The following is a 115,343-nucleotide window of genomic DNA, read 5'->3' as shown; positions in this document are numbered from 1 at the left end:
TTTATTTTGTCTTTTACGGTTGCAACGATTGCTTCCCTACCTGGTGTGAGAATTGTCCGCGGATCATAGACCCTGCTGTCAGTTGCAAGCACTTGACGAACTGCATTTGTCCACGCTTGGATACATTCTGTATTCACATTAATTTTGGCATGGCCAAGGGCAATCGCTTTCTCTATTTGATAATCCGGGATTCCTGAACCGCCATGCAGCACCAAAGGTATGCCTGTCATGCTCGAAATTTGTTTCATTTCATCAAAGCCAAGCTTAGGTTCCCCCTGATATGGACCATGAACGGAACCGAGGGCCGCTGCTAAAGCATCTATTTTTGCTTCTTTTACTATCCGTAAGCATTCATGAGGATCTGCATACTTTATTCCACCAACAAGCCCATCTTCCATACCGCCGACGGTTCCAACTTCCGCTTCCACAGATACTTCCCTAGGTTGTGCATAATCAACCACTTGTTTCGTCATGGCAATATTATCCTTAATCGCAAAGTGGGAACCATCAATCATAACAGAAGTAAACCCGGCATCGATCGCTTGTTTACATCTTTCAATACTACTGCCATGATCCAAATGTAAGGCCACAGGTATAGTGATCCCCATTTCTCCCATTACTTCTTTCACCATTGCAGTAATGACACGGAATCCTCCCAAATAATCAACAAGTCGATCGGAGGCTGCTAATATGACCGGTGATCGTTCTTCCTCGGCCGCTTGTAAGGTCGCTTCAATCCAATGCAGGCCATTAATGTTAAATTGGCCCACAGCATAGCCTTTGCCCTTTGCCTTAAAAAGCATATATCGCATCGGAACTAAAGCTGATGGTTTAGTAGATGTTGCACTCATTTTTCTAAGCACCCCCTTTGTAAAAATTTCCTTCAATCATTATTCGAAATCATAGTATTTTGTAACCACTTGCAAGGTTGTATCTTTTGCCGTCTTAATCGCTTTTTCCGCTTTTAATTGATAATATTCCGGCCGGAATAGTTCAACAGAAACTACATCCGAATAGCCAATTTCTTTTAATGTCGATAAAATACCATCTAAATCAATCGCACCCAATCCTGGCCAAACCCGGTCATCATCGGTCAAAAAGCCAATCGGGAAATCTTCCGTGTCATCAATATGCAAAATGAAGATTTTGGATCCATCGGCCTTTTTCAAGTCCTCCAGACTTGAACCCATGGCATGGAAGTGGAAACAGTCGAGTACCAATCCCACATTCTCACGATTAACCATTTCGATAATGTCATAAGCCTGACTAAATGTATTAACGGTACATTGAGGATGACCAACAAATTCAACCGCAATTTTAATGCCATATGGTTCAGCAATACTGGAAAGCTCTGTTAATACATCCACGCAGCTTTTCTTAATATCTTCTTTTAAGATTTTCTCTTCGGTTACGAGCGGAACGGCGACTACATACTGAACGCCTAATTGTTTGCCGGTTTCCATCATCTCTTTGAATTCATCGATAATGGCATCGTACCCCGCTTGATCACGATTATTGAAGAAAACGAGGGCATTAAAGGCTAACGGTTTAATATGATGTGTTTGAAAATAGTCAACTAAAGTAGCAAGAGAATGTCCCTGCAAATACTCTGGCAATTTGTCGATTGTACGAATTTCGATATAATCATAGCCATGTTTTTCGCAATACTCTAAATCCCTTGCAAGATTTGAGTTTTCCAATGTAGTCGCTTGGTTAAAACAAAGTTTCATAGTTAGCACTCCACTAGTTTATTTTTTATAGCTATAGAAATATTCTGCTATAATAAACCAAGCCCTTTTTTAATTTCCCGCAGCATATAAAGACTTGATTCATCTGCTCGATCTTCTTCCCCGAACACGGCAACTGTAACGATACCATCGAATTTGATTTCACGTATTTTGGCCCAAAGCACGTCCCAAGGAATATCACCTTTACCAATATCCATGTGTTGGTGTACCGTACAAGGGGCACCCGGCGGGTTCACCACATATCGAAGACATGATGATGCTCTATGGTTATAAGTATCGGCAATATTAATATGCTTTAACAGCGGCCCAGCATAATCCAGCATGGCAGAGATATCACCTATGCCATCATCATAATAATACGTATGAGGCACAGCATAAAAATAACCAATAAAGTCTTTATCCAGGCCGCGGATAATGTCTACCGCTTCATTGTTCCGTTCAATAAAATCAAATGGATGGGCTTGAATATGAAGGTCAATTCCCTCGCTCTCGATAATTGGCAGAAGTTCTTCCATCGAACGCATAAACATCTGTTCACATTTATAAGGCTTGTCATTATGGCCGGTAAATTCTGTATTCAACACATCAACGCCCATTTCAACAGCCACTTCCATGCACCGTTTCCAGTTTCTCACTGCCGCTTCTCGATCTTCTTCTTCCGGACCAGCCCAATGCTGCATCGGTAACAAAGATGAAAGGTTGACACCTGTATCACGCAAGGCATTTTTGAATTCTCTTATTCTAGCTTTATCTACTCGAGGATATTTATAAAACGGAAAGAAATCCTCCCGAGGTGATAATTCAATATATTCATAACCCAATTCAGCCACTTTATCGACCATTTTTGGAATCGGAAGGTGCCGATACATATATGGATCCAGGGCTAGTTTCATTTTTACTCCTCCATCCTCAGGTTAGCTGGTTTATTTCAATTATTACTATAAAATTTATACGGTTTCCGCGATTGTCTTTTTATAAAAGTCCGGTTTTTTGCTTAATGCAACAGGCTCCTGTTTTCCGGTTTGCTGTGCTTTCACACAAGCATCTGCGGTTACAGCAGCAATATAGCCATCCCAGGAAGAAGGTCCATCAGGCTGGCCCGTTTTTTTGATAGAATCCATAAAGTCTTGTAATTCTTTATCATAAGCATCGATAAAGCGATCTTTCCAATCTGTTAAAATACTGGTCCCTAAATTAGCGTTTTTACGAAAGCTGATACTTTGAGGTTCCGGCAATTTCACAATCCCCTCTTCGCCAACTACTTCGCATTGAATATCATAACCATACCGGCAGTTTACAAACACTTCAACATCGATTACGATACCGCCCTTCGTCTCAATAATAAACACTTGCGGATCACGTAAATGCTCCAATGCATGATTTGATTTCTTAGGGAAATGCACTTGTACAGATTTATATTCATCGTTTACTAACCAATGCAATACATCAATTTCGTGAATCAACGTATCGACAACCGCCATATCTGTTGTATATCGCGTTTCGACTGTAGGATTGCGGTGTGCAGCATGGATCATCAGCGGTTCACCAATGAAATGATTATCAATCGCTTCTTTTAACTGTACATACCCGCTGTCATACCGGCGCATAAAGCCAACTTGAACAAGGCGTTTGCCATGCTTCATTTCTGCCTCGACAATGCGCATGCATCCTTCTGCCGTCGTCGCTAAAGGTTTTTCACAGAAGACATATTTACCTGCTTCAATTGCAGCCAACGCACTTTGTTCATGGGCGGGGCCCCAGCTTGCTATAAGAATGGCATCAACATTCTCTGCGGCAATCAGCGATTTATCATCTGGATAAATGACAGCATCGATCCCAAACAGTTCAACCGTTTGTTTGGCTGCCTCTTGATTCACATCTGTTACAGCGACAATTTTTCCGCCTGATAACGTATTAGTAATCCTTCTAATATGCTCGCGTCCAATCGCGCCAGTTCCGATTACACCAAAATTTAATGTCATAACAATGCCCCTCCATTTTTTAGTCCCTGGTTCTTGTTTTTTCATATATGTAGCTCCTACACAGAAACAAGCAGCAATTTTTCATCAATATATGTGCGGGCGATAAGAGCATATTCTAATGGGTGAGCAATCGATGGATCTTGTTCCGCTTCCACGACAATCCATCCCTTATAATGGTGCTCAAGTAAAGTCTGGTACACTTTGGTAAAATCGATGCAGCCATCACCTGGTACCGTAAACATGCCAGTTAAGAATGATTGCAGGAATGACTTTCCTTCCTTCTTACATTGCTCCGTAACTTCCTTTCGGACATCTTTGAAATGGACATGCTTGATTCTGTCGATGTGTTTCGTTAACAGATTCAGATAATCACCATCCGACACCAAGATATGCCCTGTATCATAAAGAAGGTGAACATGTTTTGGATCGGTATTCTCCATCAGCCGATCAATTTCTTCCATAGTTTGGACACCAGTTCCCATATGATGGTGATAGACCAATTTCAAGTCATACTCTTCGGCAATCTTCCCAAGCTCATTGAGGCCATGGCAAAGTGTTACCCACTCTTCATCAGGAAAGTAAGGCTTTTCTAAAAAAACATTTTTAGTTGTTGCTTGGATGCTGTAGGTCTGTTCGGAAACAACCGCCACATCTGCATTTACTTCTTTTAAATACTGGCAATGCTTATGGAAGGCTTTTGCAGCAGCATCGATTCCATCCCGAATAATAAAGCTGCTGAACCATTGCCCTGCAATTCTAAGGTTTCTTAGTTTAAGCTCCTTGTTCAAGACCTTTGGTTCAGGGAAGAACCCTCCCACTTCCGTTCCTTGGAAGCCAGCTACCACAATGTCACTCAATAAGTGAGATAAAGTATTTTCGGCTCCGATTTCTGGTAAATCATCATTTCGCCAGCCGATAGGGGCTATTCCCCATAAAATTTGCTGGTGTTTCACTTTGTCCACCTCCTGTATTAATATTGCTTTGCAGTTCTCAGTTTTTGTTGTTTCAGCTCGTAGGCATTATTAACGCCTTCCTGTCCTGATACTTCCGGTACTCCCAAGTTCCACCAGCTGCCCTCATAGCCATCCGTCATTGTTTTTGGCAGCACTTTCATTTCAATCAATGTCGATTTATCCTGTTTCTTGGGCATCTTCCAAAGCTGCTTTTAGCTCTTCAACAGTATTGGCACGATATGATTTTGCGCCATACCCTTCTGCTACCTTTGCATAATCAATATTTAAAATTTGGTTATCCTCAGTTCTGAATTCACAATAGTAACTGCCATTTCCAAAATCCATTTGCAGATTGTTTATGCACCCAAAACCAGAATTATCAAATAATAGGACATTAATCTTCCTATTGGTTTGAATGGAAGTAATAAATTCCGAATGGAGCATCAGAAAACTGCCATCCCCAACTATTGAGTATACTTCTTTCGCAGGGTCGGCCAACTTCAAGCCCAATGTTCCTGACACTTCATACCCCATACATGAATAACCGTATTCGACATGATAGGTGTTTGGCACTTCAACATGCCACAAGCGCTGCAAGTCTCCTGGTAGCGAACCGGCCGCACATATAATAATGCTGTCAGGGTTAATTGTGTCATTAATCGCAAGCAGTGCCGTCGTTTGCGCCAATTCTGTGTTTAGAGCATCGGCATATTCGTTTAATGTCTCTTGTGAGAAATGATTTTTAATTTCAGGTGTAAAATGATTTCTATTAAAGGTTACTTTACTTAAGCGATCACGCTCGGCATACCATTCATCTCTGAGTTCGGTAATAGTCGAACCAAATCCGCTCTCGTATCCCTCTAACAAAGGTGTTAATGCTTCAATAGTTGTTCTGGCATCAGCTACTACCGGGAAGGCATCGAGTTTATAAGCCTGTAATCGGCTAACATTGATATTTAAGAATTTGGTTGTGTCAAAGTTAAATAGCGTTTTAGATGAAGTAGCGAAGTCTGTGAACCTAGTGCCTACACCAATAATTAAGTCAGCTTGACGCGCAGCTTTGTTTGCAGCCATGGTTCCTGTTATTCCCAAGCCCCCTAAATTATTATGAAAAGAGGACTCAACTGTGGATTTACCAGCTTGCGTTTCTACTAACGGAACATTATATTTTTCCGAAAACTCCATTAATACTTCACGAGCTTCGGAATATTTGGCTCCGCCTCCAACTACAATCACTGGCTTTTTACTTGCTCTAATTATTTCAGCTGCACCTGTTAATTCCCGCTTAGATGGGGGGGTTCGATCAACGTAGTGAACACGTTTTTCGAAGGATTTTAAATCATAATCGAATGCTTCTCCCTCAACATCTTGAGAGATACATATGGTAGCCGGACCTGATTTAGCAGGATCAGTCATGACTTCAAATGCACGAATTAGACTTGACATCAATTGCTCTGGGCGAGTAATCCGATCCCAATACCTTGAAACAGGCTGTAAGGCATCATTTGTTGTAATTGCAAGACTGTGCTCGTGTTCTAACTGCTGTAAAACCGGATCAGGCTGACGTGTAGCATATGTATCAGCCGGCAGCAGCAAGATTGGAATATTGTTTGCCAATGCTGTTGCTGCAGCAGTAACCAAGTTTGCAGAACCTGGTCCGGCTGAGGTGGTTACAGCATATATCTTCTTGCGAAGCAGTTGCTTCGAAAATGCTATGGCTGCGTGGGCCATTCCTTGTTCGTTCTTTCCCTGGATTACTTTCAAATGGCCAGAGTCCTGTTCAAGCGCCTCGCCAAACCCCAGTACATTCCCGTGTCCAAAGATATTAAAAATACCTTCAACGAACGGAAATTCCTCCCCATCGATATGAACATATTGCTGATTTAAAAATTTGATTAAAGCCTGGGCGGTAGTTAATCGAACCGTTTTCATCTTCATTCACCTCTGGTCAAACCGAAATGGTTTTAGCATTTGCAATTAATTCGTCAATTTCCTTTACTGTGGGCATAGCCTCAGAAGAACTATGTTTGCTTACCACAATCGAAGCAGAAGCACTGCCATATTTTAAAGCGGTTTCAATGTCTTTCCCGGAACTCAGAGCATACAGGAAAGCAGAAACATAAGAATCGCCTGCGCCAAAGGTTTTTAAAACCTGAGTTCTGTATGCGTGGCCTCTGAATGTTTCCCCGGATTTTGCATAGGCATAGGATCCTTCTACTCCATGTTTAATGACGATTAAGGTAGGGGAATGCTTAAATAGATAGTGAATGGTGTTTTCGTTATGGCCTTCCTGGGTATTTTCCATTACATCAAATTCATCTCGCGTTCCGATTACCACATCGGAGCGTTCGGCAACCAAAGAATAATAGACTGCTGTCTCTTCAGTTGATTTCCATGTGTATGGACGATAATCCAATTCAAAAATGACTTTTACATCGTTTCTCTTTGCTAGAGTAATAGCTTTTAATATTGCTTCACGAGACGGGCTTTTTGCCAGCGCAGTACCTGAAACAAGCAATACCTTTGATCTCTTTATGTAATCTTCCTCTACCTCGTTCGGCTCCAAATAAAGGTCTGCAACATCTTGCCGGTACATTAAAATACTGCATTCTTCCGGACTCTTAATCTCCGTAAAGGCTAACCCCGTTTTATGCCCTTCTTGATCGACTATCATATTGGATGTATCGATTCCGACACCGCGCATATAGCTTTCGATAAACCTGCCATGCTGGTCATCGGAAACTTTACCGATAAATCCGGCCTTCAGCCCTAATTTTGAGGCACCGATAGCAATATTAGCCGGTGAACCGCCTACATATTTTGTAAACGTCATCGTTTCTTCCATTGGACGGTTATACTCGGTTGCATTTAAATCGATGCAAGCACGGCCAATTGCAATAATGTCGAACTCTCTTTCCTTATTAAACTGAAATTGCATATCAGAAACAGCTCCTTAAGAATATTGTTAACGTTTTAGAATCCATTCATGATCCGGATCATTGTGGAATTTCCAAATCCGTTTTGGACCTGCCATTACATTTAAATAATAGGAAGTGTATCCATCCGGCACACCGACTGGATGATATCCTGCTGGTACAATAACGACGTCACCGTTCTCTACTGTCATCGTTTCATCAAGTGATCGATCATCTGTATACACACGCTGGAACACAAATCCTTGCGGCGGGTTCATTTCGTGATAATAGGTTTCTTCTAAAAAGGATTCATCAGGTAATCGATCTTGATCGTGCTTATGTGGAGGATAGCTTGACCAGTTTCCACTTTCTGTGAATACTTCCACAACTAATAAACTATTTGCAGATGGGTCTGAGTCAGGCAGAATATTGTGTACTAGTCGTTTATTATAGAGGATTCCTCGATTTTCCACGCTGTTATCGGAAGCTTTAATTAGCTTGGTTGGCATTTGTTTTTCGGAAGGTGAATAGCATAATGCCACACGAGCTTGAGTGACAGCCTCTACTTCAAAGCTGCGATTATTTGAGACGTACACACTATCTGTAGGTTTCTTATCAAACACGCTCTCGCGGGTACCAATGTCTTCGAATGATTGTTCATCATCCGTCACATTAATTTTTCCGGTTAATGCCACAATGCAACATTCTTTATTGGCAAGTGTTTCCGAATAGTGGGCTCCTGGCGTCAGATCCACAATTTTAAATGCAACATATTCCAAAGGTGAATTTTCTTCCGTTACATCATGAACAACGGTAACTCCTGGTGAAAGTTCCCCTCTTTTTGGTTTTCGAAGCAATTTATTCATGCGATCACCTCTTTTTTCTTATTTATATTCGAACCTGGTTGGGGATTGGATTTGAACAGAAGAGAGCCTCCTTATGCAATACTTGTGCAAAAGTAAACTCTCTCTGTTCCCGTTTAATCTATTATTCTAAGAAATGTGATGTAGTTTGGTTTATTCAAATGATGGTGCTTTATAGCGCGCTGTTACTACCTTTTTACGAGTATAGAAGTCCACGCTATCTTTTCCATTCGCATGTAAAGTACCAAAGAAGGACGACTTCCATCCGGAGAATGGGAAGAAGGCCATTGGAGCTGGTACCCCTAGATTAACTCCCAGCATTCCTGCGTCAATATTTTCACGGAAGTATCGGATCGATGAAGCATTTGATGAAAAGATACATGCACCATTGGCAAATTCTGAACGATTGGCAATTTCAACAGCTTCTTTCAGGTTTTTCACTCGAACAATCGACAATACTGGTGCAAAAATTTCATCTTTCCAGATCGTCATATCCGCTGTAACACCCTCGAATATAGATGGACCAACAAAAAATCCTTCATTCAGCACACGTTCACGGCCATCAAGTACCAGTTTCGCTCCCTCTTCAATACCTTTTTCGATATAATTTAGGGTGCGTTTTTGATTCTCTTCTCTGATAACAGGACCAAGGAAAATGCCATCATCCAAACCATTCCCCATTTTAATGTCTTTCGCTTTCTCAACCATTTTAGCTAAAAACTCATCGGCAATTCCTTCTTCCACTGTTATGACAGAGGCTGCCATACAACGTTCACCAGCTGAGCCGAATGCTGCCCCGATAATGTTAGTCGTTGCATCTTCTAAATCAGCATCATTTAAAACAACAACATGGTTTTTAGCACCGCCCAACACTTGGACACGCTTTAAATTCTCGCTGGCTTTTTTATAGACATATTCTCCAACAGGTTTGGAGCCGACAAAGGAAATAGCTTTCACTTCCGGGTCATCCAAAATGCCGTTAACAACGTCATGAGCACCGTGAACGACGTTAAATACCCCCTTCGGAAGTCCTGCTTTTGTAAATAGCTCTGCAAATTTTTCAGTTAATAATGGTGTTCGTTCCGATGGTTTCAAAATAAATGAATTGCCTAGCGCAACGGCCATGGGGAACATCCAGCACGGTACCATCATTGGAAAGTTGAATGGTGCGATTCCTCCAACAACTCCAATCGGATAGCGGTAATTAGCGGCTTCCACATCTGTTGCAATGGTAGAAAGTGAATCTCCCATCATTAAGGTCGGTGCCCCTGCAGCAAATTCGACATTTTCAATACCGCGAAGAACTTCTCCTCTTGCTTCGGAAAGAGCCTTGCCATTTTCGATTGTAATTAAATTCGCCAATTCTTCTATATTTTCTTGTAATAATTGGTGAAAATTAAACAAAACTCTGGCCCGCTTTGGAACAGGGACGTTCTTCCACATGTCAAATGCCTTTTTTGCGGCTTTTACCGCGTATTCTATATCTTCTTTAGTTGAATGTGGTACCAGGGCAATGACTTCTTTAGTTGCCGGGTTGTAGACCTCTTCATATTTCGTTGTGTTACTTTCAACCCATTCACCATTTATGTAGTTTTTAAGTTTTCTTACTTTGGTTATCACTTCAGTCATCTGTCTTCCTCCTATCATTCACTTAAGTAATAAATCTATTTTCATCTGAAACGATTATGAAGACTTTCACCATTGATTGTTACTTCCTCACGGTGTATAAAAATGATGAAATTATATTTTGGCATTTCCTTTTAGTTCACCAATCTTTCTTTTTCCATCTCCTTCTGTGTATTTATTTGTTATGTTTTGGTTATATGTTGGATATATTTGATTTCATATTATATGTTAAAGCGCTTTCAGTCAACCATTTTTTAATTATTTAATCAAACCGTTACTATTGAACTAAAAATGTCGATAATGCTTTAGTAAATCCTTACTTATATTCAAGATAAAATGGTGAGATTTACGACCGAATTCTTCAATTTATGATCGGAAACAGTTTTATGACCGAATTTCTCGAGATAGACCGCACTCTCAGTTTATGAAGGACAAAATTAGGTGAATGAGCGAGGGAAAAGTTTCTATTTAACGATTTTAAACACTAATCGAAAGTAAAACCATGCCATAAACAAGAGAGTGTCCTTACTTTATTAACTCCCACTTAATTCTCGCTTATCCAAACAGTACATGATTATTGCTCTCCACTTTGTAATCCACAATTAAAAAAGGGTCAAGCAGAATGACCCCAAATATCAATTACATACTGAACGATTTCACCTTTTCTAAAGTAAAGGCTCTGTTAAATTCCATTGTTGATTTTCAAATGGTCATGGAATCTACTCGCTTTCCGCGGACGAACTGGCAAGCCTCCTCACTCGTACCTCGCTGCGGGGTCTTGCCAGCCCGTTTTTCCGCTGGAGTCTCGCAGATTCCCTTCCCAAAAACAACATTATCGTTTAACAGAGCCAAAGTAAAAAAGACTCCCATCTTTTGTTCTATGAAGCTGAAATAACTCCATGTACAAAAAGATTGGTTCTACTTTCTTATTCCGCATTTTTCAGAGCTGAGATTTTTTTTACATGGCATGTAGAATTCCCCACTATTAAATCTGCAGGCAAATATACTTTTTCAATCTCTTTTTCACCATTGACCATCTCTAATAACTTGGAAACCGCCAATTGTCCGATTTCTTTCTCCTTTTGTTGCAGATGGGTAAACGTCCAGCTGCTTAAGCGATGTTCCGGTTCGTCAAAACAGAGAATAGAGATATCCTCAGGCACTCGAAGGCCGATCTGTTGTGCAGCTCTTTTTGCCAGTTCGGCGATTTGGTATTCTAGTGCAAATAAAGCGGTGACATGCGGATTTTTCTTTAGGTATTTTTTAATGAGCTCGATGTCTTGTTCGCTGGTTGCTTCTGGCAGGGGAAGGGTACTCTTGATTTCTGTACACCATAATTCCCGATTTACCATTGCATTCCGTTCAGCATAAGCTTCGACAATTCCGTCAAAACGGTCTTCAATGGTTGTCGTCTCGATCGTTCTTGGTGAAAGGACACCAATTTGGTCATGGCCTAATTCAAACAGATAATCGACTCCAATTTTGGCAGCCTGCACATTATCAGAGGAGATGGCAGTAGCCCGAACACCTTTAAATGATCGGTCGATTAAGACCATCGGGAATTGGTCTACAACCATTTTAAGGATTTCCGAGCTATAGTGTTCGGCCTGTGCCGGATAAATAAGCAGACCATCTACACCGAAGTCGAGTAGCTCTTTGATCACTTTCTCCTCCTTATCAGGTAAACCGAAAGTCTGCTTTAAAATTATCAGGCACTGTTCATCCGAAGCCGTTTCAATACTCGAAATGAGTTTTGAACTATAGCTATCGTGAAAGTTCGTAATGATTAGCCCGAATAAGGGTTTGCGGGTGCGCTTTGAGACGAATCCAATCTTCGTATCCAGGTTCTCGGAAACGAATGTCCCTTTTCCCTGAGTCCGGTATACAATTCCATCTTCGACAAGCTCTTCCAATGCTCTCTTGCTTGTAATGCGGCTGACCTGAAAAGCGTCAGATAGCTCTTTTTCAGATGGAATCCGATCACCCGTCTTGTATTTTCCATCTATGATATCTTTCTTCAATGATTGATAAACTTGTTCATATAGCGCTAAGATGGTGTCCACCCCCAATTTTCTGCCTGTTTACCATGGAGGAGGAAATCTCTCTGTTCATGGCATACCTTATTTTTTCACTTGAACAATGAATGTTTTAATCTCATAGGGTTTGATGTCAAACTCAAATGATTGATTTTCTTCTTTTTCTTCTATGCTTCTTTCCATTAAATCACATTCTTGCCATGAAAGGATATTCAATTCACTGGTTACCTCTACCTTGCCTCTTGCACCGGTGAACTCATGCATGCGGATAATCACTTCATCGCTGTCTTCTCTCTTTTTCACCGCATCTACGATTACATTCTGTGCACTGACGGAAAACAGCGAAACTCTTTCAGAATAGCCTTCCGTGTAAGTCAACGGATTGTTTAGCGCCCATGCTTGCTGAACCGTTCCGCCTTCATACCAGCTTCCATTATGCGGCAGCAGCGAATAGGTAAACTGATGCTCTCCTTGATCAGCTTCAACATCTGGATAGATAGCCGACTTTAGTAGAGTCAGCCTCATCACGTTATCTTTTATATCGTGGCCATATTTGCAATCATTCAGTAAGCTGATTCCATATCCTGTTTCGGACAAATCGGCCCACTGATGTCCGACGGTTTCAAAACGGGCATAATCCCAGCTCGTGTTCCAATGGGTCGGACGCTTCACATTTCCATATTGAATATCATATGTGGCTTCTGTTGCCCGAATATCCACAGGGAATGCTACTTTTAGCAATTGTTCCCGCTCACACCAATTAACAGTTGTTTCAAAATCAACACGAGGATTTTTCGCATAAAGTGACATCTTCTGTGTGATCGTTGAACTGCCGTATGCCCATACAAACTGAATCACGCTGCGGATTGGCCCTTCTTCAATAACTTTACTTTCTATTAAATTTGAAATCTCTTTCATTTTATCCTGATAGTAAATATCGATATCCCATGCGTCATATCGCATTGGTTTGTCTTCAAATATCTGGAGCACATTCCCGACAGCGTTTGGAGCTAACACATTGCGTTTGTGTTTGCGGTCGTAGATTTTGGTTAACTGCCCATTTTCATTCCAGTCTATCTCGTAATAAGGGGTGGATATGTTATTTTCGGAAACAGTAAACACGGATCGTCCCTCTTTTTCACCAAGTTCAGAACGAATCGAACTCTTGCCCAGAGAAGGAACTTGTTCCACATCGACCAGCCATTCTCCATCCGAAGTGAGCTGAGAATCAAGCACTTTACCTGTTTCGTCCTTCCAAACGATTCCCTGTTTGGAAACTGTGTTAACTTTGACTAAATCGTCTCGTTCCCATGAAGAGGAATTAAAGATGGTAATGCTCTCCTGTTTCTGTTCTGTCAAAGACTCGGATGCATTCTTCCATGCATTTGCTCCTAACTTGTGTGCCTCTTCATACTCCAGCTTACTGTCTTCATATACCTCCCGAATCGAGGAGCCCGGAATAATATCGTGGAATTGATTGCGCAGGACAATTTTCCAGCTATCCTCAAGTTCTTGTTTCGGATAGGAAGTCCATGAACCTATCAATACACTATTTAAGGTATGGAGCCATTCTGTTTCGCGAAGGAGGAGTTCCATTTTCCGGTTCATCCGTTTATTGTAGGCCTGGCTCGTGTATGTTCCCCGGTGATATTCTAAATATAGTTCTCCATCCCATGTATGAACATATTGATCTGTGTTATCTACCGTTTCATGAAGACGCTCAAAAAACTCATCCGCTCTTCCTGTTTTGACAGCCGGCAAACCCGGCATTTTATCCAAGCGCCTGCGCATTTCCAGCATTTCACGATTGACGCCGCCACCGCCGTCTCCATATCCATAGGAGAGGAGTAATTCCTGATTGACGGCTTTGTCCCGATAAGCTTCCCAAATGCCCTTTACCGTGCGCGGGGTAATGCGGCCGTTGTATGTGTAGAACCAGTACTCATCTTCCGGAGTGGTGATAAAGTGCGTTAGAATTTCTGTTCCATCAATTCCTCTCCACTTAAAGGTGTCATGAGGCATTTTATTATACTCACTCCAGCTTATCTTCGTAGTCATGAATGTTTTAATTCCTGATTTCACTAGAATTTGCGGAAGGGCCCAACTGTAGCCAAATACATCCGGCAGCCATAGATATTGGCATTCCTTCCCGTAATTTTCCCGGAAGAACTTTGTGCCTAGCAATAATTGCCGAACAAGCGACTCACCCGACGTTAAGTTGCAATCAGCTTCCAGCCACATTCCGCCGTCTGTTTCCCAGCGTCCTTCCTGAATTCTTCTCTCGATTTGCTGGTAGATATCCGGGTAATCCTTTTTGATATAGTCATATAGTTGAGGCTGGGTTTGTAAAAAGACATAATCCGGATACTGCTCCATTAAACGAAGAACGGTAGAAAATGACCGTGCTGCTTTTTCCCTTGTATGCTTTAAACGCCACAGCCAGGCGACGTCAATATGGGTGTGTCCAATAGCAGTAACAGTCACGGGATAATGATTCGGAATCTTTTCGATTTCTTCGTTTAATGCAGATTGCGCTTGATAAACACTGTCATAGAAGCTAGCTGAACCCGGGACAGACCAATCAATTAATAGAAATGCTTTATCTAGTGCCTTTAATAAGGTTTGTCTTTCCGGCTGAGACTCTTGCAAATATTTTACCGTTTCGATTGCAGCTTTTCCTGTATAGTAAAGATCGTCTGCCGATTCATCAAGACAAGCAACAAAAGCCGTCTTCAATTGATGCTCCTGTATGGTCGGCGTACCCCCGCCTTCAAGTCCAGACCAAAGCCGAAAACATAACTCGATTGTGCTGCCAGCTAAACTCCCGTCTATAAAGACTTCCTGATGATTCATATCCACACCTTGATACGGCATGCCATTTACATAGAGCAACGATTCAAATCCAGAATTATGTCCGCCGCCGGTCTTTCCAAAATCAAATACCCCGACAATTTTTTCACCTTTCCACTCATCGGGAATCGGAACCGCCGTTTTTAGCCATATGTACGTATCCCGGCCTTCCCACCTGTCTCGAATATTCATCGTTTCCCAAGTACCGCCGAACGGTGCTTTCTGTGCGACGATACCTTCTTCATCTAGCTGCGCCTGGAAGGATAAAACCGATTTTACGTCCCGATAACGATAAGCGTCCAATTCCTTAATCCGTTTTTCTAATTTCTCAATCGTCCAAAACATATCAACGAAACACTCCTTTTTCTCTCATAGAATTCACCCTTTTGAAGCACCGCCAAGGCTAAAACCCTGGGACATAAAACGCTGTGAAAATAGGTAAAGAACCACAGCGGGCATTGTATAAATCAATGAGAAAGCAGCCAGTTTTCCATACTCCACCATGCCATAGTTTCCAAAGAATTGGAATATCGTTACAGATGCGGGAAACTTGTCAGGTGTTTGAATCAAAATATAGGGGACAAAGAAGTTGCCCCAGCTTCCTGAGAACGTAAAGATCGCTACTGTACAAATTCCGGGAATCATCAACGGCGCAACAATTTTTCGTAATCCTTCCCAGACGGACGCGCCGTCTATCCACGCAGATTCTTCTAATTCGAGCGGAACGGCATCCATAAAGTTTTTCATCATCCAAACAGCGTACGGCAATCCGGCTGCTGTTAAAAACAACACAGTTCCAATCAGAGAGTCCTGCAGATTAATGTAAGTAAACAGTTGGTAGACAGGAACCATTACCGCCGTAATTGGCAGTGATGTCATAAACAAGATCGTGTACATAAACGGCCTTTTGAATTTCAAAGCATAGCGTGAAAGAGGATACGCTGCCAACCCCGCGACTACAACAACAAGAACAGCCTGCCCGAACGAGAGAAACAAACCGATCGCAAAAGAACGAAGAATCGCCGGATCCGTTAAAATAGACGTAAAGTTCGAAGCTGTCAAGGAATCCGGGCTTTTTAATGCCTGCTGGGCATTTGGGTCGACTGAGGCAACCAGTACCCACAGGAGCGGCAATAAAAATAAAATCCCTATTGCGGTTAATATGGCATATGGAAGGATTCTTTGGAGTTTGAAGCGACTCACTGTACCAACCCCCTTAAATTTTGACCTTCATAAATCGGATATAGATGACACTTGAAACAATTCCGATTAATAATAAAACGAGTGAAATGGCAGTTCCATAGCCAAGCTGATAGTTTACAAACGCCTGGTTATACATGTAAATCGGAAGAGTTTGCGTGGCCGACCCAGGTCCTCCGCCTGTCATCGCGAAAATTAAGGTAAACACTCCCAATGTTTGTAAGGTGACGAGAATCATATTGGTAACGATAGATCCTTTAACCATGGGAATGACAATTCTTACTAACACCTGTAATCGGGAAGCACCATCGATTACGGCAGCTTCTTCCACCTCTTTAGGCACATCATCCAATGCCGCCTGAAATACAAGCATCGAGAAAGCTGTCCCATGCCAGATATTTGCGATCACAACACTGACCATTGGAAAAGTGAACAGCCAGGTTACAGGCTTTAACCCTATATTCTGCATGAGCATGTTTAATGTCCCGTTATCACTTAAAAAGGCTACCCAGCAAAAGGCGACTACAATTTCAGGAGTAACCCAGCCGGCAATGACAATAATGCCAATGATCCTTCTAAATGTTGCGTTTTTTTCCTTCATCAGCACAGCCAAAATAAAGCCGAGCACCTGCTGTCCAATGACAGCTGAAAATAATAAAAAAACAATCGTATTTACCATGCTGATTCTAAAATTCGGATCCTGAAACATGGCAGTAAAGTTTTGAAATCCGGTAAACTCGAGACTCTGCGCTTCTGTTCCCGTTAAAGTGAGATTGGTAAAGGAAAAATAGAACGTTAATAAAATGGGGCCTACAAAAAAGATAAGCAAGATGATCCAAGTTGGCAGCAAAAAGAGAATCGATTGGAGAAGCGGGTAATCTTTTCTCCTTTTTTGCTTCACTTCAACTGCTGGTGACACAACCAGATTACTATTCATACCACACCCCCAAGTAGTAAGCTGCTTCCTTTCTGCGAGCGATAAGAAAGGAAGCAGAAAGCCTTATTTTTCAATCACATTATCTTCTCCAACAATATTCGTTACATTTTTTTGATACTGTTCTGCTGCCTTCTCTGGAGTTATCTTGTCTGTTGCAACATCTTCTACAAGAGATTGAATCTGAGTGGACACATTCGGATACTTGTCGACCGCGGGTCTGAACTGGGCATTTTCCAACAATTCAGTAGCTTCTTTGAACATTGGCATTTCCTGGTATTCAGGCTCTTGTGCGACATCGTCTCGTGGGGTTAAACTGCGGTCCTTCTTCAGGAGTGAGAGGTTCTTTTCTTTGCTGGAAGCGAATTTAATGAATTCCCAAGCTAGATCTTTATTCCCGGAATTCTTCGGTATGGAAAAGGCCCATCCTCCGGACATTGTAACAATACCAGGAGCATCGCCATTCTCAGTGGGCATTGGTGCAAATCCTAACGTATCAAAGGCTTCAGGCCATGGCGCAGGACCTTCTTCTCTCCATGTGCCAGTTTGCCAGATTCCGTCTATCCCCATCGCAAGCTTTCCTTTAGGCATTAATTGTTGATAAGCTATAGCACCGCCTTGTCCGTTCAGCACTTGAGATAGTTCTGGTCCAAGCTTGTCTTCATACACCGTATCAATGAACTTGAACGTATTGAGCAGACCATCGCTTTTTACAATCCACTTTTTGTTTTCATGGTCATATAAAGGTGTTTTTGTACCGTATAACAGCATTTCAAATGTTTGCATCGACGTAGCTTCCCCTGTGGCTTTTCCTGAATTCATCCAAATCGGGACGATACCGGGAGATTTTTCTTTGATGGTCCGTGCAGCCTGCAAAATGTCATCCCAGGTCTTTGGTTCGAAAGGAACAGGAAGGCCCGCTTTCTTAAAAATATCTTTGTTATACCAAATTCCACGCGAATCTGTATTGTACGGTACTCCATAAACCTTTCCGTCCTGCGCCATCACACCATTCTTCACATTTTCCGTAAAGTTATCCCATTCATCCCAGTCCTTAACTTCTTCATCCAACGATTCCAAATACCCTGCGCTAGCATCAGAATTCACCATGAACGTATCCTCGGTTACAAGATCCGGTGCGGTATTTTTTGATTTGAGCATAAGAGCGATTTTTGCGAAATAGTCACCTTCTGAAACATTAAGAGGGGCGAGCTTGATACTAGCATTCGGATGGTCTTTTTCAAATTCCGGAATGACCTCCCCCTCCAGCCATTGTGTCAACCCCTGATTACTGCCCCCACCAGAACGGAACGTTATACTGATTTCCTCCTTCTTTTTTCCATCTGTTGAGGAGGAGCTTTCATCTGAACATGCAGCACTAAACAACATGCAGCTGGCAATCACTGAAAAGGCCGCAATCTTTTTATACTTTTTTACTCCCATCAGAACCTCTCCCATTCTCTTATCTAATAATTTAATAGAATCAAACAATTCTGTAAGCGCTTTCAAATGTGAAGATAAAAAAATAGCAATCTCTTACCTTTCTAGGTGCGGATATACTCTGTATCACCTCATTTTATTGGAAAGGATATGTAGTCTCACCTATAATTTACTTGATATAGATGGTATAAGTCAATATATCTTTTATAATATTTTGAATATTTTCATAGTCATGTAATCCGCAATTAAACAGGGGTCAAGCAGTATGACCCCTACTCTTTATTACTATCAAACTTTTCGAGAAGATCTTACTTTAATCTCTTTCAATAGTTGTAATGCTTCTTCTTTGAAGACACAGATAACAATCTTTCTCTGTAACTCTCATCCATAAGCCTCCGTGAAAGCATTTGTAAAATTTTTAAGTGTTCATTACCTTCACTGTCAGTTGGATCCGCAATCATGAAAATCAACTTGGGAGTAACACTTTGTATTCCTTTTGGGTTTCTGTAATAGGATGGGTAAAGTTGATTTATACATTCATAATTGACAAATGAAACGTCTTAGTAGAATGAAAGCCCGTAAACAATTGATAAAAATTGGTTTACGGGCTTTCAACTATTCTTTCATCTTTATATCCTGTACCGCGCTAGCAATATCTTTTGCTGTCAATTTGTAGAATGACTTCAAATATTCTGTCTTTCCCACCCGACCGAATTGCTCTTTAACACCCACTCTTCTCAAAGATGTCGGACATTTTTCACTTAATACCTCTGCAACTGCACTGCCGAGTCCTCCGATGATATTGTGATTTTCCGCAGTAACCACCGCTTTTGTCTTTTGGGCATATTTGACGATGAGTTCCGTATCGATTGGTTTAATGGAGTACATATCTATAACCGTTGCCTCAATCCCCAGATCCAACAAAAGTTCGGCCGCTTTCAATGATTCTGCCACCATAATACCGCAGGCAATGATTGTTACATCCTTGCCTTCTTGCAGAACCTTTCCTTTTCCTTCCTCGAAAGTTTCTTCTTGATTATATAACTTAATCGCATTCTTTCTGATTGTCCTGATATAATGAATCCCGTATTCATGGGCGACCTTTTTTAATAAATATCTCAGCATCGTCGAATCACTGACTTCATAGACTGTTGCATTTGGGATCAGACGGACAAGGCCGAGATCCTCAAAAGCCATATGGGTTCCGCCATTATGTTCTGCGGTGACACCGGAATCTGAACCTAAAATTTTTAGGTTCAGCCGGGCATACGCTCCAGAAACGAATAATTGATCAAACGCACGTCTCGTCGCAAATTGAGCGAAGGTGTGAAGAAACGGTGTTTTCCCTGTGAGAGAAAGCCCGGCTGCCACGCCTGTCATATTTGCTTCCATGATCCCGCAGTTAATCAGCTGATTTGGGATTTGCTTTTGAATTTTATTTGTTGAGATTGCACTCATTAAATCCGCTTCGAGTGCGATAATATTCGGATTGGCCTGCGCCAATTCAAGTATTGTATTAGCATAGACCTGACGCATTTCAGTCGTTTCTGTTTCATACAATTCGGAAGCCGATTGAATCATCTAACCACACTCCTTCCCACTTTTCTTTCCAGGAGGTCGATAGCTTCCAGAATTGCTTCTTCATCCTCTTTAGTAGGACGCATATGATGATTGTCTGCCTTTTGTTCTAGATAAGGAACTCCCTGTCCTTTAATCGTGTCTAAGATGATAGCGATTGGTTTAGACGACTGGCCTTTTCCAAGGTTAATGGCTTCATAGATTTGCTCTAATGAGCTTCCATCCACCCTTTTAGTAAAAAATCCAAATGCGTTAAACTTTTCTACCAAATCAAGAGGATCAATAATTTCCTTTGTTGGACCATCCAGTTGCTTCTTATTGTCATCAACAAAAACTACGAGTCTGTTTAATCGATGGTGAGCTGCAAATTGAAACGCTTCCCAGCACTGGCCTTCATTTAATTCACCGTCACCCACAATCGTGTACGTATAGCTTTCCTGACCTGAAAGTTCATGGGAAAGAGCAACTCCAACTGCTACAGAAATCCCTTGCCCTAGGGAACCGGTTGTCATATCCACTCCGGGAGTCAAGTTGCGATCCGGATGCGATGGCAGCGTTGTTCCATTCTGGTTTAACGTGTAAAGTATGTCTTCAGGAAAAAATCCCTTTAAAGACAGGGCCGCATAGTAAGCCGGCCCGCCATGTCCTTTTGACAAAATAAAATAGTCGCGGTCTTCCCATTTTGGATTACTAGGATCCACATTGAGGACTTCGCCATATAAAACTGCCAGGGCTTCAACGATGGATAAACTCCCTCCATAATGCCCAAAACCCAGATGGTGTAATTCTTTTAATGTTAGTAGCCGGATCTGATCACGAAATTTTTCAATATGATCCATTGCAATACTCATTTTGGCCTCCTTCGGAAAAGCAGTAATTGCTACTATGCTTGGATGTGTTTCTTATCATTTTTGGATTTTTTTGATAGCCCTAACAATACAGCTACTAATGCCACTCCGATCACAAGAATCGTCACCCCTGTACTTCCAAATGAGTTGGCGATATTGCCCAGAATGATACCTGACGCAGCAAAGTCACTGTCGGAGAAAGTGGTATTAGCAAATCCTAGATCTCCAAGGACTGGCATTAGGAATACAGGAAGGAAAGTGATTAACAAACCGTTCGCAAACGAACCAATCGTGGCTCCGCGAATTCCACCTGTCGCATTCCCGAACACACCTGCTGTTGCTCCAGTGAAGAAGTGAGGTACGACACCTGGTAAAATGATAATCGCTCCTACAGCACCAAGTATGGCCATCCCGACGAGCCCGCCAAGGAAGCTGCAGAAGAAACCAATCAATACTGCATTTGGTGCATATGGGAAAACAACTGGACAATCGAGCGCTGGTTTAGAATTTGGGACCAATTTGTTCGAAATCCCCTTGAAGGCGGGTACTATTTCGGCTAACACTAGACGCACTCCTGACAGGATTACAAAAACACCGGCTGCGAATGTTACTGCTTGGATAACAGAGAATACTAGATAATGAGTTCCATTGCTCAATTCCGCTTCCACATAAGTTGGTCCGGCGAATAGGGCAATGATTACATATAAGATTGTCATAGTAAGGGCGATTGTTACCGAACTATCCCGCAGGAACCCCAGCCCCTTTGGAAAATTAATATCTTCAGTTGACTTCGAACCTTTTCCAACCACTTTTCCAACGTATCCTGATAGCGCATAACCAAGAGTGGAAAAGTGTCCAAAACCCACATTGTCATGACCAATAATTTTTCTCATGAAAGGCTGCGCAATAGCTGGGAAGATAGCCATAATTAAGCCGAGTGCGATTGAACCAACTATGACAAGGGATATTCCCTCAAGGCCTGATACAACCAAGATGATTGCTAACATACAAGCCATATATAACGTATGATGGCCCGTCAAGAAGATATATTTAAATGGTGTGAACCTGGCCACGAGAATATTAGCCAGCATTCCAAAAAACATAATGAGAGCAGTTGAGGAACCATATTTAGTTAAGGCCATTGCGACAATGGCTTCATTATTAGGGACGACCCCATTTACATGAAAGGCTTCCTGAAACATCTTTCCAAACGGTTCAAGCGCACCGACGAGAATACCTGCACCAGCGGCGATGACAAGGAAGCCCAGGAATGACTTCGTTGTTCCTTTCACAATTTCACTTGCCGGTTTTTTCTGAAGGATGAGCCCGACAAATGATATTAACGCGATAAGAACAGCAGGCTGGCTCAGTATGTCCATCATTAATTTGAGAAATCTTTCCCCCATTGCTTAATCCCCCTTTTAGCTTTTCTTAGAGTAATCCCTTTTGTTGCAAGGCTACCTTCAACTTTTCACGGATTCCATCCGTATCAATAATACTGTCAATGACGATAACTTCCCCTAAGTGTCCCATCCCATCGGCGATATCTTTGGCTGCAATGAACAAATCTGCCATGTCGGGTGTAGCTGAGCTTAAATCAGAATGGCTCACTTCTACTCCCTTGACACCCAGTTCATTTAAAATGTCTTGCACATTCATCTCTAACATAAAACTACTTCCAAGACCTGATCCGCATACGGCAAGAATTTTCATAATAAGTCCTCCAATTCTAGACTTCTAATCTTATAAATTATTAAACTTCAGAATACTCGTGGATAAGTCCAAAGACCTCATCCGAATTCTTAAAACTTTTTAACTTCTCTACATTTTCTTTTTTGCTTAATAGCTTTGTCAGTTGGGATAAGGCCTTCAAATGGCTGCTATTATCAATGGCGGCGATACAAAATAATAAAGAAACAGGAAACCTTTCATCATTCAAGAAGTGAACCGGTTGTTGTAACTTCAGAAAACTCATTCCAATTCGGTTAACCCCCGTTTCAGGACGAGCGTGCGGTATCGCAATTTCAGGTCCGATGATGATATAGGGACCCATTGTTTTGACATTATCGATCATGGCATCAATATAAGAAGGTTCGATCACTCCTTTCATTAGCAATGGTTTGGCTGCTACCTCGATCGCTTCCTCCCAACCCGATAAACTGTTTTCAAATTGGATTGTATCCTTCATAATTAGATCGGTTAACACTGGAAGATCCCCCTTGTTTGCTTCTGCTCTTTGTTGAAAGGATAATTTATTAAGAGCATCCTTCAAGCCTTTTTTATCAAAAATGGTTGCATAATTTTCGATTAATTGAATGATTTCCCTGGTGGATACTCCTTGGTGCTCTATACCAAATAAGTCTTGATATACCTCATTAACGAGGCTGCTTTTTTCAACCGGGGTCATGATGGGTTTCACTAGATAAAAGTTCCGTTCGGTTTGGAGCGGAACAGTAGAAAAGATAAGATCGATTTCTCTCAAACTACTACTATTGAATTCTTGCAGAGACATTGTTTTTTCGATAAACAGTTCAGAAAACAGTGATTCAAGCTGATGCTTGACCATTAAGGAGGAACTGATGCCGCTTGGACAAACGATGATTGCTACTTTCTTTTTTGGCAGCAATTGTTTTGGCTTCTCAAGCAGGGCACCAAAATGGATCGCGATAAAACCAATTTCTTCATCAGGAATCGTTATATTTAAAAGGGTTTCAAACGGAAGAAGCAGCTCCTTTACAATGATATAAAGCTCCTTATGTTCATTTTTGATCTGGTCTAAGAGCGGATTGCTGATTGGGATTCGATATTTCATCCGATAATAAGCAGGCTTGATGTGCTGATAAAGTGTTTCAACTACCTCGTTCTTTTTTTCGAAGGTTACGCAAGCTTTTGATTCAAATTCGGAAACGATTCGCTCACAAATACTCAAAAGGAAGTCATTCTCATCCTTTACAACAGTAGCATTCCCTAAGAAAACACCATGGAGCTGGATGATGAGATAACCAATTTCTGACTCTGTCTGCTCGAGACTCAGTAGTTGGGCAAGCTCGGTGGCAATTTCTTTAATCGGATCTTGCATTAGAACATCCAATTCATTACAATGCATGAACACCAGTTTTTTTTCTACATGCCTGAAATAGCAAAATTGAAGAAAGTAAGCAAATTGAATCAAACGGTCTTCCACAAAATCAAGTTCGAACTTCTTTGCAAGCATTTGAAGGGTTTGAGTAATTTGATCAAGATTACTCATTCGTTCAGACTTTCGCAGTAAATAGTGAATAATCTTTTCCCCATATGGTTTCTCCAGTAGCTTTGACAGGTTGTTCATCAGGAGAACCCTTTTATCAAACTCTGTCCCCTTTATGTGGTACCCTGATTTTCTGCTGTATTCAATTTTTATTAGGAGGGAGCTCATCTTGTGATTCATTTTTGAAATATCAGAGAGCACTGTATTTTTACTTACCTTTAACAGGGACGTAAAATGAACCGAAGAAATGGGTTCACTTCTGGCAAATAAGTATACATATATAACCAGGGCTCTCTCCTCTTCAGTGAAGACAAAGTCTTCTTCTGGCAGCGGCACGGTGGCAACAAATTCAGATACTATCTTCGGTATGAGAATGTATTGATTCCTAGAGTAGTGGATGGATGGCAGGTCTCTTTCCCTCAGCCAATAGTTGATCTTATCCAAATCATATTTGATTTGTCTTTTTGATAACTGTGTCTGATCCATGAGCTGCAACATCGTTGTTTTTTTTAGCCGAACCAGATGGCTAAATAAGATTGAAGGCCGTTCTTCTAACATCACAGGATCATCCCTCCTAAGAAAATTATAAAAGAAAGCGTTTACATTTTATATTTGATTTGGAACCAACTTTTGTTACGTAAGCATAACAAAATTGTGCTGAACACGGAAAATATACAATCTTGCAAGATTTATAAGGCTTATGTACAGGGTTATCATGTTCAATACTAGTTTAGTAAAAGGAGTAAAATCCAGATTAGACTAACTTCTATTTTGTAACTGTGCATCGTCTTAAATTTCATTCTTTTCGTTTAAATCACCGGAACTTCTAAAAGCACCCTCAAGAGATGGATGCCATATTCAAAATTCATTCTCTCATACTGCTTAGCATTATCCTGTCTCAATTCCCCGTGCTTCAACTACCGACTAATTCACTCTTCGCCAGTGCCAAGGCTCCACTCAAGCCAGCATTATCGCCAAGTCCTGGAGCAACGATATAACGATCAATATCGGATAGGATTTCTTCAGCTTGAATATAGCCGCTCAATAATGCCGTTACCTGTTTGCGAATCAACGGAAATAGCTGTTCCTGCTTCATGACGCCTCCTCCAAGGATTAACTTTTCCGGAGATAGAATAAGGATGTAGTTTACAAGAGCCTGGGCGATATAATAAGCTTCCATTTCCCAGACCAAATCTTGTGTTGAGAGCGTATCTGCTTTTTGCCCCCATCGTTCTTCAATAGCGGGACCGGCTGCCATGCCTTCCAGGCAATCTTTATGATAGGGACACTTTCCTTCATAACGATCATCAGGATCTCTGCGAACGATAATATGTCCCATTTCAGGATGCTTCAAGCCGTGTAGCAGCTGGCCTTCGACAATGGCACCAACCCCAATTCCTGTTCCGACTGTCATATACGTACAGCTGTTAAGTCCTTTTGCGGCTCCCCATTGCAACTCGCCAAGGGCCGCCGCATTCACATCTGTATCAAAGCCGATCGGAACATCTACGTGCTTTCGGATTTCGCCCACTAAATTAAACTGCTTCCAAAATGGCTTGGGTGTGCTTGTTATGTAACCGTAAGTCGGGCTGGTCTTGTTCAAATCAACAGGCCCAAATGAGCCAATCCCCATTGCCTCGAAATCCTTCCCTTTAAAAAAGGCAACCACATCTCTCATGGTTTCTTCCGGAGTTGTAGTTGGAATGCTGATTCTTTCAATTACCTCACCATGCTCGTTTCCAAGTCCGCAAATAAATTTTGTACCTCCCGCTTCAATTGCAGCTAATCTCATAAGTAAACTCCTCTTCATCTTATTTATTGGTGAAAGACGCCCGCTATGCTGTTTCTTTATTTGTACTTATAAAAATCCCCTTCAAGTACAAGTGTAACACCCTCACGAGTAGATTGGGCACATACACTGCATACTTAAAGGAGATCATTTCACCTTAGGGACCTTACCTTAAAGAAACAATTAAGGCATTTGCATCTGCAGTCAATTTCTTTTTAGCTTTTTCTGAGATGTATTCCTGTGAACCTTTGCTGTTTACATGTTTAAGAAAAACATTCAACGTCTTGATTGCGTTGTCATTTTGCCCTTTTTCTTCAAACTGTTTGGCCAGCTTTAATTCTATATCCAGCAGAGTTTTTACTTTGCCTTTCACATCTCCGGATTTTGCAAACTCATCCAACGCTGTCTTCATTTTATCAAAGTCTCCGGCAACATCCTTCCCGAGGAATTCTACTTCCGCCAATGAAGTGCTCGAATGGCCGCCGTTTTCAGTGATCTCCAGCTGATAGTAAGCGAATTTACCAGGCTGATTGATCGTAAAGGCCCGCGTATATAGACGCCATGGGAAAACTTCATTTTTTCTTTCATCTATTATGGTCCAGTTCTTTCCATCATTCGAACCTTTTACGACCCAGCTTTTTGGATCAGCAGCCTGTGAATTAGATTCACCAGTAAGGCTTACTCCAGAAGTCAGGGTGTACATACTGGCTTTATGCTTTCCTGCCTTGAATTGATATTGAACGGAAGGCTTTTCTCCGTTTAACGTCACTCTCGTTGAAGAGGTATTGTCGAATAACGGATCTGCACTTCCTCCTCCCGCATCTGTCCCAATTCCTTGCTCAGGACCTGTAAAGTCTTTAAGCGGTTTTGGTGATAAAGAAGATCCATCCGTCGAGCCTGGTGTAATCGACTCTGGAACATCTTTTTCCCCGCTTCCCCACTTGGAAGGCTTAGGGCCCATTTCGAAATCGAGTCGAGCGCCGTTTGCCAAATCTGCATGCATAAGATAGTTTTTGTTATGTTTTTTACCGTTTAATTTGAAGCTTTGAATATATTTATTTTTGTTACTATTCTTTGGAGCTTTGATTACGATTTTCTTTCCATTTTCCAAGTTAATCGTCGCTTTCTTGAACAGTGGTGCTCCGATTGCGTATTCTGGACTGCCCATTTTCAGTGGATAGAAACCAAGTGCACTAAAGATTTGCCATGCGGACATCTCCCCGTTGTCTTCATCGCCAGCATATCCCTGGCCGATTTCACTTCCAATGTATAGACGGTCTAGCGCTTCACGAACTTTCTCCTGTGTTTTCCATGGCTCACCTGTATAATTGTACATATACGGAATGTGATGAGATGGTTGATTACTGTGCCCATACATCCCCATTCTCACATCTCTTGCTTCTCTCATTTCATGAATAACTCCGCCATAATGGCCAGCGAACAATGCCGTTTCAGGAGTGCTGAAGAATTCATCCAGCTTCTCGCTCAATTGTGCTTTTCCGCCATAAAGATTAGCTAGGCCTTGTCCATCCTGAGGAGCATGGAAAGCCATATTCCAGGCATTCGTTTCGGTATAATCCCCGCCCCATTCACGCTCATCGAATTCTTCTGCAGTTGAACGCCATTCGCCGGACGCTTTTCTTCCCATGAAAAACTTCGCTTCTGGATTATACATATTCACATAGTTCTGAGCACGGTTTAAATAATAGTCTGCATCGGCCTTATAGTTAGGAAGATACGTGTCGTTTTTGTCTGCTTGTTTGTCCATCGCTTTTGCTAGATTGGCGATGGCATAATCATTGATATATCCATCCATAGCCCATGACATGCCCTCACCAGTTGACGTATTCGTATAGCCGTCAAAGACGGAGGTTGCCATTCCTTTTCGACCTGTTCCTGCATTCGGGCTAACAACAGCCGCGTTCTTAACAGCCGATTGGTAAAAGCTTTTTACATCAAAATTCTTAACTCCTTTAAGATAGGCATCCGCAAATGCTACATCAGAGCTCGTTCCTACCATTAAGTTCGCATAGCCCGGCGATGACCATCTTGAGATCCATCCGCCGTCCCTGTATTGCTGGACAAATCCATCAATCATTTCCCCGGCTTTCGTAGGGGTTAACAGGGAATAGGCCGGCCACGTGGTCCGGTACGTATCCCAGAAACCATTGTTCACATACGTTTTCCCTTCTACGATTTTAGCTCCCGTTTCTGTTGGCGTGTTCGATCCGGTTGCGGGAGAAAACGGGCTTGCATATTTATAGCTTGGATTCTCGGTTGTTCCTACATTTTCATATCCTGAGTTTGGATATAAAAATAAGCGATACATATTGGAGTATAAAGTGACTAACTGATCTTCACTCGCACCTTCGACTTCAATGATTTTCAGTTTATCTTCCCATTTCTGTTGAGCTTTTTCTTTAATCGTATCGAAGGTGTCTGAAGCCTTGATTTCTTGCTCGAGATTTTTCTTGGCTTGTTCGACAGAAAGCAACGATGTGGCAATCTTCATCGTGACTGCCTTATTTGCTTTTGTATCAAACCGGACATAGCCAGTTACATTATCTCTGCCTTCACCTGTCAGTTTTCCGCCTTCTATGATCGGCTGATCGAATGTAGCATAAACGAACATCCGTGAAGCTCCGGTAGAAAGGCCGCTTTTCACATCTGAATAGCCAGTAACCTCTCCTTTTTCGGCATTAACCGTAAGGCCGCCACTATTATTGACGTTGTCAAAAATCAGGTTGGAGCCTCCGTCACCATCAAACGTAAAACGGTGCATGGCCGCATGATCGGTCGGAGTCATTTCCGTCCGAACGCCGTTTTCAAATTTCACACTGTAATAATGAGGCTTTGCGATTTCATTGGAATGTTTAAACGCTAAGGCCCGGGCGGTTCTATTTGCAGTTGGCCGTGTCTCGGTTGAAACGGATGGCATCACTTGGAACGTCTGGCGATCACCCATCCACGGGCTTGGCTCATGGCTTGCTGAGAAAGCCTGAATTTGAGGGAGATTGTCGGCATTATTATTTTGATTATAGCTGTAAAGCCAGCTCGTTGAACCTGCAGTTGTGGCAGGTGTCCAGAAGTTGAAACCGTGGGGAATGGCTACAGCAGGGAAATTGTTCCCTCTTGAGAAAGTACTGTTTGACTGAGTTCCGCGCAGAATATTCACATAATCCGTAAGCTCAGAGTACTTTTTCTTTTCTGGGTCTGGGTTTCCTTCGATTTTAATATCATCCACTGTCCCTTTAAATGCTGTCGGGCCTTTAGGATTGTCATAAGCGACGAGAATGCGTTTAATTGTCTTGCCGGCAGCTACATCGCCGATATTAGACTGTTTATAATTCCATTGATTGGCATACAACGTTTTTGATTTTCCCTGATCCTGTGGATTAAGTTTGATATTATGCTGATCTATTGCATCAAGATCATGAAGGTACGTTCCATCAGCAAACGCCAGATCAACGGAGGCATAGGTGCTGGAATAATCGTTTTGTTCACTATCTGTGAATTCCGGATGGATATAATAAGAAAGTTCTGTATCGCGGGTAACCTTTATATTTACATCAAATACTTTATTATAGGAATAGGCTCTTTGATCTGTTAAATGAGTTCCTAAATAGGTGAATGCCTTCGTGCCTGTCCACCCTACTTTTGCCTTAGCAGTATACGAACTTGATGGACCTTCACTCATTTCCGACTTCATGTCTGCTGGAGGCGGCGGCGGTACGTCAATACCGTTGGAGATGGCGATTTCGGCGAGCTGCGTAATCGAATCACCCGCGTTTTTTGTAATATCAAAGCGGTAATAGGCGTACTTATCCTTATTCTCAAATTCATAAAGATTTCGTTGAAAGCGTTTACTAAAATCTTCATTGGTTCTCGTATCCAGGGTTGTCCAAGTCTTGCCATCATTGGATCCTGAAAACTTCCAATCTTTAAGATCTCTCCCATCAGCGTCGTTAGCTGATGTTAAGGCATATTTCACGACGGCTTCAGGTTCAGAAAGCTTAAGTTCGATCCATGCTGTCGGTTCAAAAGCAAGCCATTTTGTATTCACATCTCGGTCCGTCAATTTCTGGTCCGTCTCATTCGGCGGGTTGTTGGCGCTTGCAGTCACTTGCTGTACCTTATTCGTAATATCGCCTTGAATACCCTCATACTTAAGGTTTCCATCGATATTTGCGGACATTTTCTTTCCTTTTTCATCGGTTTCTACTGTGTTTTCCCAGCTTGGCTGCTGATCATCCTTTTCAAAAGAAGTAAAGAAATCGGTTTGCGTCTTGGTCTCGGATTTGGCTGAAACTGTTTGGGCACTCGGAATAGATAAGATTCCTGCCATTAGAGCTGAACAAACCAATACATTGAATCCTTTTCTAACGGTTCTTTTCGTCAATTGATGCGCACCTCCAAATAAGATTGATTAGCTAATAGAGAAAACTTACTACACCTCCCTCCCCATTTCAACATGCTTATTTAAAGATCAAGCTGTCCCATAAGTGCCTGGCTCTCTCCAATGAACTGCCATGCACTTATGTTTGGGGATAGCTTCATCCTAAATACCTATCAACCTTTCACTGATCCCGCCAGCAAGCCCCGTACAAAATACTTCCCTAAGAAAATATAGACTAACAGGGTAGGCAGGGCGGCGAGCAGGGCACCGGCCATTTGGACGTTCCATTGGACAATCTGGCTTCCGGATAAATTCTGGAGCGCGACCATGATTGGCTGCTGGCTCGAAGTCGTGATCGTCACGGCAAACAAGAACTCATTCCAGATGTTAGTAAACTGCCAGATCGCGACCACGACAAATCCCGTGATCGATAGCGGCATGATGATATAACGAAAGATTCGAAGAAACCCGGCACCGTCAATCATCGCCGATTCTATCATTTCATCCGGAATACTCGCATAGAAGTTTCGGAACATAAGCGTCGTAATCGGGATGCCATAAACGACATGGACAAACACGAGTCCAGGAATGGTGTTGTACAATCCAATTTCCCTTAAGAATTGAATCATGGGAATCAATATGCTTTGGTAAGGAATAAACATCCCAAATAAAATCAAAGTAAAAACGGTATTGGCTCCTTTAAACTTCCACTTCGATAACACATAGCCATTTAAGGATCCTAAAAGGGCCGATATAATCGTCGCAGGTATTACGAGATAAAAAGAATTCATCAGGTTTGGGGCAAGTTTGGAAAAGGCCGTGGCATAACTGCTGAAATCAAGCGTCGACGGAAGCTTCCACATTTCACTTAAGGTGACTTCTTCCAAGGGTTTTAAACTGGTGACAATCATGACATAGACGGGCATCAGAAATAAAAGGCTCAGCCCAATTAATAGCAGGTATAGCAAAGGTTTGCTCATGGTTCTTATCGCCATTACGATTCCCCCTTTCGGCTTGAGATCAGGTAGGGAACGATGAAGATCGCTACCGAGACAAGCATGATGATGGCGATGGCTGCACCATTCGCGTAATAGTTGCCGCGGAAGGTCGTTTCAAACATGTAAACACCGGGAACATCGGTTACAAAGTTTGCTCCCGATCCGGTCATTGCGTAAATGAGATCAAAGATTTTCAGGGAAATATGAGCCATAATGATGATGACACTGACCGTAATGGGTCGCATCAACGGCAGAATAATTTTACGGTAAATTTGAAATTCTGTAGCCCCGTCGATTCTTGCGGCTTCCCTGACCTCATCGGGGATGCCCCTAAGTCCCGCCAAATACATGGCGACCGAGAACCCTGTCATCTGCCACACTGCCGCAATCACTACAGCGATAATGGCGACCGGGATGCCGAATTCAATTTTCCCCCATTGAAATCCCGCCAGGATAGTCGTGTCGGTATACCACTTCGAATCAAGCCCTATTTTACCCAAAAAGAGATTAACCCCTGTAGACGGATTCAATAGCCATTGCCAGACAACTCCGGTTACGACGAATGATAATGCCATCGGAAAAAAGAAAATATTCCGGAAGATCGATTCCCCTTTTAGTTTTTGATCCAGCAACACGGCCAGAAATTGGCCAATGATAATGATTGACCCGATAAATAACACCGTAAAGACAAGAGTGTTGCGCAAATCAGCCTGAAAACGAAAGTCATTAAATAAGAATAGATAGTTTTTCAGTCCTGCAAATGAAAAATCCGGAACAAGCGAGTTCCAATTGCTTAGTGATACATAACCCGTCCAGCTGATAAATCCATAGACAAAGACCGCTATCAATAGAATAGAAGGTGTTATAAATGCAATGGCAAGAATCTGATCTTTCGTTAATTTTCTTTTCTTTTTCCGGGGTATGTGAATGGACGTTCCTGCGGTTTGGGTTTCTTTGACGATGGGCTGTTCCATCCCTCTCGCCTCCTTTACTTATGTAAAGGCTCTGTTAAATTCCATTGTTGATTTTCAAATGGTCATGGAATCTACTCGCTTTCCGCGGACGAACTGGCAAGCCTCCTCACTCGTACCTCGCTGCGGGGTCTTGCCAGCCCGTTTTTCCGCAGGAGTCTCGCAGATTCCCTTCCCAAAAACAACATTATCGTTTAACAGAGCCTATGTAAAAAGAAAAGAGGAAGCGAAAAATCTCAACCTCTTTTCGGTATCATTATTTCAGTTCAGAAGAAGCTGATGACAGGGTTTCAACAAACCCCTTCACATCTTTCTGTGTCACAAAAATGTTCACTGCCTGATTCACTTTCGTTAAATAGCCTTCAGGCGCCGCTGAACCATGAGCCAAGCTCGCTGCCAATTTTGCTGTTTTAAAGTCTTCAATCGTATCTTTTCCGTACTGGTCATATTTAGAAACGTCTGCATCTGTGCGGGCAGGAATTGAACCTTTTAACGGGTTAAAGGCATCCTGGCCTTCTACTGACCCTAATACAGCCAGGAACTTTTTCACATCATCCGCATTTTTGACACCTTTCGGAAGGCCAAACGTGTCCGTTACAACCATAAATTGTCCTTCTGTTTCAGGTGTAGCAATATATCCAAAGTCTTCATTTACTTTCAGCTTCAAATCATTCACAAAGTACCCTTTTGCCCAGTCACCCATAACATTCATCGCAGCTTCTCCCTTTGCGACCATTTGAGAAGCATCCTGCCAGTTCCGGGAACTATGGTCTTCGTTGATGTAAGAAAGCATTTTCTTAAATGTTTCTACCGCCTCGACTACCTTCGGATCATCGAGTGCAAGTTCGCCATTCCAGAGCTTGGTATATTCGTCAGCCCCCAGTTTCCCTAACAAGACGGTTTCAAAAAGGTGAGTCGCAGTCCAAGGCTCTTTATCACCGAGCGCAAGTGGCGTAACGCCCTTTGCTTTTAACTTGTCAGCCACTTCAAAGAACTCATCAAAAGTAGTCGGTGCTTTCAATCCATTTTCTTCGAATACCTTTTTGTTGTACCAAAGAACGTTTCCGCGATGGATATTAACCGGAACAGAATAAATCTTTCCGTCCTTGCTTACCATATCGATTAAATCTTTTGGAAACTTATCGTTGAATCCTTCTTTTTCGTATAAATCATCAATCGGCTCCATTTTGTCGGCTTTTACCCAGCCTTCATTCAATTCAGCGCCCCCATGGATTTGGAAGGTTGCCGGAGGATCATTTCCTTGCATCCGGCTTGCCAGAACTGCTTTCGCGTTGGTTCCCGCTCCACCAGCGACTGCTGCATTTTCAATCGGAACATCGGGATATTTCTCTTCAAAAAGCTCAATTAATGCTTTTAAGCCATCTTCTTCACCGGCCCCTGTCCACCAGCTAAATATTTCGAGTTTTTCTGAATCCTTTTTATCCCCACTGTCTCCTGTACTGCTTGATGAGCTACAGGCAGAAAGAACTAAGGAAAATACTAATAAAATAGATAACCATATGCTTTTTTTCAAACTTTCGTCCCCCTTATATATAATCGAAAGCGTTTTCATTACTAATTATAAAAATTATTTCAGCATAAAAGAGATGAAATTTTCTGTACTTTCTTATGAATTTCTGTACTATTTTAGTTTCTGCCAATAATAAGTCAGCCGCCAAATTTCTGCTTTTTAAATTGTTTCGGAGAGATTTTGTAATGCTTTTTAAACACCCTGCTGAAATAGTTAGGATCTTTGTAGCCGATCATATAGCTTATTTCTTTTAAATTATATTTATTTTCATATAATAATTGCCTTGCTTTCGATAATCGGGCCTCAGTCAGATAATCGATAAAGGTCGTCTGTTCCGTTTCTCTAAAAAGCTTAGTAAAGTATGTAGGGCTAAGGCCCACATACTCGGCTACATGTTCCAGGGTGATTGGCTGCCGGTAATGCAGATCGATATATTTCTTCGCTTTATCAATTGGATTATTGGTATGGAAATATTCCAACACCTTCAAACATAGATTTTGGATGAATTCCTTCCATTCGTTTTTCATCTCCGGAAAGGAGAGATGTTGAATGGGAATACCTTCCCGAACCAATCTTTCTCTTATGCTTATATACAACTCCGTTTGTTCCACCCTATTTAACAACTGTACAGTAATCGGCCAAGCCGAAGCGAAGTTCCCCTGAAATAGATGAACAAATAATTCTTCAAATTCTTCTACTAACATCTCCTTCTTTACGAAAGGCAGACTGTATAAGATTCGGTTATCATGTTTCAACTCACGGAGAGTTTGGACCGCTTCCAGATATGATTTCGGAAGCTGCCGGGCGCTCGTGTGAGGATTGCCGATACCAATTCGAATATTCGTCGGGAAACTTGTTACTAACATCTTCGCCAGGACGAGCGCTTCAAGCTTCGGCTGCTCTTTTGAACAAATAAATAAGCTTACATGCTGATTTCCGTAGTGGGCAGTAATATGTGGAAATGGGGAATGCTGATTGAGCAATTGCTTCAGTCGATTATCTTCCCTGCTCGCTACTTCAGCTACGAAGAAAAAGCCGCTTTTCATCTCCGGATAAAGCTGCCTTTGCTGTCTCAACAGTTCGTCACTCACATCGTATTGGAGAATCTTAAACAAAAAATTTTCTTGAGCGAGATTCATAGACTCTATTTGTTTGTGAGACGTGGCTTGCTCGTCTTTGATTTCCTGGCAAACCCGCAAGACCGCTTCCATCGTTTCCGCTTTTTTCCCCGGCTTCAGGATGTATTCTTTTACGCCTTCTTTCATTGCCTCTTTCGCAAATTCAAATTCGTCATACGCTGAGACAATAATGAATTTGATATTCAGCTGTTTTTGGCGAATGTGTCGGATCGCTTCTAATCCATTGACTCCCGGCATTTTAATGTCCATTAACATAAAATCCGGCTGAAGCTGCTCTGCTAATTCGATCGCTTCCCTTCCATTCGAAGCCTCTCCTGCCACAGTAATCTCACTGAAATTCTCTTCTAGAAATTTTCTCATTGCTTTTCGTTCGAGTAGTTCATCATCAGCGATCACCACGTTCATAAGAATCCCCCTTTATCGGCAATATCAGTTTGATCGATGTTCCTTGCCCAGGCTCTGAACAAATCTCAATGACATGTTCGGACTGATAAAACAACTGCAAACGCCGAATGACATTTTTCAAACCGAGACCTGTAGAATGCCCAACGTGAGGCTGTTCCTCCTCGTCGTTTGACAATGTTGTTAAAGAGTTGATTTGTTCCTGGGGCATCCCTGTACCGTTGTCCCTAATCTCGACAATCGTGTTAGGCCCCTCTTGATAAATGTGGAGAGAAATTTCTCCACCTTCTACCTTTCCTTCCACCCCATGGATGAAGGAGTTCTCGACCAATGGTTGTAGGGTAAGGCTTGGGATTTCGATATCCAAACACTCTTCCTCTACATATTTATGAAAGGTAATCCGATCTCCAAACCGGGTTTGTTGAATATAGAAATAGTCCGTGACGACACTTACTTCTTCCCTTAATAGAACGCACTTTTTATTATCTCCTAAACTGTAACGTAATAAAGTCGAGACTGAATCTATTAAACGGGATGTATCCCTGGCGTTTTCGAGATACGCCATTCTTGAAACCGTATTCAACGTATTAAATAGAAAGTGAGGATTAATCTGATTTTGCAGATGCTTTAATTCCAACTCTTTAAACAGGCGATCAAGCTCTGATTTCTCTTCCATTTCAATGATATGCTGGCGGATATTATCACGCATCGTATTAAACGTATCACCAAGCAGCTTTAATTCATCATTGGATTCAATCTGTAAAGCTTTTCCGTCAAACTTGCCGGATGAGATTTCGTTGGCCGCTTGAGAAAGACTTTGAATCGGGTGGTTAATCCCCCTTGAAAACCATAAAGCAAAAGAAACCGCAAGCAGTACGGTTGTATTAAATAGAAACAGCGTGAACCATTTAAACGAATCATTTCTTTGATCCATTCCGGCATAAAAAGATTGATAGTCTGTCAACTCTAAATCAATAAGAGCAAGTGTAGTCTCTTGCAAATAGGAAGATGTCGTTCGTGCTTCCCTCAGATGTTTCGTATATTGATCAATGTCATCTCCAATGACAAATCCAACCGTAATCTCACATTCTTGCACAAAGTTTTTGATCGTATTGATATATTTCTGAAGTTGAACCGGATCCAGACTATTTTCATTCGTTTGCAGCGCTACGATATTTTCCTCCAATTGATGACGGACATGATGAAAATCCTGAATCGCGGTTTGATTTTTTTCCACCACATATTCATTGGTATTTTCATAAAGCTGATTGGCGTTTTGCGAAATTTGATTCATGAGCAGAAAGCGTTCAAAACTTGCGTCATACTCCGATAAAAAAGACCGGCTGCTGAAATAAATTGAGACAGACACGACATTAAACAACACAACAAAGACAAAAAAATAAACAAGCAGCTTATTTCGGATCGTTCTCATTCTACTCCCCCTTCTAAGGAAGCTTTTTGAATGTTATCCCGATGAATAACCATTGTTTGTGTATACTGCAGCGTTTCTGACTTTTCACCTTTTTTTATCCGAATAAGTGCCTCTACTGACTGAAATCCCATTTCATAAGGAAATTGAGCAATCGTCGCATCTATGTAACCGCTTTCTAAAAGCATCAGCGTTTGAGGCAAAATATCAAAGCCAATAATATAAGGTTTCGGTTTTAGTTGAAACTGATTAACCACCTGTGCAATTCCTGATCCATCGAGAGCACTTGTCCCGTAAAAAGCCGTTAAATGAGGATGCTCTCTCAAAAGATCGTATGCAGCTTGGAGTGCCCCGCTCTTGGTGATATTAGAAACTTTGATGTCCACCAGTTCAATGCGATTCTCCTGTTCGATTGCGTCTCTGAACCCATTAATGCGCAGCTGTTGGTTCAAAGCGTCCAATCTGCCGGTGACAATTCCCACATATTGTTTCCCTTGCGTGTCATTGATCAAAGCGTTGCCCGCCATCACACCCGCTTGATAATTGTCTGAACCGACATATGCTCTCCTCTCACTATCAGCCACATCCGAATCCACCGTCACAACTGAAATCCCCCGCTCAAAGGCTTTGTTCGCAAGTTGCTTAAAATCTGGATTCACAACCCCTTGAACAATCATCCCATCCACTTTCCCAACAATGGATTGATCCATAAACTTTAATTGCTCATTGTTTTCAGCCTGCTTAGGGCCAAGGTATTCCAAATAAACATTGTACTTCTTCGCTGCATCCCGAGCTCCTTTTTCAATGAGCCGCCAGTATTCATTATCGATTTCTTCAGAAATTAACACGAAATGGTAATCAGGCGGTGGTGTAGAATTCACCTGTTCCTCAACCTGGAATGTTACTTTCCCGTAATAGAGCATGAAGAAAAGATTCACCGCAAATAAGAGCAATAAAAGAAAATAAAATGAACGTTTAATCGTCATGTTATCACCCATACATAGATACTTCCCATTTTCTTAATATTATGAAATCATTATACCTTACTTGTATTCAAGATAAAATGGTATTAAGAGATAGGTCCGTTTTATTGCTATAACATTTGAGCTTTTTTGCATAAATAAATTTATAGATACAATCGGGGGAAGAAGTAGGATTGGGGTATTCGAGGCTTATCTTTCGACTTGGATACAGTGGTAAATAGATAGTAAATACTGAATCAAAAAAGAAAGTGCTGCCCCATTACATTGTGGAGGAGGGAGGGTTCCCTAAACAAAAAAAGAACTCGAATAACGAGCACTCTTCCTAAGAGCGTCCGTTATTCGAGTTATCGTTCAAAATTTAAAGACTTTAGATTTTAATGTCAACCTCAGCATTTTTCTTAAGCTCTGCTACTAGTTGAACGAGCTTTTCTTGTTGCTTTTGTTGCACAAGTTGTTCCTTGATTTGAGGTTTGACCTCTTCAAGCTTTGGAAGTTCTTGACCACCAGCACTTTCTTGCTGTGCCGATTGCTCATAATACGCTTGAATTTCTTTATCTGTAATTTCCCCTACAGGTATTTCTTTCTCAACATACTTCGTGTATTGAATATTTTCAGCAGTTTGGATTTTTAATGTTTCCATATCTAAACCAGCTTGTTTCAGAGCGGCTTCAAATTTCTTATCATCTTTAAATTGTTCTTTCGTTTTGGCTAGTTGTTTTTCAACTTCCCCTTCCGATGCTTGATACCCTTTTTTATCAGCCTCTTGAAGAATCAGGGATTGTCCCACTAAGTTATTGATCGCTTGTTCTTTCACTTGCTTTGCTGCTTCTTTGGAAGTGGGATCTTGTCCCATTTGTTGCATCTGCATTTGTAAGGAAGACAAAGCCATATTATAGTCACGGCCCAAAAGCTCCTTATCGTTGACGATAGCAACAGTTTCCTTGTCCTCTACTTTTTGCTTATCTAGCTTCTTCTGCATTTCTTCCATCTGTTTCTCTTGATCTTTCTGCTCGGTTTGAGCTGACTTTGTTTGATCCTTATCATTGGTTTGTTCACCTGCATCATTCGAACCACAAGCTGTTAAAACGACAGCAATTATTCCTGAAATAAAGGGGTACATGAGTTTCTTCATAATCAATCTCCTTTCGTAACCTAGAATTAAAATCGTTCATTAAAAAATCTTCTAGTTAGCATTGTATAAGACATGGACGTAAAAAGAAAATATTTAGGGCTCAATAACAAGTGAAAAGTCGAAGTACACCGATGTTTTCCAAGGGCGATAGCTATATATTATTTCTCAACCATCCTAAAGAAAGATAAAGAAAACTCGCCGATTGGCAAGCCTAAAAGGCGAAGTCAGAGGCGTAGTTGCCCTTATGCACATAAGAAAGTTTATACTTTCTTATGTGCTAAAAAAGAGGCAGCTCGTAAAAATCGTTACTCAACGACCTTTAGAGACAGCCCCTAATTATTTTGGGTTATTAAAAGTTTTTACTTTTATGGGCATACATCGATAAAATTAATATTCAAGCAGACACTCTTTTATAATTCTTCACCATTCGAAGAAATGACTTTCTGGAACCATGCAAAACTCTTCTTCTTATATCGTTTCAAATCTTTTAAATCTGTTTCGTCACGGTTGACAAAAACAAAACCATATCGTTTTTTCATTTCACCTTGTGAGCTTAAAATATCTGTTGATCCCCATGTCAGATAACCGAAAATTTCCACTCCTTCTTCCATGGCCAACTTCATTTGTTCAATGTGTTGTTTTAAGTAGTCAATACGATAATCATCATCAACTGTATTGTTTTCATTTAATTCTTCCCTTACGCCAATTCCATTTTCCGTTATGAAAATAGGCTTTTCATAACGTGCATATATATCTTTTAATGCAACTCTCAAACCGATTGGATCGATGGTCCATCCCCATTCGTTAGCTTCTAAATATTGGTTTGGGGTTAGCCCCGAAATAATAGATTGTCCATCTTCAGGTTCATGCTTTACAGTTTGGCTTTGATAGTAACTTATGCTCAAATAGTCTACTGTATGTTCTTTTAATAACTCAGCATCACCTTCTTCAAAAACTGGCATAATCCCTTTCTTTTGTAGCTGGCTAGTAACGTATGTCGGATATTCACCATGTGAAAACACATCAAAATAGAGATCGTTCAATAATTCTTTTGCTTTCATATTTGCCAGGACATCCTCGGGTTTGCAAGTCGCTGGATATGTAGTAATATAGGTCACCATACCCGCCATTTTCCCGTCCGGCACTAACTCATGAAGCGCCTTAACAGCTTTAGCATGAGCAATAAAGGCATTATGACACACTTGATATCTCAAAGCCTCTTGATCTATTTCTGGTAAGGTTACTCCCCACAATTCAGTATGGGTTAAAACTAAGTTTTGCTCATTAAACGTAAGCCAATATTTTACCTTTTTCCCATATCGTTCGAATACTGTTCTTACATATTTATCGAATAAATCCACCACTTTTCTAGAAGCGAAACCATTATATTTTTCAGCTAATGCTAATGGTACATCGAAATGATAGAGAGTAATGACTGGTTGAATACCGTTAGCTAATAATTCATCGAATAGATCATCATAGAACTTTAGTCCTTCTTCGTTGGCGGCACCTTCACCATCTGGAAAAATTCTTGACCAGGAAATACTTGTACGGTAAGTATTTAATCCCAACTCTTTAAACAAAGCGATATCCTCTTTATAACGATGGTAAAAATCAATTGCTACGGTCCAATCTGAAAAACCTTCCGGCACTGGGCGTGCATCTACGATAGAAGGGCCTTTTCCTCCCTCATTCCACGCCCCTTCAGTTTGAAATGATGTTACAGCACCTCCCCATAAAAAACCATCAGGAATAACATTTAATTTTTTGTTTTCCATAGCGTTTTCTCCTCCTGAAACATTATAGTTTGTAAACCTAATAGCGTTATATTATTTACTTAACACTTTCCCTATTTTTTCATACATGTCGATAAATTCTTCGGAAAGATCTTTTATACTCATGGCATTCATCAAATGGTCTTGTGCGTGAACCATTAAAAGTGATATTTCGACTTTTTCACCTCGCACTTCACCCTGTATCAACTCAGTTTGTATATGATGTGCCGAGGTTAGTTCGTCTCCAGCTAGTTTTAGATTGTTACGCGCCCCTTCAAAATCATTTACTTTAGCAAGACTAATAGCTTCCATTGCAAAACTTCTGCCGTTTCCACTATGAAGGATTAATTTAAAAATCTGCTCTTCAGAAATCACGTTTTCACCCCCTGCTGTATTCCGAATGTCTCAAGTTTTGATGATCACTTTGACCGCATCCGGGTTAGATTACATTCGTAAAGCTTAGCGTATTTCTTCTAATGGGTATACATGAGTAATTTAGGAGCTCATGTTCACTTGTCCGGAAGTATACAGAGACTTTTCATTAATCTACACTCCTTAATTTGCAATCAGGCTGTCGGAAACAACAGCCTGACAACTATTAATTATGCCGTTTTACTTTTCCCGGTACTCTCATTGACTACATCTAAATTTCCTTCTTCTTTTCGCTTTTGGTTATCCCAAATCTTAAAGAAAGGATAGTAGAGGGCAGCTGATAAAATAACGTTGAATAACTGCAATGCTGCCCCGGAGATCTTGCCACCGGTAGCAAGGAAACCACCAATTGGAGCTGGTGTTGTCCACGGAACCATGATTCCGGCTGTTTTTGCGACAATGCCTAAGTCCATTGCAAAATATGAAACGGTAACTACAACAACCGGTACAAGAATAAATGGAATCATCATGATTGGGTTCATAATCATCGGCATTCCAAAAATAATTGGTTCGTTTATATTAAATAAGCCAGGACCTATTGCAAGTTTACCAAGCTGTTTCATCTGCTTGCTTTGGGATCTAAAGAACAGTAAAAGCGCCAACCCTAACGTTGTACCTGAACCACCAACCGAGTAAAAGATATCCATAAATTGAGTATTAACAACGTTTGGAATCTCATTGCCCGCTGAATAGGCCAGCCTATTTTCATCTACAAGAGATAACCAAACCGGAGACATAATTCCCCACACTAGTGCTTGACCATGAATGCCTGATACCCAAAGCATTTGTGCAATAATAACGGCAATTATTGCGCCTATGAGAGAGCCGCCAAGCAATGAAAGGGGTTTACCAAGAATTTCTCCAACAATATTATGCATATCTCCAAAAGGTGTTACTTGAAGAAGCAATCGGATTAACCAGAGTGTTAACACGACGGCAAAGCCAGGAATTAGTGAAGCAAAAGATTTTGCCACTGCCGGCGGAACACCATCAGGCATTTTGATAACAATATTTTTCTTGACAAATAACCGATAAATTTCCGTAGAGACGATTGCAACGATAATAGCAACAAACATTCCCTTGCTACCCGTAAGTGCAAGAGGGATACCTGCAACATCAAAGACCTGATCCATTCCTTCGGGTGTAAAAGAAATTTTATATGGTGTTACAAGGAGAAAGCCTGCAATGGATATAGCCGAAGTTGAAAGCGGATCAATCTTGTACCGCTCTGCAAGTCTATAGGCAATTCCAAAAGCTACAAATATAGCTAGTAAATCAAATGTGGCACCGACAGGATAAAGAAGATTAGTTTGCCAATTACCTCCGAATAATCCCTCCATGAAGAACTCGTAACCTGGAATTGGCAGATAAGCAAGGATTAAAAATAAAGAACCAATGATAACTAGAGGTATAGTCATAACAATACCATCTCTAATAGCTTGAAGGTGTCTTTGCTCACCTACTCTGGCAGCAACAGGCATAAACTTTTCTTCTAAAAATCTTGTTAAACGATTCATATTTCTTCCCCCCTAAAAGGTTCTTTCCTGTAAAGGAAAACTAAGAAACTACCCAATCTACTTTTTAAGACTCATCGCAAATTCTAGCACTTTTTCCCCATTAAGAACCCCGTAATCAAGAGGGTTGATAACATCAATTGGGATACCTTTTTCCTCAGCCAATACTTTAAATTGAGAAAGCTTATAACGAACCTGCGGACCTAATAACAGGACATCAGCTTCCTCTAGGTTCGTTCGTGCTTCATCAACGGACACTGCCCATATCCTTACGTCTATATCTTTTTCTGAAGCAGACTTTTCCATCTTTTGAACAAGTAAGCTAGTGGACATTCCTGCTGAACAAACCAACAAAATATTCATCTATTTTCCCCCTTTTAATAGTTTCAATAAATTATTATGCAAGTACCGTGCCAACATTTATATCAAAGCGTTTTCATACCTTTTTAACGATAGTGTGTCGATTCCTCTCTAGTGTGTTATTTCTGTGTTGTAAAATATTAAAAAAAACACTATTTCCGTCATAGTGTTTTAATAGGTCGTTTGATTGTGTTGAGAGATATCAAAAAAGTTCATCATAAAACATAATTCGTCATCCGGTATTACTATCTTGTATTTACTTTCTAAATCAGACAATGCTTCTTTAACGGATTGATATAAAAAATTATTTTCAGAAATAACTTTTTCTTTCTCCTTAAATTTCACGGAGTAATCTCCTGCCACCAAACGGTCTATCATACAACTAGTGTGAAGGACTACTCCTGTTAAATCATGAACATTGATAGTAAAACTCACTTTTCTCTGTATTTGATCTAAGGATCTCCTGATTTCAGTGATAAGTTTTTTTCCATCAATATGATTAAGATGATGCTGTAAGGTTTCTCCCATTTTAAGGAATGTTTCTTCAATGTCGATTATATCCTGCATCATTTTAACCGCTTTTAAGTTGAGGACTTCTTCCACATTAAATTGAGGAACGTTCTCTCTAATAGGAAAGTTACTGACTATAGCCAGGATTTTTGAGTTCTTTTTAATATCAGTAAGAATACGCACCATTTGTTTTTCGTCTGCGAACACGACAGGGGTAATTTCCAAAGCTTGCTCATTAAAATTCAAATAATTCTCAAGCATTTTTTTCATAACTACTGCACTTCCCTCACCAGTAAGGCAAGCTGTGACAATTGCCCATTTTTGAGGCTGTATGTTGCTATTTTCCACTTCTTCTGTATAAAATGGAGTCAGATTTTTAACATCCTGAAATAAATCTTCAAGCGAGTAACCTATTATCGCCTTTCTGGTTGCCTCAATCACGTGTAGTGTACTGACCATAGAGACAACACGTACTGGTATACCAATTTCCTTTTCAAGCATGTTACCAAACTTAACAAGTGAACCCATATCTACAAGCAAAAGGAGACCTTTCTGAGAAACCCTGTTCTTTGCGAACGTCTTCACCTTCTGAAAAATTTCCTGTGGACCAAGATGAATGGGCATGTCAATGGCTTTAGCATGATTTGAACCCAAAAGTTGGTTCGTTACATCAGCCATAGACGTAGCCCCACCGCTTCCATGTGTGACCACTAAAACTTCTACTCGTTCTTCCTCTTTATCTATCATGTCATTATCTAATACAAAAAACATCGTTAAAAAAGCTGCTTCATCTATCGGCAAGTCTATTCCCATGCATTCCTCAATCATTTTTATACAATCTAATGCAAGGTTAAACTCTTTGTTATATGCCTTTCTTACTTTATTTAATTGGGGATTTATGATCTTTTTCCCATTTTCAATCCTACTGATAGAAGTTTGGATATGGAGCGCAAGACCGGGTATTAGTTTCTTGTTTAATGCTTTTCCCAGCTGATCATCGACATATTGAACGATTTTTTCTGCCAAATCAATAACAATCGGATCAATTACCTTCGCAAGATCCTCTTTATTGATTCGTTGATTAACGCCCTCAATATATTGCGAAAAATACTTATCGATATCAATGTTCATAAGCTGTTCTAATTCATCATTATTTAAACCACGCTCTTTTAACTCTAAAAATTTCCTCTCAATATTTTCGTATATATTTTGACGATCTGTATGCTGTTCGAATTCATAAATAAGATCTTCCTTTATCGGATCAAATATAAAATAATCATATTGAACATCAATGAATTGTTTATTTTTATTTTCTGTTAAGAGTCCTTCTTTAACGTATCCGGGTAAGTCAGAGCTGTTAATTTTGACCTTTTCTTTTTTGTTAGTCATTAAATCGGCGTATGCTTTGGCACATGCCAGTTGAATATCGGACTTTAATTGGCCAATATTGTTATGACAATGGTAATACAAAAACGCCTGGACTGAATTGGCAGAAACATATATTTCCTTTCCAATCCGGAGTGCTTCTTCCTTGAAAAAGTTGCAAATTAAATGATGCCTTTCCTCCATTGTTCTCTCTCGTAGTGGTGGAAGTTTAATTACCATAGGTATTCTTCTTGTAAACGTTTTCAATAAAGATGAGTCTGGTTCCTCAGTAGTTGCAGCGAGCAGCAAAACCTTTGCAGTACGTTCAGCATCCGTCTCACCCAATCTACGAAGAGTCCCTTTATCGATAAAAGTGAACAACATTTCTTGACCTTCCGCAGGTAAACGGTGAACTTCATCAAGGAACAGAATACCCCCGTCTGCCTTTTCGATTAAGCCTTTTTGTTCCAATGCTCCTGTATATGCACCTTTTTTCACCCCAAATAATTGACCAAGCAGCAACTGTGGGTTATTAGCATAATCTGCACAGTTAAAAGTGATAAAAGGAGCTTCCTCTTTCTTCTTTTTGCTTTCTATCGCATATTTATGAATCAATCCAGCAAACATGGACTTGCCAACACCCGTTTCCCCAAGAATTAAGCAATGCATTCCTATAGGGGGATATATGATAGCTGCCTTTCCCTGTTCAATGGCCGCAGTTAGACTAGAATTTTCTTGCATAAGTTGATCTAGTGTCGACTTTGCACTTTTTGTTGCGTAGGATATTGCAGTGAAAAGAACTGGCCTGCCTTCCGATTTATGGACCTTTCCATCTTTCCATAATTTATTTAAGTCACTGCTCACGTTTGCCCGGTCAAAACTTAAACAATCCGCTAATTCCGTTGCACTGAGTCCCTGTTCATTGTTCAACTTAATCAACTCTTCATAAATAATATCAATGCGTTTCATAGAAACACCTCTTTTCACACTTTATCATTATAATAGACGTACTTTTCTAAAGAAAAAAAGAATGGTAGAAAGTGTAGTAATGCATGCTTAAACATGAATTTGAAGGCGTTTTTTCTGTACGTGAATCATGGATGCGAAACAATAATCTCCAACTTGCCTTCCATCGCGAAGTCTCCGCTGTTTGCAGGCATAATAAAGTGATCGCCCTTTCGTATTGGGTAACTTTCCTCTCCAACTTTCAATAGTCCTTCACCGTTCAGGATACTGAAAAGCAGGAACGGCTTGTCTTGGTTAAAATCGGCTTCTCCGTTAACATCCCATTTATAAACCGAAAAATATTCCGCTTCCACAAAAGTGGTAATCTTCACACCCGATTTCTCTTGGACGTCAAATTCTGTTTTGGCATCAGTATGGGGGACTGTGGTCACTTCAATCGCTTTCTCCAAATGTAACTCCCGTTTATTCCCGCCCTGATCTGTCCGGTCATAATCATAAACCCTGTAAGTCGTGTCTGAGCTTTGCTGGGTTTCCAATACAAGCGTTCCTTCACATATAGCGTGAACCGTACCGCTGGGGACATAAAAGAAATCACCTGGTTTGATCTTTACTCTTTGGAGAAGTTCATTCCATTTTCCTGCTTCCACTTGGCGAATGAATTCTTCTTTTGCGCTAGCCGTATGCCCATACACAAGCTCTGCGTTATCCTTACAATCAATGATGTACCAGCATTCCGTTTTTCCAAGTTCTCCATTCTCATGAAGCTTGGCATATTTATCATCCGGATGTACCTGGACAGATAGATCTGCATCTGCATCAAGTATTTTTGTCAAAAGCGGAAATACTTCAGAAGGGTAGTTTCCAAAAAGTGCACGATTTGTTTTCCAAAGCTCCCCGATTGTTTTACCGGAATGTGGACCGTTTTTGACTACACTCTGCCCATTCGGATGTCCGGAAATCGCCCAGCATTCGCCAGTTTGTTCGGAAGGAATTTGATAACCGAATTGATCCCTTAAAGCAGTTCCGCCCCATATTCGTTCTTGATAAATTGGTTCCAAAAATAATGGCTGACACATAAAAAGCCTCCCTATATTTATTTAGCGTGTACACGCTTAGCTATGACTTAAGTATGTAGCCTAATTATAGTTTATTATTTAAGGTTAAAACCTATAATTCATATAGTTCAATCGGCAGCCCATCCGGATCAGTAAAAAAGGTAAATTTCTTTTTCGAATAAGGGTCGATTCGAATTGGCTCAACTCTTAGACTATGCAGCTCCAATTCACGGACACTTTCTTCTATATTATCCACTTCAAATGAAAGATGGCGCAGCCCTGCCGCTTCTGGATAGCTTGCCCGTTCAGGCGGATCAGGGAAAGAGAAGAGTTCAATTTGGTATTGGCCATTTACTTCCAGATCAAGCTTATAAGACTGTCTGTCTTCCCTATATACTTCTTGGATCGGAGTTAACCCAAGGATGTTGACATAAAAGTTTTTTGATTTTTGATAATCCGAGCTAATAATGGCAATATGATGAATCCTGTTAAGTTTCAAAGTTATTCATCCCTTTACACTTTTATCATCCATTTGAAGTTAAAAGATAATTCCAAATTCATTCCTATTGTATCAAATGTTGCCCCTTAAAAAGAAAAAAAAGCGGCAAAATGTCTTGTCTAAGACAATTTGCCGCTTTTTAGAAAACCAGTTTTGTATTATATTTCATTGCTTCGTTTTTATGATATGAGGCTTTTAATCGCATTTTTGCGATTAAAGGTTCCGATAAACAATCCTCAATCAGAACTTCATTATGCCTCTGCTTTGCATAATGCCATAAAAATCGTAATTTATAGTAGGTTTTGTTCAAAGCATGTCCTCCCTTGATACTCACATAAATCGTAGGAGAAATCGTATTCGATAGCTGGCTGGCTTTGCAAATATTGCTTTAGCCCCTTTAGCTTTGCGCCATTATCTTTCGATAACTTTGCCATTTCGTACGATTTATGTGCTTTATAATATTTGTTCAATTACAGCCTTGAATAAGCTGGTAAATAAGGGTATAAAGAACTATGTATAAAAATGTTACCATTTGTCGGAAAAAATGTAAACATTCATTATTATTCTTTCTAAATCTTTATAACCTTTGTATTATTAATCTAAACCAGTAAATAAAACTCGATTCTTAATTTGTATCGGTTTTATAACTTATATATTTAGGGGAAGTTCACATTTTTTTCAGATATTATGCTTTTATCATTACCGTATTTATGAGATTAAAAAGGTTAAAAAGGAAAATTCAATACTAAGAGTAATCATATTTTGATTATTTTGTCGAATCAAACAAGGAGATATCCAGAAGGGTTTTAAAAAATTTTATGTAACTATAACTCCTGTGGGATAGTAGAAAAGAAGATAATAATTCTTCTTTTTATGTTAGCGGGGAGTATTGTTATACAAGGAGAAGACCCAAGAGGCTTAGTTCCTATAGTAAGCCCAAAAATTTAAATAACCTACTTACGACGCAGTGGCCAAACGGTACATACTTCAGTCGTATACATTCCTAAGGGGATCGGGGTAAATGATTAGCAGCACATCATGTGAATTTATGTTGGCACCAAGCTCTAACCTTAAGATTTCTCTACTAGTGTCCAGGCACGCTATCGCCGTCCTGACATTTACTCTGATTGAACTTTCAAACATTAAAGCATCCGTAAGTTAACTTACACACTAAAAATAAGTTTATCCGTCAAACTGTTGGGGCGATGACTGTATGTCATCACCCTTATCCAATATGGACCCAATTCCTTTATAGTGATGTGATAATAAATTCTTGACCTGGAAGCGTTTGAAGCTATTTATATTAAACTCCGTATTAGAGCAACTGCTTCTACTTTTTTAACTATAATCACTATTATTCCTGTACTCAGCTCGTTAGACACTGGGGCTGGTTAGTATGAAAGGTAAAAGAATAATCCATGCAGTGGATAACGGCTGTCCGAAAAGAAATTTATGCATTTTAAGAACTAACCCTCCAACACATCCGCTATCCTCTTACTGGCAAAACCATCGCCGTATGGATTGCTTGCATGACTCATTTTTTCATACTCAACTTTATCTTCTAGTAATAGTTTGAAAGTCTTATATATAGTTTCTTCATCTGTACCAACTAATTTTAGTGTTCCTGCTGATATGCCTTCAGGCCGCTCTGTAGTATCACGCATAACCAATACCGGCTTTCCGAGGCTTGGAGCTTCTTCTTGGATACCACCACTATCAGTCAGTATTAAATATGATCTTGAAAGAAAATTATGAAAGTCCAAGACTTCTAAAGGCTCAATAATTCTTATCCTGTCACAGTCCCCTAAAATCTCATTAGCTACTTGTCTAACTACTGGGTTCATATGAATAGGATATATCGCCTTAATATCTGGATACTCATCCACAATTTTTTTGATGGCTTTAAACATATTTCTCATCGGTTCGCCAAGATTTTCTCTTCTATGAGCAGTTATCATAATAAGTCTGCTATCTGCTGCCCAATCAAGTTGCTCATGAGAATAATCATCCCTAACAGTTGTTTTGAGTGCATCAATGGCAGTATTGCCAGTCACATATATAGTAGATGGGACTTTACCCTCTTTAATCAAGTTTTCTTTTGACATTTCAGTAGGAGCAAAATTATACTTCGCTACAATGCCAACAGCTTGACGATTGAATTCTTCTGGGTATGGAGAGTAAATATTATACGTTCTTAGTCCCGCCTCTACATGACCAACTGGTATCTGTAAGTAGAAGCAAGCTAAAGTTGTAACAAAAGTTGTGGAAGTATCACCATGTACTAAAACCACATCCGGTTTTATTTCCTCCAACACAACTTTCATTTTTTCTAAAATATTTATAGTCACATCAAATAATGTCTGTTTTGCTTTCATGATTGAAAGATCATAATCAGGAATAACTTTAAAAGCATCCAAGACTTGATCTAACATTTCTCTATGCTGACCTGTAACACAAACTACCGTATCCAATTTATCTCTTGTTTTTAGTTCCTTAACTAAGGGGCACATTTTAATAGCCTCTGGTCGAGTCCCGAAGACAACCATTACTTTTTTATTCATAAAATCAACCAACTTTACTTTATAATTTATATGAATCTTCAAACACACAGACATTTTTGGTATCAAGAACAAACTTGTCCTTAATGAGATTCATGTTGTTTTTTATATGATCATGTCCTACCATAATTACCATGATCTCTATCTCATTTAAAAAGTCTTCAAAGTTCATAAATTGATGGTCTACAATTCTACGCTTTACGAATGGATCAAATACTTTAACTCCAAATGCTAAGTGCTCGTCCATTCTTTCTAATAGTTGGAGTGTGGGACTTTCTCTTGTATCGTCAACGTTTTCTTTATACGCTAATCCGTATAGACCAACTTTTGATATATCTTTAATACCATGCTCTCTCATTATATCTCTTATTCGGCCTAATACATGTCTAGGCATAGAATCATTTATTTTTCTAGCTGCCAAAATTAGATTTGTTAGGTCTGGATAGTCCCCAACTAAGAACCATGGATCTACTGAAATGCAATGTCCTCCAACCCCTGGACCAGGTTGTAATATATTTACGCGTGGGTGCATATTAGCAATTTTAATAATCTCATATACATCCATATTATCAGTACGACATATTTTGGCTAACTCATTAGCAAATGCAATATTAATATCTCTGTACGTGTTTTCTACAACCTTAGTCATCTCTGCTGATCTAATATCTGTCACGAAAATGTCAGCCTTGCAGAAGCTCGCATATAACCCTTTTACCTTTTCACCGATTTCAGGATCATCCGCTCCAATTGTTCTTGAGTTATTCACTAACTCAAAAATCATATTCCCAGGAATAATTCTTTCCGGGGCATGTAAGAGATGTACGTCATCTCCAATGACATATTCTCTTTTTTCTATTTCTGGTCTAATATATTTATCAATTGTTCCTGGTGAAATGGTTGACTCTATAATAATGACAGCACCTTTTTCACAAACGTCTAGGACGCTGTTTACTGCTGAAATGACATACTTCGGATCTAGCTTTTTGCTCTCTTTTATATATGGCGTAGGTACTGCAAGAATATAAGTATGGGATTTTTGATATTCTGTTGTAAAGGTAATACCATTAGACCTTGCCTCTGAAAACAGTTCTTCAAGTCCATTCTCCTCAAATGTAAGCTCACCATTGTTTAATGAATCTACTAAATCTGTGTTATAGTCAGTTCCCACAACTTTGTTTCCGCTTTTCGCTAGAATTAAAGCAGTAGGTAAACCTATATAACCCAATCCAATAATATTAATCATTCGTTTAACACCCTTTTCTCTTAAAAATTTAGTTCAGTTGTACTATCATTACTTAATTTAAATATATATAAATAGAAGATTGTATAAATTATTGAATAAGTAATACTTATACAGGATAGGAACGTATAAATATCCAATCCCATTATTTTGCAAATAATGTAAGAGACAACCGATCCAACGATAAATAGACTAGACATATAAAACTCTGCCTTTTGTTTACCTGATATAATCAATGCTGGAGTTAGTGCTGACACAATAAACCTAACTCCATACATCGGTGCAAGTATTTGTACAAAAAAACCGGCCACATTCCATTCCTCTCCAAAAACCAGCTCAAATATATATGGTCCTAATATCATTAATATCATAACCATAGGTATAGACAGACATAAAAGGAAAAGGCTTATTTGTTTTAACGATTTACTATAATTCCCTGTCAACTGATTTTCTTCTGAAGCTTTTTGGAAAAATACCTTTGAAACATTCATACTAATTATATTTAAAGGTAACCCTAATATTCTGTAGGAAATAGCATAGTATCCAAAAATTCCAAGTCCAAACAGTCCGATAATAAAAAAATTTAAAATTGAGTAAGAAGCTGTATTGATTAAATGTGCTGGCATCGAAAACATAGGTAAATTTTTATATTTAATTAAAGATGTTTTAATTCCCTGTAAATGAATATTCTTTAGTTGAATCCTATTTTGATATAAATGCTTCCCTTGCCGTTTAAAACCTACTAGCATTCCTAATAATTGAGATAATAATAATCCTATTGATCCTAATTTGAGTAATCCAAATATCACTATTCCAACATTTTGCGCTAGAGATCTAGTGACTATTACAGAAGATATAGTCTTATATTCTTTATGCCTATTGTTATAAGCAGTTAGAATATTAACAAATACGGTAAGAAATAAAATAGCAATTATTAAATAGGCAGATCCTCCTACCTCTTCTGTTATTTTTGGATTTATTGTTAGATAAAACTTATAGCCTATGGTAATTAAAACTATAAATAAAAATGAAAACAACATACTTCCAACTATTAATTGCATTACTTCTTTTTCATTTTCTGCGGTTACTATAGCGTGATCATATTTCCCACACAAAACAGGTCCAAACATTGCTACTAAAGTCAATATTAACGTGTATATACCTATCTGTTCTGGTGTATATAATCTTGTCATTATAGGTGCGATAATAATAGTAATCATTTGAGCAAGAAATGAACCCATTGTTAATTGATAAATATATTTAAAATACTGTGAATCCAAGATCCGTTTTTTTTCTTTAATCATCATTTTCCTCTATTCTACTTCAGTCGATAATCAAAAAAATAGATCAAATTACATCCTTTAATTACTCGCTTTAGATAGCGCTGATCTAATTCTATAGTTTTTTTGCAGGAACACCAGATTCAGTCACCTTCTTCAAAGTTCTTAGTTACACCAGCATCTGCACTACTAGGGTAGAATCCCCCATTTTTACATCAGGTAGAACTACTGCATTCGTTGCAAGCCAACAACTATTAACAATAGTAATATCTAGGTTTATCGTGGAGATCTAAATTGAACTAAAACTACCAAATGCTCTTAATTGATCTCATAGCCAAAGCAGTAAAGATACCACCAAGGCTATTAGTAATTAGTAACTCTGCAAAAACACCTGATACTAATCTAACCGTCTTTCTTTAATAAACATATTTTATTATTTTTCCTAATTTTACATTTAGATGAGACTCTGGTACGAAACATATAACCCAATTAAAACTATGGGAATTAATAACCCAAAGTATATAAATAATTTAAACTTGGTAAATTTCTGCTGAAAGTAAGTCATGGCAAAGAGCACTGCGAGAATGTAAAATACTGCCCTTAATCTTGTATCACCAGATCCCGAGTATGCGAAAGAGTATGTCATCCAATAAAATATCATAATTACAAAAATAATCGTGTTGTTTTTTATGTTTTTTAGAGAAACTAATGCCATCAAGAAGATTGGTATTGCCGCCCACCACATTAGACCTCCAATAAAAATAAGAACATTACCTGTATTTGTAGTAGTTACAAATGCATCACCACCGAATAATCCTCTAATGGGTCCCGGACCGAGGATAAACCTGAACATTGATATAGGTAATGACCATATATTTGTTGAAAGTCCCTGAGTAATTGAATCTCCACCTAAATCGTTTTGTTGTATGGTTAGGTAGGTCTGTGTGTAGATTAATAAAGTATTTAATCCACTGCTAAACATATTTGCTAAATACACAAGTACTCCGCCTAATAAAACCGTTCCAGAAATGAACCTTCTCTTCTTAACTAGATATATTAATAATACTGTGACTAACAATACTCCCAGAAGATAGATAAACCACTGACGAATATCTTGAATTAGGTAACCTATCAACAATAATGAAATTCCTTTTGTAAGTATGTGCTTTCGCTCTTTAATGATATCCATTAACAGATTAACAAAGAGTAGAAGAAGGAAAATAAATAGTATATCCTTTAAATTCCTAATTGCAGTCCAAGTAATAATCCCATTAAACAACAAAAACACGACTGCAAAATTCAGGGTTTTAACGTTTGTGTTAAGGTATTTCTTACCCAACATATAAACCATCAGTATAGTGTTTATTAAGACAAGTACATTCGATAATCTGATCCATACAACTGAATTAGTTAAACTTGTTTTTAGTATGAAGTATTCGTAAAGAACATAACTAAAATTAAAATCTTCCCTTAAATACTGAAACCAATTGTCCATTTGTAAAGCCATTAATACGGTTGAATAGTAAACACCCTCATCACTACCGTAGGTTGAAGTCCCTGAGTTTAAAAGCTCAATTTGTAAAACTGCTAACCAAGCAATATTCCATATAACACCAAAGAATAGTATAATTTTTATGTTCTTTGTTAGTTGACATTTACGTATTAATAGGACTAATTGAAATAGGAGTAACAATAATATAAGCACAAAAAAATCTCCTTAGACGAAGCTCTTTAAATAGTCAGTAATGTGATTAATAATTAGGATAAATATATGGTACATAATAAATGCAACATGAGAAAATATGAATGCATTTAATATTTTCTTCCGTTTATAATGTGTAACCAAATTGTATATAGCTATAACTAGTAATAAACTGTATAAAAAAAATAACTAGCAAATTTGCCATTTACTACACTCCAGTTTTAACAATCATTCGTAATTTAAGTTAATAATTTTATTTGCGATATTCTCTGGACTAAAATCTTCAACCACAAATTTGGTCTTTTCAAACGCTTTATTCTCTATCTGAACAATTTTTCCATAGATTTCATCATTATTGTTATCCGTAAAAACAAATCGGTTATATTTGGTAAATGTCTTTAATAATATCTCTTTTTGTCCATCAAGTATAAATAAAATTAACTTGTTAGTCCCTGAATATTGATATATCTTACCCGGAATTTGTGTGCCCTTAATATTACTTAAGTGAACTAATACATCACAATCTTTTTCAAATTCTTTCGTTTTTTCGAAAGATACCCTTGGGTAAACTTTTATGCGATCTGTATTCTCAAGTTTAATATCGCTTAATCCACAAATGATTAATTTGTGTTTAGAATTATTTATAGCCTCATACAATGGTTTTATATCTCTTATTTTTGTTGAATAATCACCACAATATAAAAATGTTAATGATCCCTCGTTATTATTACTAATCGGGTATATCTCTTTATTTACATAAGGGATTGGTTCATAATCCATCTTCATTGCATAATCCGGGTATAGTTTTCTCTGTTCATTTAGTGTTAATTTTGAAACATAGATTACCTTATTGGCATATTTAAGGAGTTTTTTCTCTTCTTTTTCAATTTTTGAATTTAATAATTTACTATCTTTTCTTGTTATATCCGATAAAAATGGATCTCCCCAAATTTGAATCCAAGGCGTATTACTTACTAATTCTCTTTCAAACATTCTGCTAACAAAAAGATGTGACGACTTTGGATCTGAGGAGGAAATAATTAAATCATACTTTCCATCCCATATATCTATTTGATTCTTTGAAGCATAGTTTGCCATCCCTTTGAGATTGTCATATATTTCAAAGTACTTCATTACTTTGTAAGCTATATTTTTTAATGGTTGAATTGCTTTAAATTTTCTCCCTAATTTCGCAAAATCTTGAATGCCTCCGAGTTTAAGGTACAATACATTTAAGTTACTATTTGATAAACTCTGATCATAGTTCGTATGGTTTTTATCAAACTCAGTCGTAATTAGATCTACATCATGTCCCAATCTTAATAATCCTTCGATTGTCGCACGGTTTCTTATTGAAGCAGAAGTATTAATCTCTAAAGGTCTGGAAACCACATATAAAATTTTCACCGATTAGGTCTCCTCTCTTTAAGTTAAAGGTTTAAGTCAAAAGAAGGTCCAAAAAGCTTTCTTATAAATCTTTGTAAAGATTTATTAACCTTATTTCCATTTCATCCCAACTATATTTCTCTTTGTATAAGTTCCTCAACTCATTCGATATTATATTCCATTCACATTTCCGTTTGATTAACTTCTCTATAGCTGTTTCAAGACTCTTCATGTTGTATTCAATCACTTCACCAAGACGATGTTTTGCGATAACATCATCCATACCTGTATTTTTCGCCATAATTAATGGCTTACCTAACATTAAACCTTCGTAAAACTTATTCGGTGCTGCATAATAATGATTCGGTACGTTCGGGTCATAAATGGCCGTCATAATATCACAGCTATTTTCTAATTCTAATGTGTTGTGATATGGCAGCTTTCCGTAGAAATAAATATTGCTGTATTCCTTTGCTACTGCCTGTAAATATTCTTCATACTCCCCAAAGCCACCAATGTGAAATTCGTATTGAGGATTCCTTTTTACAATTTCTACAATTTCCTTTATAAATCTTCCATTTCCAAGAACCCCTACATAAACTAGCTTCGTCTTGTTAGGATTTAAATCAAGCTTTTGGAAACCTGCTTCCTGATTCGCTGGTGTATTGTGTATGACTGCTAATCGTTTAGGACTCGTCCCTTTAATTTGCTCTCGTCTTTTGTCAGTACATATAATAACAGCGTCCGCTGTATTAATAATGGTGTGGTCTTGATAAACAATATACTTTTTAAGTTTGTTAGGTACGCCAAATGCATCTACGTAATAATCGAAAATGTCATAGACAAACTTCTTCTTCAACTGCTTCGCAACTTTTTTAGTTATAAAAGCTGTATCAAAATCACAGGCATGAATCACGTCATACCGATTTTTGTTTTTGACTAACCAGCTGAACAAGCTCATTTGAAATTGTATCAATGACCATAAGTTTTTCCGTATCCCACCACCATAAGAAGCTGGGATACCGAAACGACTGATTTTTACATCACCGGATTCTAGTTTTACATAAGATTCATTTATGCGGTATTTTGAACTTCGATCCCATGCTAGAATCTCCACTGTATATCCTGCTTTAACAAGACTATTAACTTCTTTTTCAACCCTAGAATCGGGATTTACAGGATTAGAACGTACAAATATGATTCTCATTCATAGTCTCTCTTTTCTATTGTTATAACTCTCTGTATAACTCTCTCATTTTTTCTTTTACAATCCTTATGTCATACTTCTTCACTTCATCAACATTCTTCATGCCCATATCTGCACGCATTTGAGCGTCTTCCAATAGCGTTTGAATCGATGCTGCAAATCCATCTGTATCTTCTGGATTTAACAAGTAACCTCCGACACCATTCTCGATTAAATCGTTATTCCCTCTAATATCAGAACAAATGACTGGTAGACCTGCAGACATGGCCTCCATAACTGAAACAGGCAGTCCCTCTTGATAAGATGGGAACACAAACACGTCAGAAGCGATACATACTTCCTCAATGTCATTCCTAAAACCGAGAAATCTTACTTTCTCTTGAATCCCAAGGGAGATAGTTAAATCCTTTAAGTGGCTTTCTAATTCCCCTCTACCACAGATCAAATAGACATATTCATGATCCTCTAATTTCGCAAGTGCCCTTAGTACAGTCTCATGATTTTTCCTTTTAATCATCTCCCCAATGGAAAGTAATACGAATGTTTCTTCTGATATCCCTAATTCAGCACGTTTCTCTTCACGACTGACCTGCGTTTCACTAAAATTTTTTATATCAATACCAATACCTGGAACGTAATGAACTTGCCCTGCTTTAAACCCTTTGGCTTTATTAAAATCTTCTTTATTGATCGTGATGAGATGGTCCGTATACCTTGCTAGAAATTTCTCTACCGTATAATACACTGCCCAGTTTATATAAGGTGCTCCCTTATAGAAATGAAATCCATGAGCAGTGTAAATCACAGGCGTTATCCCTAATGACATCGCTGCAAGTCTAGCTAATACGCCTCCCATTGGGGAATGACAGTGAATGGCATCGAATTTCTCTTCTTTCATGAGTATTTTAAGTTGCTTGTACGCGTCAATGTTTTTCGCTGAAAATGGCGAACGTTGAATCTCAAAGTGATGCCTGATAATATTTAAGCAATCCAGTCTTTCGCTCGCATCACTAAAGTTTGCTGCAGCATGAACTTCAAATCCTAATGATTGTAAAACTTCAATATTCCCCTGTTCAAACAAATAAAACTGTCGACTCACCGTTGAAACGATTAAAATCTTTTTCATTTCTTTCCTCCGATTTATGCCACTGTAATCATAGGTTTACAAATTCCATAAATGAAATACTTGATGGCACCCAACCAGTTTACAGCCTACTTTATGATAAAAGTTAATTGCACCCAAATTCCTTATTTGGGTACCAACTCTAAATTCAGTACATTTTTTTTTATATGCTTCACTTTCAAGCGCTCTAACTAAGCTTGTACCAATTCCTTTATTATTTGCGCTCTCTGAAACAGCAATCAACTCAATGACACACCCTTGATTTGAAAAAGAATATAAGAGAAAGCCAATAATATTTCCCTTTTCATCTTTATAAAGAACATAATGTTTATCAGGTCTTTCGAAAGAGTTTGAAAGCCACTGCTGATAAAGCTCCGTTCCGCCTCTTTTAGCAAGTTCCAGGTCCTCAGTGAATTTAGAATACTCAAACTTAGCTATGTCGATTATTTGTTCATCCCTCTTTAATTTTTGGTTTAATGTAATATTATTAGGGATTTCTTTCTCTGTCGATTCTAATTTCTTGCTAAATTGTACATTCACATCTGCCAAAAATGCCGTAGTGTCCTTTCCAATAAACTGAGCATTAATAGGTTCTGAATTACGATTCTCGATTGATATAAACTGATACTCATTAAATCTAGCTTTTAGTTCATCCCATTCATTCTTTGTAAGAGGCTTATGCAAGATTGCTTTGGCACTCTTGACACCAAAAAAATCTGTGTCCCACTTTAAGTCGTAAAAGGTTAGCGAATGTTCTATATTACTTCCGTTCATGCGAAACTCCCCCCTACAAACCTATGCCATTTTTTTATGAGTTTTTTTTGTTATCAGTTACAAATACATCTTCACGCTTCAACACTGATATCGCAGTTTTAAAAAATATTTTAATATCAAGCCACAATGAAACATGGTCAATGTAGTATATATCATTTTGGATTCTTTCTTTCCAAGGCACCGTGTTTCTAAAGTATGCTTGATTATATCCAGTAACTCCCGGTCTAATTTCTAATTTTCTTTCTTCATTACCCTCGTAAAGTTCACTATGTTCCGGCAAATCGGGTCTAGGACCAATGATACTCATGTCGCCTTTAATGATATTTAACAACTGAGGTGTTTCATCAAGACTTGTTTTACGGATAAACTTCCCAATTTTTGTTAACCTTGGATCATCCTCTGAGTTAAATGTTGAACCATCTTCATTTCTTATGTCAGGTGCATTCAATTTCATAGAACGGAATTTATACATTTTATATATTTCCCCATCCTTACCTAGCCTTGGAGCATTATAAAAAATGGATCCTTTATCTTGAAAATAAATAATTGGTCCAATAATTGCTAAAATAATAAACCAAAATGGCAGGGCTATTATTGCAAGTATAAAATCAAATACTCTTTTAAAAGAATTTTTATACATTCTGTCACCCCACGTTAGACTTCATTCATTACCTTTTTTAAACTCTCGATCACATATTCCACATCATCATCACTCAACAAAGTATGAAGTGGAAGTGTAATTTCATTTTTATACACATCAAAAGCATTAGGATAATCCTTAATATCAAATCCTAAATTCTTATAAGCCGTAAACATAGGTAGTGGCTTATAATGGACGTTACATGCAACTCCAGCTTCAGCCATTTTAACAATAAATTCATTTCTCTCTGTTTCCCCAATATCAGGTATCCTCGCTAAATAAAGGTGACCTGAAGAAGCAAAATCGTCATCATAATGTTTCAGGATTTGAATCCCCATTGGCATAAGTGCTCTATCATACTTCTCTATAATCTCTTTACGTCTTTTCTTAAGACCTTCGTATCTATTTAATTGTATTAAACCAAACCCTGCCATAATGTCAGTCATATTGCACTTGTAAGCGGGATAGACAATGTCATATTCCCATGCACCTTTTTGTGTTTTAGCCAGCGCATCTTTAGATTGACCATGAAGGCTGTATAACATGAATTGCTTATAAAGCCAATCATCATCTAATCCAAAGTCGCTACGCCAAACGACTGCACCACCTTCAGCCGTTGTCAGATTCTTTACTGCATGAAAAGAGAAACAAGTAAAATCTGCAACTTGCCCACATTTCTTTCCATTTCTTTCAGCGCCAAAAGCATGAGCTGCATCAGTCATTACAATTACTCTATTAAATATCCGTTGAAGTTCATTGTTAGACTTAAACAGTTCTTTTTTACTCTCTACAATTTCGAAAATGGCATCGTAATCACACATATTTCCTGCTATATCAACAGGAATAACCGCTTTTGTCTTCTCAGTAATCGCATCAGCAAGTTTTGAATAATCCATCTCATAAGAATCAGGAGCCGTATCAACGAGTACAATTTTGGCCCCTACATGATCTATAATTGAGGCAGATGCAGTATAGGTATATGCTGAAGTAATGACCTCATCACCAGGGCCTATTCCTAGAATACGAAGAGTTAGCTCCATAGCCGCTGTTGCAGAATTTAAGCAAACAGCTTTATTGGTCCCAACATATTCAGCTATTCTTTTTTCAAACTCTTTTGTTCTCGGTCCTGTTGTAATCCAGCCAGACTTCATAGCTTTTATCACTTCTTCAATCTCCGCATCTGTAATATCCGGGGGAGAGAAAGGTATATTTCTTAATTTAGTTTCAATCATTATAATTTTCCTCGCTTTATTCAAGTTTAGGTGTTTAGCATTTAAAAGTGCTTCTTTAGTCGCTTAGTACTAAATTGGCATTCATCTCACTTTTCTTTTCCAACCAACTACTAACCCACTAAGTCCTAAATCCTATTTCTTCTATTTAAAAAGAATAGACTAATAGCCCCTGTCCAAATAATAAAATTAGTAATAACAGTCAGGGGCTAATCTATTTACTTTTCTTTCTCAATCTGATGATCCTAGAATGGCACCTCAATTATCGTCTTAATAAAAGCCACTTTCTCTCCTTCATCAAAACGATTGCCTTCGAATTCATAAGCAAAAACTCGATAGTTTTGGTTAAGCTCTTGGATCGCATCAATTAAACGAACATCTCCGCCGTCTCCTAATTTGTTGTGGTTCAAGAATTTGAATCAAAGGGTCACACCCTTATGAAAATCACCTTATTCTATTATTAACTGTTTCAAATCAGAAACTAATGGCTTCCCTCATAACCTCTCTCAACCCATCCTTCGTATTAGCAATCTTCACCAGCTGCTCTTTCAAAGTAATGTTATCCTTATCATGCAAGCTGGCAATAAACTCATGGAAGATCGGCCCTTCGACAACGGCGGCTTTTCCGATGTGTATTTTCGGAAACACCTGTTTAGGGTGGACTTCATTGCTGTTGAGTAATTCTTCAAACATTTTCTCTCCTGGACGGATTCCTGAGAAGTTGATGCCGATTTCTTCTATTGAATAGCCTGACAGTGTGATCAAGTTTCTCGCAAGGTCAACGATTTTAACTGGCTCTCCCATATCGAGTACGAAGATTTCCCCGCCTCTTGCTAATGCTCCCGATTGAATGACCAACCGTGATGCTTCCGGAATGGTCATGAAGTAGCGTGTCATATCCGGATGGGTGACTGTGATCGGTCCGCCTGCTTGGATTTGTTTTTTAAACAAAGGGATAACGGATCCCCGGCTGCCTAGTACGTTTCCAAACCGCACCGCTACAAAGTTCGTTTGACTTGTTTTATCAAGTTGCTGAATAATCATTTCAGCTACACGTTTGGTCGCACCCATAACATTCGTTGGGTTAACTGCTTTATCAGAAGATATTAGCACAAAGTTTTTCACGCCAAATATATCAGCCGCTTCAGCAACATTTTTCGTGCCAAAAATATTGTTTTTTACAGCTTCTTTTGGGTTGTATTCCATTAACGGGACATGTTTATGTGCGGCTGCATGATAAACTACATCAGGTGTATGTTCCTCAAAAACATCAAACATCCTTAATTTATCTTGCACATCCCCAATCACAGGAATGATTTTAATTAAATCTTTGTATTGGTTCCTTAATTCCATGTCAATTTGATATATGCTATTTTCTCCATGACCAACTAATACGATTTTACTTGGCGAGAATCTGCATATTTGTCTGCAAATTTCAGAACCGATTGAACCACCGGCTCCCGTTACGACTACAGTCTTATTAGTAATGAATTCCGAAATACTATCAATATCTAATTCAACCGGTTCCCGTCCTAGTAAATCCTCGACTTGGACATCCCTGAATTGATTGATTGATACTTTACCAATCATGATATCTTCAATCATAGGCATAATCTGAGTTTTTGCATTCGTCTTCGAGCATTCTTCAAAGATTCGGTTTAATTCCTTTTTGCTTAATGAAGGGATAGCTATCACAATATTTTCTATTTGCAACTTCTCTACTATTTGAGCAATTTTTGTGGAATCTCCTAATACAGGAATTCCAAAATAATGGAGTTTGTATTTTTTTGGATCATCATCAATATATGCAACAGGTTTTAGCTCAGAATCATGGTTATTTAACAATTGTCTGACGACCATATTTCCTGCAGCCCCAGCTCCAATAATTAATGTTTTCTTCTTTTCTCCCTTTGGTTTTATATATCGATCAGCAAACATCCTCCACGTAAAACGAGATCCTCCAATTAACATTACATGCAGCATCCATGTTAATCCTAAAGCCCTAACATACACATTTTGAAAAACGATCACTTGGATAATAGCGGTTACGATAATGGAGAGGGTTACAGCTTTAATAATTGATATCAGCTCTCCAATACTGGCATATTCCCATGCCTTATTGTAGAGCTTGTAAATAGAAGCAAAAATATGATGGCTAATCAACAGAGTAATAGAGCTGATTAGCAGTGTAGACATTTTAAAAACATCTAGATAAGGATGTAAAACTAAGTAACTTATATAAATGGCCGATAAAACAATCAGAGAATCTAAACATATTAGTATTATTAATCGGTTTCGGTACGTCAACCGAATTCCCCCTTAATGTTTTACAATACAATGGATTTGCATAGACATTGATACATTGAGAATTAATTTATAAAGTTTTTATTTTTCGGGATCTTGTTCTGAAGAAATGATTGATTTCATAAATTCAATGATTTCTTCCTTTAAATCCTCATGCTGTAATGCAAATTCTAATGTAGTTTTGACAAAACCAATTTTTTCACCAACATCAAACCGCTTTCCTTCAAAATCATAAGCAAATACCCGCTGAATTTGGTTTAGTTTTTGAATGGCATCTGTAAGTTGAATTTCTCCGCCCGCGCCAGTTTCCTGTCGTTCAAGGAACCTAAAGATTTCAGGTGTCAGTATATAGCGCCCCATGATTGCTAGGTTGGATGGTGCAGTGCCTTTCTCAGGCTTCTCCACAAAGTGATTAACCTGGTATCGACGGCCCACCTGTGCAGCTGGATCGATAATTCCATAACGATGTGTTTCTTCATTAGGTACGGTTTGAACACCAATTACAGATGAAAGAGTATCTTCATATTGATTTATCAATTGTCTTAAACAGGGGGTATCACTTTGGACAATATCGTCACCTAATAAAACCGCAAACGGCTCATCACCAATAAAGTGACGGGCACACCAGATAGCATGACCCAAGCCCTTCGGCTCTTTTTGCCGAATATAGTGGATATCTGCAAGATTAGTAGAATAGCGTACTTTTTCTAATATATCCAATTTCCCTTTTTCTTGTAAATTTTGTTCTAACTCCAGTGCAATGTCAAAATGGTCTTCGATTGCACGTTTTCCTTTACCTGTCACAATAATGATATCTTCAATACCTGAAGCAACCGCTTCTTCAACAATGTATTGGATAGTTGGCTTATCTACAATTGGTAGCATTTCCTTTGGCATTGCCTTTGTGGCGGGTAAAAACCTTGTCCCTAATCCTGCTGCCGGAATGATCGCCTTCCGTACCTTTTTCAAAGTCTTAGTCCCCTTTACGAATTTATATATTTCCAACTAAAATAATCTGTATTAATGTCGATAACAATAATGAGAGAATCTATCTATTTACTTGAATGATTGCTAATAAACAGCATAAAATAAATGTCTAATGATAGTACACGTGTCAAGACATGTCCTATCATTAGACATTTAACATTGTTAAATAAATTAATTAAAAAATGGGCATTTAACCCATCCTCACACCATACTATCGACGACGGGCGTCTAAGGGTACCTGTCCGGGTATCCCACAGCATGATCGAGTGCCTCCTTGTGTAACGGTCAGGAAGCCTCGCCGGTCAGGTGCTTGCCTGACGAAAGTAGATGTTAAAATCTACTTATTAAAATAATCCTAGTAGCTTTTTCCTCTTTACCTTTTCAGGTATTTCTTTATATGGAGTTTTTCCTTCGACTAGTAACTCGGCATTTTCTGTAAATAGATAAACCATATCCACGCCGTACTTTTTTTCAATTTCATCTAATGCTTCAGTTATTTTAAAGCTCCGATTTGAAACGTTATGGGCGTCTGATGCGATAAAGTGGGTCAGGTTCGCTTCGATTAATTGCGAGCTGAACTTTTTTATTGATTTGCCAAAGTATCCGGCAACACTTGAAGCTGTCAGCTGGGTTAAAGCTCCCTTTTTTACGAGTTCGTATAAGATGTCCGGATTCTGTATGAGTTCCGCATTTCTTTCCGGATGGACGATGATTGGGGTCAATCCATTCATTTGAATGTCATAAATAAGCTGATTTGTATAGCGTGGTACATGTCCAGATGGGAGTTCAACGAAGAGATATTGACCGTTTTCATTCAAGGTTAGAATCTCCCCTTGCTCGTAATCCTCCAACAGTTCCCCATATATTCTAGGCTCCTGACCCGGTAAAACTTGGAGCGGAATTGATTCTTTTTGCAAAACACTATTTAGTTCTTCTACTTTTTGTAAGATGACCCTTTTTGTATTTTCGTATTTTCCGTTTTTATGATGAGGTGTTGCAATGATTGACGTGATGCCTTCTTGGACCGCAAGCTTTGCCATTTCCATACTTTCCTTCAGTGTTTGAGCTCCGTCGTCAATATCAGGCAAGATATGGCAATGTATGTCGATCATCACATGACCCCCAGTTTATTTCCAATTATCTTTCTACCAAATCTAACATAATTCTCTTAACCTAGGAACAAGTTTTCATCGACACAAGTTCGACATCATTCTTCATGGTTGTAGTAGTAATATTGGTCCTTTTTTACTTTTTTATTGTTCAAAATTGCCCCTAAAATGGTTCCATTGACCGATAATAATGACTCTTTAGCCTTTGCTGCCTGCTCGAATTCCGTCTTTCCGCTAGAAACAACCAAAATCGTTCCGTCACAGCGGTTAGCTAGAATCTGCGCATCCGTTACTGCTAATACCGGTGGAGAATCGAACAGAACGATGTCGAATTCTTGTAGAATATCTTCTATTAAATCATCCATCGCCTTTGAGCCTAACAATTCAGCCGGATTCGGAGGAATCGGACCGCTCGGAAGCACAAACAATTTTTCTTCGTTCGTTTGTACAACTGTATCTGTTAGATTGGCTTGTTTGGCAAGGACAGTGGTTAAGCCAAATGTGTTTGTTAAATTAAATGTGTAGTGGACAGTCGGTTTGCGTAAGTCCGCATCCACTAAAAGCACTTTTTTTCCCTGCTGGGCGTAAACGACTGCTAGGTTCGCAACAGTCGTTGATTTACCTTCAGACGGTCCCGGAGAGGTGACTAAGATTGCGCGTATGTCTTTGTCAACCGATGAAAATTGAATGTTTGTCCGGATCGTCCGGTATTGTTCAGAGATTGGCGATTTCGGATTCAGCCTGGTAATTAGCTTTCTTTTGTGATCAGACAATTTCTTTTTAGGAGCCACTTGCCTCACCTCTTCCTCTCCGTTTCTCGTTGTTGCCTTGTACATCAATCTTGGTTATGACGCCAAGCACCGGTAATTCTAATTGCTTCTCAATATCCTGTTCCGTTTTGATTGTGTTATCCAAATATTCTAGTAGGAATGAAAGTCCAATGCCCGCCATTAATCCGACAACTAATGCGATGGCAATATTAAGAAGCGGATTTGGTTTGACTGGTGATTGGTTGTCAGCCATCGTTGCTTTTGCTATGACCTTCACATTATCGACATTCATGATTTTCACGATTTCTTTTTGGAACACATCAGCAGTTGCGTTCGCGATATCTGCTGCTTTTTGTGGATCCGTATCCTGAACAGTAAGATTAATAACTTGAGAATCTTGTTCACTTTGTACCGTTATTTTTCCGTTTAACTGCTCAGTCGTCATTCCTAAGTCTAGTTCTTTATTTACCAAATCTAATATCGCCGGGCTTTTAATTATCACATTGTACGTATTAACCAGCTGGAGATTCGTCTGTACTTCATTGTTGTTGTATATCGATTGCTCATTTTTTGACTGATTGACCAATATTTGTGTGGATGCCTGATAGATAGGTGTTAAGAAAAAATAACTGATGATTCCGCTGGCCAAAGTAGCGAGTAGAGTGATAATTATAATTAAACTCAATCTTTTTTTTAGCGTTCCGAATAACTCTTTTAAACTTATCGTTTCTTCCATTGTTTCCTCTCCATCCGTTGTGTAGAAACATAGAACATTATATCATTATCTGTTTGTCATTATTTGTCATTTTTTGTTTCTTGTTATAAACTTAATCGTCTTGTTATATTTCTATAATATTAAATACCATTTTTAAATAAAAAGGTAGTCAAATGAGCAACATGGTAGTAATTACTTGTTTTGGCAACGTTATATGAGGGTAACATATTTCATTTTTTGGAGGTACATATGAAAAAATTCATCGTTATTCTTTTGGGTATTGCTTGTGCCATTACATTGGTATTTGGGAATGTTCATTGGAAGGAGCAAATAGAAAGTTCTGTGAACTCATCATCTGCTGCAAAACGGAATGCCGAGGATAGAACGGAAGAAGAAAAGCTCCTTTCTTATGCCAGCAATTGGCCTAAAGAGAGTAAACGGTTATATGAGAAGAAACTTCAAGAAAAGAAACCGTTCACGATTTTATTTGCTGGTTCTAAAGCAATGGCAGCTAACGAAAATGGCTGGCCGGTTGAAGTCAAGGAACAACTTGCTGACGTATACGGAGATACCGTAACTGTTAAAGTAAAACAATTTGATCTGAATTCTATGGAATTCGTTCAGCAAAACAAACAACAAGTATTGATCAAAGAGAAAGCCGATATGATTATCCTTGAGCCGTTCACTTTGGCGGATAACGGTGAAGTAAATATTAAAGACTCATTTGATAACATTAGGAGAATTATTCAAGACGTAAAGGAAAGCAAGAATGATACAACCTTTATCTTACAACCGCCTCATCCGCTCTACCAGGCCACTTACTATCCACAGCAAGTGGAAGATTTAAAGAACTTTGCAAAGGAAAATAAACTAGCCTATCTCGATCACTGGACTGCATGGCCCGATCCAAATTCCGAAGAAATGTTAAGCCTTTTAGCTGAAGATCGAGAAAGTGTGAATGCAAATGGGCATGAATTATGGGCTGAGGCTATTGAGGAGTTTTTAATAGAAGGTTCAGCTAAACAATAATGTTGATATCAAAAAGGACCAATTTTGGTTCTTTTTTGTTATCTCTTCTTTTATTAACGGGGAGTAATGTTCCAGATGTATCCCCGATACCAATCAAATCAGTACAGCCGAAATATCCTGTGCCGGGAACAGTTCAAGCTGAAATTCTACCAAAAGGTGATACGGCAGGAATGTTGTGTTACGGATATCTTGATAAAGATGGGGCATTGTGGGGCGTTGGGTATCCAAACATTGTTCGTAAGTCAGTGGATAAAGGTGATACTTGGACAAATGTTTTAGATGCTACTCCTCAACTTGAAGCCGGAGATTCAATTTCTATGTATGGAATGATTATTTCGGACACAGGGAGGATCATTGTCGGGTCTAAAAACGGTAAAGTTTTAGTATCTGACGAGGCAAAGACAGCGTTCACTGTCGCATTCCAATTTGCATCTGGATACACACAAAATACTTGGGGGTATGCTAAGCACGCGAACTTCATTCTAATGAGTTCGTATGGGACGGCAAATGCTGCAAATCCACCGAGAGAAGTATATTTCTCAAAGGACAACGGGGCAATATGGTCTCGGATATTTAATATGCCAATATCAGATATGAGCGACCCAGGAAACTTCCACATACATGACGTCACCTTTGATCCCTATTCTGATTGTATTCTGGTAGTAACAGGAGACGGATCGAATCGTCAAATTTATTATTCTTACGATTACGGAACGACTTGGAAAAAGATATTTAACGGAAACTATCCAAACGGTTGGGCTCCGTTGCATCCAACATCCCTCCTGTGTTTTCCACACGGCATCATTATGGGGAGCGATGAAAAGCCGGAGGGTCTATCCTACTGGAGGAGACCGACAGATTCATTTAATCCCGACATACTCGAAAAAGACATAATAGTTGGCTTTAAAAAGCTTGGATTTGAATCTGATAATTTAATTGGTCATTTCGCCGTAAAGGGTTGGACGGTGAGCGATCCTAAATTAGGAAACGTTGGTCTGATGGCATTCCAAAATCATTTAACTAGCACAAAAGGTTACTCGAGATTACTTGCTTCGCCTGATGGATTTCACTGGTATCAGATTTTCAAAGAAACGGATTACACATCGAATGCAAAAGGATTCTTTAACGTGTTGGGTCCGCATCCTGGAGATGAGCAAAGAACAATATACGGGACGTATTCCCGAAATGGGAAAGTGAATTTGTGGAGAGCTAAACTCCCTGTTTTTCAGTAAGTTGTTCTAGATAAAATTTACAATTGTGGTATAGTTAGGAGGATAATATTCCAGGAAAAGGATGAATCCCTCCTATGGCTATTTTAAGAAATGAGATAGGTGTCGCTTTGTTAATTGTATTTACAATTTGGGGAATGACTTTTTTTGACGGTATCGCTATGGTTTACATCGTTGCTTTTCTATATATAGGAGCTCTGTTAATCAATCTCCGGAGAATTCAACCCAAGATAACTATTAACCTAGGGACTATTCTGTTTTATCTTTGTTGCATGGGTTATTTATTAGGGATTTTGTATACCGGTGACTTACATTACGTCGCAATAAAAACTGATTTAATTAATATGGTATTCCTGATAACCTCATTCATCTTGATAAATCAGATGAACGCAACTACTTATAAACGATCCTGGTATCTTGCTAAAAACATCGTATTGATCATGATGGGGATATTTTCTCTACTTTCTTTGTATAAGTACTACTTACTTACAAAGGGTATTTTCCTTGATCAGTTCTTCTACAATGGAAACTATGTTTTTGGCACTTCGTTAATTCCAGACAATAATATGTTTGCTCTTTCTATGTTAATCGCCTTGATATTTGGTATTGCGTTATTTAATCAAGCAACGTCTAAAGTGAAAAAATTTCTTTATTTATTACCTATGTTGCCTATAATTACGAGTATATTATTTTCCGGATCAAGAAGATCCTACTTTTTTATAAGCTTGTTGGCGATTTATGGCTGCATTAGAATTATGATTAGTTTTATAAAGAAAAGAAATGTGGTTAACAATATTTTTATTGCTTACTTTGTTACATTTACGTTTGTTGTAATATTCTCATCGGCATACTTTACAGGCAATAAAATTGATTTTACTCAAGTTTTTGAGGACCCTCAAGTTAAAACGACGATTGATCGTTTCGCTACAATTAAGCCGGATAATGCTCTAGAAAGTTTTTTACCGAGGTCTGATAGGTGGGGGTATAGTTTCGAATTATTGAATCAGTTCCCTGTTTATCAGGCTCTGATGGGTTCGGGCTTTGAATATCTTACTTCATATGCAGAAAAGTTCCCTTCAAATGCAGTTGAAGATTATCCGCACAACCCAGTTTTGTCTGCAATGCTTTATTCGGGCGTATTAGGAATGAGTTTAGTGGTTATGCTGATCATATTTTCTTTATATCAACTTTATAAATATAGAGATTTTTTAGGTTATGATTTTGTCGTAGTTTATGTAATTACATTTACTTTTATATTTGTTTCTGGGAATTCGATTTTCACATATAAGGTTTTCATGCTACTAACATCCTTTACCATTTTATCTCGAACAATTTTCGGTAAAAAGAAAGAAGCCACAGTAGAAAAGAAATTAGTAAGCCGGGCTACTTATCAAATCGAGACCTGAAATATTTTGTATTTAAACTAACGAAGTTCTATAGCTAAAGAAGGAATCTATTCTTTTTATCATCAAGCCGTAAATCCATATTATTAAAAAAACACATAAATAAATGCTAATGATAGTACATGTGTCTTGACATGCCCTATCATTAGACATTTAACATAATTAAATAAATTAATTGAAAAGTGGGCATTGAGCCCTTCCTCACACCATACTTCGACGACGGGGGTCTAAGGGCACCGGTCCGGGATCCCACAGCATGATCGAGTGCCTCCCTGTATAACGGTCAGAAAGTCTCTCCGGTCAGCTGCTTGCCCTGACGAAGTAGACCTGAAAACCTACTTATTAAAATTAAATAACCCCAATATCTTTTTCTTCCTCTTTACCTTTTCAGGTTTTTCTTTATAGGGGGTTTTTCCTTCTACTAGGAGCTCGGCATTTTCAGTAAATAAGTAAACCATATCCACGCCGTACTTTTTTTCGATTTCATCTAATGCTTCTGTGATTTTGAAGCTTCGATTTGAAACGTTATGGGCATCCGATGCGATAAAGTGTGTCAGATTGGCTTCGATTAATTGAAGGCTGAATTTCTTTATCGACTTGCCGAAGTATCCGGCGACACTTGAGGCTGTTAGCTGGGTTAAAGCTCCCTTTTTTACGAGTTCGTATAAGATGTCCGGATTCTGCATGAGTTCCGCGTTTCTTTCCGGATGGACAATGATTGGGGTTAAATCGTTCATTTGAATGTCATAAAGAAGCTGTTCCGTATAGCGTGGTACATGTCCGGATGGGAGTTCAATGAATAGGTGTTTTCCATTGGCGTTTACTGTTACAATTTCGCCGTCTTTATAATCCTCCAGCAGCTCGCCATAAATTCTCGGCTCCTGGCCGGGCAGGATTTGAAGCGGAACGGCACCCATTTGCAGGATGGTGTTTAGCTCTTCTACTTTTTGTAAGATGACCCGTTTTGTATTTTCATAACTTCCGTTTTTATGATGGGGAGTTGCAATGATTGACGTAATTCCTTCTTGGACTGCAAGCTTTGCCATTTCCATACTTTCCCTCAATGTTTGGGGTCCGTCGTCAATATCAGGCAAAATATGGCAATGTATGTCAATCATTACAAAACCTCCAGTTGATTTCCGATGATCTTTCTCCTAAATCTAACATAATTCTTAAACGCTAGGAACAAGTTTTCATCGACACAACTTCGACATTAATTTACATTACCGTAATAGTAATATTGGTCCTTTTTTACTTTTTTATTGTTCAAAATCGCCCCTAAAATGTTCCCGTTTGCCGATAACAATGACTCTTTGGCCTTTGCTGCCTGCTCGATTTCCGTCTTTCCGCTTGAGACGACCAGGATCGTGCCATCGCAGCGGTTTGTCAGCACCTGGGCATCCGTTACAGCTAAAATAGGTGGAGAATCAAACAGAACGATGTCGAATTCTTGAAGAATATTTTCTATTAAATCATCCATCGCCTTCGAGCCTAACAATTCAGCCGGATTCGGTGGAATCGGACCGCTCGGAAGCACAAATAATTTTTCTTCGTTCGTTTGTACAACTGCATCTATTAGATTGTATTGTTTCGCTAGGACATTGGTTAAGCCAAATGTGTTTGTTAAATTGAATGTGTAGTGGACAGTCGGTTTGCGTAAGTCCGCATCCACTAAAAGCACTTTTTTACCCTGCTGGGCGAAAACGACTGCCAGGTTCGCAACAGTCGTTGATTTACCTTCAGACGGGCCCGGGGAGGTGACTAAAATTGTGCGAATGTCTTTGTCGACCGAAGAAAACTGGATGTTCGTCCGGACCGTCCGGTATTGTTCGGAGATTGGAGATTTCGGATTCAGCCTGGTAATTAGCTTTCTTGTCTGATCAGATCCTTTCTTTTTAGGAGCCACTTGCCTCACCTCTTCCTCTCCGTTTCTCGTTACTTCCTTGTGTATCAATCTTTGTGATCACGCCAAGCACCGGTAATTCCAATAGCTTCTCAATATCTTGTTCTGACTTAATCGTGTTATCCAAGTATTCCAGTAAAAAGGCCAAGCCGACACCGGCCATTAACCCGACAACTAATGAGATGGCAATATTAAGCAGCGGATTTGGTTTGATCGGAGATTGATCGTCCGCCACTGTCGCTTTCGTTAGAATCTTCACATTATCAACGCTCATGATCTCCACGATTTCGTCTTGGAACACGTCTGCGGTTTTGTTTGCGATGTCTGCCGCTCGCCCGGGATTCGAATCCTGAACAGATAGATTCATAACTTGTGAATCCTGTTCGCTTTGGACGGTTATCTTTTCATTTAGTTGATTGGCTGTCATATCCAGATTCAGCTCTTCCTTAACCAAATCTAGAATTGCAGGGCTTTTTATGATCACATTATATGTATTGATCAGCTGCACATTCGTTTGAACTTCATTGTTGTTGTATAATGCTTCCTCGTTCTTTGACTGGTTCACCAATATTTGTGTAGACGCCTGATAAATCGGTGTTAAGAAAAAATAACTGATGATACCGCTGGCAATGGTAGCCAGGAGAGTAATGATAATAATGAGCGATAGTCTTTTCTTTAGCGTGCTAAACAATTCTTTTAAACTTATCGTTTCTTCCATGGCTTCCTCCCAAATTTCTTACTGTAAAACAAGGATTATTATACCAAAAGACTTCTGTCGTGTCTTGCATGACAAATATTTATGAAAATTGACTTTCGCCTACAGAATCATACAAGAGGAACCTTCGTTTAACTTTATCGACTGCGGGAATTATATCCCTAGTGAAGATGACATACAGTAGTAGTGTAAATTACGAAAAAGATATCGTTCTATTGCAACGGTCTTCATATTGAATAACCTTTTATCGAATCCATATATTACAAAAGGGGTAATTTTACTTTTATATCCTTAATAATTAGCCACCCGAAATAATTTGCTGTAGAATATACTTGGATATTTAAATTGTAGGAGGACCTGTATGAGTGAACCATTTGCAAAGGAAGGTCCAAATACCTCAGATAAGATTTGGACGAGAGATTTTGTACTGATTGTTTTGGCTAACTTTTTTATTTTTCTTGGCTTTCAGATGACGCTGCCGACGATTCCCTTGTTTGTTGAACAGATCGGTGGAAGTGATCAGTTGATCGGAGTTGTGGTCGGTATCTTTATGTTTTCCGCCTTACTGATCAGGCCGTATGCCGGACATGCGCTAGAAACGAAGGGCCGAGCTTTTGTTTATTTAATTGGTCTAGGCATTTTTGTCGTTTCTGTAGGAGTTTTCGGGTTTGCGACCAGCATTATTCTCTTATTCATTGTGCGGATTATCCAGGGGGTCGGCTGGGGATTTTCGACAACCGCTTCTGGGACGATTGCTACCGATTTAATCCCTGCACATAGGCGGGGCGAAGGAATGGGTTACTACGGTCTATCCGGAAACCTGGCTCTTGCATTCGGCCCGTCGCTCGGCCTTGCGCTGAGCGGGGTTTTAAACTTCAAGGAATTATTCTTAATATGTGGCGGGCTAGGCTTGGCTGCCTTGCTTCTATCCTCAACCGTTCGCTATAAGAAAGTAGAAAAAGCGGCCCAGGAAACGGTCACCGTCAAGTGGGACTTCTATGAAAAGAGCGCCTTGCAGCCATCCGTTTTATTGTTTTTTATCACGGTAACGTTTGGGGGCATCGCCACTTTTCTTCCGTTATACGCGGCACAAAGAGACATTCCCGGGATTCAGTGGTATTTTCTTCTTTACGCTCTTGCCTTGATGCTGACAAGGACATTTGCCGGGAAACTCTATGATACAAAGGGGCATCGCGCGGTCTTCATTCCGGGAGCACTCTTGATTCTGGTTGCGATGGTTCTTTTGGCATGGTTGCCAAACAGCGGTATCTTGTATACAGCAGCGATTCTTTATGGGCTAGGATTCGGTTCGATACAACCGGCGCTGCAAGCATGGTCCATTGAGCAGGCACCTAGGCACCGAAGAGGCATGGCCAATGCTACATTCTTTTCATTCTTTGATCTTGGCGTGGGGATTGGCGCCATCGCATTTGGGCAGATTGGCCATTATTTCGGATACAGCAGCATTTATATTACCTCTGCGATTTCGGTGTTTATCGCGATGATTTATTATTTGAGCTTGCTGAGGAAGAATCCGGTGAAGCCTGTTTAAACTGTATATTATAGAAAGTAGCCGGAATTTTCATTTTGTAGCCAGTTCCCGTTTTTGTAGCTGGTATTTCGATTTTGTAGCCGGTTTGATCAGTTTTGTAGCCGGAAGTTTGGGTTTTGTAGCGGGAATTTTCGTTTTGTAGCCAGCTCCCATTTTTGTAGCTGGAATTTCGATTTCGTAGCCGGTTTGACCAGTTTTGTAGCCGAAAGTTTGGGTTTTGTAGCGGGAATTTTCATTTTGTAGCCAGCTCCCGTTTTTGTAGCTGGTATTTCGATTTTGTAGCCGGTTTGACCAGTTTTGTAGCGAAAAAGAAATTCTTCTAAAAACTAATTTTTTGCTAAGGTTTTTTTATTTGGAAGCTATGGTGTAATGCGCTTTAAAAGTCATGAATTCATTATTAAATCAATTATTTAATGGATTTAGTGAGCCTACCTATTTCAAGTAATCCTTCTAATCTATAGTAAAAAGGGAAGCCAACATCAAAATGCTGGCTTCCCTTTTTTGAATTAGTCTTCGTCTCTCTCATCATCGTTGTGATCATCATGATCGTCTTCATCATGGTCATCATCGTCGTCTTCATCATCGTCTTCGTCTTTATCTTCTAACTCTTCTTCAATTTCAAGTTCTTTTCCATCTGCATATTCGATTTCCATTTCAATACCGAATGGGCCTTCGATCTTGAATAAGCCTAGAAGTGCTGCAACCACTTCTTCTTGAGTTTTGCTATTAGGTTCTTGTAGCTCTTTTACCAGTGCGGTAATCGTTTCATTTGTTACTGTGCCTGTTGTATCTTTTACTTTAAGTGTTGCTTTCTTCTTTTGGACCTTATAATCGACTGTTATGCTCTTCTTGTCGGCTGTTACAATTTTGATTTCTAAATCTTGGACTTTGTTGGAGACCAGAACACCGTCTTTGTCCTTTTCCTCGCCATCCTTGATTTTATCTTTGTCCGTATCAGGATTTAAAGGATCCAGGCCATTTTCGATTTCTGCCAGATTGCCGACTCCATCCTTATCGCGATCTTCTTGTCCATCCAATGTTCCGTCTTTATCTGTATCCGCTGTTTTTGGATGTAAAGTCAGCTTGTATTCGATCAAGTTGCTTAAACTGTCTTTGTCGTTATCTTGTCCGGCTACATTTTTTCCTGAGAGCTTATACTTCTTCTCCCACTTGTCATCGATTCCGTTTTTATTCTTATCAGCGGTTTTCGATTTTTTGTCATGGCTTTTAGCCTCTGCGGTGGTCAAACCTTGTGAAAATAGCAAGGATAAACCAAGGGCGGAAACCAAAATTTTATTTAGAAGTCTCATTTTCTTTCCCCTTTAACTATATTTCGGTAGCTGGCTGGCCTAGTCGATTAACCACTTTAGCCCCTGTAGCTTTGCGCAACTATGTTTCCATAGCTTTGCCTTTTCGATGTATATACTTGAGAAGATTTTACATACCGATTACATAAAATATCGACCTGATGCAAGAAAAAATAATAGGTATGTAGCACTATTTTTCACCTTAAATGTTGGCATCAAAAAAACTCACCGTTTGGCGAGTATAAGCATCGTGGTTTTCATTCAATTTTCAAAATCGTGTTTTATCTCATCTTTTGAATCCCACTTCGACCAAGCCGCCTCGAGCAAATTTCCTTCGTTATCCTTAAAATAGAAGTATTTTGCTTCTTCCTCTCCGAGGGTAGTGATATCATCCACTGAAATCCCTTTTTCCTTCAATTGTTTATGCGTATTTTCAATACTGTCACAAGCTAATGCAGCAATAGGAAAAGCCTTCCCGTTACGCATGATTTCTAAAGGTTTATAGTCAGTAGTTTCAATTAAAACCGTGGCTATTGCATTCCTGTGAGGGTAGTGAAGAATGGCAATATGTGAGCCACGGTCCATAAATTTGTTAATCAACTTTAATCCTAGATTCTGAGTATACCAGTCAATCGATTCATCAATATTTGTTGTTGGTATGTAGTGATATCCCACCCTTGTAAAAAGATATTGCTTAGTCATGTTTTCAAAACCTCCAATATTCATATTTCTAGGAAGTAATTCTTTATAAATAAGACAATCCCTTTTTAATGCGGTATTAAATAAATAAAAACAAATAAATAAAATCATGTAGAAGAGTTTCTTAGCCACGGTACGCACCGTTAGGTATACGATAAATTCTATAAAAAAAGACGTAGAGAATCGCGGAAACAGAATGATTGATCCTAGCAGTTCTATCCATATAGAGACTGTTAGGATCAATCAAAGTAATATAAAACCCCGATTCCATAGAATACGGGGCTTCCAATTTTCCAGCACCTTTTACCTGCTGAATGTGGTTACACGATGATCTTCCCTGCCATAATATTACCTCCAGAAATAGTTATTTTAATTGTAGCAATTCAGCATAAGTAAAACGTATGGTCTCTTCTTCCTCAGTACGTAGCCACCCTTCCTCATCATGAGAAAAGTTACTTATCCTTCGTGACCCGTATGAAATAAAAAATTCTTCAATAAATTGAAGTACTTGAAGCTCTTCTTGATTAAAAATAGTTGAGTTAAAAGGAACATTTGATTTAACAGTCATCTTCGAATAGCCAGTAGAAGAATCTTCCTCTTCTTCAATTGCTATAAGATTTATCCCCGTAACACAACCCAGAACTGTATCATGTTCGACAGGTACAGGTCCAAATTCCTTATGCCAATAGGGGGTTCCACTTATTGAGTGTTTATACCTTTTAAACATAAGAAAATCGGCATACCAGAGTAGTTTCATTAATTTAGTTTTTAAGACACCATCGCGGGCAAAATATAAAATCATATTAAACAGCTTTTCAGGAGAAAATGATGTATTACCATTTTCAATACTGTTTTCATACTTAGCGTATAACAGACGGAGAATTTCGTAGGATGATTTCTCCAAATTATCTGAAGCGAGAGATTTTAATTTTTCTTCAATCAACTGTTGTTCCGCTGTTGACAACCCTTCTTTATTCTCTTCAAAAAATTTAATAATAAGACTGGGGTTACTTTTTAACATCTTTAAAATGCCAAGCTGGGTTCCATCCGGTAAGGATGTTCCCGATTCATACCTTTTAATCGTAGCTTCTCCCATATTAAGAACTTTTGCAAATTGCGATTGTGTTAACCCGGTAGACTTACGAATTTTTTTAATATCCTCAACCGTAAAAGAATGCTTACTTTGATATAACTTACTTAATTGCTGTAAGGTTTGATTAGCGGTAACCTCGTCATATACATCATTATGGCAAACTGTACATTCAGCATATTGTTCAATAATTTCAAATGGCTCTTTTCTAAATGTATACGTAGAAGGTCTTTCTTTAAAAGTAATTTCTCTTTCGCACTCGCATGTTTCACAGTAACGAAATTGGCTCATTTTTTTTCACTCCATTTATAGTTTGAAAAAGGAAGATAAGTATCTTCCTTTTTCCTATAGATCGTCTTCGTGGAAGGATAAACAAACACACCCACGCTTTAATTCCTCATCTTTCAACTTGATATAAGTAATGAGACCATTTACCTCCATCTTAAATACCCATACAACTTTTCCACATTCGGGATCATTACGATCGAATTCTGGTCCACTAACACGATGTGTACCGTTCAGTTTCAGTACAATTTCCCATGCCTCATCCACACTTGTGAGACCTAAGTCTGCCAATTGTTGAATGTAGGAAACACCATGCCTGGTTCTTCTCACGAAGTAACGCTTTCCGTTCCGAACCAGCTCATGCATTTTTGCCAAAAATTGCTCCGCTTGATTCTGATTCATTTGCAGGATCCCTCTTTATCGTATAGTAGCCAGTTTAGTATCAAATGATACCTTTATATTCATTATAAATAAAAAAACAAAAAGTATCAACTGATACTTTTTGTTTTTTCTAAATATTTTTTACGTATTTATAGTAATCGGTGGTATCCAACAATTGTAATTTTCGTTAGCTTTTTAGCGTAATATTATACGACCTTCTCTAGTATAAACACAGCTCCATAAAAATTGTATAATCATAAAAAAACCTTGAAAGGCATATAGCCAATCAAGGTTTTATATTTCTTGGTTAACTAGATCTAATAAAAAATCACCAAAGTCGTTAGCAATTATTTCATATGTATGACTTTCTAATTCAACTCCCGGTACAAAAGATACTATTTTCGGTTCTTCCCTATCATCAAGTTGATTAAAATCTAAACAGAAAAGTTCATCACTTTCAGTATCATAAATAACAAGAAGTTGAATTTATATGGTGTATTGTTCAAACATTCCTACGATTAAAGCACACAAAGAAGCGGCATCCTCCATCCTAGGAGAATGCCGTTTTTGTTCTTAATGTCCGCCTAAATAAGCCATTTTCACTTGTTCGCTGGAAGTAAGTTCTTCCGCGTCGCCGGAAAGGACGATGCGGCCAGTTTCGACTACATATGCTCTGTTGGCAATCGATAATGCGAGGTTGGCGTTTTGCTCAACCAACAAAATCGTTGTACCTGACTGGTTGATTTCTTCAATGATGCGGAAGATTGTTTTCACAAGCAGTGGAGCTAGTCCCATTGATGGTTCATCCAATAGCAGAAGCTTAGGCTTGGCCATTAATGCCCGGCCCATTGCGAGCATTTGCTGCTCTCCGCCTGAAAGGGTCCCTGCCTGCTGTTTGAGACGCTCGAGCAATCTCGGGAACAGCTCATATACTTTATTCAGATCCTGTTTGATCCCGGCTTTATCCTTCCTTAGGTACGCACCCAATTGAAGGTTTTCTTCAACCGTCATGTTCGCAAATACACGGCGGCCTTCGGGAACATGGGAGATTCCCTGTTTAACGATGGTCTGTGCTGCCTTACCGCCAATCGATTTGCCTTCATAAAGAATCTGGCCTTGCTTTGGCTTTAATAGACCGGAGATTGTTTTTAACAATGTGCTTTTCCCGGCGCCGTTTGCTCCGATCAGTGTTACGATTTCGCCTTGATTAATTTCCAGGGAAACATCTCTGATGGCTTGGATATTCCCGTAATATACATTGATTCCTTCTACCTTTAACATTATGAAACCTCCTCGCCGAGATACGCCTCGATGACTTTTGGGTTATTTCTGACTTCTTCCGGCGTACCCTGTGCGATCAGCTGTCCGTGATCCAACACATAAATCCGTTCGCAAACACCCATCACAAGCGGCATATCATGCTCGATAAGCAGAACGGTCAGGTCGAATTTTTCTCTGATGAATCCGATGAGCTTCATCAATTCTTGTGTTTCTTGAGGATTCATTCCTGCTGCCGGCTCGTCCAAAAGCAGGAGCTTCGGATTTGCAGCAAGTGCCCGCGCGATTTCCAAGCGACGCTGTTGACCGTATGGAAGATTTTTTGCTTTCTCATCCTTAAATCGGTCGAGGCCAAAGATTTTCAAAAATTCCACGGCCTTTTCATCCATTTCTTTTTCCCCGGAAAAATGAGTGGGAATCCGTAAAATGGAGCTTGCGATCGAATGCTTTGCCTGGGAATGATACGCTACTTTTACATTATCGATCACAGATAGTTCGCTGAACAAACGGATATTCTGGAATGTACGGCTAATTCCTTTTCTTGTTATCTTAAAAGGGGGCTTCTTGTTCAGCTTTTCCCCGTTTAAGGAAATGCTGCCTTCGGTTGGTACATAAACGCCTGTAAGCAGATTGAAGAAGGTTGTTTTACCGGCACCATTCGGCCCGATAAGTCCTACAAGCTCCCCGGGAAACAATTCTACGTTGACGCCTTGTACAGCTTTTAAGCCTCCAAATTGGATGCCGGCGTTGTCTACCTTAAGCAACGGTGTGGTGGTTGCCATCCTTAGGACCTCCTTCAATGTCTTTCTTTTTCTTGAAGAATGATGTGATTTCCTTTGTACCCATTAAGCCTTGCGGACGATAAATCATCATCACGATTAAGATAATGCTGTAAATGACCATCCTTGTTTCCGGATATCCCTGCAGGAAGGTCGAGACGATTGTCAGGAGTATGGCCGCAATTACGGCTCCGGACATGCTGCCAAGACCACCTAACACAACAAAGATCAGGATATCAAACGATTTTAAAAACCCGAAATTCGAAGGCTGAATAATGTAGAAATTATGGGCAAACAATGAACCGGCAATCCCGGCAAAGAAAGAGCCGATCGCAAAGGCAACAACCTTATAATAAGTCGTATTGATTCCCATTGCGTCTGAAGCTGTTTCATCTTCACGGATGGAAATACAGGCTCGTCCATGTGTGGAATTTGTAAAGTTTCTAATAACCAGGATCGTTATTAGTGTACAGCCGAACACCCAAGGCCAAGTAGTCAAATGACTTACCATCATGCCGCTTGCTCCGCCGACATAGTCAATATTTAGAAATACAATCCGGACGATTTCTCCGAAGCCCAGTGTTGCAATCGCTAAATAGTCACCTTTAAGCCGCAAGCTTGGAATCCCGATGATAAGACCGGCAATCGCCGCAACAATACCCCCGATTAAGAGCGCAACAGGAAATGGCAATTCCAATTTCATCGTGGCAATGGCGGATGCATAGGCACCTACCGCCAAGAACCCGGCATGCCCAATGGAGAACTGACCGGTGATTCCAATAATTAAATGAAGGCTGACCGCCAACATGATATTGATTCCCATAAACAAAATCGTGTTTATTAGGAAATCGTTCACCAATTGAAGGTTTATCGTAAGTTGTACAGCGAAAAATACGATGACTGAAAATAAAATCGAGAGCCAAAAACCTTTTGTGCTTTTTAGAATAGTCATTGCTTTGTCTCCCCTACACTTTTTCTCTTCTATTTTTTCCAAACAAGCCTGACGGAAGGAAGATAAGGATTAAGATAAGTACAACAAATGCTACGGCGTCGCGCCATAGAGAGTATCCAGCAGCGCTGACAAGCGATTCAACCACCCCGAGAAGCAGTCCTCCGACCATTGCTCCGGGAATGATGCCGATTCCGCCAAGAACGGCAGCAACAAACGCTTTTAATCCAGGGATAATTCCCATCAATGGCTCTATTTTGCTGTAATATACACCGAAGATAACACCCGCAGCACCGGCAAGAGCTGAACCGATTGCAAAGGTAGCAGAAATGGTATTATTGACGTTGATGCCCATCAGCTTAGCCGCTTCTGCATCAAACGAAACCGCGCGCATCGCTTTACCGATTTTGGTTTTATGTACAACGAATTGCAGGATAATCATAAGAACAACAGAAGTACAAAGAATGAAGATCGATTGGCTGTTTACCGATACCCCAAAAATGGATATTTTTTCAGAAGGCAGAACACCTGACGGATACGCTTCAGGCTGTGCCCCGCGGAAATAGATAAAGCCATACTCGATGAGTAGAGAAACCCCGATTGCGGTGATCAATGCCGCGATCCTTGTCGCGTTACGCAATGGCTTGTACGCAATTCTCTCGATAATGACACCGAATAGAGCTGTGAAAGCCATCGTTAATAGCAAGGCCGGGAAGAAAGTCAAATCCAGGACCGTTATAGAATAAAAGCCCACGAACGCCCCTACCATAAATACATCACCATGTGCAAAATTAATCAGCTTAACAATGCCGTATACCATGGTGTAACCTAGAGCGATCAGGGCATATATACTGCCGAGAGATATTCCGTTAATAAGCTGTTGTATCAATTCCATATTGGTCTCTCCTTGGTTTTTTAAGAAGTATAAACAAATAGGGGGACAGGCCCCTGTTTTTCAGGTAAACCTGTCCTGCCTTGTAATTCAGGGCTATGTTTAGAGCCCGATATTTTTTATTCTGGGTCAACTTTAGAATCGAAGTTTTGCTTTCCGTCTTCATATTTAAGGATCGATGCGGATTTAATCGGATCGTGATGATCATTCAAGGTAATGCTTCCTGAAACAAGTGCAAGATCCTTTGTTTCTGCTAAAGCTTCCTTGATTTTTTCAGGGTCTGTACTGCCTGCGCGCTCGATAGCGTCAGCAATCATGTACCCTGTGTCATAACCAAGAGCAGCAAAACCGTCTGGAGTAGCCTTATATTCCGCTTCATATGCTTTTACGAATTTCTGGATCTTTTCGTCAGGATCAGCTGCTGAATAGTGGTTTGTGATAAACGTATTGTTCAATGCGTCTCCACCGGCAATTTCAACAAGCTTCGGAGAATCCCAGCCGTCTCCACCCATGATCGGCACATCAATACCAGCTTCGCGGGCTTGTTTAACAATTAAGCCTACTTCTTCATAATAACCAGGCAGGAAGATGAAATCCGGCTTAGCCGATTTGATACGTGTAAGCGTCGCACGGAAATCTGTATCCTTCGCTACATATGCTTCTTCAGCTACAATTTTTCCGCCGGCTTTTGTATACGATTCTTCAAAGGCTTTAGCCAAACCTTTTGAATAGTCACTTGCAGTATCAATAAATATCGCTGCTTTTTTCGATTGGAACTTGCTTTGAGCAAAGTTAGCCGCTACTGTTCCTTGGAATGGATCGATAAAGCATGTTCTAAACACAAAATCATTTACTGCATCACCTTTACCCGTAATATCAGGGTTAGTTCCTGTAGGAGTAATTAGTGGAATCTTCTGATCTGTGGCGATTTGCACCTGAGCCAATGTGTTTGTACTGGTAGCGGCTCCGACCATAACCGCAACCTTGTCCTGTGTAGCAAGCTTCAATGCCCCTTGGGTAGCCTCTGCCGCATCAGACTTATTATCGACTTTGACTAATTCCAATTTCTTACCGTCAATGCCTTTTTTATTGATTTCATCAAAAGCTAGTTCAAGACCTTGCACCCCAGATTGTCCATAAGAAGCAACACCGCCGGACAATTCCATGTTCGCACCAATCTTGATCGTATCTCCGCCGCCTCCTGATCCACCACTGCTCTCAGAACCACCGCAACCAGCCAGAAGCAGTGTTGCACTCAATGATAGTGATAGTAAAAGGCCACCCTTTTTTCTTTTCTTCATTCAATTTTCCCCCTATTACTCTTCGTTTTTTCTTGCATATTCTCCTAAACTTTGTATTTCTACTATAGAAGATATGCAGACCCGAAATGAATAATTAATATTGAAAATAAAAATAATATTCTGAAAAATAGTTTACCTTATTTTCCCCGAACCGTCTATATATTATTTGCAGAATATTATATTAAAATTAAAATTTTTTGACAAAAGGATGAAGTTTTAGTAGATTAACGCGTGAAAATATTATACTTATCTTTGAAATAAGCGAGATTAAGAATAATGAGGATTTTTTGGGGAATTTAGCGAGAAGTTGGAGTCCAAAAATCCAGATGAAAATTATTTAAATAAAGTCTTGTATAAAAAAATCCCTCTACATCCGTATTTTTCAAACACGGATGCAGGGGATTGGACTCGAATGCTTTATCACAGTTAAGATTACTAAATCAGTTGAACATTTCCAAAATGGCCTTTGATTCCATCCTTACACACAGCCTGTCTATGACTGTTATGGGATCTATATTCTCCATAAAGGCTTGGACGTTTTTACGAATGTCAGCGACGGTATGGTAGAAAACATTATTTATGATTATTTTGATTGTCCTGGTAACTGTATTATCAACTTAATGCGTCTCGCCGCCAACCTCCACAATATCTTTTTCATGGCTTAATGCCGCTTCAATCGCCAGCTCGATCCCTTTAACAATTGTATCAAGAGACATACTAGGTTGGCCCGGATGTGCCGCTGCCTGTTCAGGAAGGAACGGTATATGGATAAAACCGCCCCTTACATTATGCCTTCCTTTTTCCAGCAAGTGCATAAGCCCGTAAAAAATATGGTTGCAAACAAATGTGCCGGCTGTTTGGGAAACAGAGGCAGGAACACCGTTCTCCCGCATATTTTTTACGATGGCCTTGATTGGCAAGGTTGACCAGTAAGCAGCCGGGCCGTCTTCCATAACGGGGGTATCGATCGGCTGCTGATGTTTGTTATCTGCAATTCTCGCATCATTAACATTGATAGCCACTCGTTCAACAGTAATATCAGGGCGTCCGCCTGCCTGGCCCACAGAGATCACGAGTTCAGGGTTTATTTCTTCCAGACATTCCTGCAGAACAGCAATCGATTCATCGAACACAGTTGGGATGCGGCGCGAGACGATTGTGTAATCACCGACCGCTTTTCCGTCCAACTTCATAACAGCTTCGAGTGCCGGATTGGTCTCTTCTCCTCCAAAAGGTTCAAAACCAGTTAGTAAAATTTTCGCGATTATTACCTCTCCTCTATGATTATATTAGAAACGATAAACAAGGAAATACATTAACATCATATTAATGACAAACACCGGAATGGCTATTGGCAGCTGCGCTTTAATGACAGCATTCTTATCCTTCAGCTCCAGCAGCATCGCGGGAACGATATTAAAATTCGCTGCCATTGGAGTCATCAGCGTGCCACAATAACCTGCAAACATACCAAGCGCTGCCATGATTGCCGGGTTTCCACCGTGCATCTCGACGATCAGCGGAAGACCGATTCCACCCGTTATTACCGCAAACGCGGCAAAAGCGTTCCCCATGATTATCGTAAACAGCATCATGCCTAAGCAATAGGCTGCTACGGCTACGAATGCATAGTTTGTCGGCAGAAAATCCCCGACAATGCCGGAAACAACATCTCCTACACCTGATTTGGCAAAAATTCCGCCAAGTGCCGCAAGCATCTGTGGAAGTATAACAGCCCATCCGACGGCCTGAAGCAGGCGACTCCCTTCATTAACCGGGACTGTCGCTTTTGCGCGGGTTATACGCTGCGCTGCTACAAAGGCGATAATGGTTGCAAGTCCAAGAGCAATTAATGTCACCTGTTCAGGATCCACCAGTCGGACCGAGCCGAATTTAATTTTTCCAAGTGTAAGAGTTCCGATAATGGTTAGAACCGGAATCAGCACTGCCGGAAGGAATATTTTATTCCTTAGACGTTCTGCGTGTCCTTCACGTTCACTTGAATCTGTTTCTTTTTCGTTAGACTTTGTAACTTTTCCAAAAGAAGCAATCCCCACCATGATCAGCACCAGGTAACCCACGTATAGGGGCGGTATTTGCTTGCCAAACAAGAATGTTATCGCGAATATGCCCCAGAAAAGGCTGGACCCCACTCGATTCGGGTGGTTTTTATCAAGTGCTACCCTGATGGCTACGAAGGCCACAATAATGCCAAGAAGGTAGTAGAGTGTCTCAAGAGTGATTAATTGCATTATAGCATCTCCCCTTTTGTAGTAGTTTCTTGTGGGGGAGTTGTTCCGACCGTGGCGGATGCATCTCTTGCGATCCGTTTATCGAGTCTATTGAAGCGGAACCAACCGACAAATAAAGCAGCCAATGCGGTAGGGATTCCCCATAACGCCATATCCCAAACGCCAACATCCATGCCAACTGAATCAAAAAACCCTTTCATAAGCAAAATAGCACCAGTAGCAATGAAAATGTCTTCACCAAAAAACCATCCAGTGTTTTCCGCTGCAGCAGCATGGGCTTTTATGTCACTTCTGGTCTTTTCAGAAAGTTCCCCATACCTTGCTGCAGCCGCTCCCTCTGCCATCGGAGCGACCAGCGGCCGTACAGTCTGCGGATGACCGCCAATATTAAGTCCAATCGCGGCTGATCCTTCACGGATAAATAAATATGTAAGCAGAACTCGGCCGGTTGTCGCGTTCTTTGCCTTTTTTATCAATGTTTCTGCTCTCTCCTTAAGACCATAACGCTCCAAGATGCCTATTACAGGCAATGTCAAAATGATTGGCAGCGACATATACCGATTTTCAATAAAGAATTCTCCGAATAAAGATATAATTTCATTAAAAGATAGACCAGATACTAGTCCCGTGACTATTCCAGCAACCATAACAACGAGCAGCGTATTGAATCGAAAAGCAAATCCAAGCGCTACAACCAAGATACCAATTAATTTAATCAATTCCCTGCGCCCCCTTTGTCTCTCACTATATTATAAAAATATTTAGCTATAACTCTTTTTATCTATTATTAAATACAACACATCCTTCCGATTGACTAATTAGATTATTCCGAAAAAATACTTATTAGTATATAATAAATTGGAGTGAATAATAATACAAGAAGAAAAATGAGATTTGTAATAATATTTTTAGTAATATCACCATTTCTACAAATGAAAGCCAACAACTGATGGTCTGTATGCCATTTCATGTTGATATCAAGTTGTATTTTCATACAAACAGTAGAATATATCATTACAGCGCTGATTTAATATAAAAACTCAGGCCGGTTTATGGCCTGAGTTTTGCTGTAACTTTCTATTTTTCGTCACTCACCCGCATGATCGGGATATCTTTTAAAATCTCGCGAACCACCCAGCTTGCAGCTATCAATCCGGCCACGGACGGGACGAAGGCGTTAGAGGAAGGCGGCATTTGCGCTTTCCGGATCTTTGCCGCGTCGTTGCCGACCTCTTTGCGCACATCTTCCCTGATTACGATCGGACTTTCATCCGAGAATATGACTGGAAGACCTTTTGTTATCCCTTCCTTACGTAATCTCTTACGCATGACCTTCGCAACCGGGTCGGTATGCGTCTTTGAAATATCATCAATCATGAACCGGGTCGGATCCATTTTATTAGCCGCTCCCATGCTTGAGATAATTGGAATGTTCCGCTTCAGGCATTCCTTCGCTAAATGGATTTTATAGACGATCGTATCCGATGCATCAATGACATAATCGACGCCGTAACTGAAAAACTCCTCATACGTTTCTTCTGTATAGAACATTTTTAACGAAATCACTTCACACTCTGGATTAATATCCTGTATCCGTTCCTTCATCAAATCGGCTTTAAACTGGCCGACAGTCGATAACAACGCATGAAGCTGCCGATTCACATTCGTGATATCCACATCATCCTTATCCACCAAAACAAGACGGCCCACGCCCGAACGCGCAAGCGCCTCCACCGCGAAAGTGCCCACACCGCCAATACCGAGTATCGCCACCGTTGTATTTTTTAATAACTCAAGTCCTTCTTTCCCAATCGCCAATTCATTACGCGAAAACTGGTGCAACATTCATAACCAACTCCAATAAAATCTCTTTATCTTTAGAATTCCCAAACATGAATATAACATAAACATTTTGGAAATTGATACTTTTTGAACGGTTCAATTATTGGGATTGCTTTTGGAATCAAGGGTTGGCTACAAAACTCCTCGCACTGACTACAAACTGCTGAAAATCGGCTACAAAGATGAAAATTTCGCTCTGAAATATTGAACTGGCTACAAAATTGAATTTCTCGCTACAAAACTAATCAAACTGGCTGATAATTGGTCATCAGTTTCTTCTTTGACAGATAGCGTCTTTACACATTTGATCTTTTTGGCAAATAAATAGACAGTAGGATTTTAATCCAACTGTCTTGTTATAGAGATATTAATATATTAAAAATTGCTTCATTTCCGCTTCGCTTAAATCTTTTGGTTCAACGCCTTTTTTCTTACAGTATTCTCCTAATGCTCGAATCTTCACCTTTGGTGCGTCTGGATCCGATGGGAATGTGTATACGCCATCGGGAAAAGCATCCTCAAATTTTTCAATTTGTTCACGTAACATGGAATCACTCCTTGTTATAGTGTTCCCGATTTCCGTTTAACTACATAACTCAAGCCAAGTAAAAATGCGTCATTAAAAGGAAAAAACTTATGCTCACTTTAGTAACCATTTTTCCAACACACCCTATCTCAATAGAATATTGTTGCCTTCATCGTTACAATTTAAAGGTAGCATATATTTGTTAACCTAATGATAAAGGATCATGAAAATTGAGTAAATTCGCACCCATTTCTGTCTATCGACTGACGTTTAATCTCAACTTTTCTTGATATAAACGGAAAATTCGCCCATTCAAACGAAAAGCCTGGTCATTCAAACGATACATCCACCGATTCAAACGAAACTCCAAATGCCATTAACTAACCGCGCCGCGACACAAATCATCCAAAAAACAAATCTACAATATTACCCGCTTTAGAGGATTGCTTGTTGTAAAGCTCTGAATACCCGCAATTCGTACAGTAAACAACAGTAAAATGGTTATGCTGTACATCCAATAACTTCGAAAATCCTGTACCTGATGTTGCTATTTCTTTTGTTTTGGCTTCTGTATGGCCACACTTCATGCATCCTTTTTCACTCATTAATCTCACTCTTTTCTTTTTTATATAATTATAACGAATTCAAGGTAAAAAGGTTTCAATTTTTCCAAATTTTAGACCATTTTTCATAAAAGAGAAAAAGAGCTGCCGAAGCAACTCAACAACGTAACCAACCGTGAAAAATAAGTAAACCGCTTTGCAATTGATTGGCAAGCGATTAACCGACTCTTTAGAATCATTGCCCGAAAGCATAGCATGTACCTTTGACTTTATACCCCTGCTTTTACGGACAATCTCCTCAGTTTGCAATCAATTATATGTATATATTCCTGCAATTAATCCAGAACGTTTGAGATGATTTTTTGCACCTCATTTATTTTCAATTTTGAAATTTGGGCTGACTTCAAAGAATCAGAAAAATACGCAATGTAGGATTCACCCATCGACTCAATTTTAATGATGTGTTTCAAATTTACGATAAAAGAGCGATGTGTTTTATAAAAATAAGAATCTAATTTATTCTCAAGTACCTGAAGAGCCTCATTTATTTCGTAGCAGTCTGTCTGTGTATGGATGATCGTTTTACGGCCTGCTTTTTCAATAAATAAGATATCCTTCATTGGCAAATAGAGGTATGAATTGCTTGTTTTAAGAGATAACTTTTTGACGGCTTCATTCGATACCGTTTTTTCTGTATCTATGTTACTATTCATTACTTTTTTAGCCTTTTCAAGTGCTATATACAGCCTGCTTCTTTCTATTGGTTTTACCAAATAATCAATAGCGGATAAATTGAAGGCCTCCACGGCAAATTCATCATATCCTGTAGTGAAAATCACATAAAGAAAAGGGAGGATCTCCTTGCATGTCCTTACGGCTTCCAATCCAGTCAAACCTGGCATATTGATATCTACCAGGGCTAAGTCAGGCTTTTTGTCCATGACCTTTTGAACCAATTCATCCCCAGTAGATGCCTCGCCTATGATCAGTAAATTGGAATCCATTTCTAAGAAATGGCGGAGAAGGGATCTGGATGTGTCGTCGTCATCTGCTATAATAATTCTAAGTTGCTTCATCGGTTAACCGCCTCCCCAAATAAACATCGATAATTAGAGAAATGTAATATAGACTACTTATAAACTATCTATTTAACTCACACAATAGGACGATCGGCTTATTTTTTTCCAAACAATTCCTTCCCTAAAATATCAGAAAGCTGGATAATCTCAAATATCTCTTCTACTTGCGGCTGAATTTCGGAAACCGTGATTACCAAATTTTCCTTGTCTTTTTTTAATGAGTCAATTAAATTGATTAATAGTCCGATGCCAGTGGAGTCGACAAAAGGAACTTCTGAAAGGTTAATATCGATATTATCCAAGATCACTAGGGAAGGAAATATTTGCTCTTCCATTATTTCAGTTACTTCGATATCTAAATCGCCTTGAAAATAAATAGTCGCTTGATTTTCACTTGCTTTTTCCAAATCAAATGTAAACATGGATTTTCTTCTCCTTAAAAAATTATTCTACCGTTATTATCCAGTAAAGCTTCTATATTTTTCGAATCCTGATTGAATGTATGTTTAGCATTCCCGATTTGAATAATAGTGCCCTCTCGGGACAAATCTATTTTTATCTTTTGATCATGAGGAACGATGATATGACTCGAGATCCCTGCTTCGGATCCAGCCTCTTTTATATATGCACCCATTTTCCCATACACTTCTCCACCGCGCAAAATGCCGTCTATTTTCAGTACGCCTCCTGAGTGGATTTTGGTATTGTAACAACCCTGTCCCGTTATTGTTACATTTCCGCTGCTATGTATGGAACTGTTTATTGCATATTTCAATTCAATGGAACAATCCTCATCATCCGGAATCTGATTTTTAGCCATTTGCTTTTTAAGCAAATCATTCAAATATCTCATTTGTTCCAGATTATGCCACTGATTAGGCACCGAAGAGAGAAAACAAAGGCGCAACTGCTCCCCTAAATCAAGAAAATCGGATTCTATTAGCTGTTTTTCACTATTGCAAAGCTCTACATATCGCTTAACTGATTTTGGGAAATTGTTGAATTTCTGTCCTAATAATAGTTTAATTAACGGCAGTAACCCTTTTCGTTCATAATCCGTTAATTTAAATGCTGGTGCTTCTAATAATTGTTCCATCGACAATATTATCTTGTGGATTTCATGATGAATCATTTGCAGCTGGTCCATTAATTCTGATATAACGAAGTTGTTTTTTCCCGCAGACAGAACGCTGCCAATCACATTATTCTCGATGGTAATCGAACTTTTTGACGTGACGGTTGCCCTATTGATATTTTTTGTGACCCATATATTGCCGTCTGCTTCTACAGTCATATTCTCTTCTATATTGCCCAGTACATCAATATCGCCTTTGAAATGTATATTTCCTGTCGTGATATTTACGTCACCATTATGGACTAGTTTTTGTATAATCGAAACCTTAACCAGTTGACCCTTTGTCTCGATTTTTGGTCGTCCTTTTTCTGTCGCGACAATTTTTGTTCCATCTTCAATGATTGCGATCCCTTTGCCTGGATTGATGATAATGGGATTTACTTGTTTAGCCGGGAGTGGTTCATTGGTTACTGTTATTCCAGGAATGCCAGGGACGGGCGGTTTCACCACTGCAATTACCTGCCCTTGATTCACTGTAGGGACATGATTGATTTCTCTATAATCAACCGTTCCGTCCGCTCTTTTCTTTGGGTGATTATCTTTTTTTCTGATATCTACTATAACTTCCAGATTGCCAGCTTTACCCTCTTGGGCTTTTACCCCGCTTGCAATAACAAATTCTCCTGCTTCTGTTGCATTGATCGCCGCCATCATTTCATTATGGTTAAAACCATGAATGACGTGTAACGATTCAAGCTTTTGAATGATATCTTTGTATTCAAGTTCATTTTGGATTTCAATACATTCCTCAGCCTTTATCTCGAGATGTTCCTTAGGTTCTGAATCTTTCACTTTTCGGATAAGCTTTTTACCTGGTTCAATGTGCAAAATGGCATGTAGTTTGGCATCGTCTAATTTCACATCCCATTTTGTTCCTATTGTTTCATCCTGAACCTGGGTTGCAAATATGTCATTCATTGTAACAACAGTAGTGCCTTTAACGACCTCGTTATTTTTATAAAGAATGATTCCTTCCCCAACCGAAATAGTGGGATAATTAAACTCGGTAGGTTTGCCAAGGATCACTCCATTTTTTACCCAGACTTTCCCTTCTGAGTCTGTTTCACTCATTAATGCAGCCGTCCTGATTTCGTTTTCCTTTTCAAACTTTAGAGCGGGCTGTAGCGCCTCCTCATTGAGTATACGATCAATATCTGCTTGATTTGGAGATGGGTGTCTGTCACCAGCTTCATTGTGAACTGAAAGCTTAACGATTGCCGGCTTTGCACGGAATAAGCCTTTGGTTTCTTGTTGGATTACTTCTATGGAAACCGCCTCGCGAGCCACTCCCAATATCGTTAACCCAAGGGAGATCGCTTCTTCAATATCTTTCCCTTTTGATACCACCGATTGAACCATATCCATCTACTCCTCTGTAATCATAACCGGAGAATTAAAACTCGATACATCACTTTTTTCTTTCTGTATTTTCAACAAAACCATTGTAATGTCATCTTTTTGCTGAGTGCCGTCGGCAAACTCCTGCAACGAACTCATCACAGATTGCTCAAGTTCCCCAACGTCTTTATTTACATTCTTCATTAAAGTTTCTTCGAGGCGTTTAGATCCAAATTGCTTTCCTTCTGTATTAACGGCTTCGATAATCCCATCCGTATAAAAGAAAACAGTGTCCTGGTCTTCTAATTCAACAAAGCCCTCTTCATAAACCTGATTTTTGAGCCCTCCAACCATTATTCCCGTCACCTTTGGCAGCTCGCGAATCACTTGTTCGCGTCCTTTAATATGGAGGGGGGGACAATGCCCCGCACTTGAGTAAGTCAGCGTCTTTGTACAAGGATCCCAATCTGCACAGAATAAAGTGACGAATGATTTCAAAGCCCGCAAATCATTATAAATCGCATTATTCATGGCAGTCAGGGTTTCTCCCGGGCCTTTTGTACTTTCCGATGCGCTCCGAAAAGCTCCGCGTGTCAAAATCATTAGCATCGCAGCAGGTATGCCCTTACCCATCACATCGCCTATCACAATTCGAAGTTTCCCATTCACTAGAGGATAAAAGTCATAATAGTCTCCGCCTATTAATCTCGCAGGAACAGAGGTCCCTTTTATTTCCCCTCCATCCAGTTTAGGTGTTGGGCCGTTGAGTAATTGAGTTTGAATATTCTTGGCTAAATTAATCTCGCGCTTTAAGGTTTTATCCATAATTTCCGAGTCCCCCGCACCTTGATCTTTCCCCTTTGGTTCCTGGTGCATAAACGTTAAACCATTTAAGAACATCAATTAACCTCCCCTTGAACAGCCTCTAATATGTTAAAAAGTCCAACTGTCTCAAAGATTTCATATGTGGCTTCATTAAGGCCATGAAATTGGATGTTAAACTTTCCTTCTTGAGATAGGTAAATTGCTTCGATAATGGTTCCGATTCCAGTAGAATCAATGAATTCTAAATTTGAAAAATCAAAGATTAATGTGTCGATTTCATCACTGATTTCTAAGTAAGGCTGGATCACATTCGTTGTCGATATATCTAAATATCCTGTAACCTTCAAGATAATGGTTGACCCTTGCGTTTCCTTTTCTACAATTAATGACATAGCCCTCTCCTCAAAGTTTGAATTTACCCATAGAATCAAGCAAAATATTCGATATATTCGAAAGCTCACTAGATTGTAGGTGCAAAGATTGTAGTAAGTCTGAAAGCGTGATCGTAATATTTGTCGTAGAAACTGTTCGCTCATTAGCTAAATCTCTCATGACTTCAATTTCGTTAATCAATTTTTGGTCATCTTCATTTTGATTATTAGTTTTTAAAACATCTGCCAGTCTATCTAAGAACTGCGTGATTTCATATAGTTGATCTCTTGATTTCATAGTCGCTTCTGTTGATAGTTCATACATTTTCTCAACAGATTGAGATGATTCTGCTTCAAGGAGTAATGCTAACTTTTGAATTCTAGTGGCTTGTTCTTGCGTTTCCTTTACCAGTGTATTTAAGCCATCTGCCATGCGATTTGTACTCTCTGAAAGATTGCCTAACTCAGTTTGGTCGTTCACATCACTTTTGGATGTTAAATCCCCAGCTTCCATAGATTTTATTTGGTTCCTAATCTTTTGGATATTTTCGTAAATCTTATTAAAAAATCGAGCTGTTAATAGGAATAGAACGATTAAGGAAACTAACCCCGAGATAATTAAAACAATGGAATGACGATAAAGGGGATCTGTCATAGCTTTGTAATCAAGTGCCATGAAAATAACTTTTTTATTGTCTATTGGTAAGAAAATTTTCAATACTTTTTCGCCTTTTACTTCTTGTACATAGCTGGCTTTTTTAGGTTTTTCCGCCATACTCTTGAGCGATTGGACGTCTTTCTTACTTTTATATTGATAATCACCATAAACCACTTTTTTCATTGGAGGCCAAAATTGTTTTTCCATTTCCGGATTTTTAAACACCATTGGATCCAAAACGGCTATTTCCTTAATAAAGTGGTTTTCCTCTTCCATTTTTTTCACCCATGAATCCGGACCCACTTTTTGAGTGAATTGATAGACTTCATCGGCTTCAATATATGGATTGACTATATAATCTGTTCCCTCAACATGGTAGTAAGCATATTTAAAAAATACCGGCTTATCCTTATGCATTCCCGATTGCATAATTGGGAGAACTAACATACCTTTTTCCGTATATGCCCCTGGCATATTCGGTTCTTTTCCTTTAAGCATTGCATCAGATGCCTGGTAAACGACATCGCCAAAATTTTTGGCACTAAAACCGATTTCCTTAGGATCTGTGGCTTTGACAGCAACTATATCATTACCCGTGCTCTTAAACACAGTTAAACCAGATAGATTTAACTTTTCCTTGATTTCCACGAGCTCCTGCGTCGTTATATCTTTTGTTTCCTTGTTTTGCAGCAGGTCACCTATGGATTTGGCATAACCAATCATTTTTAAATCTATTTGTTGTTCAATAGCATTTGATGCTAAATCTGTTTCTTGAATTCCTTGTTCAATACTATTAGCAATAATTGAAGATTGAGTTCGAATTTCATAGTCTACTTGTTGATTCATAAAGTACAATTGTATTCCACCGGATATGAAAGCAATAAAAAACAATGTTATTAATATCCAGGTTAAGAATTTTTTCCGTAACGTTTTTTGTTTCTGCAACTTTTTCTTCCTCCTTCATACAATTCTATTTTTTAATGCCTAATGCCATTTGGCGAAGCGACACTTTATCAATCTTGCCCTGACTAGTTGGTATTTCATCAATGAAATGAATTTGATCAGGAACTTTATATCTCGCAATCTTATCATCACAAAATTGATAGAGTTCTTTTACGTCCATCTCAATTTCGGCGACTATAAACGCAACGACTTGTTCACCGAATATAGGGTGTGGGGCTCCTATCACGACCGCTTTTTGAACATTCGGATGTTCTGCCAATAATGTCTCAATCTCCCCGGGAATCACCTGTTGACCGCCTTTTTTGATCATATCCTTTTTTCGGCCGATAATTTCAAATTTCCCATTCTCATTCAAATTAGCTAAATCACCTGAATAAAACCAGCCATCCAAGTAAACCTCTTCGGTAAGATCAGGTCTTTTATAATATCCATAAAAGTCGAGGCCATTTCTAAACAGGAGTTCTCCAGATCCATCCTCTGTTTGTCCCTCGAATTTGTATTCCACACCCGGTAATAGGGACCAACTTAATCCATCGCGAATATCATGGTCCGTATAGAGCATACAACCCATTTCTGAGGTGCCATAAAATCCCGTAATCTTGGTTTTCATATCTGCTACAGATTCAATGAAACTAGCAGTAATTGGCTCCCCTGCAAGAGATACTAAAGTTAAAGGTTCTAATACGTTATTATCTGATGTTTTTGAAAACAAGCGTAGGGCATTAAATAATGATGGCGTGGTAATTAATTTTTGGCATGGCTTTTCCTTCAGAAGTTCTATAATCTCAGGAAAACTAAAGGATTCTGTAGCTACCATATGGTATTGGGCATGCAGGCTTGATAATAACCAGCAAAGTCCAAAAAGATTGGAAGAGGGAGCTATTAAAAACAGTTTGTCTTGGCTCGTTACTTCACCGATAAAACTATACTGTTTGATCGCCTCTATCATTGTATCTAAACTAGAAACAATCCCTTTTGGAGTGCCGGTACTTCCGGAAGTACAGCCGATGATTTGTATATCTTCATTCTCCAACTGCCTTTTTTCTCCAGTTAGAATGGTCTTTTCCCACTTCGAACCTTTATCAGATTCAAAAATCACCGTTTCTTTTCCGGTGGAAGTTCCCCAATTATTAACAGCTTCGCTTAGGTTAAACCCGTTAAATTCCTTAACCGTAAACACAACATGCGGATCTGAAAAATCCAATACTTTTTCTAAATCATTTCTTCGAAGAAGCGGACTTAAAGGGATGAGTATACCACCAAGCTTGCTTATCGCTAACACCATCGTCAAAAGACTATGGATCGTTGGGATAATTAGTGCTACCTTTTTTCCCTTTAAATCTCCCAATTGTGTTAATAGAGTGATATATCTATCCGTTTCATCCAGGATATCTTGATTGGTATATTCAACCGTTTGGGTCGATAAAATTGTTTTGTTCATATCTATTTCTTTATCAAAAACCCAATTATAAAAATTCTTCATCAAAATCCCTCCCTCGTAATCGCTTGATACAATTTTCCCACTGACTGAAAATCCTCATTATCTTGAATTGATGTTATTTCAATTCCAAACTTAACGGATATTTCAACGATCAAATTGACCATTTGTAATGAGTCAATATTTAAATCATCACGAAATGATGACTGATTTTCTATTTTTTCTAAAGGTATATTGGATGTTTCAGAAATGTGCAAACGGAATTCTTCAAAGTTCATTGTTTTCTCCTTTGTTATCAAACCAGCCAGCTGCTTTCTGACGTATCTCCGGAAGCTTATAATTACAGCAATGGCCTTCATCTTCATATTCAATTAATGTTTTTTCTACCGGTAATTGGTCAAATAATCCGTATATTTTGCTATCAGGAACCATCACATCTTTTTTTCCATGTATTAAATAAACCGGATTTCGAAATGTTAGATTCTCAAAGGATGGAAGTAGGCCGATTTCTCCTTTTTCCAGTACATAACTTGTTCTTTCCAAAAAATAGTCTGGCAATCGAATAGAATCATCTAAAAAGGCAGGAGATACCGATACCGTTTTGGAGACTTTAGCATTGCAGCTTCCATAGATGGCCCATGAAGCACCTGAACTTGTCCCAAATAGATGGATAGGTAAGCCTGTGAATGACGAGTGAGCGTAATTTATCACATTGTCTACAAATTGTTTCCAATCGTCTTTTGTCGCCTTAAATCCTTCATCAGTAAAAGTTTGTCCTTGACCTGGTCCATCAAAGCTCACGGTAATGAAGCCTGAATCCACGAAATCCATTTCATAAGTGAATAATTCCTCCTTCGCGGAATCCAAAGGGTTGATGATAATGACAACACCTTTTGGGTCCGATGGGATACGGATTCTGCCATAGCATGTCTTATCATTGACTTCTATGGTTTCATACCTTGTCCCGATACCAGAGATTTGGTCGGCAGCGCTAAATGACTGTAAACTGCTATGTAACCATTGTTGCTTTTCTTCATTGTTTTCCGGTATAAGCCACTGAGTTAATTGGTAATACAGACCAGCAATCCTGTAAATGATTTCAGCACCCTTTTTGTCGTTTCTAAGTTTCAGGTTGTTTGCATCTGCCATTTTTTGTGCAGCCAGTTCGCTCCAGGATTTCAACCAGGCTTCTTTAGTTACAAACGAAGACCTGACTTGAGTCAGATCTTCTCTGACCAATCCATGGGCCAGCCACCTATCCCAAAATCCATCCATCAGTTTTGCTATCAATAGGGTTTTATCTATCGTTGATATTTCGCGGGTCAATATATTATTGGACTGCATACAAATTCCCCTCCTTCTCCTTGGTCCTTTCAAAAGACAAGATAATGATTGAACCCGTTGAAGAAGAAAACAATGATATCTGTTTCGTCATCTTCATCATTAACGTAAAGCCTTGACCCATTGATTTTTTCGTCGAGTATCCAGCTAATAGAGTTTTTTTAGGCAAATCATCGAGAGGAAAGCCAGGACCTTTGTCTTCAATAATAAAACGGATTTCATTGCTTGTTTCATCTTCGATAATGGTCATTTTCCCTTCTTCAGCGTGTTTAATTGTATTTGTAATCGCTTCAGATAAGACTAATAGCCAGCTCATCAGATTCGGTGGCCCGTAGTTCTTTGATTCAAGGCTTTCTTTGGCAAGATTTCGGCAAACAGGTATGTCTGAACGTTCCTTGATTGTCCCTTCGCATAAAATGATGCCTTCTTTGTATCTCTGGGCTTCGTTCTCATCAATCAATAAAAACTTACCCTGGCTTGCGGCCATTATAACGTCCCGGTATACTTCCCATTTTCCTTTGTCATGATAGTTTTTTGTTTCAGAGTTGGCATTAATTTTCGGCGTATCCGTATTCAAAAAAAGATCATCTTTGTAGATTTCATAAGCTTTTAACATACTATTTTGAATGTCGGCTCTTACGTCCAGTCTTTTGATTTGATTTGGAATATCTTGTTTTTCTTCTGTCCACTTCAACATCCGTTCACTTAAGTGCAGAACCAATTCATTTGTGTTCGCTTGATCTAGATACGAGAAGGAGGATTTTGAAAAAGAATCATAAAACACCAAATCCTTATCAACTTTACCAAGATCCACATATTGACAGAGTTTTCTCGCCAGAAAACCCCGTTTGGTTCGAAACTTTAAATCTGTGTATGTTATGTCAGAAGGAAGAGACGGAATGAGTTGACTCTGTTCTTTTGATGGATCTCTTAAAACTTTATCAATAAGTCGTCTCAACTCTTCCTCCTCCTATAGGATGCCTAAAGGCGGCATTATCGTGATTTCATCAATATTGGCCCCTGTATCCTGATTAATTAAGTAGAATAGATGCTTGGCTACCGTTTCAGTCGGTATCATGTCGGAAAGGTCAGGTTTCGGTTCGATATTCTCCCAAAAACTGCTGCTTACAGCACCCGGTATAACCGAAGTGACCTGTACGCCTCTTTGCCGTAATTCCGCTTGCATCACTTTGGTTAAGCCTTGTAAACCAAACTTGGAAGCAGAATAGCCCCCACAGCCTGGCAGCGCGGTTGTTCCAGCGACGGAAACTAGATTTATGATATGACCTGTGCGCAGTTCAACCATATGTTGACCAAAATATCTGGATAACAGATAGGTTCCTCGCAAATTGACGGATATCATTTGATCAAAGTCTTCCGTTGAGGAATCTAGAACACTCCCGAATATGCCGACGCCCGCACTGTTAATTAAAGTGTCTATCTTTCCAAATGTTTCAACCGCTTGCTCGTGGAATTTTTTGACCGATTGTTCGTCTTCTACATCCAAGTGCAGTTCCAGAATATTATTACTGAAATTATTTGTATAACTGCGGCTCCCAAGAACAAGATTTGCTCCACTCTTCTTTAGCAGCCATGCCGTTTCTTTCCCAATGCCCTTGCTTGCACCTGTAATGGCTATTGTTTTGCCTTTTAATCTAGCATTCGATTCCATATGTCTACTCCTTATCGGGACCATAATATTCAAAATAATTTTTTTCTGTTTCATACAGTCCGATTTTATAGAGATTATTAAGTTTATTTGCTAACAGATCCCACATGACTACAGCTACATTTTCCGAAGTCGGATTCAACTCTTTAAATTCTTCCGTGTCCAGGTTTAAATGCTTATGGTCGAATTTCCGGATTATTTCCGCATCCACGATTCGGTCCACATCACCAAGATCGGCAATCATGCCCGTTACAGGATCCGGATTCCCACTAACCGTTACCTCCATATAGTAATTATGGCCGTGACCGTAAGGGTTATTGCACTTTCCGAAAATTTCAATATTCTCTTTCTCAGTCAATTGATCACTATGTAACCGGTGTGCTGTACTGAAATGATACTTTCTTGTTAAACGAACCATGGAAGCATCCTCCTTTTCTGAATATAGAAAATCATTTTCCCGTAAACGAATTCTATGTAAAGTGCAGTTATCAATTTTGCCATCCAACGAATCCCATAGATAAGTTGCTATATTTTCAGTAGTAGGGATTTTTTCTTCAAAATAAGGATTTTCTTTATTTAAAAACTTCCCGTCCAAATTATTGGCAACAACTGCTTTTACGACTGAATCGATTTCCGTTATATTTACAACAATCCCTGACGTGTTATCTAATTTGCCCTTCACCATGACTTCCAGGGTATAATCATGGCCGTGGCCGTTTATATTGCTGCAGGGTCCAAAGACTTTTCGATTTTCTTCTTCGCTCCAATCCTCAACGCGATAGGAATGTGCAGCGGAAAAAGTCATTTTTCGTGATAGGTATAGCATGACTGGCACCTCCTATTAATCTTTTGAAATAGCCCGGTAAAATTCTTCCGCCAAAGGAACACTCTCTTGGAATACACCTTTTTTGATGGTTGTGACCGTTGAGCTTCCTGATTTTTTAACTCCTCTTGCACACATGCAAAGGTGTTGGCCTTCGATGCTGACGATTACCCCTTGCGGATTCAGCACATTCATAACCGCATCGGCAATTTGCTGTGTCATCCTTTCTTGCACTTGGGGCCTTTTAGATGCTAATTCTACTAATCTGGCAAATTTACTTAACCCAACAACTCGCCCATTTGGAATATAACCGATATGTGCTTTACCGAAAAATGGGATAAGGTGATGTTCGCAAAAAGTGTAATATTCAATATCTTTTACAACAACCAAGCCATCATAATCCTCTGCGAAAGTTGTCGTTAAGGCCGTCTCCGGATTAATACCTACTCCTGCAAAAACTTCTTTATACATTTTGGCAACACGTTTGGGCGTGTCTAATAAACCTTCCCTTGATGGATCCTCACCGATAAGTTTCAAGATTGATTTAATATTTTCTTCTAATAATTCATGCTTTAATTCAACTGCCATTTTAAGTCCTCCAATATGCTTTAGCCGCAAAACCAGCTAAAGAGAATCTAAGTTATTTTTTATGTTAATTGAGCACGGCTTATAGTTGTTTCGGTTCTCCCAGCAAGTATCCTTGGGCGATCGGGACGTTTAATAATTTCGCCTGTGCCAAATCAATATCTCTTTCAATACCTTCCAAAATAAAAATCATATTTTCATCACAATAATCCGTGAAGAACGAAATCAGTGCCTGTTTTTCTTTGTTTGACGCTAATTCTTGTGAAAAGTACTTATCGAATTTAATATAATTGGGTTTGTATTCGACTATATTCTGCAGTGAAGCTGCCCCTTTTCCCACATCATCAAGCGCCACATAAAAGCCTTTTTCCTTTAATAATGACACTTTTTCTTTTAACTCAGGAACTTGCCAAGTATGATACTCCTCCATCGTTTCATTTATCTCAAAAACGATTCTTCCGCTTATATACGGATGCTCTTTTAGCAACTCCTCGATAAAACATTCAAATTCCGGATGAAGCAAAGAAGATGGAAAAATATTAAGGAAAAGCAATTCGGGTTTCGTCCTGAAAAGTGGGTAATTCGAAATATAGTTTTTTATTAAACATATTTCTATTTCAAATAAAGTTCCTTCTAATCTGGCCTGATGGAATAAATCTTCCGGTTTAAAAACCTCATCCAATTGAGTTCGGAGCAACCCCTCATACCCATATACCCGCCAATTAGTGATATTCCAGAGTGGTTGATATACATATTCCAGCTTATTCATATCAACTAGGTCTTTATCCTTATTTTTCATGCGACTTTTCTCACCTTCCTCTGGATTAAATTGTAAATCAAATATACCTTTATACCTATAATATTGTCTAACCCATTTTGGGCATGACACACGTTTTTCGACACCTTTAAGACATATTTCTTCGGTTTTCGCGCTTTATAGGGAACATGTTGCGACATTTTTCCAAAAACACAAAAAAAGAGACCTTATCTTGGTCTCTTTAGTAATCTTATAGATACTTATTAATGTTGGTTAAAAAGTGGTTAATATTTATAGGTTTTGTAATATAATCATCGAAGCCACTATCCATGGCTTTCTTTATATCCTTAGATATGGCATTGGCACTTAACGCAATAACAGGAATGTTTTTTGTGAGTTGTTGCATGTTTAATTCTTCTAAAATCTGATACCCACTAAAATCCGGAAGGTTCATATCCAGCAGGATAAGGTGAATGTTTTCGGTATTTGCTTTGTGCAATCCCTCGGCTCCAGTTGTAGCATAAAGTAAGGAATGATTCATTTGGGTTTCGATAATTTCCTTAACTAAATCGATATTCGAATGATTATCCTCTATATACAAAATTCTGCGTTGGGGTAGTTCCTTTCTTTCTTCATGATCTTGGATTATATATTCGCCTTTTTCCTGACCTGATGCCTGATCATTGTAAATCGGCAGGCTAAACCAAAATGTGCTTCCTTCTCCTTTTATACTCGTTGCACCAATAGTCCCACCCATAATTTGAACAAGCTGTTTAGTTAACGATAGCCCGATTCCTGATCCTTCTGCATTTGTTCCATTTATTCTGTAAAACAATTTAAAAATATCGGCAGCTTCCTCGTCATTAAAGCCTATTCCCGTATCCTTAATGAATACAGTAATGTCGTCCTCATCCAATTCGAGATAAATTTCAACCATTCCATATTCTTCATTATATTTAATCGCATTATCAAGCAGGTTTAACATCACCTGCCGTAAACGAACGGCATCTGCTTTAACGCAAATGTCATTGCCTTTCCCGATCTGGTTTATTATTTCTATATTTCTCTTTTCAGCCAGCGGTCCTATCATTTCCACACTTTCAGAAAGTAAACCTGTTAGGTTAACAGTTTCTATTTCAATTTTTATTTTCCCGGATTCTATACGTGAAATATCTAATATATCATTGATAAGATTTAGCAGGTGTTCGCCGCTTTTTAATATCTCCTTCACGAACTTTTGCTGGCGTTCATCAATTGTTTTTTCCAGCTCCAATAATTGAGAAAATCCTAGAATTCCATTCAATGGCGTACGCAGTTCATGGCTCATTTTGGATAAGAAATCCGATTTGGCCATGTTTGCACTGATTGCCTCTTCTTTTGCCTTTAAGGCGGACTCTTGTAGTTTGCTGATTTTAGTTATATCCTCAAATGTCCACAGGCTCGCTTTCCCCTTATTCTCGGTCAGAATAGGTACATAGTTCAGTCGATAAACAGAACCGCTTTTTGATTCTACATTTATTGTTTTTGGGACTCTTTCGGTTGCTATTTCCACTATCATTTCGTCAAAATTCTGTGTATTTGCAAAAGCATAATGGAATTTTTCCGCCTGGATTCCAATCACATCTTTGTCAGGATCAATCCCGATAATTTCTTTTAATGCTTTGTTCATTAATAATATTTTACTACCTGTGTCTACCACCAGAATCCCAATCCGGATGTTATCCAAAAGAATCTGGTTGAACGTATTCGCCTCTCGTAATTTAAGTTCCTGTTCCTTTTGCAGAGAAATATCGTAAAAGGAAACAAGGGAAGCTTGTTCTTCATTTGGTAAAAACAGGGATGTAGCGTTAACAGATATCCATTTTTTAATATGCCCCCCTTCTTTGAACCCCATAATCGCATCACTTACTGGGGCCCCTTTGTCTTCCGACAGTATTCCTGGTAAATCTGCATAAGCGATTAATGTCCCATCTTCTTTTACGAACTCGATATCTAGTTCCCGCATAGTAGATTCATTAAATACACCCGAACGGATTCCAAGTATTCGCTCCACATTCACATTCAGATTAGTAATCATTCTGGATTTATTTATAAGAAAAATCCCATCCGACATTGTCGTTAGGACCGTACGATATAATCTTTCATTTTTGCGAAGCTCTTCCTCCATTGATTTCCTGACGCTTATATCAATACAGGACCCAATAACCTCGATTACTTTTCCATCCTTAAATACCGGACTTAGAGATGCAAGATAACTGGTTCCGTTTGCTTCCCCCTCATAAGATGTAACCTGGCCACTCCACGCCTTATTATAATGATAAAGCTTTTCATCAGCGTTTTTTCTTGATAAAAAGTCATGCAAACTTTTCCCTACTATATTCTTTGAAGATAACCCAAGCTTATTAACTAATTCGCCATCGCATAAAGTATGGATAAATGTATCCCCTTTTTTGATGAATTTAAATATCATCCCTTGTTGCTGTCGTACGGTATTTCTTAATTCGATTTGAGTTTTTACAATTCTTTCTTTGTACCTAATTAATTCTGTAACATCATTACCAATAATTATAAAACCTGTATCTTTAATAGGTATCATCTTAAATTGCATTTCAATGGGATTGCCGTCTTTTTTGGCGATTTTTCCCAGGAAAGTTCTAGCTTTCCCCTCCCTGGCCACCTCAAAATGATCTTTAATAAGCAACAGGTCTTCCTCATCATCAAATAGTTTCCAAAATTCCTTTGATTCCAGATCAGCAGTTTTGTAATTCAGCAGATTTAATACTGCCTGATTTGTACCGGTGACTTTACCATCTTTATCAACAAGGAAAAATGGAGAAGGATTATTCTCGAAAAGGGTTTTATAATATCCTTCGCTCTTTCTATTCAAAATAAATTGACCATTGCCTGTACCAGTGAAATAGGATCTTAGTATGACAAGAAAAAGCAGTAAGGAAAGAACCAGATTTATAGTAATAACGATCCTAATTTCTGAACGATCGGAATACAGAAAATAAGAAAGAGGAGACCCGAAAAGCATAATCGTTAACAGCACAAACATTTTTTTAGTGATCATATAAATATCCAGTCCACCTTAATTAGTAATAAACAAAATACGCCTGAAATTCATAAGGAAAAGATTACTTGCCTCCCCTTTTTTTAACAAAGGTATTTTTAAAGAATAGTATAACAGCGTAAAGAATTTTAACATAGGTAAAAATTGCCTTCCCTACAACTGCCTCTATTTTATTCCAACACCAAAAAGAGCTGCCGAAGCAACTCAACGTTAATTTTTCTTACTGGTCAAAACGTTCTTGTCGCAATCACTGTATAGCTTATATGTCTCTTTAAACCGCATTTCTCTATCCAATTCTTCTTTCTTGATTCTGATTAGTTCCGCTAAAAGATAGTCATTGTCATACATTCCTACCGCCTCCTTGTTCTTAATGCAACTATACGGCATTCAGATACAAGGACTCATTCGTCGTTAGGTTGATTTTTTTCTAAGACTTTTGATGGAAATGAGTTTAGTGGAAAAAGAACATTTTTTTCTTTAATCTGTCAGAGAAAATCGCTTAAAAACTGAATTGTATAAACAGGCAATGATCAACTAAAAAGGAATCCTAATGTGGATTCCCTGTTTTTAAGTACTTGGGCTCTAGGCTTAAGAATTATGATTGTTCAGTGAAGTATCATCACCGGAGCTATCATCATCTGTACCATTTACTATTACAGTATTTTTGGTTCCTTTTTTATATTCGTACTCCACATCCTGATTCATATCTCTCGCTTTTTTCAAAAATTCTTCTTTGCTCATGCGCTTCACCTCCATGTTCATTTTGCCCTGTTCGTTTCATCTTATTTAAACATTAAAAAAAGCAGGAAATCCCCTGCTCTCATTACGTAAATTATTTTTGGCTCTGCAAAGCCATGTGAACACTTAAACCAACATATACAACCCCGACAACCTTTCCCTGCCAGCGGGCAAACGTTTGATTTCGGGAGAGCCATTGGCTTACAGATCCGGCAACCAAAGCAATAAATGTTGTATACAGAATGCTTAACAAAACAAAGGTTAGTCCAAGAATCAATAATTGGACGATTATTGAACCTTCTTCCGGATGTGTAAATTGAGGAAGGAAGGCAAGAAAGAACAATGCCGTTTTTGGATTGAGTATTTCAGTGACGATAGCATGAGTAAAGGAACGGCGGGAATCGGTATTCTCCTTTGGTGTGGGCACTGAAAGCTTTTTTGATTTTTCCAATAAGGCGCGTATCCCCAAGTAGAGCAAATACGCCGCTCCCAAATATTTTACTATCTCGAAAGCAAACGCCGAGGTCATTAAAATGGCGGAAAGACCAAGTGCAGAAGCCATCGTGTGAATCAAATCCCCAACAGCAATCCCAAGTCCTGTTAAAATCCCTTTTCTTTTCCCACCGCTGATGCTTTGAGCCAGGGTTAGCATGACAGCCGGGCCTGGTATGACGAATAAAGTTAATACGACTAACACAAATGCAACCATCTGATCCTCCTTGATTCTATAAAAAATTAAGCTTTTTCACCTATTTTATTTTACCATAGGGTTTTAAACATTCAGTTTTCTTAAATGGTTTCATCATCGTTTATTATCGCGAGCACCTGATGATCTTCCCACTTTCCGTTAATCTTCACGTTGCTTTTGGCGATGCCCTCTTTATGGAATCCGGATTTTTCTAATACCTTGATTGATCCCAGGTTATGCGGCATGACTCCAGCTTCAATCCGATGCAGCTTCAGTTCATTAAATGCAAAATCTACGATTAAGCCCACAGCCTCCGTCATATACCCTTTGCCATTCTGTTCTTGATCAAGGGAATAGCCGACAAAACAGCTTTGCAAAGCCCCTCTTAAGACCTCTAACAATGCGATTGTGCCGATTAACTTCTCATCTTCATTTAAGAAAATGCCAAAAGAATAAAGTAGGTCACGTTCAATCATTTCTTTATTCTTGTTTATTCGGTCAATCTGGCCCTGCAATGTATAAAATTCGTCTGCCCGTAAGGCTGTATACTTTTGAAAAAAATCCCGGTTCTTAAGTTCTAATTGTAAAACAGCACTCGCATTATTGGTATCTAACATTCTAAGAAAAACATGATTACCTTGGAGTTTCATAGCATTACCTCCTGTGTATATTGAATTTTTTTATTTTAAGCTAAAAGGACATTTACGTCCGTTTTTCACTGCACTTTTATCATAACATTCAATTTCTAATTTTATATACAGCCCCACCTTCCGAATTACACTAAATTGAAGAAAGCAAAAAAAGACTACCCTCGAAAGGATAGCCTCTATTCGCTTATATTCTCTTCGCTCCTAGGTATCTTGGAGACCAGTAGCTATTGTTCAAAGAACTGACAGTCACTCCGTTTGAAGAGGAGCTGTGAATAAATTGTCTGTTTCCGATATAAATCCCGGCATGAGATGCACCTTTTTTATAGGTTTCAAAGAATACGAGATCCCCGACTTGCGGGCTGGAAACCCTGACGCCTTTTTTATAAATATCGGATACCGTTCTTGGTAAACTGATATTGGCACTTTGCTTGAAAACGTAGTTGATGTATCCGCTGCAATCGAAACCTTTTGGTGTAGTGCCTCCCCATTTATATGGCGAACTTTGATACTTTTTTGCTGTTGATACGATCTTGGTTGATTTAGAAGTAGACGAAACACCGGCCACTTTACTGGTCGCACTTGCCGCGCTGCCTAATGCTTTAAAAGTACTAGGACCAACAACGCCATCTGCTTTTAGGCGGTTCTTTTTTTGGAGATTGATGACTGCACTTTTGGTAGCTGAACCAAAGTAGTTCGTCGTTTTGCTGATCTTTAAATATCCTTTTTTCTTGAGAATTTCTTGCAACTGCTTTACGTCACTATGGGTCATGCCACTTTTTAACGTTCTTTTACCAAAGCTTGAACTTGAACTCTTCACTGCGGGAGCCGCACCTTTTTTGATCCCTAATGCTTTATATGTATTTGCTCCAGCAATTCCATCTGCTTTGAGGCGGTTCTTTTTTTGAAAATTAACAACTGCACTTTTCGTAACCGTTCCAAAGTAAGTCGTTGTTTTACTGCTTTTGAAATATCCTTTTTTCTTCAATACTTCTTGCAATTGCTTCACTTCGCTGTGAGTCATGCCACTTTTTAACGTTCGGTCACCTAAGGCTGCACTGCTGGCTAACGGGCTGCTGACAAGTAAAGTACCTGCCATTACTGCGGATACTACTAATTTTTTCAATTTTTTATTTCCCCCAAACTCATTTCTATACCCCAAATGCTACCACTTTAAAATGACATGTTTATTTTAAAACCATAACATTCAAGTTAAGAAACATTACAGAAATCAAAAAAATGAAATAATACTCAATTCTCTGACTTTTAAAAAGCGTTTCAGTACGATTTCTAGGCTTTTTTCTTTTGCAGTATTTCCTGTACAATATATGTATAAATAAAAGGAGGAACCGAGCATGTTTACCACTATCCCGCCACAAGATGATTATCTAAGATTCAGCGATGAAGATGAATATATCCTCAAAATCAAAGATTGGGGTCTCGTGTCAGCTTCATCCAAAGCGGCTAAGCACGAGTTTTTGTATAAACGAGATAACACTACATACACCGTAACCATTAAAGGCTATGAGAGCAATGGCGATCATGAGACAGCGGTTGTCTCCTTTTCCAACGAAGCACTTCATTGTGTTCACCCTGCTTATTTAAAGGAAATGCAAAGTTCCTCCTTTGGCAGAGAATCTGTGCTTGATTCACCCGAATCTTCCACAAATGGAGAGCTTCCTGAATCTGGCGAGCCCGCTCAAGAAAGCAAAGGGAAGGAAACTAAAAGCAAAAAAGCAGCAAAAACTTCAAAACCTAAGCTTGAACTGCCATCAGAAAAAGTATCATTTGAAGCCGTTGTAAAAGAGTTTGCAACGAAATACAACCACTTTAACGAAAGCGAAGACGAAATCCTGATTTTAGAAAATGTTAAAATCATCGGAGATAACCCGTTAGAAGTTGGGGAAGCCTGGTGTGGATACAGCAATACCCTGAAAAAACACGAACTTGAAGTAGGCAATGCCATTACCTTTGACGCGAAGATTGTCGATAAGAAGTTCAATAAAGAAATTAGGTATAAAATTAACAATCCTTCTAAGATTGCGAAACAATCCTGATAATTAAGGTCGATAAATCATTGCGATTTATCGTCTTTTTGTTTGATAAGTTATTTTGCTTGCCGAATGAAAAATGAATATGTTACACTCATTCTGTACCGAACGGTAGGTACTGAAATTAATTGACCTAATAATTGGGTCAATAAAAGGAGTTGGGACCATTGAATATCACCATAACTGACCATGCAAAAAAAGAACTGAACAAACAAGTCGGAGACCAAAAAGGTGTTCTGAAAATTCGATACGAAACAAAGGATTGCGGTTGTTCCGGAGGAGTGCCGACTTTATGGTTTGTCCCCTCAGCGAATGAAAATGATGATCTCTCCTTTGAAACGAACGATCGGCCTGTTTTAATGGAAAAGTCTAATCTCATCTACTTTGATGATGAATTGAAAATTGATTACTCATCTTCAGTTAACAGTTTTCAATTAAAAAGCCCTCAGCAAATTTTAAACGGAAGAATGGCGCTTATTTCTAAGATTAAATAAATGAGGAATACATTTCCTTTAGATGGAAAAATTATAGTATCAGAAAAACGAAAGGGTGTTTTTATGTCAAACAGCTTCTATCAAAAAGAAAACTTAAAAAACCTTAATCGAATCAAAGATCTTGCTCCTGATCAACTACAAGCTTTTTCCGAATTTAACAGTGGAGTTTTTAAAGAAGGTGCCCTAACGAAGAAAGAAAAAGAAATCATTGCGGTAGCTACCGCCCATGTGACCGAATGTCCTTATTGTATTGATAGCCATACACGCAGCGCTAAAGCGGAAGGTGCTTCTCTTGAAGAATTAGTGGAAGCCGTATTTGTAGTATCCGGTGTCGAAGCAGGTGGTGCGGTTACTCATAGTACTCATATGCAGAATGCTTTAGATCCGGAAGCGGATGATGCGCTTTATGCCAGATCCAATCTTAAAAAACTAGGTCATTTAAGTAAGTCGGCTCCAGATGGTTTTAAAGCCTATTCTGGTTTCAGTGCCGCTGCTATGAAAGCCGGAAAATTAAGTGTGAAATTCAAGGAAATTATCGCGGTAGCTGTTGCCCATGCAACCCAATGTCCGTATTGTATTGATGTTCATTCTAAAAACGCGGAAAAAGCCGGTGCCTCCAGAGAAGAACTTTCCGAAGCGATCCTGGTTGCTTCTGCCTTGCTTGCCGGCGGTGCATATGCCCATATGGCGAACATGATTCAAAGCTACGGTGAATAAGACCGGATGTATGAATATACTTTTATATTGTAGTTTGTACTATAATATAGAGTACAAACTTGGTGATAAAGGTGTGTAAGTATGTCTAGAAAGCAAGAAATCATATCTATAACCCGGGACGTTATCCATTCCAAAGGCTATCAGGCAACATCGATAACTGATATTCTTCAAGCTGCTAGTATTGGAAAAGGACAATTCTATCATTATTTTTCCTCTAAACATGATCTTGGGCTAGCCGTTGTTGAAGATCTTATTCAAGAGTGGGATAGAGAGTTAATCCATGGCATTCTCCAAACAGCGGAAGAACCCGCAATAAAATTAAACAAGATGCTAGAGTGGGCCATTACCTTTCATGCTGAGATGGAAAAAAAACCAGGTTGTCCAATTGGCAACCTAGCCATTGAAATGAGTGAACATGATGAAACTTTCCGCATTAAAATCCATCATTTTTTCGAACGTTGGATTGGGGCAGTAGAATTGATTTTGGACGAGATGGTCAAGCAAAATCAACTGGACTCGACCATTGATACTAAAAAAAGTGCTCAAGCGATGATTGCTATGATTGAGGGCGGAATATTACTCATGAAAAGTCAGCAAGACCTCTCATTATTAAAAAATGTCTTCGAAGTGATTCGGAAACAATACAATCTATCATAGGGAAGTTTTTTAAGAGGTCTCAAAAACTATATTTTGTACCAAACAGTATGTACATCAAATAATAGAAAGTATTTTATTACAGCAAAAGTAAAAATAGAAAAAGGATTTGAGGAGAAAAACATGAAACAAGTCAAAACAGAGCAAGAATACCGCAATGACATTGCCCAGGATCAACTTACAGTGGGAATCTTTACAACCACTTGGTGCCCGGACTGCAAACGTTTGAATATGTTTATCGATGAAATTACAGAAGAACATCAGGACAAACAATGGTTTAAAATAGATCGGGATGAGTTCCCGGAAATTGCTGAAGAGCAAGATGTTATGGGCATTCCATCTTTATTGATATTTAAAAATGGCGAAAAGCTTGCCCACTTGCATAGCGCAAACGCCAAAACAGCAGATGCTGTGAGAGAATTTTTAAACACCATATAAATACTTCCTCTTTAGGAACTTACACAAGGGGCTTGGACATCTATCCAAGCCCCTTTCCATTTTACTGAAAAAATATATAGAAATATATCCATTAAAAGGCTAGCTCCCCTTCTATTAAATATAGATAAATTTGCTCCTGGTATAGAACTACACCAGCAGTTACCTGAGATTATTTATTTGATTTCATCAAGAAAGTCACCAACATTTTCTTCTGATATGACCCGCAACCCGTTTCTTTTAAGCAAGGCCGTTGTGACTCCGTTTCCAACCTTTTTCTTACCTTTAAATTCACCATTGTAAATCATTGAGCTGCCGCAGGAAGGACTGTATTCTTTAAGCACAATGATTGTTGCATTGACTTCTTGGGCTTTTTTTAGCGTACGGTACGCGCCCTTTATGTATAGCTCGGTTACATCCCTGCCCGATTTCTCGACCACTTTTGCTTTCCCATCCAGAACATCTTCCCCATCACCGCCGATGATCTCAGCAGGCTCTCTCGGAGTTGAAAATCCTCCAAGCAATTCGGGGCAAACTGTGATGGCTCTATTTTCTGCCAGCAATTCTTGAATTCTATTATCTAAGCTATGCGTACCGTTATATCTAACTTCCAGACCTGCTAAACACGAACTCACTAAGATCAAATGATTTTACCTCCATCCATAATTATTTTTTAGTCATGGTATTTTTGTTGAGCCGAAGATAAATGAACATAAAGATTTGTAGAGCAAACCACGCTATAAATAAATATATAAGTACTGGTTCAATTTCCTGAAATATTAGTAACAGGATATTAGGGAACATAAACACAACACTCAAGCCCATTAATTTTCGGGATCTTTTCATTAAAGCAATGATAAAAAATAGAATTGAGAGCCCTAATAATACCCAAATTATAATTCCCACATACCAAAACATAAAAATTTCAAAATAAATCGAACTATCGTCCATATTAATTCTCCTCTGTCAGATGTTTACTATTAAACTATATCATTATATTTTAATAGCTTACATATCCCTAAGCTTATTCTTCAATAGTACACCTCCAAGCTATGGAGGTATTCTGCTCCTTTTAACGCATTAGAAAAAAGGCTACGAAGCATTTTTTCCCACTTTATCTATCACTATTTCAGACATTAAGATACATTTACTTTATAATTGGCATAGTAGAAACTAAGTCTGGGAGAGAACACAATGAAAAAAAGAAGACGGAAACGGAAGAAGAGGAATAATAAAACGATTTTTTTCTTATTGTTTATCCTTTGTTTCGTTTTTATTATGGTTGAATATGTGAAGCAGGTTCCTTTAAAAGAAGAATCGTCTTCAATCATTAGCAACGATCCTTATCGCGACGCAAAAAAATATCGTCCGTTAATCCATGATGAATTAGAAAAACATCAGCTTGAACAATACACAACGGTTCTTATCGCATTGATGCACCAGGAAAGTAAAGGCAAAGGTTTGGATCCGATGCAAGCTTCCGAGTCAGCAGGATTGGCGCGAAATACAATTAAAGATCCAGAACAAAGCATCAAACAGGGCGTAAAACATTTTCAGCAAGCTGTAGCTTATGGAAATCAAAAAAAAGTGGATTTCCCTACAATTATCCAGGCCTATAACATGGGGATCGGATATGTCGACTATGTGGCCCAAAACGGCGGCAAACATAATGAAGATTTAGCGAAGAAATTCTCTTTAATGCAAGTAAACAAGAAACCGACTATCTATAATTGCCGAGGAGACAAAAATAACTTCCGCTATCCATACTGTTATGGAGATTTTACCTATAGTGAAAAAGTGACAAAGAACATAGAATCCATGTCGGGTACTGTTCCTGTAGGTATAACTAAATAGGTGGCGAGGCACCTATCTGCTCTTTCGTAAGAAAATGGTAACTTGCAACTTCAGAGAAAAGGTCAAAGTTTGTGATTTTTAGCTCTCGACTTATTGGTTAATGGTTTGGATAATAAATCTTGAGTCGGGATAATAAAACCTGAGTTTGGATAATAAATCTCGGGTTTGGATAATAAAATCTGAGTTTGGTTAATAAATCTGAGTTCGGATAATAAATGCCGAAATTACTAAGTATTCGCAGTAAGTCTGGCTCCTAGCAGTTGATATTATAAAGAAAGATTGGATAGTTTGCCCACTTCCGGGGCATATTAATGTGCGGAGGTGAGATAAGTGACAAATCAAAATGAAAAAAAGCCGGCAGAGAAATTTAATGCCAAACATCAAGGTGGAATGGGTGGCCATGCAGGTGATTCGGATACCGAATTTGCCGCAGAAGAGAATGTCCAGAAAATTCAACGTGAAGCCCGGCAACTAGCGGATAACAGTGATCAGAATTCATAGCTGGCAAAATTAATCTAAAATTACTAATAATCTATATGCGCAAAATCATGCAGGAATCCGGAGAACCTCTGGATTCCTGCATTTCACATTACCGGCACTGAAACCTTTAATGGTTTGAGCGCCCGGCTTTCATTGATAAAGATAAACGCATCATATCTTTCCGAAATCACTGAAGGTACGTAGTTGCCAAGATGCTCATACTCGGGATTATAGACCACTCCGATTGCGCGATGGCCGATCCTTGACGAAAATAAATGCCGGTTTTCATCGTTAAAGAAGATCATTTTATCGTAGGCCCCAGAACGATGCAACACATCTTCCCAACTGTCTAGTTGAGCCTTCGGGACTATTTTTTCTTCGAATTCTACTCCCCACTGTTCTGCCGCGATTACCGTTCCGCTATGAGTACCAAAGCCTACTACATAAACATCTTCCGGCCTGTTTTGCTCTCTGACCACCTGGCCGACATTGATCAGCCCGTTATCGGCCATGTCTGTCGCGCGGGCGTCCCCTACGTGGGTATTATGCTCCCAGACAATCACCTTTGCCTCGGGCCCGTGAAAATCCATGACTTCATTCAATGCTTCTACCATATGCAGGTCACGGATATTCCAGGAGCTTTCGTCATTTAAAATCATGGTGCTGTAATACCTTTCTGCATTCGCGGTAACCAGCGCATTGATTTTTAGATCCAGGCCGTTCTCCTCTTCGTATTGATGCAAGTTCCTGTTCTGATTAATCCGGTTTAACAGATTGGTTACTTCCTCAACACAGCCTTCCGAATAAACGGCTGAAGCGATTGCGTACTTTTCATGATTCCGGTTAAAGGCTTCAAAGCATGTAAAAGCTTTTCTAGCCAGAGGAAGGTCGGGCGAATTTATTTTTTCCAGATGGCGGATTACTTCATCCATGGATTCCCAAAGGCTGTACACATCGATCCCGTAAAATCCGGTCTTCTGTCCGTCAGGCTGCGTGTTATTATGTTCTTTCAGCCACTCCACAAACTGGGCTATTTCTTGATTGGCCCACATCCAGGTCGGCCAGCGGTTAAAGGATCTCAAGACTTCTTCAGCTGAATTGCTGTCAGTATCATAGCCTTTAATATAACGGTTCAGCTTTTGGCTTGCCGGCCAATCTCCTTCAACCGCAATAATAGAAAAGCCTTTTTCTTGTATCAGCTTCTTGGACAATTCTGCCCGGACCTCATAAAACTCAGAGGTTCCATGGGATGCTTCCCCCAAAAGCACTATTTTTGCATCACCTATTTGATTGACCAGTGTGTCCAAGTCATCCCTATTTTCAAAGGGAACCGAATGGTCTTTGATATTTTCTGCGAGTTTTTTAAGCATGATAAGCCACCTTTACTTGTTCCCGTATTAAGATTTTTCCTTGCCGTTTTATTCAGCCGGTGCCGACTCGATTGCCACCTGATAGGCATGAAGGATGTTTTCAGCTTCCTCATGATCATCCAGGCCGATAAGAAACTGCTCGCCATCTTCTTCTTCAATGCGCATCAGCAGCACCTCCTCTTCAGAAGTTAAAAGAGCAAAAGAATCATCTTCTAAATCGAATAATGCCTCTACAGCATATTCCCTTTCGTCACCATTCTCTTCCTCAATAAGAATTAAATCCCGAAGCTTAGGGTTATCCATATTAATCACCTCGGTCTTACCTTGCCCTTATGTGTTGATTTTAGAAACAGCAGGATATGGAAACCATTCGGTTTATAAAAAAGTCCTTTGGATTAAAGATTTTCGTTGACGGAATATTGACTTAGTTGCCAGTACTCGGACTTTCGTTGCCAAAAATTCTGTTTTGTTGCCAGTTCCAATTTTTGTTGCCGGTTCCAATTTTTGTTACCGGAACATTGATTTTGTTGCCACTTTTCCCTGTTTCGTTGCCAGTACTCGCACTTTCGTTGCCAAAAATTCTGTTTTGTTGCCAGTTCCAATTTTTGTTGCCGGAATTTTGATTTTGTTGCCACTTTTCCCTGTTTCGTTGCCAGTACTCGCACTTTTGTTGCCGAAAATTCTGTTTTGTTGCC

106 protein-coding genes, 1 pseudogene and 2 riboswitches (1 of these 109 running past the window's edge) are annotated in these 115,343 nt (G+C 39.2%); of the genes and pseudogenes, 11 read left to right on the top strand and 96 right to left on the bottom strand.

Annotated features, from left to right (window positions below; all coding sequences use genetic code 11):
* From fba to LQ216_RS13430, 53 genes and pseudogenes are all read right to left on the bottom strand, one after another.
* Positions 1 to 851 carry the 5' portion of a class II fructose-1,6-bisphosphate aldolase gene (gene fba, locus LQ216_RS13690; RefSeq protein ID WP_230130036.1) on the bottom strand. The gene continues 28 nt to the left of window position 1, outside the view, so the window shows 851 of its 879 coding nt (coding positions 1–851); its start codon is at positions 849 to 851; the stop codon falls past the left edge of the window.
* 39 nt (positions 852 to 890) lie between these two features.
* Positions 891 to 1,730 carry a 2-keto-myo-inositol isomerase gene (gene iolI / locus LQ216_RS13685; RefSeq protein WP_230130035.1) on the bottom strand — a complete coding sequence of 280 codons (840 nt, stop codon included), beginning with the start codon at positions 1,728 to 1,730 and terminating at the stop codon, positions 891 to 893.
* Positions 1,731 to 1,777: 47 nt separating this feature from the next.
* Complete coding sequence (locus LQ216_RS13680) at positions 1,778 to 2,641, bottom strand: sugar phosphate isomerase/epimerase family protein (protein ID WP_230130034.1); 864 nt, start codon at positions 2,639 to 2,641, stop codon at positions 1,778 to 1,780.
* A gap of 54 nt (positions 2,642 to 2,695) precedes the next feature.
* Entirely contained in the window at positions 2,696 to 3,730 is a 1,035-nt protein-coding gene (locus LQ216_RS13675) for a Gfo/Idh/MocA family oxidoreductase (protein ID WP_230130116.1), read from the bottom strand.
* A 56-nt stretch (positions 3,731 to 3,786) separates the two neighbouring features.
* A complete protein-coding gene (iolE, locus tag LQ216_RS13670; protein WP_230130033.1) occupies positions 3,787 to 4,683 on the bottom strand; it encodes a myo-inosose-2 dehydratase in 897 nt (298 codons plus the stop codon).
* A 17-nt stretch (positions 4,684 to 4,700) separates the two neighbouring features.
* Positions 4,701 to 6,615 (bottom strand): annotated as a pseudogene (gene iolD / locus LQ216_RS13665) (3D-(3,5/4)-trihydroxycyclohexane-1,2-dione acylhydrolase (decyclizing)).
* Positions 6,616 to 6,631: 16 nt separating this feature from the next.
* Positions 6,632 to 7,621, bottom strand: a complete 990-nt coding sequence (gene iolC / locus LQ216_RS13660) for a 5-dehydro-2-deoxygluconokinase (RefSeq protein ID WP_230130032.1) — start codon at positions 7,619 to 7,621, stop codon at positions 6,632 to 6,634.
* 27 nt (positions 7,622 to 7,648) lie between these two features.
* Entirely contained in the window at positions 7,649 to 8,464 is an 816-nt protein-coding gene (gene iolB, locus LQ216_RS13655) for a 5-deoxy-glucuronate isomerase (protein ID WP_230130031.1), read from the bottom strand.
* Positions 8,465 to 8,614: 150 nt separating this feature from the next.
* Positions 8,615 to 10,078 carry a methylmalonate-semialdehyde dehydrogenase gene (iolA, locus tag LQ216_RS13650; RefSeq protein ID WP_230130115.1) on the bottom strand — a complete coding sequence of 488 codons (1,464 nt, stop codon included), beginning with the start codon at positions 10,076 to 10,078 and terminating at the stop codon, positions 8,615 to 8,617.
* A 711-nt stretch (positions 10,079 to 10,789) separates the two neighbouring features.
* The gene (locus LQ216_RS13645; protein WP_230130030.1) at positions 10,790 to 10,939 is read right to left on the bottom strand and encodes a hypothetical protein; all 150 of its coding nucleotides are present in this window, start codon (positions 10,937 to 10,939) and stop codon (positions 10,790 to 10,792) included.
* A 74-nt stretch (positions 10,940 to 11,013) separates the two neighbouring features.
* On the bottom strand, positions 11,014 to 12,150 hold the full coding sequence (locus tag LQ216_RS13640) for a GntR family transcriptional regulator (RefSeq protein ID WP_230130029.1): 1,137 nt from the start codon (positions 12,148 to 12,150) through the stop codon (positions 11,014 to 11,016).
* Between the two features lie 57 nt (positions 12,151 to 12,207).
* The gene (locus LQ216_RS13635; RefSeq protein WP_230130028.1) at positions 12,208 to 15,318 is read right to left on the bottom strand and encodes an alpha-mannosidase; all 3,111 of its coding nucleotides are present in this window, start codon (positions 15,316 to 15,318) and stop codon (positions 12,208 to 12,210) included.
* A 33-nt stretch (positions 15,319 to 15,351) separates the two neighbouring features.
* Positions 15,352 to 16,176, bottom strand: coding sequence for a carbohydrate ABC transporter permease (locus LQ216_RS13630; RefSeq protein ID WP_230130027.1), 825 nt, complete (start codon positions 16,174 to 16,176; stop codon positions 15,352 to 15,354).
* Positions 16,177 to 16,189: 13 nt separating this feature from the next.
* Positions 16,190 to 17,110 (bottom strand): sugar ABC transporter permease, encoded by a 921-nt coding sequence (locus LQ216_RS13625; RefSeq protein WP_230130026.1) that lies wholly within the window; start codon positions 17,108 to 17,110, stop codon positions 16,190 to 16,192.
* Between the two features lie 63 nt (positions 17,111 to 17,173).
* The gene (locus LQ216_RS13620) at positions 17,174 to 18,550 is read right to left on the bottom strand and encodes an ABC transporter substrate-binding protein (protein ID WP_230130025.1); all 1,377 of its coding nucleotides are present in this window, start codon (positions 18,548 to 18,550) and stop codon (positions 17,174 to 17,176) included.
* Positions 18,551 to 18,870: 320 nt separating this feature from the next.
* Complete coding sequence (locus LQ216_RS13615; RefSeq protein ID WP_290369274.1) at positions 18,871 to 19,080, bottom strand: PTS sugar transporter subunit IIA; 210 nt, start codon at positions 19,078 to 19,080, stop codon at positions 18,871 to 18,873.
* A gap of 82 nt (positions 19,081 to 19,162) precedes the next feature.
* A complete protein-coding gene (locus LQ216_RS13610) occupies positions 19,163 to 20,128 on the bottom strand; it encodes a transketolase C-terminal domain-containing protein (protein WP_230130024.1) in 966 nt (321 codons plus the stop codon).
* Positions 20,125 to 20,976, bottom strand: coding sequence for a transketolase (locus tag LQ216_RS13605; protein ID WP_230130023.1), 852 nt, complete (start codon positions 20,974 to 20,976; stop codon positions 20,125 to 20,127). The genes LQ216_RS13610 and LQ216_RS13605 overlap by 4 nt, the downstream gene beginning before the upstream one ends.
* Positions 20,977 to 21,008: 32 nt before the next feature.
* Positions 21,009 to 22,379, bottom strand: coding sequence for a PTS ascorbate transporter subunit IIC (locus tag LQ216_RS13600; RefSeq protein ID WP_230130022.1), 1,371 nt, complete (start codon positions 22,377 to 22,379; stop codon positions 21,009 to 21,011).
* A gap of 25 nt (positions 22,380 to 22,404) precedes the next feature.
* The gene (locus LQ216_RS13595; protein ID WP_230130021.1) at positions 22,405 to 22,686 is read right to left on the bottom strand and encodes a PTS sugar transporter subunit IIB; all 282 of its coding nucleotides are present in this window, start codon (positions 22,684 to 22,686) and stop codon (positions 22,405 to 22,407) included.
* A 40-nt stretch (positions 22,687 to 22,726) separates the two neighbouring features.
* Positions 22,727 to 24,778 carry a BglG family transcription antiterminator gene (locus LQ216_RS13590; protein ID WP_230130114.1) on the bottom strand — a complete coding sequence of 684 codons (2,052 nt, stop codon included), beginning with the start codon at positions 24,776 to 24,778 and terminating at the stop codon, positions 22,727 to 22,729.
* 355 nt (positions 24,779 to 25,133) lie between these two features.
* On the bottom strand, positions 25,134 to 26,012 hold the full coding sequence (locus LQ216_RS13585; protein ID WP_230130020.1) for an ROK family protein: 879 nt from the start codon (positions 26,010 to 26,012) through the stop codon (positions 25,134 to 25,136).
* 163 nt (positions 26,013 to 26,175) lie between these two features.
* A complete protein-coding gene (locus LQ216_RS13580; protein WP_230130019.1) occupies positions 26,176 to 30,408 on the bottom strand; it encodes a GH92 family glycosyl hydrolase in 4,233 nt (1,410 codons plus the stop codon).
* Between the two features lie 170 nt (positions 30,409 to 30,578).
* On the bottom strand, positions 30,579 to 31,400 hold the full coding sequence (locus LQ216_RS13575) for a carbohydrate ABC transporter permease (protein ID WP_230130018.1): 822 nt from the start codon (positions 31,398 to 31,400) through the stop codon (positions 30,579 to 30,581).
* Positions 31,400 to 32,377 carry a sugar ABC transporter permease gene (locus LQ216_RS13570; protein WP_230130017.1) on the bottom strand — a complete coding sequence of 326 codons (978 nt, stop codon included), beginning with the start codon at positions 32,375 to 32,377 and terminating at the stop codon, positions 31,400 to 31,402. Before LQ216_RS13570 ends, LQ216_RS13575 begins: the two co-directional genes overlap by 1 nt.
* Positions 32,378 to 32,630: 253 nt before the next feature.
* On the bottom strand, positions 32,631 to 33,908 hold the full coding sequence (locus tag LQ216_RS13565; RefSeq protein ID WP_230130016.1) for an ABC transporter substrate-binding protein: 1,278 nt from the start codon (positions 33,906 to 33,908) through the stop codon (positions 32,631 to 32,633).
* A gap of 134 nt (positions 33,909 to 34,042) precedes the next feature.
* Positions 34,043 to 35,449, bottom strand: coding sequence for a response regulator (locus LQ216_RS13560; RefSeq protein ID WP_230130015.1), 1,407 nt, complete (start codon positions 35,447 to 35,449; stop codon positions 34,043 to 34,045).
* On the bottom strand, positions 35,430 to 36,878 hold the full coding sequence (locus LQ216_RS13555; RefSeq protein ID WP_230130014.1) for a sensor histidine kinase: 1,449 nt from the start codon (positions 36,876 to 36,878) through the stop codon (positions 35,430 to 35,432). Before LQ216_RS13555 ends, LQ216_RS13560 begins: the two co-directional genes overlap by 20 nt.
* Positions 36,875 to 37,873, bottom strand: coding sequence for a sugar-binding protein (locus LQ216_RS13550; protein WP_230130013.1), 999 nt, complete (start codon positions 37,871 to 37,873; stop codon positions 36,875 to 36,877). Before LQ216_RS13550 ends, LQ216_RS13555 begins: the two co-directional genes overlap by 4 nt.
* A gap of 352 nt (positions 37,874 to 38,225) precedes the next feature.
* Positions 38,226 to 38,990 (bottom strand): SurA N-terminal domain-containing protein, encoded by a 765-nt coding sequence (locus LQ216_RS13545; protein WP_230130012.1) that lies wholly within the window; start codon positions 38,988 to 38,990, stop codon positions 38,226 to 38,228.
* Between the two features lie 410 nt (positions 38,991 to 39,400).
* Positions 39,401 to 40,768 carry a glycoside hydrolase family 1 protein gene (locus LQ216_RS13540; RefSeq protein ID WP_230130011.1) on the bottom strand — a complete coding sequence of 456 codons (1,368 nt, stop codon included), beginning with the start codon at positions 40,766 to 40,768 and terminating at the stop codon, positions 39,401 to 39,403.
* A gap of 51 nt (positions 40,769 to 40,819) precedes the next feature.
* Positions 40,820 to 41,140 carry a PTS lactose/cellobiose transporter subunit IIA gene (locus tag LQ216_RS13535; protein ID WP_290369270.1) on the bottom strand — a complete coding sequence of 107 codons (321 nt, stop codon included), beginning with the start codon at positions 41,138 to 41,140 and terminating at the stop codon, positions 40,820 to 40,822.
* 227 nt (positions 41,141 to 41,367) lie between these two features.
* The gene (celB, locus tag LQ216_RS13530; protein WP_230130010.1) at positions 41,368 to 42,714 is read right to left on the bottom strand and encodes a PTS cellobiose transporter subunit IIC; all 1,347 of its coding nucleotides are present in this window, start codon (positions 42,712 to 42,714) and stop codon (positions 41,368 to 41,370) included.
* Positions 42,715 to 42,771: 57 nt separating this feature from the next.
* Positions 42,772 to 43,074 carry a PTS sugar transporter subunit IIB gene (locus LQ216_RS13525; protein ID WP_230130009.1) on the bottom strand — a complete coding sequence of 101 codons (303 nt, stop codon included), beginning with the start codon at positions 43,072 to 43,074 and terminating at the stop codon, positions 42,772 to 42,774.
* 168 nt (positions 43,075 to 43,242) lie between these two features.
* On the bottom strand, positions 43,243 to 45,915 hold the full coding sequence (locus LQ216_RS13520; protein ID WP_230130008.1) for a sigma-54-dependent transcriptional regulator: 2,673 nt from the start codon (positions 45,913 to 45,915) through the stop codon (positions 43,243 to 43,245).
* A 125-nt stretch (positions 45,916 to 46,040) separates the two neighbouring features.
* Positions 46,041 to 46,988 carry a mannose-6-phosphate isomerase, class I gene (gene manA / locus LQ216_RS13515; protein WP_230130007.1) on the bottom strand — a complete coding sequence of 316 codons (948 nt, stop codon included), beginning with the start codon at positions 46,986 to 46,988 and terminating at the stop codon, positions 46,041 to 46,043.
* A gap of 91 nt (positions 46,989 to 47,079) precedes the next feature.
* Positions 47,080 to 47,466, bottom strand: a complete 387-nt coding sequence (locus LQ216_RS13510) for a VOC family protein (RefSeq protein ID WP_230130006.1) — start codon at positions 47,464 to 47,466, stop codon at positions 47,080 to 47,082.
* A gap of 356 nt (positions 47,467 to 47,822) precedes the next feature.
* Positions 47,823 to 47,908: riboswitch (cyclic di-GMP riboswitch) on the bottom strand.
* Between the two features lie 1,024 nt (positions 47,909 to 48,932).
* Positions 48,933 to 50,027 carry a UDP-N-acetylglucosamine 2-epimerase (non-hydrolyzing) gene (wecB, locus tag LQ216_RS13505; protein ID WP_230130005.1) on the bottom strand — a complete coding sequence of 365 codons (1,095 nt, stop codon included), beginning with the start codon at positions 50,025 to 50,027 and terminating at the stop codon, positions 48,933 to 48,935.
* Between the two features lie 19 nt (positions 50,028 to 50,046).
* Complete coding sequence (locus LQ216_RS13500) at positions 50,047 to 51,267, bottom strand: nucleotide sugar dehydrogenase (RefSeq protein ID WP_230130004.1); 1,221 nt, start codon at positions 51,265 to 51,267, stop codon at positions 50,047 to 50,049.
* A 20-nt stretch (positions 51,268 to 51,287) separates the two neighbouring features.
* A complete protein-coding gene (locus LQ216_RS13495) occupies positions 51,288 to 52,571 on the bottom strand; it encodes an oligosaccharide flippase family protein (RefSeq protein ID WP_230130003.1) in 1,284 nt (427 codons plus the stop codon).
* Positions 52,572 to 52,998: 427 nt separating this feature from the next.
* The gene (locus LQ216_RS13490) at positions 52,999 to 54,249 is read right to left on the bottom strand and encodes a hypothetical protein (protein WP_230130002.1); all 1,251 of its coding nucleotides are present in this window, start codon (positions 54,247 to 54,249) and stop codon (positions 52,999 to 53,001) included.
* Between the two features lie 225 nt (positions 54,250 to 54,474).
* Positions 54,475 to 55,653 carry a hypothetical protein gene (locus LQ216_RS13485; protein WP_230130001.1) on the bottom strand — a complete coding sequence of 393 codons (1,179 nt, stop codon included), beginning with the start codon at positions 55,651 to 55,653 and terminating at the stop codon, positions 54,475 to 54,477.
* Between the two features lie 61 nt (positions 55,654 to 55,714).
* The gene (locus tag LQ216_RS13480; RefSeq protein WP_230130000.1) at positions 55,715 to 56,839 is read right to left on the bottom strand and encodes a glycosyltransferase family 4 protein; all 1,125 of its coding nucleotides are present in this window, start codon (positions 56,837 to 56,839) and stop codon (positions 55,715 to 55,717) included.
* Between the two features lie 22 nt (positions 56,840 to 56,861).
* Entirely contained in the window at positions 56,862 to 57,965 is a 1,104-nt protein-coding gene (locus LQ216_RS13475; protein ID WP_230129999.1) for a glycosyltransferase family 4 protein, read from the bottom strand.
* Between the two features lie 36 nt (positions 57,966 to 58,001).
* On the bottom strand, positions 58,002 to 58,736 hold the full coding sequence (locus tag LQ216_RS13470) for a GNAT family N-acetyltransferase (RefSeq protein ID WP_230129998.1): 735 nt from the start codon (positions 58,734 to 58,736) through the stop codon (positions 58,002 to 58,004).
* A gap of 34 nt (positions 58,737 to 58,770) precedes the next feature.
* Complete coding sequence (locus tag LQ216_RS13465) at positions 58,771 to 59,376, bottom strand: sugar transferase (protein WP_230129997.1); 606 nt, start codon at positions 59,374 to 59,376, stop codon at positions 58,771 to 58,773.
* Positions 59,377 to 59,390: 14 nt separating this feature from the next.
* Complete coding sequence (locus LQ216_RS13460) at positions 59,391 to 60,608, bottom strand: DegT/DnrJ/EryC1/StrS family aminotransferase (protein WP_230129996.1); 1,218 nt, start codon at positions 60,606 to 60,608, stop codon at positions 59,391 to 59,393.
* Between the two features lie 242 nt (positions 60,609 to 60,850).
* Entirely contained in the window at positions 60,851 to 61,015 is a 165-nt protein-coding gene (locus LQ216_RS13455; RefSeq protein WP_230129995.1) for a hypothetical protein, read from the bottom strand.
* A gap of 64 nt (positions 61,016 to 61,079) precedes the next feature.
* Positions 61,080 to 62,912 carry a nucleoside-diphosphate sugar epimerase/dehydratase gene (locus LQ216_RS13450; protein ID WP_230129994.1) on the bottom strand — a complete coding sequence of 611 codons (1,833 nt, stop codon included), beginning with the start codon at positions 62,910 to 62,912 and terminating at the stop codon, positions 61,080 to 61,082.
* 78 nt (positions 62,913 to 62,990) lie between these two features.
* The gene (gene galU / locus LQ216_RS13445; protein WP_230129993.1) at positions 62,991 to 63,878 is read right to left on the bottom strand and encodes a UTP--glucose-1-phosphate uridylyltransferase GalU; all 888 of its coding nucleotides are present in this window, start codon (positions 63,876 to 63,878) and stop codon (positions 62,991 to 62,993) included.
* 362 nt (positions 63,879 to 64,240) lie between these two features.
* The gene (locus LQ216_RS13440) at positions 64,241 to 65,008 is read right to left on the bottom strand and encodes a CpsB/CapC family capsule biosynthesis tyrosine phosphatase (protein ID WP_230129992.1); all 768 of its coding nucleotides are present in this window, start codon (positions 65,006 to 65,008) and stop codon (positions 64,241 to 64,243) included.
* 95 nt (positions 65,009 to 65,103) lie between these two features.
* Positions 65,104 to 65,796 (bottom strand): CpsD/CapB family tyrosine-protein kinase, encoded by a 693-nt coding sequence (locus LQ216_RS13435; RefSeq protein ID WP_230129991.1) that lies wholly within the window; start codon positions 65,794 to 65,796, stop codon positions 65,104 to 65,106.
* Complete coding sequence (locus LQ216_RS13430; protein WP_230129990.1) at positions 65,786 to 66,511, bottom strand: Wzz/FepE/Etk N-terminal domain-containing protein; 726 nt, start codon at positions 66,509 to 66,511, stop codon at positions 65,786 to 65,788. Before LQ216_RS13430 ends, LQ216_RS13435 begins: the two co-directional genes overlap by 11 nt.
* A gap of 228 nt (positions 66,512 to 66,739) precedes the next feature.
* Between LQ216_RS13430 and LQ216_RS13425 the strand changes: the two genes are divergently transcribed.
* The 3 genes from LQ216_RS13425 (at position 66,740) to LQ216_RS13415 (ending at position 70,154) form a co-directional block, all read left to right on the top strand.
* On the top strand, positions 66,740 to 67,519 hold the full coding sequence (locus LQ216_RS13425) for an SGNH/GDSL hydrolase family protein (protein ID WP_230129989.1): 780 nt from the start codon (positions 66,740 to 66,742) through the stop codon (positions 67,517 to 67,519).
* A complete protein-coding gene (locus LQ216_RS13420) occupies positions 67,519 to 68,751 on the top strand; it encodes a hypothetical protein (RefSeq protein ID WP_230129988.1) in 1,233 nt (410 codons plus the stop codon). Before LQ216_RS13425 ends, LQ216_RS13420 begins: the two co-directional genes overlap by 1 nt.
* A 74-nt stretch (positions 68,752 to 68,825) precedes the next feature.
* Complete coding sequence (locus tag LQ216_RS13415) at positions 68,826 to 70,154, top strand: hypothetical protein (protein ID WP_230129987.1); 1,329 nt, start codon at positions 68,826 to 68,828, stop codon at positions 70,152 to 70,154.
* Between the two features lie 332 nt (positions 70,155 to 70,486).
* Here the strand turns inward: LQ216_RS13415 and LQ216_RS13410 are convergent, their stop codons facing one another.
* From LQ216_RS13410 to LQ216_RS13400, 3 genes are all read right to left on the bottom strand, one after another.
* On the bottom strand, positions 70,487 to 71,269 hold the full coding sequence (locus LQ216_RS13410) for a CpsB/CapC family capsule biosynthesis tyrosine phosphatase (RefSeq protein ID WP_230129986.1): 783 nt from the start codon (positions 71,267 to 71,269) through the stop codon (positions 70,487 to 70,489).
* Positions 71,270 to 71,364: 95 nt separating this feature from the next.
* The gene (locus LQ216_RS13405; protein ID WP_230129985.1) at positions 71,365 to 72,057 is read right to left on the bottom strand and encodes a CpsD/CapB family tyrosine-protein kinase; all 693 of its coding nucleotides are present in this window, start codon (positions 72,055 to 72,057) and stop codon (positions 71,365 to 71,367) included.
* Entirely contained in the window at positions 72,047 to 72,772 is a 726-nt protein-coding gene (locus LQ216_RS13400) for a Wzz/FepE/Etk N-terminal domain-containing protein (protein WP_230129984.1), read from the bottom strand. Before LQ216_RS13400 ends, LQ216_RS13405 begins: the two co-directional genes overlap by 11 nt.
* 358 nt (positions 72,773 to 73,130) lie before the next feature.
* Here LQ216_RS13400 and LQ216_RS13395 point away from each other — a divergent pair, with 358 nt between their 5' ends.
* Positions 73,131 to 74,321: an MFS transporter gene (locus LQ216_RS13395; RefSeq protein ID WP_230129983.1), complete on the top strand. Its 1,191-nt coding sequence runs from the start codon at positions 73,131 to 73,133 to the stop codon at positions 74,319 to 74,321.
* A gap of 506 nt (positions 74,322 to 74,827) precedes the next feature.
* Here LQ216_RS13395 and LQ216_RS13390 read toward each other — a convergent pair.
* The 36 genes from LQ216_RS13390 to LQ216_RS13215 all read right to left on the bottom strand — a co-directional run bounded on the left by LQ216_RS13390 (position 74,828) and on the right by LQ216_RS13215 (position 107,719).
* Positions 74,828 to 75,631, bottom strand: a complete 804-nt coding sequence (locus LQ216_RS13390) for a hypothetical protein (RefSeq protein WP_230129982.1) — start codon at positions 75,629 to 75,631, stop codon at positions 74,828 to 74,830.
* A gap of 22 nt (positions 75,632 to 75,653) precedes the next feature.
* A riboswitch (cyclic di-GMP riboswitch) is annotated at positions 75,654 to 75,741 on the bottom strand.
* A 148-nt stretch (positions 75,742 to 75,889) separates the two neighbouring features.
* The gene (locus LQ216_RS13385; protein ID WP_230129981.1) at positions 75,890 to 76,459 is read right to left on the bottom strand and encodes a VOC family protein; all 570 of its coding nucleotides are present in this window, start codon (positions 76,457 to 76,459) and stop codon (positions 75,890 to 75,892) included.
* A gap of 232 nt (positions 76,460 to 76,691) precedes the next feature.
* Positions 76,692 to 77,708, bottom strand: coding sequence for a type II TA system antitoxin MqsA family protein (locus LQ216_RS13380; protein ID WP_230129980.1), 1,017 nt, complete (start codon positions 77,706 to 77,708; stop codon positions 76,692 to 76,694).
* Positions 77,709 to 77,762: 54 nt separating this feature from the next.
* Positions 77,763 to 78,104, bottom strand: a complete 342-nt coding sequence (locus tag LQ216_RS13375) for a hypothetical protein (protein WP_230129979.1) — start codon at positions 78,102 to 78,104, stop codon at positions 77,763 to 77,765.
* Between the two features lie 273 nt (positions 78,105 to 78,377).
* Positions 78,378 to 78,554: a hypothetical protein gene (locus tag LQ216_RS13370; protein ID WP_230130112.1), complete on the bottom strand. Its 177-nt coding sequence runs from the start codon at positions 78,552 to 78,554 to the stop codon at positions 78,378 to 78,380.
* A 102-nt stretch (positions 78,555 to 78,656) separates the two neighbouring features.
* Positions 78,657 to 79,364 (bottom strand): ABC transporter ATP-binding protein, encoded by a 708-nt coding sequence (locus LQ216_RS13365; protein WP_230129978.1) that lies wholly within the window; start codon positions 79,362 to 79,364, stop codon positions 78,657 to 78,659.
* Positions 79,364 to 80,143 carry an ABC transporter ATP-binding protein gene (locus LQ216_RS13360; protein ID WP_230129977.1) on the bottom strand — a complete coding sequence of 260 codons (780 nt, stop codon included), beginning with the start codon at positions 80,141 to 80,143 and terminating at the stop codon, positions 79,364 to 79,366. Before LQ216_RS13360 ends, LQ216_RS13365 begins: the two co-directional genes overlap by 1 nt.
* Positions 80,118 to 81,092, bottom strand: coding sequence for a branched-chain amino acid ABC transporter permease (locus tag LQ216_RS13355; protein WP_230129976.1), 975 nt, complete (start codon positions 81,090 to 81,092; stop codon positions 80,118 to 80,120). Before LQ216_RS13355 ends, LQ216_RS13360 begins: the two co-directional genes overlap by 26 nt.
* Before the next feature lie 13 nt (positions 81,093 to 81,105).
* Complete coding sequence (locus LQ216_RS13350) at positions 81,106 to 81,984, bottom strand: branched-chain amino acid ABC transporter permease (RefSeq protein ID WP_230129975.1); 879 nt, start codon at positions 81,982 to 81,984, stop codon at positions 81,106 to 81,108.
* A 116-nt stretch (positions 81,985 to 82,100) separates the two neighbouring features.
* Complete coding sequence (locus tag LQ216_RS13345) at positions 82,101 to 83,282, bottom strand: ABC transporter substrate-binding protein (protein ID WP_230129974.1); 1,182 nt, start codon at positions 83,280 to 83,282, stop codon at positions 82,101 to 82,103.
* A gap of 617 nt (positions 83,283 to 83,899) precedes the next feature.
* On the bottom strand, positions 83,900 to 84,547 hold the full coding sequence (gene pcp, locus LQ216_RS13340) for a pyroglutamyl-peptidase I (protein WP_230130111.1): 648 nt from the start codon (positions 84,545 to 84,547) through the stop codon (positions 83,900 to 83,902).
* Positions 84,548 to 84,571: 24 nt separating this feature from the next.
* Positions 84,572 to 85,534 (bottom strand): DUF979 domain-containing protein, encoded by a 963-nt coding sequence (locus tag LQ216_RS13335; protein WP_230129973.1) that lies wholly within the window; start codon positions 85,532 to 85,534, stop codon positions 84,572 to 84,574.
* The gene (locus tag LQ216_RS13330; RefSeq protein ID WP_230129972.1) at positions 85,534 to 86,253 is read right to left on the bottom strand and encodes a DUF969 domain-containing protein; all 720 of its coding nucleotides are present in this window, start codon (positions 86,251 to 86,253) and stop codon (positions 85,534 to 85,536) included. Before LQ216_RS13330 ends, LQ216_RS13335 begins: the two co-directional genes overlap by 1 nt.
* Before the next feature lie 358 nt (positions 86,254 to 86,611).
* Complete coding sequence (locus LQ216_RS13325) at positions 86,612 to 87,379, bottom strand: tRNA threonylcarbamoyladenosine dehydratase (RefSeq protein WP_230129971.1); 768 nt, start codon at positions 87,377 to 87,379, stop codon at positions 86,612 to 86,614.
* Positions 87,380 to 87,743: 364 nt separating this feature from the next.
* Complete coding sequence (locus LQ216_RS13320) at positions 87,744 to 87,923, bottom strand: hypothetical protein (RefSeq protein WP_230129970.1); 180 nt, start codon at positions 87,921 to 87,923, stop codon at positions 87,744 to 87,746.
* A 380-nt stretch (positions 87,924 to 88,303) separates the two neighbouring features.
* The gene (locus tag LQ216_RS13315) at positions 88,304 to 88,507 is read right to left on the bottom strand and encodes a zinc ribbon domain-containing protein (protein WP_230129969.1); all 204 of its coding nucleotides are present in this window, start codon (positions 88,505 to 88,507) and stop codon (positions 88,304 to 88,306) included.
* 293 nt (positions 88,508 to 88,800) lie between these two features.
* The gene (locus LQ216_RS13310; protein ID WP_230129968.1) at positions 88,801 to 89,541 is read right to left on the bottom strand and encodes a LytTR family DNA-binding domain-containing protein; all 741 of its coding nucleotides are present in this window, start codon (positions 89,539 to 89,541) and stop codon (positions 88,801 to 88,803) included.
* Positions 89,542 to 89,639: 98 nt separating this feature from the next.
* Complete coding sequence (locus tag LQ216_RS13305; RefSeq protein ID WP_230129967.1) at positions 89,640 to 89,966, bottom strand: STAS domain-containing protein; 327 nt, start codon at positions 89,964 to 89,966, stop codon at positions 89,640 to 89,642.
* Positions 89,967 to 89,980: 14 nt separating this feature from the next.
* On the bottom strand, positions 89,981 to 92,038 hold the full coding sequence (locus LQ216_RS13300; protein WP_230129966.1) for a flagellar assembly protein A: 2,058 nt from the start codon (positions 92,036 to 92,038) through the stop codon (positions 89,981 to 89,983).
* A 6-nt stretch (positions 92,039 to 92,044) separates the two neighbouring features.
* The gene (locus tag LQ216_RS13295) at positions 92,045 to 92,893 is read right to left on the bottom strand and encodes a PP2C family protein-serine/threonine phosphatase (protein ID WP_230130110.1); all 849 of its coding nucleotides are present in this window, start codon (positions 92,891 to 92,893) and stop codon (positions 92,045 to 92,047) included.
* A 23-nt stretch (positions 92,894 to 92,916) separates the two neighbouring features.
* Positions 92,917 to 93,234, bottom strand: a complete 318-nt coding sequence (locus LQ216_RS13290; RefSeq protein WP_230129965.1) for an STAS domain-containing protein — start codon at positions 93,232 to 93,234, stop codon at positions 92,917 to 92,919.
* Positions 93,235 to 93,244: 10 nt separating this feature from the next.
* Positions 93,245 to 94,816 carry a methyl-accepting chemotaxis protein gene (locus tag LQ216_RS13285; RefSeq protein WP_230129964.1) on the bottom strand — a complete coding sequence of 524 codons (1,572 nt, stop codon included), beginning with the start codon at positions 94,814 to 94,816 and terminating at the stop codon, positions 93,245 to 93,247.
* A gap of 25 nt (positions 94,817 to 94,841) precedes the next feature.
* On the bottom strand, positions 94,842 to 96,317 hold the full coding sequence (locus LQ216_RS13280) for a class I adenylate-forming enzyme family protein (RefSeq protein WP_230129963.1): 1,476 nt from the start codon (positions 96,315 to 96,317) through the stop codon (positions 94,842 to 94,844).
* Positions 96,317 to 96,550: a phosphopantetheine-binding protein gene (locus tag LQ216_RS13275; protein WP_230129962.1), complete on the bottom strand. Its 234-nt coding sequence runs from the start codon at positions 96,548 to 96,550 to the stop codon at positions 96,317 to 96,319. Before LQ216_RS13275 ends, LQ216_RS13280 begins: the two co-directional genes overlap by 1 nt.
* A complete protein-coding gene (locus tag LQ216_RS13270; protein ID WP_230129961.1) occupies positions 96,540 to 97,616 on the bottom strand; it encodes an alpha/beta hydrolase in 1,077 nt (358 codons plus the stop codon). Before LQ216_RS13270 ends, LQ216_RS13275 begins: the two co-directional genes overlap by 11 nt.
* Positions 97,603 to 98,571 (bottom strand): ATP-binding protein, encoded by a 969-nt coding sequence (locus LQ216_RS13265; protein WP_230129960.1) that lies wholly within the window; start codon positions 98,569 to 98,571, stop codon positions 97,603 to 97,605. Before LQ216_RS13265 ends, LQ216_RS13270 begins: the two co-directional genes overlap by 14 nt.
* Positions 98,572 to 98,583: 12 nt before the next feature.
* Complete coding sequence (locus tag LQ216_RS13260) at positions 98,584 to 99,285, bottom strand: SDR family oxidoreductase (protein ID WP_230129959.1); 702 nt, start codon at positions 99,283 to 99,285, stop codon at positions 98,584 to 98,586.
* A gap of 4 nt (positions 99,286 to 99,289) precedes the next feature.
* On the bottom strand, positions 99,290 to 100,108 hold the full coding sequence (locus tag LQ216_RS13255) for a 6-carboxytetrahydropterin synthase (protein ID WP_230129958.1): 819 nt from the start codon (positions 100,106 to 100,108) through the stop codon (positions 99,290 to 99,292).
* A gap of 15 nt (positions 100,109 to 100,123) precedes the next feature.
* Positions 100,124 to 100,693: a GTP cyclohydrolase I FolE gene (gene folE / locus LQ216_RS13250; RefSeq protein ID WP_230129957.1), complete on the bottom strand. Its 570-nt coding sequence runs from the start codon at positions 100,691 to 100,693 to the stop codon at positions 100,124 to 100,126.
* Positions 100,694 to 100,772: 79 nt separating this feature from the next.
* Positions 100,773 to 101,489, bottom strand: coding sequence for an EAL domain-containing protein (locus LQ216_RS13245; RefSeq protein ID WP_230129956.1), 717 nt, complete (start codon positions 101,487 to 101,489; stop codon positions 100,773 to 100,775).
* Positions 101,490 to 101,697: 208 nt separating this feature from the next.
* Positions 101,698 to 104,520, bottom strand: coding sequence for a PAS domain S-box protein (locus LQ216_RS13240; protein WP_230129955.1), 2,823 nt, complete (start codon positions 104,518 to 104,520; stop codon positions 101,698 to 101,700).
* 210 nt (positions 104,521 to 104,730) lie between these two features.
* Positions 104,731 to 104,868 carry a hypothetical protein gene (locus tag LQ216_RS13235; RefSeq protein ID WP_230129954.1) on the bottom strand — a complete coding sequence of 46 codons (138 nt, stop codon included), beginning with the start codon at positions 104,866 to 104,868 and terminating at the stop codon, positions 104,731 to 104,733.
* A gap of 240 nt (positions 104,869 to 105,108) precedes the next feature.
* Positions 105,109 to 105,261: a hypothetical protein gene (locus LQ216_RS13230; RefSeq protein WP_230129953.1), complete on the bottom strand. Its 153-nt coding sequence runs from the start codon at positions 105,259 to 105,261 to the stop codon at positions 105,109 to 105,111.
* 91 nt (positions 105,262 to 105,352) lie between these two features.
* Positions 105,353 to 105,967, bottom strand: coding sequence for a LysE family translocator (locus tag LQ216_RS13225; protein WP_230129952.1), 615 nt, complete (start codon positions 105,965 to 105,967; stop codon positions 105,353 to 105,355).
* A gap of 80 nt (positions 105,968 to 106,047) precedes the next feature.
* Positions 106,048 to 106,596: a GNAT family protein gene (locus LQ216_RS13220; RefSeq protein WP_230129951.1), complete on the bottom strand. Its 549-nt coding sequence runs from the start codon at positions 106,594 to 106,596 to the stop codon at positions 106,048 to 106,050.
* Between the two features lie 184 nt (positions 106,597 to 106,780).
* A complete protein-coding gene (locus LQ216_RS13215; RefSeq protein WP_230129950.1) occupies positions 106,781 to 107,719 on the bottom strand; it encodes a peptidoglycan-binding protein in 939 nt (312 codons plus the stop codon).
* A gap of 229 nt (positions 107,720 to 107,948) precedes the next feature.
* Here LQ216_RS13215 and LQ216_RS13210 point away from each other — a divergent pair, with 229 nt between their 5' ends.
* The 5 genes from LQ216_RS13210 (at position 107,949) to LQ216_RS13190 (ending at position 110,947) form a co-directional block, all read left to right on the top strand.
* Positions 107,949 to 108,650, top strand: coding sequence for a hypothetical protein (locus tag LQ216_RS13210; protein ID WP_230129949.1), 702 nt, complete (start codon positions 107,949 to 107,951; stop codon positions 108,648 to 108,650).
* A gap of 161 nt (positions 108,651 to 108,811) precedes the next feature.
* A complete protein-coding gene (locus LQ216_RS13205) occupies positions 108,812 to 109,138 on the top strand; it encodes an iron-sulfur cluster biosynthesis family protein (RefSeq protein ID WP_354959018.1) in 327 nt (108 codons plus the stop codon).
* A gap of 63 nt (positions 109,139 to 109,201) precedes the next feature.
* Entirely contained in the window at positions 109,202 to 109,855 is a 654-nt protein-coding gene (locus LQ216_RS13200; RefSeq protein WP_230129948.1) for a carboxymuconolactone decarboxylase family protein, read from the top strand.
* An 81-nt stretch (positions 109,856 to 109,936) separates the two neighbouring features.
* Positions 109,937 to 110,512, top strand: a complete 576-nt coding sequence (locus LQ216_RS13195) for a TetR/AcrR family transcriptional regulator (RefSeq protein WP_230129947.1) — start codon at positions 109,937 to 109,939, stop codon at positions 110,510 to 110,512.
* A 120-nt stretch (positions 110,513 to 110,632) separates the two neighbouring features.
* Positions 110,633 to 110,947 (top strand): thioredoxin family protein, encoded by a 315-nt coding sequence (locus LQ216_RS13190; protein ID WP_117307775.1) that lies wholly within the window; start codon positions 110,633 to 110,635, stop codon positions 110,945 to 110,947.
* A 173-nt stretch (positions 110,948 to 111,120) separates the two neighbouring features.
* Here LQ216_RS13190 and LQ216_RS13185 read toward each other — a convergent pair whose 3' ends face one another.
* Positions 111,121 to 111,588, bottom strand: coding sequence for a DUF523 domain-containing protein (locus tag LQ216_RS13185; protein WP_230129946.1), 468 nt, complete (start codon positions 111,586 to 111,588; stop codon positions 111,121 to 111,123).
* A gap of 550 nt (positions 111,589 to 112,138) precedes the next feature.
* Here LQ216_RS13185 and LQ216_RS13180 point away from each other — a divergent pair.
* Both LQ216_RS13180 and LQ216_RS13175 read left to right on the top strand, forming a co-directional pair.
* On the top strand, positions 112,139 to 112,798 hold the full coding sequence (locus LQ216_RS13180; protein ID WP_230129945.1) for a lysozyme family protein: 660 nt from the start codon (positions 112,139 to 112,141) through the stop codon (positions 112,796 to 112,798).
* A gap of 330 nt (positions 112,799 to 113,128) precedes the next feature.
* The gene (locus tag LQ216_RS13175) at positions 113,129 to 113,299 is read left to right on the top strand and encodes a hypothetical protein (protein WP_230129944.1); all 171 of its coding nucleotides are present in this window, start codon (positions 113,129 to 113,131) and stop codon (positions 113,297 to 113,299) included.
* Positions 113,300 to 113,382: 83 nt separating this feature from the next.
* Here the strand turns inward: LQ216_RS13175 and LQ216_RS13170 are convergent, their stop codons facing one another.
* The 3 genes from LQ216_RS13170 to LQ216_RS13160 form a co-directional block, all read right to left on the bottom strand.
* Positions 113,383 to 114,648 (bottom strand): erythromycin esterase family protein, encoded by a 1,266-nt coding sequence (locus tag LQ216_RS13170; protein WP_230129943.1) that lies wholly within the window; start codon positions 114,646 to 114,648, stop codon positions 113,383 to 113,385.
* 48 nt (positions 114,649 to 114,696) lie between these two features.
* Positions 114,697 to 114,951, bottom strand: a complete 255-nt coding sequence (locus LQ216_RS13165) for a DUF1292 domain-containing protein (RefSeq protein ID WP_117307779.1) — start codon at positions 114,949 to 114,951, stop codon at positions 114,697 to 114,699.
* 92 nt (positions 114,952 to 115,043) lie between these two features.
* Positions 115,044 to 115,343: hypothetical protein (locus LQ216_RS13160; protein WP_230129942.1), on the bottom strand; the 300-nt coding region annotated here is incomplete at its 5' end.

Origin of the sequence: Bacillus sp. CECT 9360, assembly GCF_918741275.1 — a bacterium.
Taxonomy (GTDB): Bacteria; Bacillota; Bacilli; order Bacillales; family DSM-1321; genus Peribacillus.
Note: the sequence above shows the minus strand (reverse complement) of the source record. Positions and strands in the feature narration are given on the sequence as shown.

Bases quoted from the DNA above. Each gene is read 5' to 3' on its own strand.
- iolI (WP_230130035.1), bottom strand. From the start codon at position 1,730: ATGAAACTTTGTTTTAACCAAGCGACTACATTGGAAAACTCAAATCTT.
- LQ216_RS13680 (WP_230130034.1), bottom strand. From the start codon at position 2,641: ATGAAACTAGCCCTGGATCCATATATGTATCGGCACCTTCCGATTCCA.
- LQ216_RS13675 (WP_230130116.1), bottom strand. From the start codon at position 3,730: ATGACATTAAATTTTGGTGTAATCGGAACTGGCGCGATTGGACGCGAG.
- iolC (WP_230130032.1), bottom strand. From the start codon at position 7,621: ATGCAATTTCAGTTTAATAAGGAAAGAGAGTTCGACATTATTGCAATT.
- iolB (WP_230130031.1), bottom strand. From the start codon at position 8,464: ATGAATAAATTGCTTCGAAAACCAAAAAGAGGGGAACTTTCACCAGGA.
- LQ216_RS13635 (WP_230130028.1), bottom strand. From the start codon at position 15,318: ATGTTTTGGACGATTGAGAAATTAGAAAAACGGATTAAGGAATTGGAC.
- LQ216_RS13625 (WP_230130026.1), bottom strand. From the start codon at position 17,110: ATGAATAGTAATCTGGTTGTGTCACCAGCAGTTGAAGTGAAGCAAAAA.
- LQ216_RS13620 (WP_230130025.1), bottom strand. From the start codon at position 18,550: ATGGGAGTAAAAAAGTATAAAAAGATTGCGGCCTTTTCAGTGATTGCC.
- LQ216_RS13610 (WP_230130024.1), bottom strand. From the start codon at position 20,128: ATGATTCAATCGGCTTCCGAATTGTATGAAACAGAAACGACTGAAATG.
- LQ216_RS13605 (WP_230130023.1), bottom strand. From the start codon at position 20,976: ATGAGTATTGCAATGGATCATATTGAAAAATTTCGTGATCAGATCCGG.
- LQ216_RS13600 (WP_230130022.1), bottom strand. From the start codon at position 22,379: ATGGGGGAAAGATTTCTCAAATTAATGATGGACATACTGAGCCAGCCT.
- LQ216_RS13595 (WP_230130021.1), bottom strand. From the start codon at position 22,686: ATGAAAATTCTTGCCGTATGCGGATCAGGTCTTGGAAGTAGTTTTATG.
- LQ216_RS13590 (WP_230130114.1), bottom strand. From the start codon at position 24,778: ATGTTAGAAGAACGGCCTTCAATCTTATTTAGCCATCTGGTTCGGCTA.
- LQ216_RS13585 (WP_230130020.1), bottom strand. From the start codon at position 26,012: ATGAGATTAGCTGCAATTGAAGCGGGAGGTACAAAATTTATTTGCGGA.
- LQ216_RS13575 (WP_230130018.1), bottom strand. From the start codon at position 31,400: ATGGCGATAAGAACCATGAGCAAACCTTTGCTATACCTGCTATTAATT.
- LQ216_RS13570 (WP_230130017.1), bottom strand. From the start codon at position 32,377: ATGGAACAGCCCATCGTCAAAGAAACCCAAACCGCAGGAACGTCCATT.
- LQ216_RS13560 (WP_230130015.1), bottom strand. From the start codon at position 35,449: ATGAACGTGGTGATCGCTGATGATGAACTACTCGAACGAAAAGCAATG.
- LQ216_RS13555 (WP_230130014.1), bottom strand. From the start codon at position 36,878: ATGAGAACGATCCGAAATAAGCTGCTTGTTTATTTTTTTGTCTTTGTT.
- LQ216_RS13550 (WP_230130013.1), bottom strand. From the start codon at position 37,873: ATGGGTGATAACATGACGATTAAACGTTCATTTTATTTTCTTTTATTG.
- LQ216_RS13545 (WP_230130012.1), bottom strand. From the start codon at position 38,990: ATGAAGAAACTCATGTACCCCTTTATTTCAGGAATAATTGCTGTCGTT.
- LQ216_RS13540 (WP_230130011.1), bottom strand. From the start codon at position 40,768: ATGGAAAACAAAAAATTAAATGTTATTCCTGATGGTTTTTTATGGGGA.
- celB (WP_230130010.1), bottom strand. From the start codon at position 42,714: ATGAATCGTTTAACAAGATTTTTAGAAGAAAAGTTTATGCCTGTTGCT.
- LQ216_RS13525 (WP_230130009.1), bottom strand. From the start codon at position 43,074: ATGAATATTTTGTTGGTTTGTTCAGCAGGAATGTCCACTAGCTTACTT.
- LQ216_RS13520 (WP_230130008.1), bottom strand. From the start codon at position 45,915: ATGAAACGCATTGATATTATTTATGAAGAGTTGATTAAGTTGAACAAT.
- manA (WP_230130007.1), bottom strand. From the start codon at position 46,988: ATGTGTCAGCCATTATTTTTGGAACCAATTTATCAAGAACGAATATGG.
- wecB (WP_230130005.1), bottom strand. From the start codon at position 50,027: ATGAATAAAAAAGTAATGGTTGTCTTCGGGACTCGACCAGAGGCTATT.
- LQ216_RS13500 (WP_230130004.1), bottom strand. From the start codon at position 51,267: ATGATTAATATTATTGGATTGGGTTATATAGGTTTACCTACTGCTTTA.
- LQ216_RS13495 (WP_230130003.1), bottom strand. From the start codon at position 52,571: ATGATGATTAAAGAAAAAAAACGGATCTTGGATTCACAGTATTTTAAA.
- LQ216_RS13480 (WP_230130000.1), bottom strand. From the start codon at position 56,839: ATGAGAATCATATTTGTACGTTCTAATCCTGTAAATCCCGATTCTAGG.
- LQ216_RS13475 (WP_230129999.1), bottom strand. From the start codon at position 57,965: ATGAAAAAGATTTTAATCGTTTCAACGGTGAGTCGACAGTTTTATTTG.
- LQ216_RS13470 (WP_230129998.1), bottom strand. From the start codon at position 58,736: ATGAACGGAAGTAATATAGAACATTCGCTAACCTTTTACGACTTAAAG.
- LQ216_RS13465 (WP_230129997.1), bottom strand. From the start codon at position 59,376: ATGTATAAAAATTCTTTTAAAAGAGTATTTGATTTTATACTTGCAATA.
- LQ216_RS13460 (WP_230129996.1), bottom strand. From the start codon at position 60,608: ATGATTGAAACTAAATTAAGAAATATACCTTTCTCTCCCCCGGATATT.
- LQ216_RS13440 (WP_230129992.1), bottom strand. From the start codon at position 65,008: ATGATCGACATACATTGCCATATCTTGCCTGATATTGACGACGGAGCT.
- LQ216_RS13430 (WP_230129990.1), bottom strand. From the start codon at position 66,511: ATGGAAGAAACGATAAGTTTAAAAGAGTTATTCGGAACGCTAAAAAAA.
- LQ216_RS13425 (WP_230129989.1), top strand. From the start codon at position 66,740: ATGAAAAAATTCATCGTTATTCTTTTGGGTATTGCTTGTGCCATTACA.
- LQ216_RS13420 (WP_230129988.1), top strand. From the start codon at position 67,519: ATGTTGATATCAAAAAGGACCAATTTTGGTTCTTTTTTGTTATCTCTT.
- LQ216_RS13415 (WP_230129987.1), top strand. From the start codon at position 68,826: ATGGCTATTTTAAGAAATGAGATAGGTGTCGCTTTGTTAATTGTATTT.
- LQ216_RS13410 (WP_230129986.1), bottom strand. From the start codon at position 71,269: ATGATTGACATACATTGCCATATTTTGCCTGATATTGACGACGGACCC.
- LQ216_RS13400 (WP_230129984.1), bottom strand. From the start codon at position 72,772: ATGGAAGAAACGATAAGTTTAAAAGAATTGTTTAGCACGCTAAAGAAA.
- LQ216_RS13395 (WP_230129983.1), top strand. From the start codon at position 73,131: ATGAGTGAACCATTTGCAAAGGAAGGTCCAAATACCTCAGATAAGATT.
- LQ216_RS13390 (WP_230129982.1), bottom strand. From the start codon at position 75,631: ATGAGACTTCTAAATAAAATTTTGGTTTCCGCCCTTGGTTTATCCTTG.
- LQ216_RS13380 (WP_230129980.1), bottom strand. From the start codon at position 77,708: ATGAGCCAATTTCGTTACTGTGAAACATGCGAGTGCGAAAGAGAAATT.
- LQ216_RS13375 (WP_230129979.1), bottom strand. From the start codon at position 78,104: ATGAATCAGAATCAAGCGGAGCAATTTTTGGCAAAAATGCATGAGCTG.
- LQ216_RS13365 (WP_230129978.1), bottom strand. From the start codon at position 79,364: ATGTTAAAGGTAGAAGGAATCAATGTATATTACGGGAATATCCAAGCC.
- LQ216_RS13360 (WP_230129977.1), bottom strand. From the start codon at position 80,143: ATGGCAACCACCACACCGTTGCTTAAGGTAGACAACGCCGGCATCCAA.
- LQ216_RS13355 (WP_230129976.1), bottom strand. From the start codon at position 81,092: ATGACTATTCTAAAAAGCACAAAAGGTTTTTGGCTCTCGATTTTATTT.
- LQ216_RS13350 (WP_230129975.1), bottom strand. From the start codon at position 81,984: ATGGAATTGATACAACAGCTTATTAACGGAATATCTCTCGGCAGTATA.
- LQ216_RS13345 (WP_230129974.1), bottom strand. From the start codon at position 83,282: ATGAAGAAAAGAAAAAAGGGTGGCCTTTTACTATCACTATCATTGAGT.
- LQ216_RS13335 (WP_230129973.1), bottom strand. From the start codon at position 85,534: ATGCAATTAATCACTCTTGAGACACTCTACTACCTTCTTGGCATTATT.
- LQ216_RS13325 (WP_230129971.1), bottom strand. From the start codon at position 87,379: ATGTTGCACCAGTTTTCGCGTAATGAATTGGCGATTGGGAAAGAAGGA.
- LQ216_RS13320 (WP_230129970.1), bottom strand. From the start codon at position 87,923: ATGTTACGTGAACAAATTGAAAAATTTGAGGATGCTTTTCCCGATGGC.
- LQ216_RS13315 (WP_230129969.1), bottom strand. From the start codon at position 88,507: ATGAGTGAAAAAGGATGCATGAAGTGTGGCCATACAGAAGCCAAAACA.
- LQ216_RS13310 (WP_230129968.1), bottom strand. From the start codon at position 89,541: ATGAAGCAACTTAGAATTATTATAGCAGATGACGACGACACATCCAGA.
- LQ216_RS13305 (WP_230129967.1), bottom strand. From the start codon at position 89,966: ATGTTTACATTTGATTTGGAAAAAGCAAGTGAAAATCAAGCGACTATT.
- LQ216_RS13300 (WP_230129966.1), bottom strand. From the start codon at position 92,038: ATGGTTCAATCGGTGGTATCAAAAGGGAAAGATATTGAAGAAGCGATC.
- LQ216_RS13295 (WP_230130110.1), bottom strand. From the start codon at position 92,893: ATGCACCAGGAACCAAAGGGGAAAGATCAAGGTGCGGGGGACTCGGAA.
- LQ216_RS13290 (WP_230129965.1), bottom strand. From the start codon at position 93,234: ATGTCATTAATTGTAGAAAAGGAAACGCAAGGGTCAACCATTATCTTG.
- LQ216_RS13280 (WP_230129963.1), bottom strand. From the start codon at position 96,317: ATGAAGAATTTTTATAATTGGGTTTTTGATAAAGAAATAGATATGAAC.
- LQ216_RS13275 (WP_230129962.1), bottom strand. From the start codon at position 96,550: ATGAACTTTGAAGAATTCCGTTTGCACATTTCTGAAACATCCAATATA.
- LQ216_RS13270 (WP_230129961.1), bottom strand. From the start codon at position 97,616: ATGCAGTCCAATAATATATTGACCCGCGAAATATCAACGATAGATAAA.
- LQ216_RS13260 (WP_230129959.1), bottom strand. From the start codon at position 99,285: ATGGAATCGAATGCTAGATTAAAAGGCAAAACAATAGCCATTACAGGT.
- LQ216_RS13255 (WP_230129958.1), bottom strand. From the start codon at position 100,108: ATGCTATACCTATCACGAAAAATGACTTTTTCCGCTGCACATTCCTAT.
- folE (WP_230129957.1), bottom strand. From the start codon at position 100,693: ATGGCAGTTGAATTAAAGCATGAATTATTAGAAGAAAATATTAAATCA.
- LQ216_RS13245 (WP_230129956.1), bottom strand. From the start codon at position 101,489: ATGAAAAATAAGGATAAAGACCTAGTTGATATGAATAAGCTGGAATAT.
- LQ216_RS13240 (WP_230129955.1), bottom strand. From the start codon at position 104,520: ATGATCACTAAAAAAATGTTTGTGCTGTTAACGATTATGCTTTTCGGG.
- LQ216_RS13235 (WP_230129954.1), bottom strand. From the start codon at position 104,868: ATGTATGACAATGACTATCTTTTAGCGGAACTAATCAGAATCAAGAAA.
- LQ216_RS13230 (WP_230129953.1), bottom strand. From the start codon at position 105,261: ATGAGCAAAGAAGAATTTTTGAAAAAAGCGAGAGATATGAATCAGGAT.
- LQ216_RS13225 (WP_230129952.1), bottom strand. From the start codon at position 105,967: ATGGTTGCATTTGTGTTAGTCGTATTAACTTTATTCGTCATACCAGGC.
- LQ216_RS13220 (WP_230129951.1), bottom strand. From the start codon at position 106,596: ATGAAACTCCAAGGTAATCATGTTTTTCTTAGAATGTTAGATACCAAT.
- LQ216_RS13210 (WP_230129949.1), top strand. From the start codon at position 107,949: ATGTTTACCACTATCCCGCCACAAGATGATTATCTAAGATTCAGCGAT.
- LQ216_RS13200 (WP_230129948.1), top strand. From the start codon at position 109,202: ATGTCAAACAGCTTCTATCAAAAAGAAAACTTAAAAAACCTTAATCGA.
- LQ216_RS13195 (WP_230129947.1), top strand. From the start codon at position 109,937: ATGTCTAGAAAGCAAGAAATCATATCTATAACCCGGGACGTTATCCAT.
- LQ216_RS13190 (WP_117307775.1), top strand. From the start codon at position 110,633: ATGAAACAAGTCAAAACAGAGCAAGAATACCGCAATGACATTGCCCAG.
- LQ216_RS13180 (WP_230129945.1), top strand. From the start codon at position 112,139: ATGAAAAAAAGAAGACGGAAACGGAAGAAGAGGAATAATAAAACGATT.
- LQ216_RS13170 (WP_230129943.1), bottom strand. From the start codon at position 114,648: ATGCTTAAAAAACTCGCAGAAAATATCAAAGACCATTCGGTTCCCTTT.
- LQ216_RS13165 (WP_117307779.1), bottom strand. From the start codon at position 114,951: ATGGATAACCCTAAGCTTCGGGATTTAATTCTTATTGAGGAAGAGAAT.